Here is a 115,343-nt window from a genome sequence, read left to right on the forward strand (position 1 = left end):
CGGGAACATGGTATTCTGTTTCATAAGGGACACCTCTTCCTGTAGTTGTTGGTTCGCACTTACAGTCTACAAGAAAGGTGTCTCTTTTTGTATTCATTTGGATGATTCTGGCTAATCAACACGCGTGATATCGTAAGCAAAGTTAGTAGTGCTGCGATTGCTAGAAGAGCAATATTGCCTATAAATGCATAGCCAGACAAATCGATGCGAAAATCGTCTTCAAGTAAAACTAGCATTCCGAAAAATCCAACCAATGCGCCAATAATCAGCTGACCACTTGTTTTTAACATTTTCTTCATCCTAACTCCTCCTCGTCGAATTGAAAAATCTCTTGAACCGGTTTATCAAAGACCCGCGCAATTTTCATTGCAATGAGCAACGAAGGCATAAACTCTTCGCGTTCGATCAAACTTACGGTTTGGCGTGAAATCTTTGCACGTTTCGCCAATTCTGTTTGATTTATACCTAAACTCGCCCTTAACTCCTTTAACTTTGTTTTCATGTCTTCACCTCTTTATAACTAAAGTGTAAACGATACGTTTCAAAATGACAAATATATTAGTCAAAAATGCGACTTTAATGTTAAAAATTCTTTTTACAAGCAAGACTAGTTAAAACGAGAAATGTTCTCTATCAACTATATTCTTGAAATAAGGTACAATCAAATTACTCGAGTATATGAAAGAATTATCTGATTTCCCTTAAATTAAATACAATTCTAAATGAGTTGTTTTTTATTTCCTGTTAAATGGGGACTGTATTTATGGAAAGTCATTGTTAATGTTAATGCAAGGGCTTATCGGTATGTTCGGTTAAATAATAATGTCATTAAGAAGACATAACCTTTAACAAAAGGACCATTTTGTAGAATATATAGGTAACTTCTTTACCCTTTATCCGTCTAACGATAAAAGGAGGGATTAGCTGAGAATGCGAATATTATTTTTAAGTTTGTCTGTTTTTATTTTATCAACAACTATTGGATGTTCTAATTCTTCAATTACACCAGAAACTTATACAACTCAAAATCCGGACGCAAAAGAGATTTTAACATTAGACCCTAAGGCTGATATATTTCAACTCGATGGTGTGATTTATCAGACTGGAATTGAGTGGGTTGAAGAACTGTCTTTAACCAAAGATGAACAGGTAGGAGAAATAAAAACAAGAAATGATACTGATACAAACTTTGAAGGTGGTATGTCGAACAAGTTGCCTGTTGGTGCAAAAATTTATTCAGCTGAAGAATCGGATGAAGTTGCAGGGCCAATTTTACTCGTAGAATCAGAGGGGAAACTCCTTAAATACTACGGACTTGTGGAAGGTTAACCAATTTATCTATATCCATAATCGGATACGATTGTTGAGTAAACTTTTTAGAAAAGAATAGCCTTTGTTTTAGAATTGAGGCAAAGACTAACCTCATCATATAAATTCATATGAAGTAAGTAAAACCAAATGAGATTCTTTGCTCAGAAATGAAAATAGTATCGACAATCCTCTGTTTTCTATACGCCGATTGTAAAATTAAGCTAGACAACTGAAAAAGCCATCCTCCAAAGAAGATGACTTTCCTTTTTTCCGACGCCTATTTCCTCGGTTCCTCATATTTAAGGATGCAATTATTTATTCTTGCCGTGTGAATATCATTAGAACCTAGTTGGATTTTCTTTTCACCAATCCACATTTCATCTATTTCACTAAAGTGATGCGTCTTTACTACATTACGTACTTGTAATACTGTTTTAAGAGATTCAATTTAGGCTCAATAAATAGAGCTGAGGAATTAATTTTCGATTTCAAGAATAGCCTCGATTTCTTCTTGGACCTCTCGATTCACCAAACGAGAACGTTTTTTTCTCAATTCAAGATCCATTTCTTGGTCAATAAAGTTATTCGTATGTTTGTCAAAACAATTAAAACAAATCGAGTAAAAATCTTTTGTCTCTTTCTTTAAAAAATTAAATTCCCACGTTTCAAGTTCTAAATAACTTACTTGATCTTTTGTTTCTTTTCCACATAATTCGCAAGTTGTTTTCATGATAAAAAAATCCTTTCATACAACTACCTTTTATTTTTTTCCTGACGCTCTTTGATTCTTTTTAAACGCCCATGATATTTCAATATATTCGCTTGTGATTGTTTGGCATCTTCGCTAGTAGGCTGCAAGTTGGCAATATCCCAATATTTTATAACGACATCTAATACTTGGTCAAAGTATTGCAGTGGTCCATAATTCGTATCTATGGCAATGGTTTTCATTCTATCCTTAAAGTCTGGCATAACGGCGCCTGGCATAGAGAAATTAATAATTACTTTCTCAAAAAAAACAATGAAATTCGGATCAAGTTCAAGATGGGCTTTCACTGTGTCGCGATAGAATGCATAATGAAGTGCTTCGTCTTTCGCTACACGTCGAAGTAATGTTGCTAAATCTTTGTCGTAAAGACCCGCTACCTTAGCTACATTATTATAAAAAACGAGTGTAGCTAACTCTTGCAAAGTAGTATAGGCCATTGTTGCTAGAGGATTCGTGAAATCTGGAAACCAACCACTCTCAACTACTCGTTTTCTTAATTGATGCAATCTTACGGGATCAACATTTCGTGTCACCAATAAATACGTTTCCAGTAAGTTAGAGTGCTGGTCTTCTTCAGCCGTCCAAGTGCGTACGAAATCATTTATGACTTCCATTGAATTTTTAAATGTATAATCCAAATGCGAAGTATACCAAGGTAAATTTACTTCTGTAAGTAACGCTGTTTCTACCGCAATAACTACACCTTCTGGAAGAGTTACTTGACTCTCCTCCCAAGGAACTCGTTTAAAGGACATGGCCTTGTCCCATGGTATAAATTCGTGATAGCTCCAATCAATATTTGCAGAACGTTCCTTATGTAATTGATATAATTCTTTAAGGCGTGGTTCTAAGCGTATATCTAAATCTGAATTTAACATGATCTATTCTCCTTTAGGTGTTTTCCTAACTTTAAACCATTTGAATTTTTTTAACAATAAGAAAAGCAACTTTAACTGATGCTGATGAGCTTCAAAAATGCATGCATTCAGCTTATTTAAAGTATTCGGATAGGATAAACATTAACAATCTACCTCCAATGAATGTAGATTATAAAGATGAAATAGCTTTTTTTCCAGTTTGGGTTGTGGAGTTTAATAACCAACTAATCGCTGGATTGGTATTAGTATTTGAAGAAGATTATGCATCACTTGCTAATATTGCTATAGATCCTGACTTTCAAGCTAAAGGTTTAGGGAAGTTTTTACTAAACTTTGCAGAACAGGAGATAAGAAATAGAGGATATTTAGAGATGAAATTGGCTACTCATGTTTTATTCACTGAAAATGTATTATTTTATCAAAAACGAGGGTGGGTTATTGTCGATCAAGATGAAACTAAGGTCTATATGAAAAAGTATTTGAAATGAGTTTTTCACACACGGGTGCGATTGTTGAGTAACCATTTTGAAAGAAGCACTTGGTAATGCATCCCAAAAGTTGGAGTTTAAATCTAACTTTTGGGATGTTTTTATATGGCAAAATTTCTATAGAGCAACCGAAAATAAATACTCGGTTACAAAGTGCTATCGCCAATCTTCTTTTTTCTGTACTTAAATGGCATATTTTATGAACTCTTGTTGGAAAAGCAATAATCCAATACACTCGCCTCTCCCATTAAAACAGTCTTTGCAGAAAAGTTCGAGACGATGATTGTAAGAGGTACAGTCGATACTCAGTCATTTTATAATCTCTGTGCTGTCCTCTAGACACCTTAAAAATGTTGAAAGGAGGATACTCCGCTCTTCATAAAACAAGGACAATAAATTTTACGCTTCGCTTTACTTACTCCATGCCTTCTTAAATACGTATTTATGTGCCTAGAAGTGTGAAATTATTGCTTAAACTTGTCTACTTCGTATTTAAAAGTATCTCTACCGCTGTTAATATGTCTAACAACATACCTTTTTCTCTCGCTGTGACAGAGTTGTATTTTTACTTTTATCGTCATCCCCCTACTATCCACATGTATTTTTTATTTGCGAACACTTATTTTGGCTAGTTTTTCGTTTAGCAATGTTTTTTCTAATTCATTTAATGCCTTTTGTTCGTCGCTGCCATCAGCTTTAATGTCGAACTCAGAACCAAATGCAATTCCTAAAGACATAACCCCTAGTATGGATTTTAAATTGACCGTTTTTTGGTTATAAACCAATTTGACATCTGCTTCAAACTTGTTTGCTACGTTTACTAAAATTGTTGCAGGACGCGCATGGATTCCCAATTCATCTGTAATTGTAAATTGTTGACTAACCATCTTCTTCAAACTCCTTCGCTATTTGTGTTCCCCAAATTTTTTCCGCAATATTTTCCATTTTTTCATAAGTATTAACTAAGCTACCAAAGCAAACGATAGCTTAGTGTAGGTGAATACCGCTATAGTACCTTATCCCTTTAACTCAATTGCCTGGTCTAATACTTTGTCGCCTTGCATCATTCCATATGCCATCTGATTAATAATATCCACTTTGATTCCCAGTGGTTCTACTTGTTGTTTAATCTTTTTTTCAAGGTATCTAACTTGTGGACCAATCAAGACGACATCAATTTTTTCTAAATTATTTTTTAATTGTGATTCTGCAACTGCACTAATTTCTACGTTCATCTGTCTTTCTTCAGCCGCTTTTTTCATTTTGTTCACTAGCATAGAAGTAGACATTCCGGCCGAACATACCAAAATAATTTTCATTTTTTTGCCTCCTCAATCATTTGCATTTTTTCATACATATCGATCATTTCACTCGCTAAGTCTTTCACTGTTATTGCTGTCATCAAATGATCTTGGGCATGAACTAAAATCACAGAAATTAGGTTGACTTCTCCGTTCGCTTCTTCTTGCAAAAGCTTAGTTTGCTGCTGATGGGCTATAGTAAATTCCTCTTCGGCTTCTGCAATTTTTTTGCGAGATTCATCAAATTTATAGTTTTTTGCCAAAGCAATCGCTTCCATTGAACTAGACCGTGCGTTTCCAGCATGTAAAATGATCGTGAATGACAACATTTGGATTTCTTCTACTGTTTGCATCTTTATTCTCTCCCCGCTTGTTTTCTTAAAGCTCTTGCTCCTACTATAACAAATGGAATATACATCAATGTAGCGAGCACCAGATTAAATACTTGCAGTGCAACCCCTCGCCAACTCCCACCTGTCACTAAATAACCACTTAAAATGGGTGGTGTAGTCCACGGAATTATGGCAACAGTCTTTGGTACCAAGCCGCTAGACAGAGCTAGATAAGAAGTGACGGTTAAGGTTACAGGCACCATTATGAATGGGATTAACATAGCCGGATTAAGTACAATCGGTAAGCCAAAAATTACAGGTTCGTTGATATTGAATATTGCGGCTGGAGAAGAAAGTTTTCCAACTTCGCGATAAGGATGATTTTTTTCTTTTCTGATGACAATAAAAATCGCTGCGATTAACGCAATTGTTGTACCTGATCCCCCCATAAATACATACGAATCAAGAAATGGCTTAGTTACTGTATTTGGCACATCAAATGCGGAAACCCCACTTTTGAAGAGTTCTAAGTTTTCTTGAATCAAGGGCAAATACAGTGGTTCAATAATAGAGCCAATAATATTGGTTCCATGTAACCCGAAGAACCACAATAAGTGATTCAAAAAGGCAATAAAAATTGCGGCTGGCAGTGTATTTCCGAGTCCTTGTAACGGTTGTTGAATCACGATAAAGATAAATTCAAATACACTTATCTCGGCAAAAATACTCATAAGGGCCTGGAAGCAACCCACTAAAATTAAGATAATGGTTGCTGGAATTAAAGCTTGGAATGAACGTGCAACCCCTTCAGGAACACCTTCTGGCATTTTAATGGTCCATCGTGATTTTACTAAAATTCGGAATAACTCTGTCAAACCAATTGAAAGAATCATTGCAACAAACAAACCTTGAGCTCCCAGCCAAGCAAAGTTCAATCCCCAATCTTCTGTTACTGGAACAAGCATAATGTAAGCTGCAGCAGATATTAAACCTGCAGACAAACCATCTATTTCATAGGACTTTGCTAGATTGTAAGCAATCGAAAAGGCAACTAAAAGGCCTAAAACTGCGAATGTTCCATTCCAAATACTCCCCCCGACCGCTTGCCAGTTTCCTTCACCCAATATGCCATTCATCCATTCTACAAAGTTGAAAGAACCTAATGGCGGAAAGTTATTGATTAAAATAGCCAGTGATCCTACAATAATTAACGGCATGATAGAAACAAAACCATCACGAACTGCTACAAGGTGACGCTGCGCACCAATTCTTCCCGCAATCTCAATAAACTTTTCGGTAACTTTACCATTCATCCTGTCTCCTCCTCGAATTGTGGTAAGTAATCTTTGTGTGCTTTTAACAGTTCGTCTAGCAAGATTTTACTGCCCTTTTCATCACTCACTAGAGGATTCATAATCATTGCATTATACGCATCATTGTAATTGCCAGAGAGACCGGCTTTAATAACAAGTTCTTCAAATGCCTTCATTTGGTAAACCACTCCTTTAATCACTGAAGGCAGTGGACCGACCGAAATGGGCTTTGCCCCATTTTTAGAAATGATGCAATTGGTTTCAATTACTGCGTCGTAAGGCAAATCCGGAATAGCACCATTGTTGAAGGTATTGACTGTTTGTACGTCTTTTTTGTTATTGTAAATGGAATTCATTAAGCTGCAAGCCACGTCGCTATAAAATGCACCTCCACGTTCTTCAAGTTCTTTCGGTTTATCATTTAAGTTTGGATTTTGATAAAGTTCAAATAATGATTTTTCTAGTTCTTGTACATTTTCTGCACGCGTTCCGTTTTCATTAAACGCTTTAATGTCCTTGGCTAATACTTCTTTTGTTTGGAAGTAATATTGGTGATAGGGATTAGGCAAAAGCTTTGTTGCATCGATAAATGTACTTGACCAGCCAAGATTCACGATATTCGCGGGAGAGTAATCCAAACCTTGTTTTAATTTGTTTAGCACTTCTTCTGTATAATCCAGCCCATTCACTGTCACTTTTTTTCCGAAAACAAAGTGATTTATTCCAACGAATTCAATTTCTACTTCCTCTGGCGAAACATCCAAAATCTCAGCTGTAGAATGGCGCATATTAAAAGGAATATTGCACACGCCGATAACTTTATCGTGCGCTGAATGCTTTAATAGCGTTTCTGTAATAATTCCTGCTGGATTTGTAAAATTGATCATCCACGCTTCAGGACAAATGTGATGAATATCTTCTGCCATTTCCATCATGACCGGAATCGTTCTAAATGCTTTAAAAATTCCACCAGCTCCATTTGTTTCTTGTCCGATAAATCCATGACTTAATGGAATACGTTCGTCTTTCGCCCTTGCTTCTAATCCTCCGACTCGGATTTGTGTAGATACAAAATCAGCACCTATTAAGGCTTGTTTGCGATCCAATGTCCATGTCAGGTTAATAGGCTTACCGGATTTCAAAATCATTCTTTTTGAAAGTTCTCCAACTACTTGTAGTTTGTCCTTTCCATTTTCTATGTCGACCAATACAATGTCCGTTACAGGCAATGAATCATGTCTTCGAATAATCCCTTCAATAATTTCAGGGGTATAACTTGAGCCACCGCCAATAACAACTATCTTCAAACTCATTTCACAAAACTCCCTTACCGTTAAGATGAAAGCGCTCTCACTCTATTGTGCAAAACATACTAATAGAGCTGTAGATCTAGCTACATGTAGACCTTCTTAAGCCACGTCTAATTAGTCAATTTATTCTGTTAATAATAACTATTTTTTCTTAAATGTAATGTATCATACATTTAAAAATTTGTATATAACAAAAGTACAATTAACTTTAATGTGATAAAAGTTTGTTATTGTATCTTTAATCTTGTACACTTTAGACATGAATAATGAAGGAGCATTGCAATGGATAAAAATCAGGCACTTCATGCTTACATTAAAGAAGACTTACTTAATCAGATAAAATTAGGGACTTATAAAGTAGGTGACAGAATTCCAACCGAGTTAGAATTGTGTAAAGACTTTAATGTTAGTCGGACGACTGTTCGAACTGCACTAAAACAACTTACTATGGAAGGTTACCTCGTCAGAAAACAGGGCAACGGTACTTTTGTTGCAGAACAAAAAGTGAAACAGACACTTTCCCACACTGTTGAGCGCTATAGTGATCAAATAGCAGTTCAAGGTAAAAAAGCAGAAATATCGCTTGTCAGCATTCAAGTAATTCCTGCTACAGAATCATTAAAACAAGTTTTAAATGTATCTATCGACGATCCAATTCAGTGCATAGAAAGAATTAGAAAAGCAAATGGAGAGCCAACACAATTCGAAATTTCTTATATTCCATGGTCATTAGCACCTGGTATTACGCAACAACATGCAGAATCTTCTTTGTATGAAACACTAAAAAAGGTTTATCATTTACAAATTGCTAAGACCACTGAGCATGTAGAAATTATCTTTCCAGATGAGCGAGTTGCTCAGCATCTGCAGTATAAAGAAGGATTGCCTTGCTTTTATATTGAGACCGTAGCAGAGGATATAAATGGCAATGTATTTGAGTATTCACGTTCTTACTTTCGAGGAGACAAAACAAATTTTGTCATCAGTCGCAATTACTTGATGGACGAATAAGTATAGGGGGCTTTATTAGTGAGAGTGCTATTTAATGCAGATGACTTTGGATTAACTGAAGGTGTGACGGATGGAATCATCCAAGCTCACACCAATGGAGTTGTTCAATCCACTACACTTATGATGAATGGACTTGCAAAAGACTATGCTGTAGAAAAAGCGAAACAGTTTCCCTCTTTGCGTGTAGGAATCCACCTTGTGCTAACTTGGGGAGTGCCTTTAAGTAAAGAAGTACCGTCATTAATCAATGCGCAAGGCTTGTTTAAATATACAAGTTCTTTTGAGGAGATGGATCCTCCGCGTTTGGAAGACGTAGAAAAAGAATGGCGAACTCAACTAAATGCCTTTATCGCTACCGGCATTCCGCTCCATCACATAGATAGTCATCATCACGTCCATGGCTGGGAAGCATTAAAAAATGTCGTACTAACACTTGCTGAAGAATATTGCGTTCCTGTTCGGTATGTAGATTCTTTGAAAAAACATCCGACTGTTCTTTTATCAGAAGTTTTATGGCTGAATTTTTATGACAACGGGATTAGCAAAGACATTTTCAACAGCCTTCAGCAATTTAAAGGCAAAACAGTCGAAGTAATGACCCATCCCGCAATCGTAGACGATCCATTAAAAGCGATAAGTTCCTACCAAGAGAAAAGAGCAGAAGAACTTTCCATCTTGTGTGCATTAAAAATTCCAGAATGGGTGGAGCTTATGGAATGAGTATGCTTCTGTCTCTTTTCTTCTTTTCGCTTTTTCTACCGTTTTAGAATTCCTCCTAGCTACTGAAAATAAGCCGTTTCAAATAGCAAATTCTGCTCGTTAAATTTGACTCCTCGGCTTTATTTGATGCAGTTTGTCTTTAAGCTGCTTCTGTAGAGGCTCTATGTCAAACTTAGGAAAATCCAAAGGCATGCATGTGGTTCATTTATTAAGTACGAAATACATTTGAAATGTTGGAAAGCCGCCTATTGAGCGGCTTTTTCTATTAATATTTTTGATGGCTACACCTCGCAATGAAAGCTCAAGAAAATTCTTATGAGTTTATTCCAATTATTTGGATATACTGTCCGAATACAATGAAATACTGTCCATTTCTCAACAAATACTGTCCAAATCTCACAGGATACTGTCCGCATCATATACTTTACTGTCCAAACGCCAAAACGCCTCAAAAAAAGGGCAATTCGCGCGAAGCGAATTGCCCTTTCAACCACTATTATCATACTTTTATTGCAACGATTGGCGTCATGGCACCAAGAACGTCAATTTCTATTTTTAATAATGGACTTAACCCAGCGAATCGCTGGATTAGTTTTTACGTTCGTTCATTTCTGAAACAGCGTCATTAAATTTGTCGAAGTCGAATTCGACGCTATTGGGTTTGTAGAAAAACAAGATCGATTCTTTTTCGCCTTGTGCAAGTAAGAACGTGACGACAGCCTTTGGACTTGTCATATCAATTCCTGCTTGGTTGGCATCCGTAAGTTTTGTCAAAATGTGTTCCGGTGTCCTGCTCACTCTAGTTGCCCCTCTCCGATTGCCGGCAAATTGCGGATGTCTAAAATGGTCGGCAACTTATTAAAATCTGGTCTTTGCGTCATGTCCATCAACATCGCTGCTGTTTCTTCTGGGCTGCTTAACAGGCCATTTTCTTTGTAATGAAGAAACTTTTCCAGTAAAGGAAAATCAGCCGCTTCGCTTTGGCGGATTTTTTCTTGCATGCCCGTATCAATGATTCCAGGTGCTACTGACACTACTTTTACATCGGCATTTTCTGCGTCCAAGCAAGAGCTAAAATGATCCAACCCTGCTTTTCCAGCACAATAAGCGCTCCATCCCTCATAAGCTTTGCGGCCCGCTCCTGAAGAAATATTAATGATTTTTTTGTGACTCGATCGGTCTTTCAGCTGTGCAATAAATGCACCACACAATAGCATCGGTGCCGTTAAATTAAGGACAATGCTTTGGCTAACTTGTGCTGTGTCATTTGTATGAGCAAATCCTATCGGTTCAATCGTCCCCGCGTTATTTACTAGCACAATGGTTTCCGTATCTTTCGAAATCCACTTTAATGCCTGCCCCATAATGTCTTCAATAGCATCTAGTTTTGTTAGGTCAAACGCCAGAAAGTTGTCATATGGCCAGTTTTCTGGTTTAGTGCGCGCAATTCCAATGACTTGGTGACCTTGTTCATTAAGTTGTCGACTCCATTCAAAACCGATTCCTTTGGATGCGCCCGTAATAATATATGCTTCTTTTGCCATTATTTTTGTCCACCTTGTTGATACATAATTTCTCCTGCTACGACGGTCATTACGGTTTCAACTTCTAAAATCTGTTCTTCGTTACCCGCAAATAGATCTCGGTCAAATACCGTGAAATCGGCGTCAAATCCTTCACGAATAATCCCTCGTACGTTTTCCTTGCCAATCGTCGCGGCACTCCCGCTGGTGTACAACTGAACGGCTTCAAAGCGTGATAGTTTTTCTTCTGGCTGGTAACCTGCATGCGTTTCATAGGGCTTCCTACGTGTTACCGCAGCGTAAATCCCAAGACGCGGGTCTGCCTCTTCAATTGGTGCATCCGATCCCCCGGCACAAATCAAGCCGTGGTCCAATAGTTTTTTCCAAGCGTATGACCATTCTAAACGGCCTTCACCCAGCCGTTCCACTACCCAAGGAAAATCAGACGTCACGAAACTTGGCTGAAGATCTAACGCCACTTCGATTTGTTGCATGCGCGCTACTAAATCTTCACGGACTACCATCGCATGGATAAGACGGTCCCGTTTGTGTGCAGATACCGGATGTGCTTCAATGGCGTCTAACGCCATTTCAAGCCCAAGGTCTCCAATCACATGAATCGCTACAGCTTCTCCGTGTTTGCGTGCAACAGACACCAGCCGTTTTAATTCCTCATCTGATTGAATTGCCACACCGACAGTAGACGGATCATCATTATAGGGTTTGCTTAACAAAGCTGTGCGCCCACCAATCGACCCATCAGCAAAAATTTTCATTGGGCCGGGGTCAATAAACGGTTCAGCATAAGAAGCGTTTTCCATCATTTCCTCAAATGCACTGTGCGCTCTTAACAAATGTGCACGGAATTTCATATGGTCTCCAATCACATTTTTAAAAGCCTCGAGCGGTCGTGAATAATGACCGTAATAGCCCATGTCTTCTGTATGGGCGCCCGTTAATCCGAGCGATAGTAAATGATCTACTGATTTTTGCAAAGCACGTGTTAAATAATTAACGCTGACTTCCGGGACTTGATTGGATACTAAATCCTGTGCTGCATCTAATAAGTAACCCGTCGGCTCTCCATCTGCATCCCGTACGATGAGTCCACCTTCTGGGTCTAGACTTTCCTTTGTAATTCCGGCAAGTGCTAATGCACTCGAGTTCGCCAAAATTGCATGACGGCAAACTCGTTTCAGCAGCATTGGTGACTTACTAATTTCATCAAGCTCATGGCGATGGAATATTTTACGGTCTGCAAAATTATTTTCATTCCAGCCTTCCCCGATAAACCAGTCGTCTTCTTTTAGTTCTTTCGTTGACTCAATTAATTGTTCACGCATTTCTTCTGAGCTTTCGATTTTTGACAAATCGACGCGCATCAATTTTTCACCGTGGCCGATCATGTGCATATGACTATCAACTAATCCTGGATACATGCTCGCGCCTTCTAGATTAATTTCCTTATCAGCGAATGGTTTTAACTCTTCATAAGCCCCAATCTTCTCTATGCGATCGTCAGACACTAACACAGCTTCTGTTGTAGTGCCTTCTGCTTCCATTGTATAGATTGTTCCCCCATGCCATAACACGTTCATCTAATCACTCCTTTTCTCTCTCTTCATCATATGTTTATTCGCTGCTGCATTCAATACGTTTAGTCTGATTATTTATTGATTCGTCCGTAAAGCAAATGCTCTTTCTTTTATGTTATACTGTTTTTACTTATAGAAAGCAGAGGTGAACCCTCCAAGTCGGAGGGACGAATTGGACAGTATACTCATTCTCAATTTGGTTATGGTTGCGCTTTTAATCGGGCTGACCGCTTTATTTGTTGGATCGGAGTTTTCCATTATCCGTGTCAGGATGTCCCGCATCGATCAACTCGTTTCAGAAGGCCATAAAAATGCCATTCTAACGAAGAAAATCATTAGCAATTTGGATTATTATTTATCCGCTTGTCAATTAGGGATTACCGTAACGGCACTTGGCCTTGGTTGGCTTGGCGAACCGACTGTAGAAAGGCTCTTGCATCCGGTTTTTGAAAACTTTGGGATCGAAGAACCGACTGCATCTATTTTCTCCTTTATCATCGCATTTACGGTGATTACATTTCTTCATGTGGTAATTGGCGAACTGGCGCCTAAAACTCTAGCTATCCAATATGCGGAGAAAATGGCTTTTGTTTTTGCCAGACCCCTTTATCTGTTTGGCGTCATCTTAGCGCCTTTTATCTGGCTAATGAATGGCTCAGCCCGTCTGCTTTTACGTACTTTTGGTATTGAACCCGCAGAACACGAGCAGGCCCATTCAGAAGAAGAACTGAAAATCATCATGACGAAAAGTTATCACAGTGGTGAGATCAATCAAACGGAATTGTCGTATATGCAGAATATTTTTTCTTTCGATGAACGGTTAGCAAAAGACATTATGCTACCCCGAACACAAATGGAGACCATTTCACTTGAAATGAGCCATAATGACTTGATGGAGATTGTGCGAGACCATCAGTATACGCGTTACCCTGTTACCGAAAAAGGGGATAAAGACGACATTCTCGGTTTTATCAACGTCAAGGAAATGCTGACCAATTACACGTACCTACAAGATTTAAATGACAGCATCGTCGTTCATGATATTCCCTTTGTCCATGACATGGCACCGATTCAAGACGTGTTATTGAAAATGCAGAAAGAACATGTCCATATGGCGATTGTTGTCGATGAATACGGCGGAACTGCCGGAGTGATCACGATGGAAGATATTTTAGAAGAAATTGTCGGGGAAATTCGGGATGAGTTTGACGAAGACGAACGCGACGAAATTAAAGCCGTCGATATCAATAATTATTTATTGAATGGCCGTGTGCTGTTGTCCGATTTAGAAGATCGTTTTGCGATAGAATTTGATGATAGCGAAGATGTTGATACCATTGGTGGTTGGATCCAGTTAAAAAACACCGATATTGGTGAAGGTGAATCGGTAGAAATGCCGAGTCACACCATCACAGTCCGTGAAATGGAAAATCATCAAATCATTCGTGTCTTGTTAACACGCAATACCGAAATGTTGGAAACTGAATAAAAAAAATCCCCGATAGCCATGGATGCTATCGGGGATTTTTTTAGTTGAGTAGTTCTGAAACTGTTCTGGTCACTTTTAGAAGCACCCTAGAAAGTATCGCCAAAAAATTTACTTATCCAGATTACTTAATAACGTTTTTTCGTATTCGAATTTCTTCATAAGCATTTCGCCTGAATAGCCTTCTTCGATTAATGTGGCTAAGATTTTTTTAGTTTCATCTGTTGCCGCTTCTGGGTGTTCGCCACGGTCAAATTCAACGACATTTTCTGCATCTGTGATCCAGTCTGAGAAACTGCCCATATACAATCGTAACTGATCATAGCCCTTTTCTGTCATGATCGCATACAAGGCAGCTGCAGTGACACCGCTGCCACAGTAGACAACAGCAGGTTCGTGTTTTTGAACAATGTGGCTAATGTCGTCGCCTACATGAAATTCGTCTTCAGCAACAAATTGAGCCCAATCTAAGTTTCGTGCTCCCGGAATCCGTCCAGCTACCGGATCAATTGGTTCAACAAGTCCTGCATAGCGTTCTGCAGAACGAGCATCAACTAAGACCCCTAATTCATCGCCACTAATAATGCTTTTTACGTAAGCTTGATCGGCAAAAATAGCTCGGTTAAATACCGGCTCTATTTCCGTTGGCTGGTATGTTGATTGATCCTGCGCGACTTTAATTCCCTGCTCTTTGAGCTGACTAAAGCCTTTTTTGCTAATATGAACTTTTTCAAATCCTGCATATTTCAACAACCACCAAGCGCGTGTCGCATATGGCGAACCACCTTGGTCATAAATAACAATTGAATCGTTATGTTTCAAGCCAGTTGATTTGATTAGCTCGGTCAGCTGCCGGTCAGATGGCATTGGATGTCGCCCTTCAGAAGATGACATGTCAGACATATCATTTTCCAAATCCCAAAATACAGCTCCTGCTACATGCTCATCTTCATACGTTTTTTTGCCCGCTAATGAATTTTTCAAATCGAATCTTGCATCGATCCATCTATGGTTTTCGGTATCGATTGTTTCAATAAAAACTGACATCGTCTACACCCTTCCGTCCATCAAATTTGAATACAATTGTTTCCACTGTGCCAGCTTTTCGGATTGTTGCAGTAACGTCCGCTCTGAGTCGATTTGGTCTACGGCTTGGCGTAAAATATGCTGACGCAATCCCTCTGCTTCTTGTTCAATCCAAAATTCTGCCCAGTTGCTCAGTACTTTTTTCTCTTTATCTAAATAGCTTAACGCATCAGGTTCCATCAAAGCTTGCAGCGCATCACGTAATTTCTCTTTTTCGTTTTTCTCAAAAAAGCTTTTATTGTTTTTATAATATGATTTTACCGATGAATAATCTGCTTCTGTAAACGGCTTGGTCATGTCTAGCGAGTTCGCTTCTTGCACTTCGTATGGAGTAAACGAAAATCCAGAATTTTGTTCTTTTAGTTTCGCCGTATCTTCTTTAAACCGCGATTCTAGTTTCTTTTCGATAAACTGACCCAGACGGAAATTTGTGACACGCAACTCCTGCTGAAAATCAAAGCCTGTCATTTCATTCATATCCAGTAACGCTGTATCTAGTGCTTGCTGTGCCGATTTGTTCGAAAAAACGGACGGGTTAAAAGCCTCTTTAAAGAAATCATTAAAACGGTAAAAGACTCGTTGATTGACGTAATACAGCAATTCGTCTAATTCCTGTAAGGCTTCGCGCTCTAATAGCTTTGCAATGGATGCCGAGAAGAGTTTCCGCAACTGTTGCTCAAGATGCTTAAGTTCACTAAGTCGCTCATCTTTTCTTAATAAATTCTTTTCCGTATCTTCGATCAAACTGCCGAACCGGTTGACTGCTTTTTGCTCTTCTTCTGCAAGTGATTGGACAGCCATACCTTTTAGTTCTTCTTTTAAGAAATACTGAAACGCTTCTTCAAATTGCGGCATTCCTGAATGCTCACGGTCACGTAGCGCCAGTAGGCTAGAAACCCCAAACAGACGTGGGAAACGAATGCCAAAACGCTGTAGTTCGTCCTGTACATACGTCACAACGGCGTCTTTTTCTTCCACGTTATTAGCCAAATCGATAGCATTGACGACAAAGAACATTTTATCCATTTCAAATGCGTCTTTAACTCGCCCAAGTTGAATCAGGAATTCTCGATCTGCTCGTGCAAACGCATGGTTGTAATAGGTGATAAACAAAATGGCATCGGCATTACGAATATATTCAAATGCAACATTGGTATGGCGCGCATTAATTGAATCCGCTCCTGGTGTATCGACAAGCGTAACACCATTTCGTGTTAGTTCACAATCATAATAAAAATCGATTTCATCAACAAAACAGCTTTTCTCTTCTTTTGCTACATACAATCCGAAGGCTTCACGATCTGTCCGGATCGTCTCACCTAAACGATCTTTGAAATTCGGGTAGCCTTTGTTAAACGCGTTAATAAAGGATTTGTGAACTTGTTGCTCAGTCGGCGTATCTTCCGGTAACTTTGACGACTTGGCATATGCATCATCAAGAGAGGTGATTGGCACACCTAATGCATGGAAAGAATTTTTAACATCTTCAGTCATTTGCGCATGCGTTTTTAATCGCACATCTGCTGTTTCATGTGGATGTTGCTCTGAGACTGGACGAATACGGTTGATTGTAGCGGTTGTGGGGTTTGGTGACACCGGCAATACCGTTTCTCCCATTAAAGCGTTGGAAAAAGATGACTTCCCAGCACTAAAAGCGCCAAACAAAGCAATCGTGAATTCCTGACCTTCTAAACGACCTGCTTTACGTTTTAAATAGGCCGCCGTTTCAGCAAAACCTTTGATTGGATCAATAACTGCTGCTGTACGATTAGCACGCTCCAGTACAGCTTGTTCGTCAAACTCTGCCACTTCTGCTATTTTTATTTGCTGTTCTTGTTGCTGTTGCTGTTGATCGTCTTTTTCAAGCATAGATGAATCGAATTCGGTCATATCCTCAATGGAAACTTCAAATTCACCTAGCCATTGTTCTACTTTTTCTGCTGCCGCTGTTTTTTGTTTAGGTAACATTGCCGAATAAGAACGTTTCACTTTATCGATTTTGCTATCCATTTCCTCAAGTGTTTGAATTGCCAACATTTTTTTGGAAAGTGTTTGTGATTTCATATCAATTTCCGTGTTAGCGTCATCTGTCAAACCTTCAAACTTCTCTTCTTGCGCTTTTTTCCAACCATCCGTTTCACGAATGAACCAACGCTGAACAGCCGTTGAAATACTTTTGGCAAAGTTTAGTACGGCATCCCCTGTTACGGAAGCTCCTGCTGGCGTTTGCTCTTTTACAACAGAAAACGGCACAGTAAAGACGATGTCATCAATTGCTAAAGATTCACTATCACTCAATAAATTAGCATCTTTCAACGAAGACTTCATTAACTTTTTTATGTGAGTGGTAATTTGAGATGAAACCGTCGAGTCAAGTCGCTCTTGTACGTCTTGCTGTCTTTTTTGGCGTTCTTCTTCAGTCTTTTTGCCACTGAACAACATGCCAACTTTGAAGTTCGGTTGAACAGATTTCAAGTAGCTCGTTAGCGCATTACGTAGTTCATAAGGCATGATATTCGAGTTTTCCAGTAGTTCTTTGCGATTCTTTTCAAATGTCGCCTGCCAGCTCTCAAAATCCTGTACAGACATTCTACGAGATACTAATGCATGTTCTTTTTTCAAATCCTCACGCATTTCCCATTCTTGTGGATCCAGAACAGCTGAAAATGCATCCAGACGTTCTGCTTTTTCATCTTCTAAGTACTTAATGTGCTCGTCTTTTAGCTGACTTAAAGCAGAATCAGAAGCTTCGCCAACATGACCTTCCCAGTTTTGCATAGTTGAAGATACTAAAGACTTGACCTGTTCAAAATCATTCCCCGGAAACTCAAAATCTTTTAAAGACGTGAAGAAAATACCTTTAGGAACGACTCCCCAAGCTGCAAACGAATCGTGAACAGATTGTTGAAAATCCACAAAGCTCATTTCACTGTTTTGATGCTTATCAATTTGATTAACGATTAAATACAATTCCGTGTATTTCTGCAATTCTTTCGTGAAATTAAAATTCAATTCGGATTGAACATGGTTATAGTCCATCACATAAAAGACCATATCTGCCACGTGAAGAGCCGATTCTGTTGATAACCGGTGAGCGTCATCCGTTGAGTCAACGCCCGGTGTATCCATAACTGTGATGCCTTTTGGCAAAACAGAAGCCTGGTGCCCAATGTCAATTTGCGTAACTTCTCCGCTCTTACAAAATTCCTTTACCGCATTAAAATCGTAATTCTCAGGAAAGTAAACCGGCTTTTCGTTTCGCATATTCACAATCGCAAAATCCGTATCCGCTTTTTGGACATTAACAATGTTAGCACTGGTCGGAATTGGACTAGATGGCAACAAAGTCTCACCCGTTAATGCATTAATCATCGATGACTTGCCAGAGGAAAAATGTCCAGCAAAGCCAATGATAAAATTATTTTTTAAGATTTTTTTTGCAAATAAATGAGCTTTGGCCTCGCGTTCGGTATCTTCGTTATCTTTAAAAATCTGATAAAGGTGGGCCGTTTCAAATAATTCTTTATGATGATCAACAACTGTCATTTAGAAATCTCCTTCTCCGCATACTATTATCTATCATATCATTTTTACGAGCGAACGAAAAACATCCTTCTCAATTTAGAGAAGGATGTTGATCTTCTTATGAAAATCCGTGGATAGACATGCCACCATCGACAAAAAGCGTTTGTCCAGTAATATAACTTGCTGCGTCTGAAGCCAAAAATACTACGGGCGACGCTACTTCTGGTAATTCTCCAACACGTTTCATTGGTGTTACTGCTAGGATGGAATCCAAGTATTCAGGATCACTTAGAATTTTTTCTGTTAACGGCGTTTTAAAATACCAAGGTCCGATCGCGTTGACACGAATATTTTGAGGTCCCCATTCCATCGCCATGACTTTGGTCATCTGAATAATGGCAGCTTTTGAAGCTGCATATATAACGCCAGTCTTCAAAGCACGGTCGCCTCCGACTGAGCTAATATTAATGATTGAACTGCCGCTGTTCATTTTTTTAACAGCTTCTTGTGAAAACATAAAGACACTTTGTGCGTTAGTATCCATGATTTTATGCCATTCCTCATCCGTTGCATCAGACAATGAAGAACGGATATTCATTCCGGCATTATTCACTAAAACGTCGATTGCTCCAAATTGCTGCACTGTTTTTTCAACTGCCGCTTGAATCTCAGTACGTTTTGTAATATCAGCAATCGTATAAGCCGTACGATCGTTGCCAATCTCCTGCTGCGTGTTTTGCAAATCTGTTGCTGTCCGGGCGACCAACATGACGTTCGCGCCTGCTTCTGCAAATGCCACGGCAATCGCTTTTCCGATTCCTTTACCAGCACCTGTAACAATGGCTGTCTTACCTTCTAAACTGAATGATTTTAACATCGCTTATCGCCTCCGCTCTCATTATAATCAAAACATTCGCTATTTGTCCTGTTCTATATGAAATTGGCGTTTTCAAACCACTTCAATCAGCAGTGGAGCAGAAAAACATTGAATGCATTGCCAGTTATCATGATTAAAAAAAGAAAAAACCGCCACGAAAATTCGCGGCGGCTGATGATTACATAGTGAGTTGATAAATTTTTGAATATTTTTCTTCAAGGTATTCCGCTAAATAATCTGCATTTAAGCCTTCCCCTGTAACGTCTTTTAAAATATCCATTGGCTTTTTAAAGGCACCATGACGATGGATATGACGAGTTAGCCATTCACGAATAGGCTCAATGTTTTGCTGCGCTAATAATTCATCGTAGTTTGGCAAGTCTTTTAGCATGGCGTTTTTAAACTGTGCTGCATACATATACCCTAGTGCATAAGAAGGGAAGTAACCAAAGCTTCCTCCCGCCCAGTGAACGTCTTGCAACACGCCTTCTGCATCATTCGTAGGTCGTACACCTAAATATTCTTCGTATTTATCATTCCACATTTCTGGCAAATCACTTACTTGAAGGTCTCCATTAAACAAGCCTTTTTCAAGTTCGTAACGCACCATAATATGCAGTGCGTATGACAATTCGTCTGCTTCAATGCGAATTAACGATGGTTTGGATTCATTGATTGCACGAACATAGTCGGTCAGATTAACCTTGCTAAACTGGTCTGGCGCATATTCTTTCAATAAATTAAAGTTTTGCTGCCAAAAATATTCATTTCGTCCGATAAAGTTTTCGCAAAACAACGACTGTGATTCGTGCATGCCCATGGATGCACCAGTTTCAATAGGAAGACCTGCCAATGCTTCTCCGAGATTTTGCTCGTACATTGCGTGGCCTCCTTCGTGAATTGTACCGAACACAGCTGTTCGGAAATCATTTTCGTCATACTTCGTCGTTACCCGGATATCTTGGCGATTAATAGAAGTCATAAACGGATGCACTGTTTCATCCAGTCGACCGGCTTCAAAATCATAGCCTAACTGCTCGAGCATTTGACGGCTGAAATCTTGTTGTGCTTGTTTTGGAAAATAGTCGTATAAAAACGCCGTTTCCGGTTTATTCGATGAGGCTGCAATTTTTTGCAGCAATGGCACAATGCGTTCACGAAGTTTGCCGAACACTTCATCTAGAATTTCAGTCGTCATACCAGGTTCGTATTGATCGAGTAGCGTATTGTAAGGACTGCCGTTTTTCTCTCCCCAGTAACCGATCATTTTTTTTGTAGTACTAACTAGTTCTTCTAAATAGGGAAGAAACGACGAAAAATCCGAATCCGACTTAGCTGTTTCCCATACGGATTCTGCTTCAGATTTTAATACAACAAATCTCTTGTATTCCTCGGGAGGAATTTTTTTGCTTAAATCAAATTCTTTCCGCGCTTCTTCTACTGAACGACGGATAAATGGATCTAATGTTACTTGTTCTGCTTCCAAAAGAGACAATAACTCACCGAATTCATCTGAAGTCGATAGGCTAAAAGCGGCTGCTGATAACGTGCCAATGCTTTCAGAACGAAGCTTCGTTCCTTTTTTGGGCGCACCTGTCCGCATATCCCAGTGCAATAACGCAATAGCTTCTTCGTAGCCTTTTATCTTACTAAAATGTTCAGTAAACTGCTTTTCAAGTGACAAACAAATCCCTCCAATGGTTGTTGGAATAAGTGTATCATAAGAAAACTGCTAACTTAAAAGTTTTGAGCCGGAACTGGCAAAATTGTTTCCCATAAATGTTCGACACGCAGTTCATCTTCGTTTAACAGTAAATGAATTTCGCCATGATCTTTAGATGTTCGGATCAAACGACCAATGCCTTGTTGAAGACGAAGCTGCATGAAAGGTAAATCGATTTCTTCTAACGGATTGTGGCTGAATTTGCGTTTCGCATCAAAAACAGGGTCTTTTGGTGGGAACGGCAAATCGACCATAATCACTTTCGTTAATGCTTCACCCGGTAGGTCGAGTCCTTCCCAGAGATGATAGGAACACAACACTTGGAATTTGCCATCTTGGAATTCTTTAACGACCGTCGACAGTTCACGGTCGCCTTCAAACTCGATTGTATAGTGATGATCTAAAGGCAGAGATTTTTTAAAATTGTCCATATCGAATTTCGATGTAAACAATACCAATGTTTGGTCTCCCGTACTAAATAAATCATAGACACGCTCAAACTTCTGTTGCTGCTCTAGCGGATGTTTAAAAATTTTCATAACATCCTCGTAATCAAATGGAGACGATACTGAAAACGATTGGAATTTGTCGATACCGAGACTATCTGACAGATAAGTAAAATCTTTTTGAATCGATAATGTAGCGGAAGAAAAAACAATTGGGGTTTTTCCATCAAACAATTTTTCGTCCAAAATATCAGTAACAAGACGTGGCATAATAATTAATGTCTCGATCTCGTCTTTTATTTCTAACCACGTTACAGCATCGCCTTCTTCTACAAACAAACGCATCGAGAACGTATATTGCTCAAAATACTCTTCTGCTAAGCGCAGTTCATATTCAGGAATTGTAAACAATTCTCCTTCAAAAACAAATTCCTCCATCATTAAATCGATGTGGCGAACGAGCATGTTTCCAACTTTGACTAGTTCTGGATCTTTGGTAATCGCTTTGCGGTCTTCGTCACTTTTAACTGTGTGAATGCGCAGCAAACGGAAAAATTCATTGTGAAGATCGATTGTTTGCTCGATCATATTCAATGTTTTCTCACGCATGCCATCTGAAAGAATGCTTTCTGTCACATCTTGCAATGTGCTTTCTTGCACTTCGTATGTCAACGCACGTTGTGCAGAAAACTCGAGTAAATGACCTTCATCTAAAACAATTTGAGAGAATTCAGGAAGCAGTGGCGTTTGCCCTTCTCGTTTACGTGCTTCTTTTGTCCAAATATGCTCCATTAAGAAATCATGTGAACAAATGACCAAATCTGTTGCCTGCCGGTAATGATTGCGGTGGATAGTCTGCCCGCATTTATTGCGCATATCGCACGCATTACAGTTTTGAACCGGGTGGTAATTTACTTGCTGCCATTCTTCATCCGTCACTTCTGGATAACTTGAGCGTTCTCCGTACGGATAGGTATTTTGCATGGAAAACGTCTTATTAACAAATTCTGGCAAACTGTCTTCGATGTCATAAAGAAAATCAGCATCGCTACGCTTTTTTGCACCTTCTAAACGCTGCAAACATAAATACTGATCACGTGATTTTGCTAACCGGACATCGAGATTTAAGTCAAACAGATCATTTAAACGATCAACGTCTCCGCCTTTTTTCACCAATTGCTCGATTAACGTCTCATCTGCACATGAAATAAGTGCAGGTTTGCCCGTATAACGTGCGTAGGCGATGGCTGGCAATAAATAAGCCATCGTTTTACCTGTACCAACTCCTGCTTCTGCAAACAGCACTGATTTTTCTTTTAATGCTTGTTCAATTTGGAAAGACATAAAAACTTGCTCATCGCGCAAATCGTAACCTTTTTCAGGCAGTATGTCATAAAATATATCGCCAATCCAGTCATTGAGTGATTCAAAGAACGTTTTATCCTTAGTTAAAGGGAATGGTAGTGGTTGTCTCATAAACTCTCCTCACAGAGAAACGGAAGAGCCGATGCCCTTCCGTTTCGTCTCATTTATTTTTTAGAACGTTCTCCCCAAAATTGGAAAAGATCCGTACGGATAAATCCATTAAATAATTTACGTTTTTTCGTTGCAGGTTGTCCGTAAAGTGTTTCAAAACGCCCCATCGATGACAGCATATAAACAGACCAAGTTGTGTGTTTTGCAAAGACACGTCCCATGTCTGCAATCATTTCTTCAATAATTTCAATTTCACCAATACGCTCTCCGTATGGTGGATTCCCTACAACAACGCCATTTTCTTCTGTTGCAACAAAGTCTTTGACCTGTCGCTGTTCAAAGTGAATCAAGTCTGCAAATCCAGCTTCGCGAGCATTTTCTTCTGCAATTGTCAGCATGCGGTGATCGATATCTGTCCCTGTAATGTTCAAGGGTTGATCATAATTTGCCAACTCTTCTGCTTCTGCACGGACTTCATCCCAAATTTCTTGTCCAATCCATGGCCATTCTTCGCTATCAAAGTCACGGTTGTAACCAGGCGCTAGATTTTGACCAATCATCGCTGCTTCAATAGCAATGGTACCTGAACCACAAAATGGATCTACGAAAGGACGATCAGGCGTCCATCTTGACAATTTCACAAGTGCTGCAGCCAATGTTTCTTTTAGAGGCGCTTCACCTTGATCTAAACGATAGCCGCGTTTATGCAAACCAGCTCCGCTCGTATCAATCGATAATTGAACTTTATCTTTTAAAATCGATACTTCAATTTTAAAACGAGGCCCTGTTTCATCTAAAAATGAATTGTGATGATAAGCTTTTTTCAAGCGCTCAACAATTGCTTTTTTAACGATTGACTGACAGTTTGGCACACTGTGCAAAGTAGATTTTACTGATTTCCCTTGAACTGGAAATTCAGCATCGAGTGGCAGAAATTTCTCCCACTCGATTTCTTTTGTGCGTTCAAACAACTCATCAAACGTGTAAGCATTAAATTCACCGGCAATAATTTTCACGCGGTCAGCCGTACGCAACCATAAATTGGTTTTAGCGATATCTCGCTCATTTCCTTCAAAAAATACTTTGCCGTTCTCGGTTTCTGTTTCATAGCCTAATTCTTTTACTTCGTTAGCTACGATAGACTCAAGGCCCATTGCAGCTGTTGCGAGCAATTTAAATGTTGTCATAATGACTCCCTCTCCAGTTGTTCACTATTTCAGTGTTTGTTTTGTTTACCATTAAAGCGTTATCGATTTATAAGGTGTTTGTAAAATCTTAAATTGTACTATGATCTTTTATCGTACCAGTTAATAATAAGCGCCTTTCGATAGGCATCAAATTAAACAGCAGAAAATCTATAAATTTCTACTAAGCATTCATCTCATAATATGAAGAAAGGCTCCCCTGACAGGAGAGCCTTTAATAAGCATTTTAAGACCATGTGAAATTCTATAAGCCATGTTTTGTTTCCACGTACTCAAGCGGTTTGCACCTCGTACTAGTGGACAGCAACCATCTATCTGCAAACTTACGTCTGCCTCTTCATCAGTTCATTTCCTTCAGAAAAGTGCCCCTACCATAATTTGGGTTTCTCGCTCACGGGGTTTACCTCGTTCCACCTGTATAATTTCTTATACAGCTCCGTCACTGTGGCACCTTCAGGGTATTTAGGCCGTATCCGAAGACTTAGGCGTTCTACCCGCCGTCAGCTATTGCTAGCTGCCTCAGCTTATTGTTTCACTGAGCGCGATCACTACGGTCATCTCAGAACCGTGCGAGCATGGACTTTCCTCTCCAGCGAAAACGCCAGAGCGATTGCCAGAATTTCAAATGGCTTACTAAGTATACGCTACTCATCACAATAAAACAATTGTTTTAGTTATTGTCTAATTTGTTGCCAAATACATGATTTTCTAGATGAGACAAGCGTCGTAGAATATCAAAATTTGTAGTACCTGGTGCCGGTGTCGCCTGTTTTCTTGGAGTATTTTCCAATTCCGTCCGTAAACGTTTGTTTTCATTTTGAAGTTGTTCGATTCGTTTTGAGAAAGCTTCATAGTCCTGAATGACTTCATCCAAGAAATGATCGACTTCGTCTTGATTGTAGCCACGCATAGCTGTTTTAAAATCTTTTTCTAGTATGTCCTTAGACGTAAATTTATTTTCCATTTTAATCGCCCTTCCATAAAAAACTACCTTATGCTAAGTATAGCATAAGGTAGTTTTTTCGTGCTCAGTCTTCTTCATTTTTTGGATTCTTTTTTCTCTTTTTCTCTTCTAAACGTGACTGTCTTTTGACAATATCCATAACGAGTGATTGTCGCACATGCGTATGTTCACTTGCCTGTTTTGCAAATCCTGCCATGATAATGGCCTGCTCTAAATCGCGTAATTGATGTTCATACAGTTTTGCCGTATGAATCCACGCTTCTACTTCGATACTGCCACGCAAATGAGGTGCTGCTTCTTTAAAAAGTTGGACCGCCTCTTCGTACTGACCCGCTCGTTTTTTCTGTATTGCTAGAAGATAACGGGCTAAAGCTGAAGATGCCCCTCTTTCAGCGGTGACATGTTCGAGATATGCGGCACTTTGATCAAATTGCTTTAAGTCTGCATACCATTTACCAATATTTGTATAAGCACCACTTGTTTCCGATTCCAAATCTTCCATTAATAAGTTAGAAGACACAACATATAACGACACCAGCGATAAAATATCCAATTCATTATGATAAAGAACTTTTGCTAAACCGTCCGGAAATCCACTTTTGACGGCATCCAAGTAAATAGCCGGAATTAAATAGCCAGGCACATCGCCTTGTCGAGTAAAGCCCAGTTTTTCTTCTTCAATCGTGCTCAGCTTCATGCGGGCCAATTCATTTTTCCAGATTCGTTTTGTACCGTGAAACAAATCAATTTGACGTGGCACCGGCAACTTCGGCAAAATTTGTCTGTGCATGGTCCAACGAGACGTCAGTTGCGGCCAATCAAAGCTTTTGCCGTTATAGGAAAAGATAATCGGATCGTCCGTTTTCCACAACCCTGTTTCATAGAGAAACGCCGCTTCGTGGGAAGGATCTGGCATAATGTATTGCATCATTTCAAAATGATCATTGCGCTTAACTAACAAACCAATTAAAAAAATATAAGCACCGGTCCCACTAAGGCCTGTCGTTTCTGTGTCAAAAAAGACAAGCGGATCCTGTTTGCTCAACTTAAAAGGGTGATCAAAATCTGTATTCTCCCATGCCTTTAAGACGAGCTCAAGTTCATTCAAAATTACTGAACCATGCTTGGTGTCAAACGGATAAATAATCTTCTTACGAAAGACAAATCCAAATTTGTTTTCTACAAGTTCTAGTCCAATTCCATTCCACTTATCTTCATTGAGCGGCCGTTCTGCTGCTTTATCCGTCTGTTTTTTTACAGGCTTCTTTTTTAGCATGCCTTTCATTTGGAGAAGTTTGTTTTCAAACGACATTTGTCTTCACCTCTCTTTGCGAAGCTCATTCAACAGTCGAATCACATGGCCTTTCATACTGACGGCTGCATCTTGTGCACCGATGCACGATGGACATCCGTCAAGACATGGACATTCTGAGACATGTTGCTGGGCTTTATCAAGCAACGGCTGCCACAGATCGTAAATTCGTTCACTGATCCCAATACCACCCGGATAAGAATCGTGTATAAAAAAAGACGGTCTATCGTTATGTGGTGACTTTACTTGGGGCACAACATGGACATCGCGGCGGTCGCATTGAACGAATATAGGAATAAATGACTCGATCGCATAGGCTGCTCCGGTCATTGTGTCTGATAACTCTGCTTCTGTAAAGTCTTCCGGTTTCGCAAAACTCAACCACGTTGACGACGTGTGAAGTTCTTCTGGCGGCAAGGAAATTGGTCCAGAACCAATGTTATCATGCGAATCAAAACGGATCTTCTTAAAAATCGTTGGCATTGCAAGTACCGCAATATCACCATAAAACACTTCTGAACCATTCATTTCCTTGTCTTTATCTTCACTCATCACTTTTAACTCTACTGCTAAATTGGCATCTGTGAAATAATCGACGTCGACTTCTCTGACATAGGCTTTCTTTTCTTCCCAGTCTAAAATTTCTACTTGAAATTGAGTACCTTGATGCAGATAAATGGCTTCTTCGTGCAATAATGTCATCGCACTAAAACGGTCCATTTCTCCAATTACACGTGTATCTGCAGGAATAGACTGATCGATGATGACGACATTTTCCTGTGAAGCAGAGCGCAGCGATATATCGTGCGCTGGGAAACGATCACTCATCCAGTGCCAACGATTTGATGTACGGACGAGTACACCTTCTTCCTGCAAATATTCGAGCAGCTCTTGAACTTCAAATTCTCCGTACTGGTCGTCGATTCGAAATGGCAATTCAAAAGAAGCGCATTTTAAATGATCCATTAAGATAATCATATTTTCTGGATGGATACGCGCTTCTTCTGGTGACTGATCGAGTAAATATTCTGGATGATTAATGATGTATTGATCAAGTGCAGTCGACTGTGCGACATAAATAACGAGCGACTCATCTTGACGACGTCCCGCTCGTCCCGCTTGTTGCCACGCACTAGCAATATTGCCCGGATAGCCTGTCATGATACACGCTTGCAACTGACCAATATCCACGCCAAGTTCCAATGCATTAGTAGACACGACACATTGAATGGACCCATCACGCAATCCTTTTTCAATCGCCCGCCGCTCTGTCGGCAAATAGCCCCCCCGGTAACCTTTGATTGAATCATCTTGCAGTTTCATTTTGGTCACGGCTTGTAAATAAGTAACCAGCATCTCTACACGTACACGACTTTTCGCAAAGACAATGGTTTGAATGCCATTTTTGATCAAATGAGTAGCAAGATCTCGTACTTCTAGTATGGCACTTCTGCGGACACCAAAAGTTGGGTGGATAATCGGCGGGTTATAAAAAACAATATGTTTTTTTCCAGAAGGTGCACCGTTTTGGTGAATCAGCTCATGTGAACTGTTCGTCAAATTTTCCGCTAGCTCTTTTGGGTTGGCAATTGTAGCAGATGTACAAATAAAAACCGGATTGCTGCCATAAAACTCACAGATCCGTTTTAGCCTCCGAATGACATGCGCTACATGTGTCCCAAAAATGCCTTTATACGTGTGCAGTTCATCAATCACTATATAATGAAGATTTTCAAAAAGTGATACCCATTTTGTGTGATGCGGCAAAATAGCGGAATGCAGCATGTCTGGGTTCGTCATCACGATTTGCCCAGCTTTTCGGACCTTTGTTCGAATCGCTGGTGAAGTGTCTCCATCGTACGTATAGGATAAAATCGCCTCTTCTGTTTTCTCAATTAAATCATGCAAATCGCTTTTCTGATCCTGCGCTAATGCTTTTGTTGGAAACAAGTACAACGCTCGCGCACCCGGATCATTTAAAATTTTATGCAGCACCGGCAAATGATAACAATAAGACTTACCTGAAGCTGTCGGGGTAACAGCCGTAAACGACTTGCCTGCCGTCGCCAAATCGAATGCTTGTCGCTGATGCGTATACAATTGCTCAATTCCTTTCTTCCGAAGAGCTGCTTTCAAGCTAGCGTGCATCTCCGGTGGAAAGTCGGCATATCGAGCCGGTTTTTCTTGTCTCGTATGCCAATGGACAATACGTTCCATCATGTCCGGTTGTGTTTTCCACTCTTCCATTAAGACAGGTAGCGTTTTTCGCTTAATCATGTTTAGTGCTCTTTTCGTCAATGGCTAATATAAAAGTCTGCAGCGTATACTGTGCGGCTTGAATGGTTTGGATAAAGCGTTTCTTACTTGTTTCTTTATAAAAGCTTTGAACGAAAAACTGTGTCATGCCTTCTGCCGCTGTATCAATTTGAGGCTTATGAACATATTTTGGCCGCTCCTGCTGAATATACAGCAACGATTCTTTTTGCCACTCATTTATTTTTCCGTGCCAGAAATCGGCATAGGGTTTAACGTCTTCGTAAAAATCAGGAACCGCATCCATCTCACGCATTTCATAAAAGCGGTCTAAGCATTTTCCACATTCATCAAATAATGTAGAAGAGAGTTCTCTAACTGTCATTTTGCAATCCCTCCATTGCCATTAGTTTATCATATTCACTGAAACGACACGACTTTTATCGAACAGACATTCTTTCCTGTTGAATCCAGTCAAAAAATCTGGTATTGATAGAATAGAATAAGTTAGCCACTTGTTTTCACTTGTTGCTTTTTTGCGAATCCATTTCTGGGATTTTCACTTTGGCGTCATTCGCTTAATCCTATTCTTCGCGTCTCTATACTGCTTCACATAACCTGAAGTGGTAGATTTCGACTTGGTGAAACCTTTCATCATATCAGTCGTCTAAACGCTTGTGATATGATAGAGTAAGCGAGGTGTATCACAATGGCAATCAATTACCCGAACGGAAAAAAATTTGTTCCGTCAAAAAATTCAGCTACTAAAGAAACCGGGACCCCCAAAAAGAAAAAAGATTTTTCCTTTAGTAACCGTGGTAAAACATTAGAAGATGAATTAAATGAAACCAATGATTATTATCTTCAGCTGGGGTTAGCGGTCATCCATAAAAAACCAGTGCCGCTTCAGATTGTCAAAGTAGAATATCCATCCAGAAGTGCCGCTGTTATTCGAGAAGCTTATTTCCAAGCTCCGTCTACGACAGATTACAATGGCGTTTGGAATGGACGATATATTGACTTTGAAGCTAAAGAAACCGAAAACAAAACTTCTTTCCCGTTGAAGAATATTCATGATCATCAAATTCATCACATGTCTCAAGTCGTTAAACAAGCTGGAACTGCATTTATGATCATCCGATTTTCTTCTTGGCAACGATATTTTATTATGCCTTTTAAAGAACTTGAATTTTTTTGGAATCGGATGATCACAGGTGGAAGAAAATCGGTTACTTTGCAGGAAATAGAAGAAACTTCATTTGAAATAATACCTGGAGCATTTCCACGCATTAATTATTTGCCTCTTCTAAAAAAATTTTAACTAGTACTACTTATATGAAAGTGAGGAACCGATTTTGAGTGATAAACAAATTTCGCGTGAAGAACGCCGAAAAGCAATCGAACGCCAAAAAAAGACCAATAACAAAAAGAAAAAGAAATCTCCCGCAATAACATGGATCAAGCGTATTCTACTGGCGATCGTTGTCATAGGATTAGCAGGACTTGTGTTCGGCGCCTCTCTCTTTGCGTTCTACGCAAGCAGCGCACCTGAACTTGATGAAGAATTATTGCGTGATCCTATTAGCCCGACATTCTATGCAGCCGATGGCGAAACAGAAATCCCTTATATTACTGCTGAAAACCGTGAATATGTCAATTATGAAGATATTCCAAAAACGATGGAAGCTGCTATTTTAGCAACTGAAGACAATCGCTTCTATAAACATTCGGGAATTGATGTCATTCGACTGGGTGGTGCAGTCATTGCCAACATTACTGGAGGCTTCGGCTCACAGGGAGCTAGTACCATCACTCAACAAGTTATTAAAAACTCTTTTTTAACGAATGACAAAACCTTGAAACGAAAAGCACAAGAAGCATATCTTGCTTATAAACTAGAGCAAGAATATGAAAAAGAAGAGATATTTGAGATGTATTTCAACAAAATTCTGATGTCTGGTAATATTTACGGTTTTGGCACAGCTGCTGAAACGTTTTACGGCAAACCCCTTAACGAGTTAACACTTGCTGAATCTGCGTTACTTGCAGGAATGCCGCAAAGTCCGAATGGTTACAACCCATTCACAAATCCTGAACGTGCTGAAGAACGACGGAATATCGTTTTAAGCCTAATGGAACAACACGGGAAAATTACCACAGAAGAAAAAGAACAAGCTCAAACGGCAGTTCTGGCAGACTCATTGGTCCCTGAAGATCAACGCCAGCCTCAAACGGCAAACACTGAATATACGGCCTTTATGGAAATGGTCGAGGATGAACTCGAAGCATTAGAAGGCGATTATTCACTTGGTGATGGATTGACAATTTACACCACTTTAGAACCTTACGTTCAAACTAAAGTAAACGAAACAATGGCATCTGATTTGTTTTTCGATGATAAAGTTCAATCTGCTATGACGGTCGTAGATACCAAAACAGGTGGTATCAGCGCGGTCGGCGCAGCACGTGAATACTCAGGCGATGTGCGACATAATTTCGCGATTGCGAAAGACCGTCAAGTCGGATCTACTATTAAACCAGTATTGGATTACGGTCCTGCTATCGAATACTTGGACTGGTCTACTGGCCAAACAATTGTAGATGAACCTTCTTCTTATGAAGATGGTCAAGAAATTCGCAATGTTGATGGTCAATTTCTTGGAACTATGACTATCCGCGAAGCACTTTACCGTTCGCGTAATATCCCTGCTATTAAAACGCTACAAGAAGTCGGAACAGAAGATGCTGGAAAATTCATGAAAAATGTAGGACTTGAAATGGATAATATTTTTGAGTCTTCTGCACTGGGTTCAGCTGAATTTTCAACAGTAGAAATGGCAGGAGCGTTTGCTGCCTTTGGTAATGATGGTTCTTTTATTAAGCCTCATACGATTAAGAAAATTGTATTCCGTGACGGCTCAACCGAACAAGTCGTTGCACCCGAACCGGTACAAGCCATGAAAGACAGTACTGCATACATGGTAACGGATATGCTTAGAGATGTTGTCGATTTGAATGTGCCGGGCTCTACCGGTAAAGAAGTGGCGATTAACGGTCTGGACATGGCCGGTAAAACTGGAACAACTAACTATTCTGCTAAAGAACTTGGAGAGTACGGTTTAGACTCTAGTTCGGCACCAGATGTTTGGTTTGCAGGCTATACGACAGACTACTCCATTTCTGTTTGGAGCGGCTATCCTTCAAAGAAAACACCTATCGATACCGCATCAAATGAACGACTATTATCTCAACGTTTATTCAAAAATGTAATGTCACAAATTTCATCACCTGAAACAGCTCGTTTTGAACAGCCGGATTCGGTTACAGAACAAGTCGTTGAAATAGGCTCGGATCCATTAAAATTGGCCAGTGCTTTTACACCGTATAACTTAAGAAGTTCTGAACTGTTTGCACGTGGTACGGAACCAAATTCAGTATCACAACGCTATGTCGTGGAAGATTTAGATACCCCCACTCGATTACGCGCTAAAGTCAAAGATCAATCAGCTGAACTGTCTTGGAATTACGGAGATGACGATGTATCATTTGAAGTGTCCGTTGAAGTTGATGGCTCTCGCTCAGTTCTTAGCACCTCATCAAGCCAGTCTTATACATTTAATGGCCTTGAAGAAGGGAAAAGCTATACCTTTAGCGTTGTAGCCGTTAACAGCACGCAACGAAGCGATCCTGCATCGACTGTAGTTGAAGTTGCTGCTGCACCTGAAGAACCTGAAGAAGAGCCAGTCGAAGAACCGGTTGAAGAAGAGCCAGTTGAGGAAGAGCCAGTTGAGGAAGAACCGGTTGAAGAAGAACCGGTCGAAGAAGAACCAGTCGAGGAAGAACCCGCTGAAGAAGAACCAGTCGAGGAAGAGGAACCAGCCGTTGAAGAAGATCCAATTGATGTTCCAGAAGATCCGACTGAAGAAGAAGAAAGCGAAAAACCGGCTGCCAATAATAGTGAAAACAACAATGCTACTAATGGCAATGACAATAATAAAGACGAAGATAAAGATAAAGACGACTCCAACTAAAACAACCCACCTCAAATGCATTTGAGGTGGGTTGTTTTAGTCGTTCAAGCGTTTTAGTTCAATCCGTTTTCTTGCCAATATCTTCTTCAGTTCAGTAAACAGTTCATCCAATTGACGATAAGCCGCATACGTTCCAGAAGACGTCTTAATAAAGGTCAGGCGTTCCGAACCGTTTAACGGCTCAAACCCATCATCCTGTAAGGCATCGCGACAGTGAGACAGTAGACGCTGATACAATTCAAGACCTTCTTGGATGGTGACCTTAGTCTGCTTACTGCGCTGCTCATGCAAATTGGCCAGTTCCGTCGTGATTCGAAGCCATTCCAAAAAATACGGTTCCAGCTGCTCTTTAGTTAATTTCTGTGACGATTTCACGTTTAACAAGTCCTTTTTTTTGGCGTTTTTGGCCTTCACGGCAACGGTCAAAAAGTGGACAAATAGGACATCCTGGATTTTGTGATTTGCAGTGATACCGACCAAAGAAAATAATTTGATGATGTGTTTTAGACCAATGGTCTGCAGGTGTTTTTTTCATAATGGTTTCTTCTACCTGAAGCGGATTGTCTTTCCAACGGTTTAATCCCAGACGTTTGGCAACCCGTTCAACGTGCGTATCTACTGCTAAAGCTGGAATACCAAACGCTACAGAAACAACGACGTTTGCTGTTTTCCGTCCGACTCCTGGAAGTGTCATCAGCAGGTCTCGATCAGCCGGTACAATGCTATCATAATCGGCGATCAAAATTTCACTAAGTGCTTGTATATTTTTAGCTTTATTACGAAACAATCCAATTGAACGAATATCTTGTTGCAGTTCCTCCAAAGAAACCGAAACATAATCTTTTGGTACGTGGTATTTCTGAAATAAAGTAGCAGTCACACGGTTTACTAGCTTGTCTGTACATTGTGCAGATAACAGTGTCGCAATCAATAAATCAAAAGGATTGCGGTGCACCAATTCACAATGTGCCTCTGGAAACATAAGGTCCATTTCTTCTAGACAGGCTAGCCATTTTTTTTTTGACATCATCTACTTCACCTTCTAACTGCGGTCTTCCAGCCAATTGTAAAACTGAACTTTTTTCACAACGTTTTCTGTCGGCTGAATCCGGATATTTTTCTCTCTGAAAGAACTTGCGTGCTTCGTAACTTGAGAAGAAGTTTTGATGTTTTTCTTTTTCCACTCGAACAAAATACGGTCGACATAACGCAAACTGATTTTTTGTGAAATAACCGCTTCTTTTAGCGCCATACGGATTACGTCAGGTGTATGACCATCATGATCCATCCACATAGAGATGGTTTCAATTTCCATCGGCGATAAGAAACGACCAAATTCTTGCTCAAACAGTTGGAAAATTTCTCCTTCTAGCTCTTTTTGCGTATTTTCTTTGATTTCATGCTGTTCTTTATAGACACAGTCTAATAACCGATCCCATAAAGGTTGCAACGAAATGACTTCTGTTAACACATCGCTTTCCGTCGTTTGTTGAATGGCTAAATAGCCTTGTTGCATCAATTTTTGTAGCATCGTCGTTACACTTTTTTGAGAAGTCATCATGCGCGCACCGATTTCGTCTGGTGTTGGAAATGGGTTTCCAAGTTGCTGAAATGCTTGTATATGCATAAGCAACATAGCTTCTTCGTCTGTAATCTTCAGTTCTTTATAAAACTGAAAAAAAAGCTGGGAAATGGTAACATTCTCCTGCTCAATCCACGTTTGTAGTCGATTAGGTTGTTTCATATCCCAACCACCTTTCTGTTTATTCGATTTTATGGGTATAACCGGTTTAGAAGACGAGGGAACGGAATAGATTCTCTAATGTGTTCAACGCCGCTAATCCAAGCTACTGTTCGTTCAAGACCTAAGCCAAATCCAGAATGCGGAACCGCTCCGTATTTGCTTAAATCCAAATACCAAGCATAAGCTTCTTCATCTAAATTATGCTCTTTAATCCGTTGCTTCATTAGCTCGTAGTCATGGATTCGTTCTGATCCTCCAATAATTTCTCCGTAGCCTTCTGGCGCAATCATATCTGCACATAACACTACATCGTCACGTTCTGGATGCGGCTGCATATAGAATGGCTTAATGCCGATTGGGTAATGCGTGATAAATATTGGCATATCATAGCTTTCTGCTAACGCCGTTTCATGTGGCGCTCCAAAATCTTCGCCCCATTTGATGTCATCAAAGCCATTATCATTTAGCCATTTAATCGCATCGTCGTAAGAAACGCGCGGGAATGGTGCTTTTATTTTTTCAAGTTTCGATACGTCTCTTTCAAGACGCTCCAATTCCAATTTGCAGTTGGTCAATACCGCTTGTACGATATGAGAAACATATTGCTCTTGTACTTCAAGGCTCTCTGCATGCTCTATAAATGCCATCTCCGGTTCGATCATCCAAAACTCGATTAAGTGACGACGCGTCTTCGATTTTTCTGCCCGGAAAGTTGGTCCAAACGAGAATACTTTTCCAAGTGCCATCGCTGCTGCTTCCATATACAACTGGCCAGACTGCGATAAATACGCATCTTCGTCAAAATATTTAGTAGCAAATAATTCAGACGTTCCTTCTGGAGATGAGCCAGTCAAAATTGGGGGATCTACTTTGACAAAGCCATTGTCATTAAAAAATTCATAGGTCGCACGAATAATTTCGTTGCGGATTTTCATAATTGCGTGCTGTCTACGTGAACGCAACCACAAATGACGGTTATCCATTAAAAATTCTGTACCATGTTCTTTTGGTGTAATTGGGAAATCTTTCGCTTCATGGATAACTTCAACGTCTGTAACAGCTAGCTCATAACCAAAGGCAGAGCGCGTATCTTCTTTTACTTCACCAGTAACATAAACAGACGTTTCTTGCGTCAACGCTTTCGCTGTAGCGAATAGCTCATCGCCTACTTCAGCTTTTACAACCACGCCTTGTACGAATCCTGATCCGTCACGCAACTGTAAAAATGCAATTTTACCACTTGAACGTTTGTTAGCGATCCAAGCTCCTAATTTAACTGTTTGTCCGTTATATTTAGCCATTTCGGCAATCGTAATTTTTTTCATCCAGCAATAGCCTCCAAAGAATAATGTTGTCTTAGTCTTTCCATTTTGATGTTACGAATTGATGAATCCGCTCTACCGCTTCTGTCAAAGTTTCGAGTGACGTGGCGTAGGACAAGCGAATCGTTGCATGCGCGCCAAATCCAGATCCTGGAATAACCGCCACATTCGCTTCTGTCAATAACGCCGTTACAAAATCATCAACTGACGAATAGCCCGTTTTTTTAGCCGCTTCTGAAACGTCTGGCAACAGATAAAAAGCACCTTGAGGTCGCAATACTGTAAACCCTGGAATCGCCTGTAATTTCGGATAAATCGCATTTAAACGCCCTTCAAAAGCCTGGCGCATTTCCTCTACTGCATCTTGTGGTCCATTATAAGCTTCAATGGCCGCATATTGCGAAGTTGTTACTGGGTTTGATGTAGAATGACTCGCCAAATCTGTCATTGCTTTGATCAATTTAGCGTCTCCCGCTGCATAACCGATTCGCCATCCCGTCATCGAATGCGATTTCGATACGCCGTTGATTACTACGGTGCGATTTTTTGCATCTTCTGAAAGAGTCGCGATAGATGTGTGAACGATATCTCCGTAAACTAATTTTTCATAGATTTCATCTGAAACGATTAAAATATCAAATTCGCGGCAAACTTCCGCTAACGCTGTTAATTCTTCTTTGGAATAAATCATTCCTGTCGGATTGCTTGGTGTATTAAGTATGATCGCCTTTGTCCGTTCTGTGATCGCTTCTCGTAACTGCTGTGGTGAAATTTTGTATTCCTGACTAGCTGTCGCCTCTATGTACACCGGAACGCCCTGTGCCAACTTGACTTGCTCAGGATAGCTAACCCAATACGGAATCGGAATAATCACTTCATCGCCTTTGTTCAGCAGAACTTGAAACAATGTATAAAGCACGTGCTTTGCACCAATGCCAACCATCACTTCTTTTTGACAGTAGCTCAACCCTTGATCTCTTTGCAATTTATGGATGATGGCTTCTTTAAGCGCCGGAAGTCCGCCTGCTGGCGTGTATTTTGTTTTTCCAGCTAGCATAGACTGATAAGCAGCTTCAAGAATATTTGCGGGTGTATTGTAATCCGGTTCGCCGGCGCCAAGTCCAATGACATCGACTCCTTGTGCTTTTAATTCATTTGCTTTTGCAGTAATTGCCAAAGTTGTTGAAGGTGTTAACGTTTGTACACGATTCGCTAAGTTGATCAATTTTTTCAGCCCTTTCACAAATTCAATATGCGTTTCCACCAAGTCCCATCACTTGCTGACAAATAGACATAGTTTAAACTGTCTTTTTCATCTAAAAAAGCAACTTCCCATACCGGTCCATCTTTTTCCATTCCTAACTTAGTATGCAATATTTTTTTGACAGCCATTTCATCCATAACAATTTCACGTGCTTGTTGAGAAGTAATTTCGTCTTTAAGAAGAGCTGCCTGCATTTTACCTCCGTCTTTTGGAACAAATACAGCGGTTAATTCACCCTTACTGTTTGTGCCAAGTACGGTGACGGATGCTTCAGTATTCGTATAGACGTAAGCACGCTCCACATCTTCAATCAATTGCTCGCTTTTTGCGCGATCAATGGCTAGTTGCTCTGTTTCTGAATACGGCTTATTGCCAAGAAATAAAACAAGAATGATGATGGCAACTGCCAAAAAAGAAAGAAAACCGATTATGAATGTAATCCATTGTCTCATGTAATCACCTATGTTTTATATATTGTAAAAATTGCTTTGTCATTATTTTCTTTGTCGAGCGCTAGTCCGAACATTAAGTTCCTGTCTTTTAACGTTCGGTTCAAGGCGTCTACCACTTTATATAAATCTGCTTGATACGTAAGTTCCACTGTGGAGATTACTTCAATTTTTGATTCCATGTTTGCGCCCATCCTTTCATTATATCATTGCTTATTATACCAAGCTTCAATATCGGTTACCATCTTTTCTAAAGACACTTTGGATACTTTGACTTTTGGCAATGCACTTATAAATTCACGACCATAGGATTTCGTCTCAATTCTTCGGTCGAGCACAATAAACAAACCTTTGTCATTTTTTGAACGAATCAATCTACCGAAGCCCTGTCGTAAACGAAGTACCGCCTCCGGCAAAGCATATTGTAAAAATGGATTGATGCCTTCACGCGTGATAATCGCAGAACGCGCTTTGAAAATCGGCTCATCTGGAGACGTAAATGGCAAACGGACTACCACTACCGCGCGAAGTGCATCTCCCGGCACGTCGACACCTTCCCAAAAACTATTCGTCCCAAACAGCACAGACTTCTGGAAACGCTGGAAAGATTTCAATAGTTTCATCCGACTACCTGAAGAAATTCCTTGCGCAAATAACATGTAATCATCGAGTAAGCCGGTGTCTTGAATTAAATCCACTGTTTTGCGGAGCATATCCTGTGACGTAAACAAGACAAAACAGCGACCTTCTGTCACAATTACGGTTTGAATAACAGCATCTGCAACCGATTCGATGTACTCGTGCTGAGAAACATGCTGGATATCGGGCATATCTTCCACAATATAAACATGTGCGCCTTGATAAAAATCTTTTGGAGGTTCGAATTTTAGGATTGGCACATGCTGAGGTATGCCAATTTGATTGACGATAAAGCGTTCATTTGCCGGAACAGTCATCGTTCCAGATAACCAAATAACAGCTTTGCCTTCACGCGCAGGAGCCACTACTTTGTCGACTAAGGAAGCTACAGCAAATGGTCTCTTGTACAAGGACAAACTAGTCGGCAAACTTCTCAAATCCCCTTCAATCCAACTGACTTCTTCAATGACTGGAAAAACAAAAATTTCACTAAACTCCACTGCTTTAACCATCATTTCTTCAGTCCAATAGCGCCAGTCTGCTATCGTCAGTTGATCTTTCATGGTTTTTTCAGACAACCGTTCCGCTTTTTGTAAAATAAGCTGCGACAAATCGATCCATTCGTTTAAATAATACAACATTTCTGTGAAGCGACTGTCTGAAAGCGACAGTTCACTCAATAATGCAGAATTCTTTTTGTGTCGACTGTGGGCAAATCTAGCAGTAAATTCAGCAGCTATCAAGCCTGAAACCTCATCGAAAAGGGCTGTGAATCTTAAAAACAGTGACTCGAGTTTCAACATTTCTGGAACTGTTGAAAATCCAGTCCGCTCTGCGGTTTCAAAAAGGGCTGACGCTAATTGTTTGTCGTCGAAACTGCCAATTTGACCAAAAATATATTTCCACTGCGTGTACACAAACGTTTTCTCGTGCTGCGACACTGCCGCTTGGACCACTTGATGCGCTTCATCCCAAATATAAGCACCTACATTAGTCAAAATTGTTTTTTTACTCAAATGCTGATTCAATAAAAATGCATGATTTGTGACAATGATGTGTGCGTGTCTCGCCTGATTTAACGCAAACTCGTAGAAATCTGCTTTTCTTTCTTGCTTTGACAATTTGCGTATATGTGAACGACGAATTTTATCAACGACAAATTGGCCGCCACTGGAGGCGTTAATTTCATTTAAGTCACCTGTTTTTGTGGCTGTCAACCAGACTAGTACTTGCATAATCGTAAACGTTTCATCGTAAGATTCGTCATCACTTTGTAGCAATTCAACAAATCTGGTCAAGTCGATATAATGAGATAATCCTTTAATTAAAGAAATACGCACCGGCGAACCAATAAAGGCTTCGATCATTCGACCTTCTTTTAACACCAACTGATCTTGTAAATGTGTCGTATACGTGCTAATTAAAACTTGCTTACCGGTATCGAGTGCATAATTGACAGCTGGTAACAGGTACGCAATTGTTTTGCCCATACCGGTTGATGCTTCAATCACAACTTCTTTTTTTTCATTTAACGCATTTTCAATCGTCGCCATCATGTCATATTGGCTTGGTCGCTTTTCAAAATTCGGAAAGACCGTTTCAAGACCTTCACGCCAATCGCGTGGGATGGGGCTGTCGATCCTATCTTTCTCAAATATTGTTCTGGCTTTTAATGGTACTCCTTGGAACCGATCAAAATCATCTGATTGAGCGCTTCTTTTTTTCTGTGTCAGCTTAAAGAATAGCCTCGACAAATCGGACTTTAACTGGAAAGAACGTTTGTGAAGAAATGCCAACGTGTCATAAGGCAACGATTCCAAGTCATTTTTTGCACGTAAAAACAATAAAGCCGTTGCCATCGCATCATCGTCTGCACGATGAGCACTCTCGAGTGGAATGCCAAGTTCAGAAGTAATGTCCTGCAACTTAAAGCTAAAAGCTGTCGGGTACATAAGTCTGACTAGTTCGACTGTATCCATCGTCAATCCTTGCCATTTTGACAATCCACTACGTTTTAGCTCGGCTTGCAAAAAGGGTAAATCAAAATTGGTATTGTGTGCGACAAAAATAGCATCTTGCATTTTTTCATAGATGGTTTCTGCATAATGCTCAAACGTCTTGGCATCTGCTACATCTTCCTCTGTAATATTTGTTAAATCCTGTATAAATAACGGAATTGTGCGCCTAGGATTAATAAATGTTGTATATGTATCGGTAATTTCACCGTTTTCAATCGTTACCATTGCCAGTTGGATGATCCGGTCACCTTTTGCAGGGGAATGGCCCGTTGTTTCAATATCGACAACGACATACTTTTGCGTGTTCATCTTAGCCCCTCTTTCTTAGGTGATTGCCTAAAAAAATTGTAACATATCCTACCGTTTTCCGCTTTCAAGATGAAAATTCAATCTTCTTCGCTACACTCTCAGGCAAAAGAAAAACAGCCCCGAATTTTTTCGGAGGCTGTTTTTTACATGACTGTCGCTTCAGGTTCATAGTGAATGATTTCTCTGATTTGATTGTTGGCATCCATAATAGCAACAGTCGGTTTATGATCACGAGCATTGTCGTTCATCACATATGCATACGACAAGATAATCACGATATCTCCTCGTTGCACAAGACGCGCTGCTGCTCCGTTGACGCAGATCACACCACTACCGCGCTCTCCTGCAATGATATAAGTTTCAAATCGTGCACCGTTATTGTTGTTGACAATATGCACTTTTTCATTGGCTAACATGCCAACAGCATCCAGCAAATCTTGATCGATGGTAATACTACCAACATAGTTTAAATCAGCTTCTGTCACCGTCGCACGGTGAATTTTTGAATTGAGCATCATTCTAAGCATGGGTCAGTTCTCCTTTGGATTAAAAATAATGTTATCAATTAAACGCGCCTTTTCAAACTGTACCGCTAAAGCTAGAATGGCATCCTGCTGAATAGTAGTCGTTAATGTTGGGTAATCAAGTAATTCGATGTAATCGATTTTTCCAGATGTATGTTCAGTTAAGTAGGCAGTCATAGATTCGATTGGATCCTGTCCCTTTAGAAATGTGGCCTTGCCCATTTCCAATGCTTTTCTCAAGTGAGGCGCTTCGTTCCGCTCCGCATCACTCAAGTAAACATTACGAGAGCTTTTCGCGAGGCCATCTTTTTCGCGAACCGTCTCTCCACGTCTTATGGCCATTGGAAAATTAAAATCTGTCACAAACGATTCAATAATCGCTAATTGTTGGGCATCTTTTTGACCAAAATAAGCCAAGTCAGCTTCTGTTAAATGAAATAACTTGGTAACTACTTTTAAAACCCCATCAAAATGCCCAGGTCTTTTCGCACCGCAAAGCACATCAGCTTGAGCGCCTGCAAATAGTTGAATTTGGCTTTCGCGCGGATACATTTCGTCAACTCTTGGCGCAAAAATCACGTCAGTACCGGCTCTTTTAGCAAGCTCTTGATCTCGTTTTAAGTCTCTTGGGTAGCGATCAAAATCTTCGTTCGGTCCAAATTGAGCGGGATTCACAAAAATACTCATGACCACTTTGTCGTTTTCCGCTTTTGCTTTTTCGACTAGCGAAAGATGACCTTCATGCAAAAAACCCATTGTTGGCACAAGACCAATTGTTTTGCCAGCTTTTTTGGTATCACGAACCCATTCTTTTAGTTCGATTACCGTTTGTAAAATCAACATTTTTTCTCTCCTCTCGGGAAGAAAACCATATAAAAAGCCCTTCTGCTGAAAAAAAGACAGAAGGACAGTAAATGTACGCTTGGTTTCCTCCGTCCCTGTCATGAATCTGATCAAGGCAGAACATATTTATAAAGAATTTTGGGTGTCTTGCGATTGTTCGGTGCAGTTCAAGAGTGATACTGCCCGTTGAAAATACTATACCAGAATTTTTTAAAAAAGCATATTGTATGCTTAGCGATTAAATTATTTAAAGAGACTAGTGAAAAACCGATGTATCTCTATTATGGCGTCTTCCTAGATTTGTTAGTCATTTCAATATCAGCTGAATAAATACCATGAAGTTTACCGTCAGCGGTCCGTAATTGCAAGACGCCGTCATCGGTAATGCCTTCTGCGATGCCTTCAAGTGTCTGATTGGTCATTCGAGCTCGTACCGGCTGACCAATTGTCGTCGAATAGCTCTCCCATAAGATCTTCAGCATAGCGAAACCTTCTTCGATATACATTTGCGTATAGAGCTCCATGTAAAACAGCAAAGACTGAACTAATTTTTGACGATTTACCGCTTCTCCACTTTCCATTTTCAGTGAAGTCGCGATATCTTGTACCCCGGCATCAAAATCGTCTTTTTCTTGATTGATGTTTAAACCGATACCAATAATCAAAGCTTGAATCCCATCTGCGTCCGACTGTAATTCAGTCAGAATGCCGGTACATTTTTTGCCATTCAGTAAAATATCATTTGGCCATTTAATTTGCGGTTGCAGCCCTGTCACTTCTTCGATTGCCCTAACGACTGCTACGGCAGTTACGAGCGTAAATTGAGGTGCTTTTTGCGGTGCCACATCAGGACGCAAAATAATACTCATCCAAGCACCCTTGTTAGCCGCAGAGTCCCATTTCCGAGCCAATCTACCACGTCCAGCTGTTTGCGTTTCTGTAAGTACTACTGTGCCATCAGGGGCACCTTCTTGCGCGAGTTGATGCGCGATGATTTGAGTTGATGCGCAACTTTCGACATATTCTATTTCTCGACCAATGCTCTTTGTTTTCAAGCCCGTTTGTATGCCGAGTGGTTCTAATGTATCTGGCAACATCACAATCCGATAGCCTTTTTTCTTGACAGATTCAATGCCGTACCCTTTTTCTTCAAGTTCTTTTATGTGCTTCCAAATTGCCGTTCTCGAAATACCCAATTCATCTGCTAAATGTTGACCTGATACAGCTTCACCATTCGACTCAATCAATCGTTTTGCTATCTTAAGCGTGACGGTGATATTCATTTTTAAACCAGTCCTTTATGAGTTCTTTGTCATTCTCCAATTCACCATAGACAATGAGCTTTTCCATTTTTTCAATCCATACTTTTAGCCAAGGACCTGATTTGTCACCGCTCCATTGCATTAAGTCCAGACCGTTTGCTGCGATATCAGACTTCGATTGAATCGGTAATTGTTGCTTAGCAGCTGTTAAGTTTTCTACATTGTCAGTTACCAAAGCGGCCATCTCCAATTGTTCGATTGAATAGTGGTAATACGTCCATTGGTCCCAAGTTTCGAGCTTTGTTAGTTCCAAACTTTTTTCAATGAGTCTCTTTTCTTCGTTGGAGAACCGGTATTCTTTGACAGCTGAAAACTGACGATTTTGCTGATGTAGCAGATAAAACCAACCAAACGTAGACGTACCATTCGATTTATAGGGTATCCAGTCTACTTGAAAAAGTTCGCCTGCTGGCAAAAATTTTGTTAATACCGAATCCCATAAATAAGCCATACTTTTTTGTGTTCTGGGATTGACGAATATTTTATCGATTTCTGACTTTAATCGCTCGACTGCAATTGCTTTGATTAAGCGTGCATGGCGACGAATCGAATGTAAGGTCTTCATATCGATTATGAAATCTAATTGTCCTGTAAAACGAATTGCTCTCAGCATACGTAAGGCATCTTCTTCAAAACGCTCATCCGGATTGCCAACTGCGCGAATGATTTGATTTTGCAGATCCTCTTGTCCGCCAAAAGGATCGATAATCTCCTGATTTTCAGTCATCGCCATCGCATTGATCGTAAAATCGCGACGTCGTAAATCTTCTTTGAGTGATAAAACAAATTCGACTGAATCCGGTCTACGATTATCAGAATAACCGCTTTCTGTTCGAAATGTTGTCACTTCAATACCTTCTCCGTCTAGCAGTACCAATACCGTGCCATGGTCGATGCCTGTATCCACCGTTCGTTTAAACAGCGCCTTCACCTGTTGTGGCAATGCAGAAGATGCCACATCGACATCTTGTGGTGCTTTTCCTAACAACAAATCACGGACAGCTCCACCGACTATATAGCCCTCAAATCCAGCATCTTTTAGCGTGTCGATTACTTTTATGGCCGTATTCATTGTTGCTCAGCCTTCATCATCAACTGTTCATATAAGCCTTCGTACTGTTCCAAAATTTTTGATGAATGAAAATGCTCAGTTACAGTCTCCAAAGCACCTTGTCGCAAATTTTGTAAATGCTCATCGTCACTTAATATACGGATCGCATATTGCGCAGCTTGTTGTGTATCTCCTAGTTCAACAAGGTAGCCATTATTTTCTGGATCAATAATTTCAGGCATCCCGCCGATATTGGAGCCAATTACGGGAACACCGCACGCCATCGCTTCGAGTAGAACTAAGCCAAATGCCTCTTTTTCAGACAACAACAGTTTAATGTCACTAATACTATAAAATTCAGCAAGGCCTTCGCGCTTGCCAAGAAATAATACGTGATCTTCCAACTCCAAATCCCTTACTTGCTGAATAATTCGGCTCATTTCGGGTCCGTCTCCTACTAATAATAGCTTGCAATCCAGTTGTTGACGCACCAAAGAAAACGTCTCTACAACATCTTGAACACGTTTCACTTTACGGAAATTCGAAACGTGAATCATTACTTTTTCATTAGCACCGATGCCTAATTGCTCTTTTAGTTTCGTAGCATCTTGCGGGAAATATTCTCTTTCGTCAACAAAATTATAAACTGTCTCTATTTTTTTATTCGGTTTAATAAGATCATAGGTCTGTTCTTTTAATGAATCTGATACGGCTGTAACAATATCTGATTTTTCAATCCCGTAGCGAATTGCTTCTTTCAATGATGAATCAGAACCTAGTACTGTGATGTCTGTGCCGTGTAAGGTCGTTACAATTCCGATATTTGAGCCCGCCATGTCTCGCCCAAGAATGGCGCAGACGGCGTGTGGAATCGCATAATGAACATGCAAAAGATCTAAGTTTTCATTTTTAATGACTTCAGAAATTTTGGTAGCCAGCGCAATATCATAAGGCGCATATTGAAATACGGAATACGTATTAATATCAACTTGATGATTAAAGATATTTGCATAGGTTTTATTTAGCCGAAAAGGAGTACTGGATGTTATAAAATGAACCTCGTGCCCTTTTTCCGCCAGCATCTTCCCTAATTCTGTAGCAATAACCCCAGACCCTCCGACTGTTGGATAGCAAGTAATGCCGATTTTCATTTTTCGCACAGTTCCCTCTCCTATCCTCTTCTTTCTCCGAGCAATCGCCAATCAATAAAACCATGTTGCAATCCTTTAAGTAAAACTTCAGCCGTTCCCATATTCGTAGCCAGTGGAATGCTGTAGACATCACATAGACGAATTAACGCTGTTACGTCAGGTTCATGGGGTTGGGCAGTTAATGGATCACGAAAAAAAATAATCATATCCATTTCATTTTGCGCGATCATTGCACCAATCTGCTGATCCCCTCCAAGCGGTCCTGACTGAAAACGAATAACCAATAAGTCTGTTTCGTCTATTACTCGCTGACCCGTCGTTCCAGTCGCATACAGTGTGTGCTGAGACAAAATTGACTCGTAAGCTATAGCAAATTGGATCAAATCATCTTTTTTTCGGTCATGGGCAATTAATGCAATTTTCATGTCATCTTCCCCTTTAATCGATTATATGTTCCAAGCCATAAATAAGCTCTTCTTTTTCCATTACGGTTTTGATAGATAACACAACGCCTGACATAAACGAACCTCGATTAAACGAATCGTGACGCAGCGTTAGCAATTGTCCCTCTCCTCCAAGCAACACTTGCTGATGAGCAACCAACCCCGGTAACCGCACGCTATGTATGCGCATGCCGTCATAATTAGCGCCACGAGCACCTGGCAGAGTTTCTTTCTCACGAATATGTCCTTGTTGATAGATCGGGCGTTGTTGTGAAATCAAATGAGCGGTCTTCATCGCAGTTCCAGAAGGCGCGTCTAGTTTTTGGTCATGATGCATTTCGATAATCTCAATATCTGGTAAATACTTAGCAGCTTGTTCAGCAAATTTCATCATTAATACAGCTCCAATGGCAAAATTGGGTGCGATGATGCAGCCAATTTTCGAAGCTTTAGAGAGCGTTTTCAGCTCTTCAAGTTGTTCATCTGAGAAACCGGTCGTCCCAACAACAGCACGTATGTTTAATTCTAGTGCTTGCTTTGTATGTTCATAGACAAATTCAGGTGTCGTTAAATCGAGCAGCACATCCGGTTTGGTGATTGTGTGCAGCTCTTGAAGATCGATAAAAACCGGTACCGTGTAATGAGAAGGAAATAAATTAGTATCTGCTAACGTGCGACCAATTTCTTTATAGTCTAAAACAGCAACTAGTTCCATTTCGTCGTTGTTCATAACCGTATGTACAGCTTCTTTGCCCATTTTACCTCTTGCTCCTGCAATTGCCACGCGAATTGTCATTTGACTTCATCCTTTCTTGTCCAACGATCTTTATCTCTACTAGAAAATTTCTCCATCACGCGGTCATGAGCCTTTGCCAAATCAATGTCCATCGAGTTTGCCATACAAATTAAAACAAATAAGACATCGCCCATTTCTTCTTCCATGCTGTTAGCAGCTTCTGAACTCTTCTTTTTCTTTGGACCGTATTGATGCATCACTTCTCTTGAAAGTTCGCCGAGTTCTTCTGTCATTCGCGCCATCATTTCCATCGGTTGAAAATAGCCTTCTTTAAATTGTCCAATATATGTATCAACGTCTTGTTGAAGCTGTTTCATCGTTTTTTCACTGTTCATTTCATCACGCTCCTCAGTCAATCGTAAAGAAAACTAGAGATGTTGTCAAAACTCATCTTTTCAACGATAATACAGAAGTTGACATTCTTGAAAGGGGCTTGGATGAATTGAAAGAACTAAAAATTAAAAATATCTTTTTCATCGTTCTCGGTGCCGCTATTTACAGTTTTGGATTTGTTCACTTTAATATCCAAAACGAATTGGGAGAAGGCGGTTTCGCTGGAATTACATTGATTTTGTACTTTATCTTCCATTGGGATCCTGCATTGATGAACTTATTGTTGAATATTCCTCTATTCTTTATCGGATGGAAGCTCCTTGGCAGAAAAGTTTTCCTGTATACCGTTATTGGAACAGTAGCTGTTTCTGTATTCTTAAAAATCTTTTTAATCTATGAAATTCAAATCAACTTACAAGATGATTTGTTTTTAGCAGCCTTGTTTGCCGGTGTTTTTGTGGGCATTGGACTTGGCATTATTTTCAGATTTGGAGGAACTACGGGAGGCGTAGACATTATTGCCCGCTTGGCCCAAAAATACATAGGCTGGAGCATGGGCAAAACAATGTTTTTGTTTGATGCCGGCGTCATTATGCTGTCTTGGTTGACATTCCTCGATCATCGCTCCATGATGTACACACTCGTTGCTGTTTTTATTGGTGCACGAGTTATCGACTTTGTTCAAGAAGGCGCTTATTCAGGTCGTGGCGCTTTGATCATTTCAAATTCCCAAGAAGAAATCGCCAGTCGCATTGCCATTGAGATGGACCGAGGCATCACAATTCTTCGAGGGTATGGGCACTTTACAAAAGAAGAACGTGAAGTTCTGTATTGCGTTATCGCAAGAAATGAAATTGTTCGATTGAAGAGCATTATCAACTCTGTTGACCCTCATGCATTTGTGTCCTTAATGGATGTTCACGATGTGATGGGTGAAGGATTTACACTTGACGAAGAAAAAAGACCGATTGATTAATTTTTCTATATTAAAAAACGGCCCAAACGCGGGCCGTTTTTTTATGAGCGATTCATATTGGTGTAAATCAAAATTAATCTGGCAAGTTCAAGAACTGCAACTGCAGTAGCTGCGACATAAGTCATCGCTGCTGCACTCAATACTTTTTTTGCGTGACGTTCTTCTTCATTGCGAATGATGTTATGCGACAGCAATTGATCCATCGCTCGGCTAGAAGCATTAAACTCGACCGGTAAGGTCACTAACTGAAAGACGACTCCAGCAGCTAGTAAGACGATTCCAATCAGTAACGCCCCGCTCCACGCAGAAAAGAAACCAATCATAATAAAGATCCAAGACATATTAGAAGATACATTAACAATTGGCACAAGACGATGACGCAGACGCAAGAACGAATAATCTTCCGCATCTTGAATCGCATGTCCAACTTCGTGAGCCGCAACCGCTGTTCCTGCAACCGATGCTTCGTGATAATTATGACTGCTGAGTGCTACTGTTTTTGTCAGCGGGTTATAATGGTCACTAAGCAGGCCACGACTTTCTATGACTTTAACGTCTCGAAGATTATTAGCATCCAAAATGATCCGTGCCACTTGTGCGCCACTATGACCAGAAGTCGACCGAACTTTTGAGTATTTTTTGTATGTTCTTTTTAATTTGAATTGCGCCCAAATCGGGATGATTAGCAATAGGATAAAATAGAAGATATATCCGCCCATTCCCATGTATAAATCAACACCTCTTTCTTTCTGCTTGATACGTTTATTTTACTTGCATTAGTCAATATTGGTCAACTGAAATGGACTGCTTTTTATTCAAACGAACGACATAAAAGGCGAAGCCGACACAAACGATTGATAACCAGAAAGTAAAATAGCCAATTTGACTCGTGTACTCACTCAAGGTGCTATAAATTGGCATTTGGCCGAAAACATAATCAATAACGTCATTGTGAAGCGTCCATACAGCAGCCAGCGTCGCCGATAGCCAGCCAAAGCGATAATGCTCAATATACAGCACCGCTTGAAGCGCCATAGCGAAATGGGAGCCAATCAACATCCAACCAATCCAGCCGATGGAACCAACTTCCCAGAGCGTTAGTAAATTCATCGCCACTGCCCACAACCCGTATTTGATTAATGTAATAAATGCCAGCGCTTCAAACAAACGGCTTCTTTTACCAAAAATCCATAGTCCCAAAACAATGGTAAAAAACAAACTCGCGGTCGGACTATCAGGAACAAAAATCAAAAAACGCGGCTCTGTTATTTTCAATTGCCAGCCATACCATATGTATCCATAAATTGTACCAGCTAGATTGACCAGAAATAGCAAAATCAAAAATGGCCGGTACATCAACCAAGCTGAAATTTTAATCGCGAAGGAAAGCATTGTTTTTCTTCCTTTCTAAGGTAGAAAAAAAGAGCCGGTTTCCCGGCTCTTTTTTTATTATTGATTATTCTGCTTCAAGGCCTGAAATAAATTCAGCTAAGACTTGCAGATCTTCATCTGTTCCATCCCAAGATGGAGGCATCACTTGAGCTCCATCTTTTTCGATACCATTGACAGCAATTTCAGCGATTTCTTCAGGAGTCAGACCAGTACCAACAAGTGTTGGACCAACTGCTCCTTCTAAGTTATCGCCATGACAACTGATACATGCCGCACCAGCATAAACTTCATATCCTGGATCCGTTGTATCAATTTCCACTTCTTCTTTAATTTCTCCTTGCGCTTCAGCAGCTTCCCAGTCATGGTTGGCTACTGATTCCCATGTAAGGAAAATAATTGATGCGATTGCAAGAATCATAAATCCTGTAGGCAACGGGCGTTTCGAAGGACGTCTTTCCGGTCCACGATCTAGGAATGGCGCCAACATAAGTGCACCAAAAGCAAGACCTGGAATGATGATAGCACCAACCACGTTAAATGGTCCGGAAGCAAATTGGTATTTCAGTAATTGGTATAAGAACAAGAAATACCAGTCTGGCAATGGAATATAAGCTGTATTCGTCGGATCTGCCTGTCCTTCAAGAGGTGACGGATGAGCGACAGTTAACAACAAATAACCGATTAAGAAGACTGAACCAATCATCCATTCTTTCAAAAGGAAGTTCGGCCAGAAAGCTTCTGTTTTACCAGGGTATTCGGAGTAATCTTTAGGAACATTCGGCTGACGGAATTCCAAACCTGGAACACGCGAATCTCCTACAAATTTCATCCCTTTTCCGCGATGCATAGTGTTCCCTCCTTAAAAAATCCTTGTTACGGAATGATTTATAGCGGTCCTGAAATACCCTGTCTTCTGATCATGATAAAGTGAGCAGCTAGCAACCCAAGCAAAGCTGCAGGCAAGAAGAAGACGTGGATAGCGAAGAATCGTGTCAAAGTCTGTGCACCAAGGATTGTTGAATCCCCAGCCAATAGAATTTTGATCGATTCACCGAGCACGGGTACAGATGCCGCAATTTCAATTCCAACTTTTGTTGCAAATAAAGCTTTCATATCCCATGGAAGCAAGTAACCTGTGAAACTTAATCCAAGAATGACGCCGAATAACAAAACGCCAACTACCCAGTTCAATTCACGAGGTTTCTTATAAGAACCTGTAAAGAATACTCGTAATGTATGAAGGAAAATCATGACCACTACAAGCGAAGCTCCCCAGTGATGCATCCCACGCACAATTTCTCCAAAAGCAACTTCATTTTGAAGATAATAAACCGACTGCCAAGCATTTTCAATATCTGGCACATAATACATTGTTAAGAACATACCGGATAAGATCTGGATTACTGTAATGAAAAATGTAAGTCCCCCAAAACAATAAACAAATGCTGAAAAGTGGTGTGCGGGGTTTACGTGCTCAGGTACTTCATGGTCAGCAATATCACGCCAGATAGGCGTGATGTCTAATCGCTCATCAACCCAATCATATAACTTGTTTAGCACTGGTGTCGTACCCCCTAACTATTAAACTAGTGTGTTTTCTCTTACTGCACCGATAGCTACAAAGCCATCTTGTTCTTTCACTTGGTACTCATCGAGTGGTCCAAGCGGCGGTGTTCCTGCAATGTTTTGTCCGTTTTTCTCATAACGGCCTGCGTGGCATGGACAGAAAAATTGTGTCGGGTGTTCCGGAGAACCCGCCCAGTTCACTGTACATCCTAAATGTTTGCAAACAGGTGAAAGCGCGATTAACTTATCGCCTTCTTTATACACCCAAGCTGAATTCGTCACTTCAGATACATACCAAGCGTCTGTTTGTTCAAACGTAAAGTCGACACGTACTGGTTCTGCCGTGATATCAGCTACAGCTTGATCAGTTAAAACGTAGTCTCCGCCTTCATGTTGCTGAAGTATCGGGTCTACCGCAAAACGAACCATTGGCATCAACATTCCTGCTGCCATGAAACCACCTACACCTGTTAATGTGTAGCCTAAAAATTGACGTCGTGATACACGATTATTACTCATCCTTTTCCCCCCTCTAACATTCAAGGTCAGTCCAATGGACATACTCATTCAAATATAATTACTAGGACAACCTAATGATATATCAATCAAATCTTTAGGTCAATATCGCATTCAGCCTAATCATGCAGTTTGTGAACATTTCATGAATGATGTGACCATTCTTTTGTAAATAGCGGCAATACCTGCCTTAACTGGTCTTCCATCACCGAATTTTTAAAAGATTGATCCATATCTTCAATTGGAATCGCAGGTAGCCATAACACATTTTTAAGACTGTCAATGGTTCGCCACTCTGAATCTGTCGTCAAATAAAAAACGTGTTTGAATTTCGTATGTCCCAATTCTTGCGACAGTTCTTCAGCAATTCGTTGACGATTTGCTCCTTTGCCATAAGAAATGGGCGGGAACAAAAGGATCCGCCCTTTAAATTGTTTCTCTAATAAAGCAGTCAAGTTTTGTAAGTACTCAGAAGCTCCTGCACTCGATTTCATGCCTGCTTCACTTAAATCTAACTGAAGAAGTGGCACGACTGCTGTATCTATATAATCTTGTTGGCTCAAGTATTGATCTATCTCTTTTCCGATAAAATGCATAGCGCTTTTTCACTCTCCATCTTTTTTTATCGCTTTGAACGCTTTCAACATCGCGGACAATTCAAAAAAGCGGTCACGATCATTAGCGTCCAAGGCTTCATCAATTTGTTTGTAAATCGTTTCTTCATGGAACACGGACATGCTTTCCTCAAGAATTTTTTCAGCAATTTGACGATCTTGCTCGTTAACAGAAGCATCCTTAGGGATATATGGATTTTCTTCCAACACCGATAAATACATGGTAGGTGGAGGAATGTTCGGGAAATTCAATTGAATATATAAATGTTCGTCCGGATTGAGACGTAAATCGTGAAACGATTTCTCAGCATCCGCCGTCATCAAGTTGCCTTTGTAGAAACGAAACGGAATTTCTTTGGAATCGGTTGAAGACATGACCATTGCGCGCGGACAGTAATGCGCTTCTTCAACAAAATGGGTTTTCTCAAGCAAATCTTCGTTGCTCAACATATAATTGAGAATCCAAATACATTCACGTCTTTTCATTTTGTATGATTGCAGAAACCAACGGACAAATTGCTTTTTTTCACCTATCGACACTGAAGCGGTCATGAAACTTCCTCCTTTCAGTCAAACGACTGTTGCCAATCAAACCATTCTGGATTTTCTGGTTCTAATGCCTGTAGCTCTTTAATCATTTCGAGAGCAGCAGCTCTTTTTCCTTCTTCTATTAAAAATAATGCGTATTTCTTAAGGAAAACAACATCATCTTTAAAAGCTGGATAAGCTTTTTCATAATACACGGTCGCCTGCTCATAATCTTCACTGCGTTCATAAGTTTCAGCAATCATCGGATAAAGACCAGCCCAATCATCTCCACTTTCAATCACCATCTGCGCAAGTTCAAGAACTTCTTCATCCATCTCTTCGGCATGGAAGTAAGACACCAGCGTATAGATCGCTTCCATATATTCTGGATCTAATGCGATTGCCTGGCGTAAATGGCCAACACCTTCTGCTGACTTACCAAGTTTCATGGCAAGTTTACCTGCAAACAAATACAATTCCTTGTCAAATTCATCTCTAGTAATTCCTTCGTTTATCGCCTGATAGGCCGCCTGATAATCTTCTGCCATATTCAAGCTTTGTGCTTTTAATAAGTAAGCAGAAAAATAATCCGGATCAATGCCAATCAACTCGTCAAGCCGACGTACAGCCATGTCATACTGGCGTGTTTGAAAAGCTGCAAATGCTACTCCAAATAAAACGTCTGGCGTAGCTTGATCTTCCAACGCCTTTTCGTAGTACGGTAACGCCTCTTCATAAGCAGCTCCTGCACTGTAAACTTCAGCAAGTCTCTCTGAAAGATTGACTCCTTCAATGACAATTTGTTTTGACTCCAGTTCTTGATAAATTTTTGCCGATTCCAGATAACGGCCCGAGTCGAGAAGTAGTTCTGCTCTCGCTTGTTGCAGAAGTGGTTCGTCAGGCATCAATTCAATCGCTTCATTTAAGCGACTTTCAGCAGCTTCTAGCAAGCCTTGAAGTTGGAACAAGTCCGCTAAAGTTACGAGCGCCTGGGCATATAATTCGTCGTCTTTAGACACTTCCATTAACGCATTTAACGCATCATCTTCGCGATCAGCATCAATCAGCAAGTTTGCTCGATCGATAACCAATTGCGCTTCTTCTGGAAAAATATATTGCAAATGCTCAAGTACTTTAATTGCTTCTTCTACAAAACCGATTTCTGCCAGCCATTCCGACAACCCGTATTGCTCATCAGGATCTCCCTGTAGCAAGTAGTCATCCAGTAATGTATTTAGAAGTTTGGGATCTCCTTGTTCGACTGCTTTTTGTATCTGTTCTATGTTAGCCATACTATCACCTATTCCTTCACATTCTCACTCTCATCCTACACGAAATCTTGTTATTATCATACTAAAAAAACTCCCCATCAGGAGAGTCTAGTTGTCAGTAAATTAAGTTGTTCAAAAAAGTTGGGGTAGGAAACTGAAATGCATTCAGCGTCATCAATGACAACTTCGCTAGATGCTATTAACGCAGCAATTGCCGCCATCATCCCAAGGCGGTGATCGCCGTAAGAAGTCATTTCAGCACCGGTTAAAGCCGTTGGTCCATGAATGATCATGCCGTCTTCAGTCGCTTCAATGTCTGCGCCCATTTTCGTCAATTCTTTGACAACAGCAGAAATACGATCTGTTTCTTTCACGCGAAGCTCTTCAGCATCTCTGATCACTGTCGTCCCTTCAGCCTGTGTAGCGATAAGTGCAATCAAAGGAATTTCGTCAATCAATCGTGGAATCAACTCTCCGCCAATTTCAATTCCTTTCAATTTACTCGAATGAATGGTTACATCTGCGGAACGTTCTCCTTGCGTATCATGTTCTTCCAATTCAAAATTAGCGCCCATTTGTTCAATCACATCTAAAATACCTGTCCGCGTCGGATTAATTCCTACATTTTCTAGCGTCACTGTGCTCCCTTCAGTAATTAACGCAGCACCTATCATAAAGGCCGCAGACGAAATGTCACCCGGCACCTTCACATTTGCAGCCGTTAGCTTTTGACCACCTTCTAACTTAATCTGGTAGTCTTCACGTGTAATCGTAGCGCCAAAATGTTCTAGCATGATTTCTGTATGGTCGCGCGAAGCGATTGGCTCATGAATAATCGTTTTGCCATTTGCTTTTAATGCAGCCAATAAAATGGCGGATTTTACTTGAGCACTGGCAACTGGCAATGTATAGTCAATCGCCTTTAACTGTGCTCCTTGAACTGCTAAAGGTGTGTATTGTCCGTCTTCTCGCCCTCGAATATCTGCACCCATTTCGCGAAGCGGATCGATGATGCGTCTCATAGGACGCTTTGCAATAGACTCATCTCCAACTAAAATTGAATGAAAAGAAGTTCCCGCCAATAATCCAAGCATTAATCTTGTTGTCGTTCCCGAGTTCCCGGTATCCAAAACTTCAGAAGGCTCTTTCCAAGAATCTTCTCCTCTACTTTGAATGGTCACTAAGTCTTCTGTAATATTAATTTTTACGCCCAGCTTTTTAAAACAGGAGATAGTGCTTAGGCAATCGTCTCCCATAAGAAAACCTTCTACTGTCGTTGTCCCTGTTGCCATAGATCCAAACATAATAGCTCTGTGAGAAATTGATTTGTCCCCTGGAACTTGAATGGTGCCTTTTAAGGCTGGTTTTTTAAACGCTAAAGATAATACCACGGGCTTATCCGTCCTTTCAGGAAATATATGTATCGTATACAGTTCGAGTCATCATGCATTTTTGTGCGCGCGCACGATCTTCCGTTGTTTGGAAACTGATAACAAGAATACCAAATACGTCTTCACGCGTTTCCAAAATTCGAAGATTGACAATACTGATTTCTTCTTCTGCTAGATAGCCAGTTAACTCCGAGATAATACCCGGTATATCGGGTACATCGATATACAAATCGAATACCGAGAACATCGCACCATGCCCAGAAATCGGCAACTCGTCCCTTACTGTCTTAGCATGCGAGAAAAATTGTTGAATCGGTTCTGGATCATTTTTTTTAAGCATCTGTTTTAATTGTTCCATTTGCTCCATCCAATTATCCAACTGCTGAACAATCATTGTATTATTTTGAGTGGTAATATCTCTCCACATTTCGGGATTTGCCGAAGCGATACGTGTCGTATCCCGAAAACCACCAGCCGCTAGTTGTCGAGCAAAAGGAAATTTATCCTCTTGATCTAATTGATGAACCAGTGATGCTGCAATCAAATGTGGGAAATGACTCACTATCGCTGTCATATGATCATGCTCTTCTGCTGGCAATATCTTAATTTTTGCTTTAGTAACTGCCAATAATTCTTTTAAAAAGTGTAAACGTTCATCGTCCGTCGCGTTATCAGGTGTTAAAATATAATAGGCATTTTCAAATAACACTTCTTTTGCTGCTTCTACCCCACTCTTATGCGATCCCGCCATTGGATGACCGCCTATAAAAAGATGGTTCAAGCTTTTCGAAGATTCCATTATTTGTATTTTAGTACTACCCGTATCTGTCAAGATGACATCATCTTTCAACTGCCAATATTTACTTTGTTCCATTAATTTGATTGTAGCCCCTACGGGTGTAGCAAAGACGATAACATTAGCTTCTGATGCTGCTTGTTCAAGTGATGGCGGTGAACTATGTATGATCCCCATTTTAAAAGCTTTTCTAGCGGTCAATGGATCGGCATCGTACCCTGCCACATGGACATCCTGATTACGCTGAAGCGCTTTTGCGAGCGACCCACCAATCAGGCCTAATCCAATAATTAAAATATGAGTTGTCACGTTGAACTCACCTGGCTTTTAGCAGATAAATCCGGACGCAGCTTAATCGCTTCGTTCAAATAAATATGGTGAATGTCTTGCTGACCCAGCACGGTATTAACGTGCATCATGACACGGATACATAGAGGCATACTCCCAGGAACGTCCATTTCATGTGTGCACATGACGGGTACATATGTCCATTCCGCAATTGTCCGAACAGCTTTCGCTGGAAAAGCAGATGAAATATCAGTCGTCGTCGAAATGATGACTGACGCAACATCATCTGGTTCAATATTGTTTTCTTTAGCCATTTCTAACACTAGCCGTTGTGTTTCTTTTAATACTTCTTCTGGCTGGTCTACAGAAACTGTAATTGCACCTCGTACTCCACGTATCATCTAATCACTTCTCCTATCTGTAAGACTAATTTTTCATAGGTTGCACGTGCGTGCTGCTCTTCAATTTGTTCTACACATGGTTTGCCTGTGCGTTCAAGTAAAACAAAATTCAGTGTTCCTCTTGAAGATTTTTTATCTTTTTTCATATAAGGCAACAATGCCTCAAAATGAATTTCCTGTAGTAAATGAAGGGGATAGCCATTTGTACTAGACCACCTGATAAATTCAGCTAATTTACTATGCTCTGACAAAAGAAGAGCATAAGACATTCCAAGCACGACGGCTTCTCCGTGTGTAAGTTTGCCATAACCCAGATGTCCTTCTAATGCGTGTGCCAACGTATGACCAAAATTCAAGTATTTACGAACACCGCCTTCAAATTCGTCTTCTTCAACAATCGCCGCTTTTACAGCAATGCCTTTTTCCAAATGGCGATTCAAATCGTCTTCTGTCATGTCTTTAAAGTTCTCAATAGCCAATAATTCATTCAACCACTCTTCATTAGATATAAAGGCGTGCTTGATCACTTCAGCCATACCTGAACGTACTTCTTGAACAGGTAAAGTTGCCAGCAATTTACTATCATACAAAACGACTTTTGGTTGATAAAATGTACCGATCATATTTTTTCCTAACTCATGATTGATGGCTGTTTTACCGCCGACTGCACTATCATGAGCCAAAATCGTCGTTGGAAGCTGGATAAACGAGATGCCCCGCATGAAAGTCGAAGCAACAAATCCGGCTACATCTCCTGTCGCGCCTCCACCAAAAGCGAGTAGCAAAGAAGCTCTTGAGCAATTTTCGGAAAGCAGAAAGCTGTGACACGCCATAAAGGTTTCCACGGACTTTGCACTTTCTCCAGCCGGAATTGTTAACACACGAACGTCCCAATTTGTTAAATGAGCTAATAAATACGGTAAATGAAGCTCTGCCACTTGTTTGTCGACGATAACCACAATTCGATCGGCATTATCTAGCAAAGGGCGATAAGCATTTGCGAACAAATCGAAAGCTCCCGCACCGATATGAACCATATAAGGATGATTTGCCTCGACTCGCAATTGCTTCATTCTTAAAACTCCTTCGTGTATTCCAGGTAATTTTTTAGATTATCTACTAAGCGAGGCATTTGATCTGCGTCGAACTGATCCAACAATGCGTTTGCGACTTCCCATGCGACTACGTGCTCAGCAACAATCGAAGCTGCCGGAACGGCACAGCTGTCAGAACGCTCAATACTTGCTTGAAAAGGTTCTTTCGTTTCAATATCCACACTATTAAGCGGCTTATACAAAGTCGGAATCGGCTTCATTACACCTCTAACGATAATAGGCATTCCAGTCGTCATTCCGCCCTCGAAACCTCCGAGATTATTCGTTTTGCGTGTGTAGCCATTTTCTTGATCCCAAAGAATTTCATCATGAACTTCACTGCCTGGTTTTCTAGCCATTTCAAACCCTAGACCAAATTCAACCCCTTTGAAGGCGTTTATGCTCATAATGGCAGCTGCTAATTTAGCGTCCAGTTTCCGGTCGTAATGGACATAGCTACCAATTCCAGCAGGCATGCCTTCCACGATCACTTCTACTGTTCCACCGATAGAATCACCATTTTTCTTAGTTTTATCTATTAAATCCATCATTTCCTGAGTCACCGTTGGATCAGCGCAATAAACGGCATCATTTTCAACAATTTCTCGAATTTCATCTACAGACTTTCCAAGGTAACTTTCTGGATTTACTTTAATTCCACCTATTTCAGTCACATGTGAAACAATTTTAATGCCGAGTTCAGCAAGTAACTGCTTTGCTACTGCACCAACTGCTACACGGACCGTTGTTTCACGTGCTGAAGAACGTTCTAAAACGTTTCGAAGATCACGGTGACCATATTTCATACCGCCATTTAAATCAGCATGACCAGGACGTGGACGCGATAACTGACGCTTTACTTCTTCTGTATCCTCTATCGGCTCAATCCCCATAATTGATGTCCAATGTTTCCAATCGTCATTTTTCACAACTAAAGCGACAGGTGACCCTAAAGTTTTACCATGTCGGACACCGGACACAATTTCAACTGTATCTTTTTCGATTTGCATTCTTCTACCACGACCATGGCCGCCTTGTCTTCTTTTTAATTCTTTATTAACCATTTCTGCCGTTAAAGGCAACTGCGCCGGCAATCCCTCGATGATGGCAGTCAATTGCGGACCATGTGATTCTCCTGCTGTTAAATAACGCATTTACGCTTTCTCCCTTCAACGTGCTAAAGTATTTATGTACCACTATACCACAAGGTATTTCTTCAATTCTATATGAAAATTTGATAAAGTGAAACTTCAATCAATTGAGATTTTTTTCCTTCATCACTTAAGCACTTCCAACCTAAAAAAAGAGCAGCCACATTTCTTGGCAGACTCTCAAGATAAATAAAAAAAAGCAGCTAGGCTGCTTTTTAAAAAATGGGATTAGTTAACCCAGTTGTTCATTGTTTTTTCATATGAAACCAATTCTTCTTCTTTGAAGAACAAGCCGATCTCGCGTTCTGCACTTTCAGCAGAATCCGAACCGTGAATCATGTTTTTGCCGACAGTAACTGCGAAGTCGCCACGGATAGTTCCTGAAGCTGCATCTTTCGGGTTTGTCGCGCCCATCATTTGACGTGCAGTCAAAATAACGTTTTCGCCTTCCCAAACCATTGCGAATACAGGACCAGAAGTGATAAATTCAACCAATTCACCGAAGAATGGACGCTCTTTATGCTCGCCGTAATGCTCTTCAGCCAACTCAGTAGGAATTTGCATCAATTTAGCACCTACTAAGTGATATCCTTTTTTCTCGAAACGTGCGACGATTTCTCCGATTACGTTGCGTTGAACGCCATCTGGTTTAACCATTAAAAATGTTTTTTCCAATGTGAACACTCCTCTATTAAAAGCTCGGGCATTTTGCCCACCTTAAAAAATACTATCATTGTCGAGTCATTTGTCAACCAACAACTTAAAAATTTCGTTTACCGATAAAGAATGCAATTTTTCGCATCGTTTTTACTCCTGGTCCTTTTGGCAAGAAAGAAAGTTCACGTAACGCCTTCTGTAAGTATCGTTCACTCATTGCTTTCGCTTCTTCAATTCCGGAACTATTGCGAATTATTCTGACAATTTTCAATCGTTCATGGTCGGATAGTTCCTTATTCAAATTAGCTTTCAACAGTTGATAGATTTCGGGATCTTTCCGCGCACATAAAATAGGCAAGGTGATATTCCCTTGAATGAAATCGCTGCCCGCTGGTTTTCCAAGTTCTTCATCGGTAGAGGTAAAATCAAGAATATCGTCAATAATTTGAAATGACATGCCGATAAAATACCCAAAACGACGTAAATGTGCCGCAGTTTTCTCATCGGTACCTGAAACAAGCGCACCCAATTCACAGCTTGATGAAATCAACAACGCAGTCTTGCGCTTGATGCGACGGAAATAATCTCGCAAATTTTGATCTAATTTATACTTGTCTTGAATTTGAATAATTTCGCCTCTGCACACTTCTATCAACGTTTTAGATAATATTTCATGAACTCGCGGAGCTGTAATTTCAGTAATGCGTTCTAACGCTCGCGCCAAAATAAAATCACCTGTATACATCGCTACGCTGTTATTCCATTGTGCTTTGACTGTCGGTCGGCCTCTACGAATTTCTGAATCGTCAATGACATCGTCGTGCACCAGTGAAGCCATATGAATCAATTCAAGCGGCACTGCCACTTGCTTCATCACATCAATATTGTAATCACCAAATTTTCCAGCAAGCAAAACAAAAACAGGTCGGATTCTTTTCCCTCCGGCCTGTAATAAATGAAGAGACGCATCATTTAAAAGGAGAGACTCGGAATCAACTGCCTGTTCCAATTCCTTCTCGATCATTTCTAGTTCCGGTCTAAGGTCGGAATAGAGCAATTTCAACTTCATCTTTTCCACTTAAAATCCTTCTCCCGCTAGTTTACTTTTTTAATTCCTAAATGGAGGGCGGCGGCGCCTCCTGTATAAGGCTTGTATTTTACTTTTTCAAATCCGACTTCCGCAAACAATTTCGCTAATTGTTTCATGCCGGGGAACGATTTTGCCGATTCCTGTAACCATGAGTATTCTTTGTAACTTTTAGCAAAAAGCTTACCAAATACCGGCATTATGAAACGGAAATACATTCTAAAAAAAGGCTTGAATACGATATTTTCGGGTTGTGACGTTTCTAGACAAGCAATCATTCCACCTGGCTTTAAAACACGATGCATTTCAGAAAGGGCTTGACGGTAATCCGGCACATTGCGCAACCCAAATCCGATAGTCGCAAAATCAAAAGAATTATCCGGGTACGGCAGTGACATTGCATTGCCTTGAATCAGTTTGATTTGAGGCATATCTTTTGTCTTGTCGTGGCCAACATTTAGCATGTTTTGACTAAAGTCTAGTCCAACTACACGTCCTGTTTCACCTACTGCTTCGCCAAGCGCAATGGTCCAATCAGCGGTTCCACAGCAAACATCAATAGCTGCAGCTCCTTTTGGAACTTGCATTTTGTACATCGTATCTTCACGCCACTTGTTATGCTGTTGAAAACTAATAACCGAATTCATTTGATCGTAATTCTCGGATATTTTCTCAAATACTTCGTGGACTCTTTGTTCTTTCGTTTTAGGCATATCAGTCATCCTTCTCGGGTCAGCTGCTCAGCTCTATGCTGGTGCGGGGTTATTTGATGGAGCAAGAATTGTGCAAGTTCGTAATCCAATGAACACTCATCAATAGATTCCACTATCTTCTCGTGTAAGTTATCAAGTTTTTCCACTAGCCAGTGTTCTACATAATTTTTATGATTCAAGTTACTAGTTAATTCACGTAGAAAGTTGGAGTAGTTTTTAGACTGCAATCGCTCCAATTCATCGGCGTAACGTATATAAAGCAACGCCTGTTTTGCAAGTGATTCATATTCAGTGTAGCCGTAGAATTTATAAAAAGAAATTAGAAGTTCGGTTTCAATAATGGTGATGGCTTCTTCTACCTCTGCAATCGACCGTTCCATCCCTTCAAAAAAAGAGGTTTTCCGTTCGCTCACTTGAATAATAGCCGTTGCCAATTTCTGGACCATAGCAATATTCTTGCTATTGACCAACATTTGGTAATAAATTCCGCTATACAAATCACCAGCCAACACGGTCAATTGTTGCTCTTTGCTAATTGGGTTATCTTCTCTTACTTGATCGTGTGCATGCAAAGCCGCATAGACGATGGAAACCGTTTTTGCAGAGGATTCAATTTCTGCCGACCATGTTTTTCCACTGAAAAAAGGCAACAGTAAAAAAAACAAACGGGACTCTTTGACAGAGGGACCTTCTGTAAACTGATCGAGTGTCCGTTGCCGAACAGCATCTAAGACCTCGATTTCCATGGAAATAATTTTCGATTGTATTTGATGTCCCTTCATACTGCTTGCTCCATTCATGATTTAGCCATACTATACTAGTATATCACAGGCAAAGCCTTGCCTTCAGCAATATCGTTTATTTTTTAGCTTCACTTTCAACGATACCGTGAGCAGAATGAATCTCCGCTTTGCCACGAATTTTCATAGCTGAAGTATGCTCGGTAAATTGTGCAATCATTACTTCGCCTTTATCTAATTTTTCAGTATGGTGAAATTTTGTGTCGTTACCTCGAGTTAATCCTATTACGTTCACGCCGTCTTCTTGAGCGCGAATAACAATATATTCTGTCTGAGCCATTTTAACACCCACTTTTTTAGTATTAGTTCATATTGATATATGTGATTACTTCAGAACGCTTGATCGTATCGGTTTCGAGAACTCCGCGCGAAACAGCTGTTACCGTTTTTGCGCCTGGCTTCTTGATGCCTCTCATGGTCATGCACATATGTTCCGCTTCGACCATTACATATACACCGTGCGGATTTAATGTTTCCATTAGTGAATCTGCAATTGTCGAAGTAATCCGTTCTTGAAGCTGAGGTCGTTTTGACACCGTTTCTACAGCACGAGCCAATTTACTTAAGCCTGTCACAATTCCGTCACGAGGAATATAGGCAATATGCGCTTTACCAAAAAAAGGAACAAGGTGATGTTCGCACATTGAGTAGAAAGGAATATCTTTGACCAGCACCAATTCTTCATGACCTTCATGAAAAACCGTTTTAAAATATTCTTTTGGATCTTCTTTCAATCCAGAAAATACTTCTGCATACATCTTAGCTACCCTTTTAGGCGTATCCGCTAATCCTTCTCGGTCTACGTCTTCCCCAACTGCCTCTAAAATCATCGAGACCGCTTTTTCTATTTTAGCAAGGTCTACTTTTTGGGTTTTGACATCTATCATTTTACTTCCCCCTGTTGAAAACGAATCGGTTATTTGTTTTGGCAGCAGGATGGCTGCTGCTATTATTTTTATATGCGTTAGCAGTTCACTATTCAGCCTTAAGGGCTTTACCTATTAAGATTAAGCAACACGGCTTTACCGGTTTGTTAAGATACCTTAATGTGCGGCTGAAGAACGCCGCTTCGCCAAGGCGTCTTATGCTTGTCGGGTCTTGACGGCTTCCTGTGCTTTTCTCTATTGGCTAGCTCCGAAAGCCAGCCCCTCGAGGTCATAAGGCACCTTGGCTGTGCGGCTGAAGAACGCCGCTTCACCAAGGCGTCTTATGCTTGTCGGGTCTTGACGGCTTCCTGTGCTTTTCTCACATGAATCGTAGCACACGCACAGGTGTTTCGCAAAATCTTGGCTCAAAAAAAGGATGACTTTTGCAAGATTGTGTCTCGCAAAAGTCATCCTATGTACAGAGGCTAAAGCTTACTTCACTGCGTCTTTAAGCGCTTTACCTGGCTTAAATGCAGGAACTTTGCTTGCAGCGATCTCGATTTCAGCACCAGTTTGCGGGTTACGTCCTTTGCGGGCCGCGCGTTCGCGTACTTCAAAGTTACCGAATCCGATCAACTGTACTTTTTCACCTTTAGTTAAAGCGTCTTGAATCGTCTCAAATGCAGCGTCAACTGCTTTGGCAGCGTCTTTACGAGAAAGCTCAGCTGCTTCAGCAACAGAGTTCACTAATTCTGTTTTGTTCATGCTATTCACCTCCTCTCAAAGGGGATGCAACCATCAATCCTGTAAAAAGAGTATCACATCGAAAATCGCATAGCAACAACAAACAGCCCACTTACCGAATAAAACCACCAAATACTAACAAAATTTTCTAAAAAGCGGCTATTTCTATTAAAACGCGACAAATCAATGTTTTATTCTGTTAAGAATATCGGTTCATTATTTTCATCTACGGTGTAAGGAAGTGAGTAGGCAGGGACGACAGGATTGTCTTCATAAAGAATAAAACGAATATCCTGACCTGGTTTTAACTCACCCTTGTATTCTTGGAGTGCTGTAAAAAGATCCATGGCATAATCGATATAGACATCTCCATTACCGGTAATTACCATTGGTAAATTTCTTCCACTATAAGGGCTGACGACAGTCGGTTCCTCAGAAAACCCCATGGCTTCATGATTAAATTTATAGACATTGTCTGAAAGAATTTCAGCAATCGGAGCTTGTCCACCGTTAGCACTTTTTCGCACGTTCACAGATCTTATCGCTTCCGCAGCCTGTAAATCAACCAATTTTACCGTTGGATTTTCTTCAACATCCATTAGAACATACTGAAAAACACCACCCGTTTCAAATGCATTTGTTGGTATTTCTGCAGTATACGTAGGAACAAGTTTCGAGAAATCCACTGGGTATTTGATGTATTGATCTATATCCATATCACGCGTTTTTATTGGTAATAAGCCACCCGTAGCGTCTCTATACTGATTTACTGCATTTTGCACAGTGATTAATTGATCTTCATAAGGAATTTGGTTTTCAGCTCGCTCATTTTGCGGATATCCGCAAGCTGTTAAAAAGCCACCCACTAGCAAGAGCATCATAATCATTGCCGTTTTTTTCATTTTTCTCACCTCACGCGCCGCCTGTTGGGCCACTAAATACTGTGAATACCATGATGAAAAATCCTAGTATTAGCAAGATATAAGCAATTAACGCAAAAGTAAATTTAAGAATTCCGTTCTTCAGTTTATATCTGCTCAGGTAAATCATACCCATAGAAATCATCAAAAAAGCAATTCCAGCAAATGATACCCACATTTTATCTAAAGCACTCATAATTGCCCGCCTTTCGTAGTGTTTCAGTCCATAGTATAGCACAAAAAAAGAAGAGTCAGCCTTAAGCATCCTCTTCTTTTGTGACAATTAAAGCAAGTCTATCAAATCTTCCATTTCGTTCTTTTTCATGCGCCCCATCAACTTTCCAACTGCGTCATCTGTTGACACATTGTCAAAAAGAACCGCGTAAAGTGCAGCAGTAATTGGCATCGGTACATCATATGCTTTCGACAATTGATAAGCCGCTTTAGTAGTCCGGATTCCTTCAACAACCATGCCCATTTCTTCTAGCACTTCATCTAAAGACTTTCCTTTACCTAGCATATTGCCTGCTCGCCAATTACGCGAATGGACACTCGTACAAGTAACAATCAAATCTCCCACCCCGGTCAAACCAGAGAAAGTTAAAGGTGTTGCTCCCATTTTCACACCGAGCCGTGCAATTTCCGCTAACCCGCGTGTCATAATAGCCGCTTTTGCGTTATCCCCAAACCCTAATCCATCAGTAATCCCAACTGCTAATGCGATAATATTTTTTAAAGCACCACCAATTTCGACACCAATTACATCCGTATTCGTATAAACGCGGAAATACCCATTCATGAATAAGTCTTGAATTCGAATGGCCGCTTCCGTATTCTCACAAGCTGCCGTAACAGTCGTTGGATGCTCTTGAACCACTTCTTCAGCATGACTTGGTCCGGACAGTACAACAACATCTTCAATCCATTGCTCCGGAATTTCTTCACGGATCATTTCGCTGATTCGCTTTAAAGAATCCGGTTCAATGCCTTTAGAAACATGAACGAATAAGACTTTGCGATCAAGATTTTCTTTGATATCCTGGCAAACTTCTCGGATTGCTTTTGTGGGTACAGCCAAAACTAAGACATTCCCATGTGCTACAGCCTGTGGCAAATTGCTTGTCGCCTTTAAACTGTCTGGTAGTTGTATCTCTTTTAAATAACGTTTATTTGTATGTTGATTAATTTCATCAGCTTGTTCCTGACGATGTGTCCAAAGCAGTAAATCATGGCCGTTTTGAGCAAGTACATAGCTCAATGCAGTTCCCCAGCTCCCTGCCCCAAAAACAGAAACTTTTTCCATAAGTTAAACCCACCTTTTCATCTTAAGTACGAGCTCTCGTTATAAGACGAAGAGGAGTTCCTTCAAAGTCGAAACTTTCGCGAATCCGGTTTTGCAAGAAGCGTTCATAACTAAAATGCATTATTTCAGGCTCATTTACAAACACTACAAATGTCGGTGGCTTAATGGCGACTTGTGTTGCGTAATAAACACGCAAACGACGGCCATTGTCCGATGGTGCTGGATTCATAGCAACTGCATCTTCTATAACTTCATTTAGAATGCTCGATTGAATTCTTCTTGAATGATTATCATTTACTTTGTTAACGATTTCTAAAATACTATGCACTCGTTTGCCACTAATTGCGGATACAAACATAATAGGAGCATAGTCAAGGAATAAGAAATGCTCACGGATTTTACGAGAAAAAACATTCATTGTTTTTTCATCTTTTTCGATAGCATCCCATTTATTAACAATAATAATTACTGCTTTACCTGCCTCGTGAGCATATCCAGCAATTTTCTTATCTTGTTCCTGAATACCTTCTTCGGCGTTCAAAACCACTAAAACAACATCTGAGCGTTCAATCGCACGCAATGCACGTAAAACACTGTATTTTTCTGTTGTTTCGTAAACTTTCCCTTTTTTACGCATTCCAGCTGTGTCAATGATGACATAAGGCTGCTCATTGTAGACGTACTGTGTATCAATAGCGTCGCGCGTCGTTCCCGCAACTTCACTGACGATGACACGTTCTTCTCCAAGGAATGAATTTACGAGAGAAGATTTGCCGACGTTAGGACGACCAATTAATGAGAATTTAATAACATCATCTGGATATTCCTCATCATCGTCTTGAGGGAAGTTTTTAGCTACTTCGTCCAGTAAATCTCCTAGGCCTAAACCATGGGATCCTGAAAGAGGGAAAGGTTCGCCCATTCCCAACGTATAAAAGTCATAAATCATATGGCGCATGTCAGGATTATCAATCTTGTTAACTGCTAAAATAACTGGTTTTTTCGTCTTATATAAAATTTTTGCTACTTGTTCGTCTTGATTAGTCACGCCATCGCGTCCATTTACAAGAAAAATAATAACGTCTGCTTCATCCATAGCAATTTCTGCCTGCTGACGAATTTGTTCAAGAAACGGCTCGTCTCGAAGATCGATACCGCCTGTGTCTATAATATTGAATTCATGTGTTAACCAATCTGCCGAGCTGTAAATACGGTCACGCGTTACTCCTGGAATATCTTCCACAATTGAAACCCGTTCTCCTACCACGCGATTGAATATCGTGGACTTACCAACGTTCGGCCGGCCAACTATTGCTACTACCGGTTTTGACATAATCACTTCATCCTTCCACTTCTGATATGCCTATTATACACGAAAAAGGCGATGGCATCTGTTAAATGTCCATCCCCCTTATATGTGCAATATTCAGTTTTTCTTCACATTTGCATAGGATGCCGGATTAAAGCCTCTGGCGATGAGATATTGTGCTAATTCTCCCGTGATAACTGCTGGACATTTTTGCAAATCTACCAAGTTATTTGCTCCAAGAGCTGTCATCATCATTGCCAAGTCTTCATAGAGCGCATGTATATCATCGATTAGCTGTTTTTCGCCTTCTTGCATCGCCGTTTTTAAAAAAGCACCTGCAAGACCTACCGCATCAGCTCCCAGCATAAATGCTTTAATCATATCCTGTGCATTTTGAATGCCGCCTGAAGCAAAAACTGTTTTATCAAAAACACTCTTTACTTCTACAATTGCTGCTGCTGTCGGAATACCCCAGTCGTCAAAATAAGCCATTTTTATCTTGCGACGTTCATTTTCGATCAATGAAAAGTTTGTGCCGCCAAAGCCACTGACATCAATTACTGAAACTGCACTTCCCTTCAGTTTCTCCGCAGTTTCACGAGATATACCAAATCCTGTTTCTTTAACAATTACCGGAACATCAAGCTTCTCAGCAATCGCTTGTATGCGTTCAAGAGCTCCTCGGAAGTCACGATCTCCTTCTGGCATCGTCAGCTCTTGCACAACATTTAAATGAATCTGTAGTGCATTCGCTTCTATCATCTCGACTGCATCTTGCGCTTGTTGCACGGTCGCTTCGCTACCAAGGTTACCAAATAAGATACCATTCGGATTTTCTCTTCTGACAACCGTATAAGACTGCCGCTCATTCGAATCTTTAAGCGCAGCCATTTGAGATCCCACAGCCATAGCCATCCCGGTTTCCCGAGCAACTCTTGCCAACAGACTATTCAATTGTTGAGTAGCCCGTCCGCCACCGCCTGTCATCGCATTAATAAAAACAGGTGATTCTAAATTCAAATCACCTGTTTTTGGCTTTATGCACCTATTAGAAACCGCTGAGTTCGGTAAAGCTTGATGAACAAATCGAATATCGTTAAACATATTTTTTTTACTTTGCCCTGTCGATAAAGCAAATTGTATATGATCCATTTTACGCTCAGCTCTTGACATATTATTCAGGTTTAAAACCTTTAAGTTTATCGCCGATCACATCACTAATTGAAAAACCAGAAGACTCTTCAGGCATTTCGTAATTCGAGAAATCTTGGTCACCCTGTTTTTCTTGTAATTCTTTAATACTAAGAGACAACCGCTTGTCCGCTTTATTGACTTCAAGTACTTTAACTTGCACTTCTTGACCTTCTGACAATTCTTCGTTCGGCGTTGCGATGTGTTTGTGTGCAATTTGTGAAATGTGAACAAGACCTTCTACACCCGGTAGAACTTCTACAAACGCCCCATAACTAACAAGACGCTTAACCGTTCCAGTATGAACAGAACCTTTTGGTGCTTTTTCATCAATCGTGTCCCATGGTCCAGGAAGCGTGTCTTTAATAGACAACGAAATACGTTCTGAATCACGATCGACAGATAGTACTTTGACCGTAACTTCTTGACCTTCGGTTACGACATCAGAAACTTTTTCCACGTGTTCATGAGACAACTGTGAAATATGGACCAAACCATCTACACCACCGATGTCAACAAAAGCACCGAAAGAAGCAATACGTTGCACTTTGCCTTTCAGCTCATCTCCAGCATGAATTTTTTCCATCACTTTTTCTTTTTGCGACTCTTTTTCTTTTTCGATAACGGCACGATGCGAAAGAATCAACCGATTATTTTCTTTTTCCATTTCTACAATTTTAAACGTCAATTCTTTTCCTTTATAGTCTTCAAAAGACTCAACAAAGTAATCTTCCACTAAAGAAGCCGGGACAAATCCACGGACACCTAAGTCGACCACTAAACCGCCTTTTACAACGTCTTTAACTTCAGCTTCAATAATTTCACCAGACTCAAATTTCTTCTCCAATTCGCCCCATGCCAGTTCGGCATCCACTTTACGCTTGGATAAAACGAAATTCTCATCTTCAATTTTTGTGATGATCAAATCCAGTTCATCTCCAACTTCTACCGAATCTGATGCTTTTTCAATATGCAGACTTGATAACTCACTGATTGGAATAATACCATCAAATGGTGCACCTTCAATTGTTACCGTGACTGCTTTTTCTTCTATTTTTGCTACTACCCCTTTGACGCGATCTCCTGTTTGGAAGTCACGGTTTTCCATCATATTCGTTTCCTCTGACATAAGTAGCCCTCCTTCACAAACTATCCATCTTCTATTTTATGCGAATTCTCTAATAAAAACAAAAATTATCACTTATTACTCGCATAGTCATTAAGAATATTCTGGATACTCGACATAATGGCTTCAGTTACCTCATCGACTGAAGCTTTTCGTTCACGAAAAGGTGCCATGCGGATTGGCTCGCCATAAACTACGCGCACTTTTCGAAACGCTTTATACGGTCCGATAATTGCACAAGGCATAACGTCTGCATTGCCACGAAGTGCAAAAAAACCTGCTCCGCTAAGGCCTTTTTGTAATACTCCATCTGTCGAGCGTGTTCCTTCTGGAAACAAACCAACAACTTCTCCACTTTTCAATATTTTTAATGCCGTACGAAGAGCTTCTCGGTCGCTCATTCCACGTTTTACGGGAAAAGCATTTACTTTCGGCAAAATTGATTTGAGTATCGGCGCATTGAATAATTCTTCTTTTGCCATGAAATGAACCGTTCTAGGAGCGGTCATTCCAACAACAGGCGGATCGAGTGCATTGATATGATTCGAACAAAGAAGAATGCCGCCTTCTTTCGGGAAATTCTCAATTCCGATTACTTCGAAACGATACAATGGGCTTAATACTGTTTTTACAAGTCCTTTTCCAACTGCATATAAGTTCACTTTACATCAACCTTTCTTCAGCCAATTTCAATATTTCTCCGGCTGCCTGATCAATTGTCAGGTTAGTTGTATCAAGAAAAATAGCATCTTCCGCTTTTCGCAAAGGCGCTACTTTGCGTTCACTGTCCATTTTATCCCGCATAGCTATTTCCGCCTGAAGCTCCTCAAGCGGAGTTAAAATATCTCTATTTTTGTTTTCTTCGAATCTTCTTCTGGCACGTTCTTCAACCGATGCCGACATAAATACTTTTAAAGCAGCACTTGGAAGGACATGCGTGCCGATATCTCGACCATCCATAACGACTCCGCGCCCTTCTGCTAATTGCTGCTGCAATTCAACCATGCGAAGACGAACCAGTTCATGAGCGGCCATTTGAGACACAGCTTTTGTGACATGTTGAGAACGAATTGCCTCAGTCACATCTTTTTTATCAAGAAATACCAACTGTCCGTCTTCTGACGGTTGCAAATCAATTTCAGTTTTCTGTAGTAATTTACCGGCTTCTTCATTACTAGCCAAATTAATCTTCTCTGTTAATGCTTTTAATGTAATAGCTCGGTACATGGCACCGGTATCGATGTAAACATAGCCCAGTTTTTCTGCTACGATTTTTGCAATTGTGCTTTTTCCCGCAGCTGCTGGTCCATCGATTGCTATTTGTATCGGTTTCACCAAAATAGTCACCTCATCCTATGTATTCATCATATTTTAACATAAAAAAAAAGTCTTTATGTATAAGACTTTTCCTCGGTATTTACTTTACTCTTCTGACGGTATAGAAGAAGGATCTTCGCCATAATGCGACATGGAAAGTTGGTGAGCTTGTTTAACTTTCAGAAGACCAAACCACCATAAGAACAGCATAAATGGAATAGCTCCGTATATAATATTATCATAAATATACAGGCTACTATTATATGCCCAGTGAAGAATTACCGAACTGACAAGTGCCCAACCAATCCACCGTCTGCGCTTATGGCTTTTACTAAATTTGGCTTTCCCAAAATAATAGCCCATGACAACACCAAATAACGCGTGGCTCGATACCGGCAAGAATGCTCGTATAAAAGCAGTCTCTAATCCGAACTCAAGTAAGTACAAAATATTCTCAATTGTAGCGAATCCAAGAGAAACACTCGCCCCATACAAAATTCCATCGTAAGGATCCTCGAAATCGACGTGACGATAGACTGCAATTAACAAGACCAACCATTTAAAAAACTCTTCAATTACACTCGAAAACAAAACATTTTGCATAAAGCTATTCGTAAAGACACCTTCAGCATTGAATACATATTGAACAAAAAGAATCGGGAACGTCAATACGGCTCCGTACACAAAACTTTGAAATATCAGTTTTGACGGTTCACCCGCAAATTGATCGCGCAAATACAAATAACTGAAAAGCGCCAGACCCGGGGCTATTGCTACAGTTAATAAAATGATCATACGCGTACCCCTTTATTCAGATTCCCTTCATTGTAACATGTTTACCTATATCATTTTCAGCTCTCTTTTAACGAATTACCGCTACCGATTAAAAGCATCTGTTTTCACATGTTCTTCGACTGACAACAAAACTGCGAGCTTGATGCGCGCTTTTTTACTATCGTAATCGCTCCCTAAAATAACGCCACGATTTAACAAATCATGAGCACTACCTGGATAACTATAAACCGGATAAGTATTGCCTTCTTCAGCACTCGTTGTCAAAACGACCGGTATCCCTTGTCTTACAGCTCGATCAATTGCATCGACCATGTGCGGAGATACCTGCCCTCTACCTGCTGCTTCCAAAACAATCCCTTTTGACGGCCCTGCCACTAGCTGATCAATAACAAAACCATCTTGACCTGAATAACATTTAATAATATCGACCCGAGGCAACGACTTTGTTACAGCATGCACCTCATGGATAATTGGTTTTTGGTAAACACGTACCGTATCGTTATCAATAATGCCGAGATAACCATGCCCAAACGAATCAAAGCCTTGTAAATTACTGGAGTGCACTTTCTTCACATATTTCGCACTGTAAATTCGTTCGTTAAAGACCACAACAGCTCCAATGCCTCTCAGATTAGGATTTACTGCTACATAAATTGAATTGCGTAAGTTTGAATAGACATCGGTGCCAACTTCTTCAGGAGATCTCTGTGACCCTGTAATGACCACAGTCCGATCATCATCGATTGTCAGATCCAAAAAGTAAGAAGTCTCTTCCAAAGTATCTGTTCCGTGTGTGACAACGATTCCTTCAACTTCAGGATCTTGAAGTTCTTGTAGAATCGCTTCTCTAACTGTCAACATCTGTTCAAAACCAATGTGCATGCTTGGCAATTGGAATACATCGACTACTTTTACTTCAATTTCTTCTGGGAGTTGGCAAAGTTCCGCCAGTTCTTTCCCTGAAATTGCACCAGACTCCAAAAGCCCATCAGAAATTTCCCGACTTGCAATGGTACCACCCGTTGTAATTAATGATACTTTTTTTTTCATCTTAAAACTCCCTTTCACGTTTGCAGTGTTTACTGTCCTTTGAAATCTATTTTAAAAAAAGATCTATTTAAGGTCTATGTTCTTTTTCAGCAATCGCTTCTGCAATTTGTTGCCCATGAAAACGCCCATTTTCTATAAAAATTTCGTTGGCATTGTTGCCTGCAGCTATTACACCAGCAATATATAGATTGTCTATATCTGTTTCCATTGTTTGTTCATCAAAAGTCGGTCGACCTGAAATCGAATCGATGGAAATGCCCATTGATTTTAAAAATTGATGATCTGGATGATAGCCAATCATAGCAAAAACAAATTGGTTAGAAAGTGTTTCTTTTTGGTCATTAACCGTCAGTTCTACCGTGCTGTTTGTAATGCGATCTACCATTGAATCGAACAGCATCGTAATTTCACCTTTTCTCACTAAACCATCAAATTCTGGCAAAATCCACGGCTTGATACTTTTGGAGTAGCTCGTGCCGTGATAAGATACTGTCACTCTACTACCAGCTTTATGTAAAGCTAGAGCCGCGTCTACAGCCGAATTTTTACCACCGATTACTAACACATCTTGATCAAAATAGGGATGCCCCTCTTTGAAATAATGCATCACTTTTGGCAGTTCCGCCCCTTCAACTTCAAGTTTATTTGGCTGATCGTAATAGCCTGTTGCTGCTATTACATATTTCGCCTTGTATTGAGTTTTTGAAGTGACCACAGTAAATAATTCATCTTTTTCAACACGTTCCACGATTTCGAACGGCCGCACTTTAATACCACTTCTTTTAACCACTTCCCGGTAATAAACCAAAGCTTGATTTCGTTTTGGTTTCCGTCCTTCTATAATAAAGGGCACATCGCCAATCGCTAGTTTTTCACTCGTACTGAAAAAAGTTTGGTGTGTTGGGTAATTGAAAATCGCGTTGACGATATTGCCTTTTTCAATAACTACTGTTTCCAATCCACGTTTCTTCAATTCGATTGCGGTCGATAACCCACAAGGTCCACCGCCAATAATAAGCGCATCTACATATTCCATTTCAAACCATCTCCTGTACTTTATTCTTAATTAAGAATAAAGGACTCTGCTACTTTATGACAATTGTTTATCTTTTCTAATTGCAGGCGTAATTGTTAGCACATGATATTCTGCCTGTGCACCCAGTCTCAAATGCAGAGTCGTCGTACCAAAACCATTACTGATTAATTCAATTCGGTCCTTCTTTATTTTCATCGAGCCCTTATCGAATAAACCGAATGGACCAATCCGAATTTGACCGCCGTGCGTATGACCAGCCAGCAACAAATCGGCTGAATACGGTCCTTTTACTTTCCAAAAGTCAAAAGGTGTATGTGAGACAAACAATACAGTATCGTTTTCTTTAACATTTTCGAAAGCATTTTTGAATCCGTTCGGTTTATAGGCAAAATGATCGAGTCCGACCAACTTCAACTGTTCATTGCCAAACAATGCTACCGACTCATCCTCTAGCACAATTACATCAAATTGTTTGAAAATTTCTCTGAGTTTATTTTCGTCTACTTCCCGGTCGTTATTGCCCCACACAAAATACACAGGTGCACAAGCACGTAAGTTTTTAATATTTTCTTGAACCCGTTCAAGCGGTACGCCTTTTTCTACTAAATCGCCGCCGATTACAATCACATCGACAGGAAACTTGATCAAGTCTGCTTTAATGACTCTCCTATGGATATCGGCAATAAAAAGAAGCTTGAACGGTTCGAATGCTTTGTCTGTGGGTAATTTAACCGTTTGCTGGATGAGCTTTTCTGCAAAGGCATTGCGCACCATCACTAGCAGAAAAGCGAGCGCTGCCAAAGCAATTTTCATTAAATATTTCATGCAATGATTCCTTTCACAAAGAACAAAAAAACATAAGCAAGGCTTATGTTTTTTTATCTTATTTTGCTATTTATCTTCTGCGATGTCCAATACTCGGAAACCAGATTTCTCAAGTTCTTTGACAAAACGATCGATATTGTCTTTCTTTTTAATCTTTAGAACGATGCGACGAACCATTTTATTGGTTTCATCAAAAGTAACAAGTGAAATAACCGACTCTTTGTATTTCTCGATAATCTCTCCCAATCGTCCAATACGCCCTTCTGATTCTACTGAAGTGAACGTAATACGATAGCCTGACTGGTTCATCCCAAAGGCACTTTGTAATTGATTGACAATATCAAAGCGAGTAACAATTCCTAAAAATTGATGTTTTTCAACTACTGCAATAATTGGAAAATCATTTAATTCCACTAACGCTTTTTCATAGACATCATTGATGCTCAAATAAGTATCTTCATTCACGATTACATCGCTGACCTTAGTTGAGCTAACAAAATCTTCTTTCGTTTTTCCTGAATAGAAAAACGCACGATAAGCATGATACCAAGTGAAGATTCCTTTGTACTCAGTGCCTTCAACTACAGGTAAAGCATCAATTGTGTGTTTTTCTAGTAAATCAAAGCCTACTTGTACCGAATCGTCCATTTTGACTGCATAACATTTTTCTCTTTCAACCATTACACTTTTAACAAACATTTGCTCGCCCCACTTTCTATGATGTTACTGTTATTCCCTAATTACTTACTTGTTAATCCGTCGAATGGCTTAAGGTAAAACCAAAGTTTGACCCGGACTAATGCTATTCGAACTCAAGCCATTAGCTTGTTTGATTTTTTCTACCGCTGCTGCTGCTCCTGCTGCTCCGTAATTATTTACTGCAATACGGTAAAGCGTTTCGCTAGATTGTACTACGTAAGTCTTACCATTAGCACTTGGTATTTCCTCTTTTTTATCTGCTTCAGCTTGTGTTTCTTTTTTCGCCTGTGCTTCAGCTTCCGCTTCTTTTTTCGCCTGTGCTTCAGCTACAGCTTTGGCTTCTACATCAGCTTTTTCTTTGGCGGCTACTTCTGCATCAGCTTTAGCCTTTACTTCAGCTTGTGCTTTAGCTTCCGCTTCCGCTTTTTCTACTTTTTCTTTTTCAGCGTCGGCCCGTGCTTTTTCCGCCTTGGCTTTCTCAGCTTTGGCTTCTTCTACTTTGGCTTTCTCAGCTTTTTCTTTTTCTTCATCAGCTGCAGCAACAGAAGATTGGGATGGTTGGGCATTCATCTCAAAACTCACTTCATTTTCTGCGGGTTTGGCTGTCAATGAATCGTCGGGTTCAAATACGAAAGCTACATAAATCAGCAAAGAAACCGGAATTAAGATAAATATAAAAAATAATGCAGGCATCAAAAGATTTTTAGTTTTTTTAGTTTTGGGTTTTTGTGCCTGTCTCTGACCTGCTCTCGACAATGCCGAATTTTTGTCCACCGATATTTCCTGTCGATTCTTTTCAATCGACTCATGATAACTTTGATTCCCCATACATGACTACCCCTATCTGTACTAATATATCTATTATGACGAAAAAAGGCTCATTTGTAAATGACAGTTAATAAGATTCTTACATAGGTAATATTACACTTAAACGGTCTTGCCATTCAAGTGGCAATCGCTTTTCTTTCGGTGAAGCAAAGGCTTCAAAAATTTGATAATCAATTCCGTCGTTAACGCAGCAGTTGGTCGGTTTATCTATTAGTTGTTGATCAAAGCATTCGATGATGTAACTCCGCAGACAAGTTTCGCGCGAAATCAATTCACGAATTTTTATCGCTTGTTGCCTTTTTCCTTTTCTCAGCAATTCCATTTGCTTGATAACACCATCTAACGGCAACTTTGTCAGCCAATAAGCGATTACTCGAAAAGCCGTCTCCCGAACGATTCCTTGATCGATTAAATAAGTAGCAGTAGCTCCTTTGCTATAAACTGCTTCTATCTCGTGCTGTGTTGGTAAATCATCCATCACTAAACTTTCGAGCAATACCTCGTCCCCTTGTGCATACAGTAAAGTAGCTAAAGCCGGTTTATCATCTCTACCAGCTCTTCCAACCTCTTGCACATATCCTTCAATAGAAGTCGGCAGTTGAAAGTGGATGACGTGACGAATGTTCGGAATATGAACACCCATGCCAAATGCATTTGTGGAGCAAATCCATTGCACTTCTCCGTTTTGAAATTGTTGCTGTACAAAAATGCGATCTTGGTGCTCCATACCCCCATGGTAAAAAGCTGAAGAAATTCCTTGCTCTGTTAATAGCATAGACAGTTGCTGGGACTTTTTTCTAGTTCCTGCATAGATAATACCGGGACCATTAAACTTCTGAACAAATTTTTTCAAAAAATCTACTTTTTCACGACTGTCATCAAATTTTTTCAAATCATACACAATATTTTTTCGATCCATCGGATGACAATACACAAATGGCTTTTTCAAAGCTAAATACTCTTTTATTTCTTTGGTGACTTTGTCCGTAGCAGTTGCCGTCAGTGCCAACACTTGAGGGGAATTCAAAAAAGGCAAAATTTCTGAAATCCGCAAGTAATCTGGTCTAAAATCAAACCCCCACTGCGAAATACAATGTGCTTCATCAGCAACTAGTAGCGAAATTTGCATCTGCTGTAATTTTTGTTTAATAAACGGTTGGACAAGCATTTCTGGGGATATAAAAATGAATTTATAAGAGCCGAGCTTAGACATAATTTTTTCTTTGTCTTCTGGCTTTAAAAATGAGTTGATGGCTACTACGGATTTCTCTCCCATTTTTTTTAATTGAACCACTTGATCTTGCATGAGTGATAATAAAGGTGAAACGATTAAGATACTTCCAGGTAAAACTTTAGCCGGCAATTGATAACAAATAGATTTGCCCATTCCAGTTGGCAGTAGCGCAATAACATCCTCACCTGCGACTACTCGCTCGATAATTTCGCGCTGACCAGGACGAAATGAAGAAAAACCATAGTTTGAATACAATAATTCCTCGAGATTCATCTTCGTTCCCTCCTAATCGCTAGCGCAAGACGTATTTGAAAATAACTGACTTCAGGTAAAAACTCTTTAATTTCACGTAATCTTTTCGTTTTTCGACGTCGGCTTTCGGCAATAATTGCCTCGTACTGTTCATGACCCACAAATGGGATATAGTTAAAATAAGGATCGTTCATTGCCAATTCGACCACATGATCTTCGATCGTACTGGTTTTTAATTGGCGTAATGACGCAATTTGTTCCAAGTTAAATCCTCTTTCGAACAATTTTTCTGTGCGCTGCGCTGTTTCGGTCAAGGAAGACTGCTGAATAATGCCTTCCATGAGACCTACCAGCAATTGAGGCTTGGACTGTTCGATCACTGCCATCCAACCATGCAAAACTTCTACTGTCATTAATTGAACATCCAGTAAGGATAGTTCTTTAGAATCGGCAATTTGCTGCCACGTTAAGCCACTTATCGTAAAACCCGTTAAACGCTCGATCAAAATCATTTTATGTGTTTCAGAAATGTCCGTTTCGGCTAATGTAGTAAAGAGTTCTTTTTTAAACACTTGAACTACAGCTAAATCACGAAACTGAATCCGTTGCAGGTATCTTTTCACCCAATTTTGCACTTCTTCATTACTGACAACGGGGTCAAAGCTTTTTACGCGTTGACTGACGTGGGACAAAGTTTGAACAATTAGTGACAAGCGACTAAAAAACAAATTTTCGTTCCCTCGGTATTTCCAACCATTCAACGACGACGGGGCAACACTTAACTTTAACGCTTTTTCGGATAGTTCAATAACTTGTTCATTTGCTAGTAAATAACCTTGCGAAAACAAGCCTTGAACTACTTGATCATAGGCTTTCTTATCCAGTTTTGGCAACACGCCAAAATAAGGATAAAGGCCGAAATAACCAATATCCTGTATCGTTTGCCCAGACTTCTTTCCTTTTATCAAATGATAGGGAGAAGAGACGGTTCGCTGCCGATCGACAGTCTTCATAATGGCCAAAATGAGTTCAGTAACTAACAAGCTTGCTCCCCCTAACGGTTTTAGGTTGAAAAACTGTTCAAACACCTTTAGAATAAATACGATAGTATAACTGAACTTGTTCGGAGATAAAGGAGTGGAAAACAATATGGCTAAGTATACCATTGTCGACAAGGATACTTGCATCGCTTGTGGTGCTTGTGGTGCTGCTGCACCTGACATTTATGATTATGATGACGAAGGAATCGCTTTTGTTATTTTAGATAATAACATGGGAACAGAACAAGTTCCAGATGAACTCGAAGAAGACATGGAAGATGCATTTGAAGGCTGTCCAACAGATTCGATCAAAGTTGCAGATACATCTTTCGAAGGCGATCCGTTAAAATACGAAGACTGAATCAAAAAAGAAGGCGTACTGGAGAATCCCTCCAGTACGCCTTCTTTTAATTTGTGCTAATTCAAATTCCGTCAAATCTACACGGCTGTTTTCGCTTTTCTTTATCCAGACTCAACCAGCCAGATTTTAGGGTCACAAGCCACACTAGCTATGCGGCTGAAAAAATGCCGCTTCGCCAGTGCATCTTGTGCCCGTCAAATCTACACGGCTGTTTTCGCTTTTCTTTATCTATGATAAATAATAGGATCTTTGCTTTTCGATCCATGTGTGCATGCTGCTGAATACTAGCAGGACGACCGAAGTTAACAATAGACCTTTGATTAAGTTAAATGGTAATATCCCTAAGACAATTGTGCCAAATAACGCATTGCCCGTTTCAGCAGGCACATTTAAAAAGTACGTATACATTGGCAAAAACACAAAATAGTTTAAAACACTCATACCAATTGCCATAGTTAATGTTCCCACAGCTAAGCCAAAAATCATGCCTTTTTTATTCGCTACTTTGTGGTAGATAGCATAAACCGGAAGGATAAACAGCAAACTTGTTATAAAGTTAGCCATATGACCAACAGGTACACCTGTCGGACTTCCTGCAAAAAGCCAATCCAACACGTTTTTGAAGAATGCTACTAAAATCCCTGCAACTGGCCCCATCGTGATGGCTGCAATTAATGCCGGTACGTCACTAAAATCCACTTTCAAAAAAGCCGGTAATGCAGGTAATGGAAAGTTAAAAAGCATCAATATAAATGAAATACTGCTTAACATCCCAATCACAATCATCGTTTGTAACTTTTTGTTCTTCATATTCCTCTCTCCTTGTCGTGATTCACCAGAAGAAAAGCTTGGACCCAACATTTACATATAAAATCCCTTAAGCACTAGTACTTAAGGGAGAAAAGGCACACTTAATAAGCGTTCCGTCTACATGTAAACGACAAACGTCCGCACCTTCACCTTCTCCCATCCAGACTATACTGTCGGCTTTGGAATTTCACCAAATCCTGCGTTTTACGGCTCGCGGGCTTATGAACAGAGTTCAATTACCGCCGGTAGGGACTTTCACCCTGCCCCGAAGATGAATCGATATTTTGTTATAGCCTAATCGTAGTATAAAAAAGAAGCGTTGTAAACAAATTTGTTTACAACGCTTCTTTTCCTTATTGTATTGGCCATTCTAATAAATTAGGCGCTAGTGGAACGGGTAATGGCTGAGTAAAATCAAACCCGTTCCAACTATCAGACTGTAACCCTTTTACTGCTATTTTTTTATCAAAAGAAGCTGCAGTCAACGCCAAACTTTCAATCATTCGAACTGCTTCTAAACGATCCATTGTTTCTAAATCGACTGAGCCCTCAAAATCAATTTGCACCAAATCTCCAGTTTCTGATAGTTGAAAATCCACATTTTGTGGAATTGTAGCACGATAAAAGTCGTTTGGGCTTTGCGCAAGCGCTTCGATCGCTTCAGTCGCTGCGGCGAAAGGACTATCGTATCCCGGAGCAAGATAAATTTCGCCATTTGTCGTTGTAAATGAATAATAAGCAACATCTTTCTGTTTTGGACTGATTGCTTCTACAGATCCTACCTGGGAAAATTCTGCTGCAGAACCATCTTCATTGACTACTGTAATTTCAGCGACGTCTGGAAAAGTCGCCGAAAGTGTATTGAAATACACACCTATACTTGCAGAAGCCAAATCGTATTGGTGATCCTGCGGCAAGATGTGGCGTATTCCTTTCACCGTTTTTTCTAAATTACCTAGATAGGGGTGGTACTCATCGAAACCTAATTGCGTTTCGTCAATATCGTCTGCATATTGCTGATACAATTCAAGCGATGATGGTACTAAATCTCCAAATGCTGCTGTTATCTGATTTTCTGGAACAAGAAAAGAAACGGGCACCACGTTAGCATTTTCGGTTAAGCCGATCGTCATTAATGTCTGGTTTCCAATCGTTTCTTCGTAAACTGAAGTTCGCAACACTTCATCTGCTTGCGCTACAGAAAATTGATTTGATTCTTCAGTGCCGGATCTTTCAGCTTCAGACGAGCTATCAGCTTGCTCTGAACTGTCAGTTGATGTTGCTACTGATTCTTCATTTGAACTGTCCTTATTTTGAGCAGCATCCAAGCCATTTTGGCTGATAATAGAGGAGACCAGCATTCCAAAAGCAATAAATGCCAATGCCGCTACAAGCAAGGGCAACCATTTTTTCGGACGCTTTTGACCTTTCTTTTGATCAACCAGCTGACTGTAAATTTTTTCTTTTGCTCGATTATCTTTTATTGAAGGGAAATCATTTAACAAATCTTCGATGGATTTATCGGTCCATTTGTCATTTGACATTGTCGTCTCCCCCTTCCCTAGCTATTAATTTTTCACGTAATGCTTTTATTGCACGATGTTGTGTTGTCTTCACTTTTCCTTCAGTCCAGCCTAAAACTTCTGCAGTTTCTGCGATCGACAAGTCTTGAAAAAACCGCATTATGACGACCATTTTCTGATCTCCTGTACACGTATCCAATGCTTTATAAAGAAATATTTTATCTTCATTCAATAAGGAAACTTCTTCTGGGAGTTTTTCAGACGACACCAATTGTTGTGTTTCCCAATCAAAATACGCCATCGAATGTTTTGTGCGTACTGCTGTTTTCCGAAAATGATCGATCGCCACGTTTTTTGCAATCGAAAAAAGCCATGTCTTTTCTGAACTTCTTCCTTCAAAGCGATCGTATGCTCGAAAGGCACGAATATACACTTCTTGCATTAAGTCTTCTGACACATGCCTATTTTTCACCAGATAAATCAAAAACTGAAAGACATCCTGATGAAATTCATCGTACAGTCGATGGAAAACGGAGTCATTCAATATACTCCCTCCGCTCTTAAGATTAGTCGTCTTCGTCTTTAGAAAGTTACATATTTTTCAAAGGCAGTAGGAAGGCAAAAGAAGTTCCATGCCCTTCTAAGCTTTCTGCGTATATTTTACCTTCATGGGCTTGGATAATGTTACTAGCGATGGCTAAACCTAGTCCTGTGCCACCTTTTCCAAGTGTTCTCGCTTTGTCTGCTTTGTAAAAACGCTCAAAGACAAATTCTAAATCTTTTTTTGAAATACCTATCCCGTTATCATTAATTGAAATTTTTGCGTACTCCTGCTGTTGTTCGACACGAACTACGACTTGTCCGTTTGCAGGTGTATGTCGTATAGCGTTATCTATCAAATTTGTCATGACTTGTTCAATTCGGTCTTGATCCATCTCACTAGCTGCCCAATCATCGATTGTCGTTTCAAACCTTAATTGAACGTCGTTTTCTTTGGCAATTTGTGAAAACTTCAATGTCATCCGCTCGATTGCACTGTTCAACTGAACAATTTCTTTATAAAGTCGCATGTGGCCTGATTCCAAACGCGCCAAATTCAGCAAGTCAGTAATCAATCGACCCATCCGCTGCGATTCTTCGTAAATAATTCTGGTCATTTCACGTCGTTCTTCTTCAGATGCCCCAACATCATCTAAAATCGCTTCACTATAGCCTTGAAGCATCGCAATTGGTGTTCGCAACTCATGTGATACATTAGCAATAAAGTCTTCTCTCAGCTTCTCTAGGCGATGCTGCTCTGTCATATTGTGCAAAACAGCGACAGCTCCCCGTATCGATTCGCCACTATATAAAGGACTGAAATTAATGGCGTAATAAGCACCTTCAATTTCGAGTTCTTCTTCAATTTCTTCTTCTAGACCTAGTACATGGTCAAGCATATGAAGCATTTCAGGCGGCAATGGCTGCGCTTTAGTCGAACCATTTTTAAAAATCCATTGCTGCAGTAACTTTTCAGCCGGTGGATTGCTCAACAAGATGGTTTTATCTTGATTAAAAGTAATGACCGCATCGGCCATTGATGTCAGAATACTTGATAATTGTTCTTTTTCTTGATTGATTACTTCCACATGATGCTTTAATTGACGGCCCATTTGATTGAACGCTGTAGCCAATTGACCAATTTCATCACTAGAAGTTGCCTTGACTTTTGTATCAAAATTTCCTTTCGCTAACTCAAAAGCACCTTCTCGCATTTTGCGGAGAGGAGAGGTAATCCGTGAGGATAAAAAGAAAGCAAAAAATGTTGTCAATAAAAGTGCGATAAACGCTGATAGAAATACAATATTAGTAGTTCGTTCTGCAGTGCGGTCCATCACTTCCAACGATTGATAGATAAATACGACACCATGGCGGTCTTCACCAGTCTTTAACGGACTAGCCAAGACAATATACGATTCCAGACGATTTTGTTCTGTTAGTGAAGGCAGGAGCATTTCTTTCATCACTGTTTCACTTGTCTCAAACACTTTTTGAAAAGAGGGTTCATTTAATATTTTTTCTCGGGTTTCAGCGCCATTCAATCCGTCATGAATGTAATAGCTACTATCAAAAGGCTCTTCAGCAATTACAGCATTGGTTTCTTGCCCAATAATATCCTCTATAATTTCTAACGAACTGGTCACTTCTTCATGATCATTAAAAATATTCGCAATCATATTGGCTTCACTGTTCAACGCTTCTTCCACTGTTTCACTGTGATAGTTCCCCAAAAACTCTAAAAGTAGAACTGTCACAATAAAAAGGACAAAGGAAACGAGAAGCAGGATCGTAATCCACAGCTTCCCGACAACACTATTCCATATTCTATTCATTGCCGACCTCAAATTTATAGCCGACGCCCCACACAGTAACAATCATCTTCGCAGCCGATTCAGACACGCGATTCAATTTTTCGCGTAACCGTTTAACGTGTGTATCGACTGTTCTCAAATCACCAAAAAAGTCGTAATGCCAAACTTCTTTCAGCAAATGCTCACGGTCAAAAACTTTGTCTGGTGCTTTTGCTAAAAAGTACAATAATTCATATTCCTTTGGCGTTAAATTTACTTCCACACCATCAGCCGTGACACGATGCGCATCGTGGTCGATCGTAAGATGAGGGAAAACTACTAAGTCTTTTGAAGCAGTTGAATTGGATATCGGTGAATAGGCAGATGAACGGCGTAAAATTGCCTTAACACGCAATACCACTTCTCTAGGACTAAACGGTTTAACAATGTAATCATCCGCTCCAGCTTCAAAGCCTTCTACTCGGTTAGCTTCTTCTCCTTTAGCAGTAAGCATGATAATCGGTGTCATTTTTGTTTCACGCAATTCTGTAGCAACTTCTACACCGTTTTTTTCAGGCATCATTAGGTCGAGCAAGATGCAATGATAATCCTTTTCCAAAGCCATTTCTAATGCTTGAACACCATCTTCAGCTTCTTCTACTAAGTACCCTTCACGCTCTAAATACATTTTCAGCAATCGTCGAATCCGCTCTTCATCATCTACCACTAAAATCGTAATCTCTTCAGACATGCTAACCCCTCCAACTTTCTTCTATATATGTATCATTGTAACGATAACTCTGTAAAAAATAAAGAAAAGCGCCAGCATGTATCAACTCAGAACGCTCTAATTTACCTAATAAATAAAAAGCCTTTTCCGTTTCCGGAAAAGGCCTATCTGTTTATGCGTAAGAATGTAACCCGGCAATTATTAAGTTGACTGCTACCAAGTTGAACATGATGATCACAAAGCCAATAACAGCCAGCCATGCAGACTTCTCACCTTGCCATCCTTTACCTAAACGCAAGTGCAAGTATGCTGCATAGAATAACCAAGTGATCAATGCCCATACTTCTTTCGGGTCCCAGCCCCAGAAACGTGACCAAGCAATTTGTGCCCAAATCATGGCGAATATTAAGGCACCTAGGGTGAAGACTGGAAATCCGATAATTACGGCGCGGTAACCAATTTCATCCATCAGCTGCAGATTAACATTTTTAACGAATGGTTTCAGAATTGCAGCAATACGCTTTCTGAAAACCAGACGAATCAACCAATAAAGAACTGTCCCGACCATCACTGACCAAAGAACAGTCGTCAGTTTTGCAGCATCAACAATGGCGGGCGTTTCGATTAGTGGTGTCATCGCATCATCTGTTAACGCTTCGTATTCATTCATACCAAAAATAGGTGGCATTGTATATGTGATCGCGGCTTCTTTAGCTTCTTTATCTACATAATTAAATTCTGCTTCATAGCCTGTAACAGAAAAGAACGAACTAGCTAATACAAAACCAAGTACTAATACTAGTGAGTACATAATTGCTTCAAGCCAAAAGCGTTGCTTAGATTTCTTCGTAAGGTCTACTACCTTTAATAGGTAAATTAGACCTGCCGCGGCACTAATAGCTAAAATTCCTTCTGCAATAACAACCGTGCTGACATGAATTGCCAACCAGTTTGTTTGCAGGGCTGGAATAAGTGGGCTAACTTCACTCGGGAACATACTAGCAAATGCGATGATCAGTAAAGCAACAGGCAGTACGATCATACCAAGAACCGGCGTTCTGTAGAGGAAGTACAAAATGACAAATCCACCAACTAAAGTCATACCGAAAGCTGTTGTAAATTCAAACATATTGCTTAGCGGTGCATGGCCAGTTGCGCCCCATCTAGTAAAGAAATAGCCTAGATTGGCAGCAAAACCGATAAGGGTAATAATAATCGCAACATTGCCCCATCGTTTTTCCGATTTAAATGTTCCCTCTTTATTGCCTTTAACTGCTCCACCAAAAACGAATGTTGCAATTAGATAAGCAATAAATGCTACATATAATAGGTTTGAACTTATATCAGCTAATGTCATGACAATATTTCACCTTCCTTTTCCGCTTTCTCTGTTTGGTCGATTTCATCTTGCTGATCTGTGTAAGCAGGCAATGATGCATACTCAACAACTTGATCAAGATCTTTCTTTAAGCCGAACCAGTTTTTATTGGTATAACCCGCAAGCAAGATCGTGCCATCCGCTTTCTGTTGAATCCAGAAACGTCGATGGTTAAAGTACATCCCTTGTGCCACACCAATCATGAAGATCAAACCGCCAAGACCAAGAATCGGCAAAGTGCTATCTTTCCGAACTGTAAGACCCGATACATCACGCGTTTCAACACTTTGGAAAGTCAGTTTAAAGTCATTTTCACCTAATGGTTCTACTGTATTTTGAATCGTAATAAAACTTGTTTCTCCTTCTGGTGTTTCAGGAGTAGTCAATTTCACCAAGAAGCCAGGATTATTCGGCAATGGTGTTGCCGTTTGTGGTTCACCGTTTTCAAAGCCTGAAAAATCTGGGTAGTAACCAAGTAGTTCAACAGTCGAACCACCTTCAAGTTCGTAATTTTTTTCCGGATCAATCAAATCAATGGTCAGTTCACCAAGCGATTCTTCTGTTTTTTTGTTAGTCAAAGCAAATGTCATTGTTTTCAATTCATCCAAACGGTAATCCATTTGGTAAATCGCATAGCCATCGAATTTTAAAGGCTGGTTGACACGAATCGGAAATTCTTTAACAACCTCCTGGCTATCAGCTGCTCCAGGCAATGCATCTTCTTTCTTCTGATACAAAATAACATCCGTTTGATAGTTTTTCGCTACCGTACCTACACGGTCTAAGGCTTCACCGAAAATTTCTTCTTCGCCTTCACCTGAATAAGTTTCAAGTTCGAAGTTTTCGCTTTCTAGGTAATAGCCTGGCACTTCAGGAATGGCTCTAGTTTCACCTTCACGCAGCCATAAACTCTCATCGATATAAAAACCAGGAATCATGCGCAACATAACACCAAACAAAAAGATAATTAGTCCAATGTGATTGACGTACGGACCCCATCTGGAATAACGGCCTTTTTCAGCCAGCAATCCATTTTTATCCGTACGAACATTGTACTTTAACTCTTTTAACTTTGTTTCAGCTTTTTGTAGCGTGTCCTCTGAACCAGGTCCCTCAGCGTAAATACGCTGTTTTTCCATAAAACTTGGATGACGCAGAACACGCTGTTTTTTTAGTGATTTATAAAGCGGGACAAAACGGTCTAAGCTAGCAATTACTAAAGAAATAGCAAGCATGCCCACTAAGGCGATAAACCAATAAGAACTGTATAAGTCATGAAATCCAAGAGCATGATAAACCCGCCCTATACTGCCATAAGTATCTGCGTAATAATCCTTTATTGTTGCTTCCGTATTTGCCGGAACAAACGCTTGCTGCGGCAGAATCGTACCAATTGCTGCTGCTACCAGCAAGATAACAATAATACTGACGCCCACTTTAACACTTGAAAAGAAGTTCCAAATTTTGTCAATAATAGATTTGTTATACGTTTGTGAACGTCTTGCCGTTCCTTCATAACGCATGTCCACCAGTTTGCTCTTTTGATCTTTTTCAGTCAAAGACCGCCCGCACGATTCACAAAGTTTCGTACCCGGCGGATTTACATGACCGCATTGACATTGCAAATTCTCCATCCCAAAAATCTCCTTAGTCAGGTTTAATTTCTTCCATAAACCCTTCAATATCCTGTTCGGTCATTTCACCTGTAATGATGCGCTGAATATTTCCTTCCGGATTAACAAGCACTGTAGTTGGCAATGGCCTGATGTTATAGGCCGTCATCACACTTTTTGTTTTATCAATCACTACTGGAAAAGATAAGCCGTATTGATCCGCAAAAGATTGGACTTCAAAATCTGATTGAGCAATGTTTACTGCAAGCACTTGAACGCCTTGGTCTGAAAAGACATCAAATTGCCGATCCATAGCTGGCATTTCTTTCGCACACGGTTTGCACCACGTACCCCAGAAATTCAAAAAGACACCTTGACCTTCATAATCTGATAATTTGTGATTATTGCCTTCAAGATCTACTAAAGCAAAATCAGGAGCTTTATCACCGACTTTAAGTACACTGACATCTTCAGCTGTTGCACTGTTGTAGATGGTATAACCTATAGCAGCTATTAAAATCGCCAAAATTGCCGTTCTCATCACAGCTCGTCTTTGCTTCTTGTTGTTGTTTTTCTTCTTTCCTTGCTCATCCATGCTTGTTCCTCCTTCGAGGTATATTAGACAAACCTAATTATAACAAAGTTTAAACAGTCACAAGTCTGGAGTTTTGAAGGGTTTGTGAACTTTAGACGCGTTTGCCTGTATCCGCTAATACACGCAATAATTTGACTTCATGCGAAGAAAGTTCACGTGATTCACCAGCATTCAAGCCGTGTAGAGTTAGAAAAGCAAACTGCTCACGACTCAGTTTCTGAACTGGGAAGCCAATTGCTTCAAACATTCTACGGACTTGGCGGTTTCTTCCTTCATGGATGGTAATTTGCACGATTGCTTTACCTGTCTTTTTATCACCAGACAGTAGCTTTACTCTAGCAGGTGCTGTCATGCCATCTTCTAGTTTGATGCCACGTTCTAGTTTTTTCAAATCGTCTCTTTCTGGAATCCCTTTTAAGCGAGCTACATACGTTTTATCAATTTCGAACTTTGGATGTGTCAGCATATTGGCAAATTCGCCATCGTTCGTCATGATCAGTAAACCAGATGTATCATAATCTAAACGCCCGACTGGGTATATCCGTTTTTCAATATCCGTGAAAAAATCTGTGACGACTTTCCGGTTTTTATCATCAGAAACAGCGGAAATGACACCGCGTGGCTTATACAGCAAATAATAGACCTTCTGCTCTTTTTCAAGCTGAACGCCTTCTACTTCGATCTTATCTGAACTTGAAACTTTTACGCCAAGTTCTTTAATTGTTTTTCCATTGACTCTTACTTTGCCGTCCAAAATCAATTGTTCTGATTTACGTCTTGATGCTACGCCTGCGTGTGCAAGTACTTTCTGTAATCTTTCCATAAATAAGTTCACCTCATTAGTATTTTTTTCGAAAAGCGTACGCGCCTGATGAACACAGGTGCTGCGGCCAAACAAGCGAAAAACGGAAATGTGTCTCGTTTCTTGTTTAACCGAGCCAAGCACTGCAAATGTATTACAATAACTCGATATGCCGTTCGTTCCTCTCGGAATTATGTCACATTTTCTGTAAAAGCGGAAGCGCTAAGCTCAAAAGAAAAGAAGACTGTCAATAACACAGCCTTCTAGAACAACCTTACACTTTTACTTCTTCTTTAAAGGCTTCTTGAAAATTCGTCATAAAAAGATCCGTATCTTCATCCAAATCATTTGCTGCTTCTTCAGGTAATGGTGGAAGTTCGTCTAAACTTTTTAATCCAAAATAATTTAAAAACTCGCTTGTCGTTCCGTATAAAATGGCACGACCGGTTCCTTCTACACGTCCTGATTCTTGAACAAGTCCTTTAGCGGTTAACGTTTGAAGAGCTTTTTCGCTTTTCACTCCGCGTAAGTCTTCTACTTCAACTCGTGTAATAGGTTGCTTATAAGCAATTATCGCTAATACTTCTAACGAAGCTTGAGACAATGCTTGGACGGTCGGATTTTCCACTAACTTTTGAATTGTCTCAGCTACTTCTGGTTTAGTGACAAGTTGAAAGACACCTGCTAATTCCTTAAGGGCAATGCCACTGACAGAAGCGTCATAGCGTGAATGCAATTCACTAATTCCCGCTTGCAACTCTTCATTGCTCACTTCTGTTAAAAATTGAAGCTGTTTTAATGTTAGGCCATCATCTCCTGCCACAAAAAGCAGTGCCTCTATTTTACTCGAAAGATTCGTCTTCATATTCCCACTTGTCCTTTCTGAGCTCCACCATCAAATCCGTGAAATTCATTTGTTGCTCTACTGCAATGACTTGACGTTTCATCAACTCTAAAATTGATAAGAACGATACCACCAATACAGTCTTATCATTTGATGGAAATAAATCACTAAAAGACGTACGACCTTTTGACAATTTTAATTGGTCGACAATAGCTGTCATTTGTTGTTTGATGGAAATTTCCTGACGAGTGATGCGCGCAGACAAAGGCGATTTTAGCTGTTTCCGACGCAGCATCTTCTGAAAAGCTCCAAGCATATCATACGCATTCACATCAAGATCAACTTGCTCACCGGGAATAGTTGCTTGTATTTCCGACAAATCCATTGGGGCTTTCGTATAGATGGCGGAACGATTACTTTCTAACTCTCTTAAATTCGAGGAAGCATCTTTGAATTTACGGTATTCTACAAGTCGCGATACCAATTCTTCTCGTGGGTCCTGCTCATCAAAGTCATACTCTACTTCATCGAGCTCTCCTTCATGCACTGGCAGTAAGGTTTTACTCTTAATCGCAATCAAAGTTGCCGCCATAACAAGATACTCACTCGCTTCATTCAATTCTAGAACTTGCATCGCACGTATGTGTTCCATATACTGTGAAGTAATCTGTGAAACAGGAATATCGTAAATATCAATTTCCAAACGGTGGATTAAATGCAATAATAAATCAAGAGGACCTTCAAAGGCCTCCACTTTCACTTCGTAAGACATTACTATACCACCTGACTGTTTAAATACTCATCTATCCCAGTTAATGGGCAATTATTCTTTATTATAGTAGAAAGGGGATCAAAATGCATCCACTTCACCATCCGCTGTTTATTCAGTACATTATTAATTTTAATCAAGAAAAAGATTTTTTCGAATGCCATGAAGTCGGAGAAGATTATTGGAAGTCTGTTGCCCCGAAAGACAAATTACATCCCTTGACTGGCTGGATTCAATTAGCAGTCGGCATGTACCATTGGCGAAGAAGCAATTATCCCGGTGCACTGCGGTCGTTTATCCGCGCCAAGGTAAAGCTTTCTGCAGGAGGAGTTTGGGTTGACGGCGTTGATCATGAAAAGCTAATCGGTATTTTAACCGATTCGATTAAAGCTGTCACAGAACGCAAGCCTTTTGTCGCACAAGACATTCCTATTATTTCAGAAAATCTAAAACAAGCAGTAGAATCCTATCGTTTAGAAAATCCGCTAACGCTGCAAGATCCTTATTTCCTCATGCATAAGCATAGACTTCGTGACCGATCTTCAATCATTAGTTTACGCGAACAAAAAAAAAGGCGAAACCTTTAAATTAAAGGTCGCCTTTTTTTTCTGGACATTTTTTGAGAAACGCATCTGTTTCTTCCGTTGAAAGCATTTCTCGATCTTGCATTATACGCTGGATTTTGCCTATCATTTCACGACCGATTCCTTCTCCGCGATGAGAAGGATTCACGGATATGTGATGGATGGTGAAAGTTTCTTCGCTAACTTCCACACCTAATAGCCCGACAAAATCATCCTCTTTTTTCCAAAGGAACAATTGCCAATCGGGGTTTTCCTCATAAATATGCATCGTTTGTTGAAGCTTTTTTAACTCTCGTTCTTTCGGCATGAACGACATAAGCCCCATAGCAATTTTTTCGAATGATTTCTTATATCTGAATAACATAATTAAATCCCTCATTTTCGTCTAAAAGCGGCTTTTACCATATTACTATAGATCTCTTGATAACTCAAGAGAGCCTTCTTTATCCGCTAATGACATTTTCTGCAAAAAAGATCCAGTAAATAATCCCCCACGCCATCGCCATCGCTAGAATAAAAAGCAGTAAGAACAGGTTCCCTTTTTTCATCTTTGGACATCCTTTTGAGAATAAGGTAAGTCTTGTTTGATCAAATCATCATTCGTTTCACGTTTTACAACGAGTTGATGATTGCCGTTTTCAACAAATACAACAGCTGGTCGTGCAATGCGATTGTAATTGCTTGCCATTGAATAACCATAAGCTCCTGTGCAGAAAACACTTAAAAGGTCTCCTGCTTCTACTAGTGGCAATTCAGCCTGTTCGATAAGTTTATCTCCTGACTCACAACATTTCCCAGCAATTGTGTATTGCTCGGTCGCAGCCGCATTTGCTTTATTAGCAAGGAGCGAACTGTATTTCGCTCCGTACAAAGCAGGACGAATATTATCGGACATTCCTCCGTCAACCGCAGCGTATTTCCGCGTTCCTGGAACTTCTTTTGTTGATCCAATCGTATAAAGCGTCGTTCCGGCATCTCCAATCAAGGAACGGCCTGGTTCAATCCAAATTTCAGGAATCGGATAACCCAATGCTTCAGAAGTTTGTTTCACGGTTTCAATCATTTTACTGACATAGACAGCTGGTTCAAGGGGTTGATCTTCTGCAGTATAGCGAATACCAAAGCCGCCACCTAAATTTAATACGGCACATGTATAATCGAATTGCTGTTGCCATCCAGCCATTTTTCGCAGTAATTTTTCAGAAGCTAACTGAAATGCACTCGTATCAAAAATTTGTGAACCAATATGACAATGTAGACCCATTAGATTCAAATATTGGTGATTATAGGTTTGCTCGAATGCCTCGTCAGCTTGACCATTTTTCAAATCAAAACCGAATTTCGAGTCTTCTTGTCCGGTCGTGATGTAGTCATGTGTGTGAGCTTCAATGCCTGGAGTAACACGCAACAAAATATTCATTGATTGCTTGGTTTGCTCGGAAAGTCTCTTTAATAAGTCGATTTCATAAAAGTTATCGACTACAATGCAACCGATTCCTACTTGAAACGCCATCTGCAATTCTTCCAGGCTTTTGTTGTTGCCGTGAAAATGAATTTTCTCAACCGGAAATCCCGCCTTGACCGCTGTGTATAATTCTCCAGCAGAAACCACGTCTAGTGACAGATTTTCTTCTGCTGCCACTTGATAGATTGCAACCGTCGAAAAAGCTTTACTGGCGTAAGCGACTTGATAGCCAATTCCGGCATCTATAAAGGTTTGTTGGAACGCTCTAGCGCGTTTACGGAATAATTGAATGTCGTAAACATAAAGTGGTGTGCCGTAATTCTCAGCTAACGCCACTGAATCGGTCCCACCGATCGTCAAATGACCTTGCTCATTAATTGTTTGTGTGCCATATAAATGCAAAAAAAGCGCCTCCTTATGATGTGTTATTAAAAGAGTTTAAGAAGAAAGAGCAGAATTATCCCCTACTATTCACTAAAAAATCTCTCTTCTAGTTTCACTTATGTATATGAAAAATCTTGCTGAGCAATTACCCAGCAAGATTTTGTCAATCGGTTATCAAAGCTGAAATCAGTTTGATTTTTTCAACCGGTCTACTTGTATATTCGATACTATTATATATCATTTTAGAACATTCTGCGAGCTCTTCTGTATTTGAATAAATTGTAGCAATGGCCTCGCCAGTTTTTACAAAGTCTCCAACTTTCTTATGAAGAACAATGCCAACAGCTAAATCGATAACCGATTCTTTTGTTGCTCTGCCTGCACCTAACACCATAGCCGCTGTGCCGATTTCGTCCGCTTCCATAAATGAAATATAACCTTCTTCTTTAGAGGGAACTTCTGTTATAAATTTAGCTTGTGGCAATAATGTGACATCATCCACCACCGCTGGATTTCCGCCTTGATCCTCAATAAATTGCTTGAGAACTTCCAAAGCTTGCCCGTTTTCAATTACTTTTTCCAGCATCGTACGTGCTTCTTCTAAGGTTGCGGCTTTACCACCAACGACAACCATTTGACTGCCTAGTACCATACACAGTTCGGTTAAATCTTCCGGACCTTTACCTTGTAATGTTTCGATTGCTTCTTTAACTTCTAACGCATTACCAATCGCAAATCCAAGAGGTTGGCTCATATCAGAAATAATCGCCATTGTTTTTCTGCCTGTTGCATTGCCAATTCCAACCATCGCATGCGCTAGTTCTTTAGCGTCTTCAGGCGTTTTCATGAACGCACCTTCGCCCGTTTTAACGTCTAAAACGATTGCATCTGCTCCTGCTGCAATTTTCTTACTCATAATCGAGCTTGCTATTAGCGGTATGCTGTTAACGGTTCCCGTTACATCACGCAGTGCGTACATTTTTTTATCTGCTGGAGTCAAGTTACCACTTTGTCCAATTACCGCTAGTTTATGGTCATTTACTTGTTTGATAAAATCTTCTGTTGAAAGTTCAACATGAAAACCATCGATTGCTTCTAGCTTATCTATCGTTCCACCCGTATGACCTAGACCACGACCACTCATTTTTGCAACTGGAACGCCACATGCCGCAACTAAAGGTCCAAGGACCAATGTTGTCGTGTCTCCCACTCCGCCGGTAGAGTGCTTATCCACTTTAATGCCTTCGATTGCTGATAAATCGATTTGGTCGCCTGACTCTGCCATCGCCATTGTTAAATCTGCACGTTCACGCTCTGTCATGTTTTGAAAATAAACTGCCATTAGAAAAGCGCTCATTTGGTAATCAGCGATGTCTCCATTTGTATAGCCCGTGATGATGAACGTAATTTCTTCAGTCGATAATTCGTTGCCGTCTCGTTTTTTTTCAATCAGGTCTACCATTCTCATGAATATTACCGCCTTCTCCATTTAGTTTTCATTTCAAATAAAACATACTTAACCATTTAATCGAGACAAAAAACTTTTTCCGAATTTAGGCATATCCACCGAAAAGTTCTCCGCAATGGTTGCGCCAATGTCTGCAAATGTCTTTCCTGTTTCAAGCTCTTGACCACCGCTAAAACGTGGTGAATAAGCTAAAAGTGGCACATACTCACGCGTATGATCTGTACCAGGGAATGTCGGGTCGTTGCCGTGATCTGCAGTAAGGATTAACAAATCATCTTGCTGCATGTTTTCCAATACTTCTGGAAGACGCACATCAAAAGCTTCTAACGCCTCCCCATAACCTTGAGGATTTCTTCTATGTCCATAAAGTGCGTCAAAATCCACAAGATTTAAAAAGCTTAATCCATGAAAATCTTCTTTAACGACTTTCACTAGTTTATCCATGCCGTCCATATTGTCTTTTGTGCGAATTGCTTTTGTGACACCTGCACCGTTGTAAATATCATCGATTTTTCCGATGGCAATAACATCTTTGCCACCATCTTTTAATTCGTTCATCACCGTACGGTCAAATGGTGCTAAAGCATAGTCATGGCGATTTGATGTCCGTTTAAATGCTCCAGGCTCTCCAAGAAATGGGCGCGCAATAATACGACCTACTAAATATTCGGGTGCTAATGTCAATTCACGTGCAATTTCACAAATCTGATACAGTTCTTCTAAAGGAACAATTTCTTCGTGAGCTGCGATTTGCAATACAGGATCTGCAGATGTGTAAACAATAATTGCGCCTGTTTCCATATGCTGTTGACCCAGCTCGTCTAAAATTTCAGTGCCACTTGCTGGTTTGTTGCCGATTACTTTACGACCTGTCTTTTCTTCAAGTTGCTGAATTAACTCTTCTGGGAAACCGTTCGGATATACTTTAAACGGGGTATCAATGTTCAACCCCATGATTTCCCAATGCCCTGTCATTGTATCTTTTCCAACAGAAGCTTCTTGTAATTTGCCATAATAAGCAGCTGGCGAATCTACGTGTGCAAGCCCTTTCACGGGCACGATATTGCCGAGACCTAACTTTTCCATGTTCGGCATTATTAATCCGCCTACAGTTTCTGCAATGTGTCCGAGTGTGTCTGATCCTTTATCACCGTATGCTTCAGCGTCATGCGCTTCTCCAATGCCTACCGAATCTAATACTACTAAGTGAACGCGTTTAAATGGTTGGGTCGTCATAAGTATTCCTCCTTATTTTGCTTTTAGTTTACCACACTCTGCCTTCTCGTCGGAAGTCAGACCTATTTTATGCGCGTGGATGGAATTGAGAATAAACGTCTTTCAATCGTGTCTTACTAACATGTGTATAAATTTGAGTGGTAGAAATATCTGCATGTCCAAGCATTTCTTGAACTGCACGAATATCTGCTCCATTTTCCAGTAAATGCGTAGCAAAAGAATGGCGCAACGTATGCGGCGTTAACTCTTTTTGTATACCCGCTTTTTGTGCATGCTGCTTTAATAGTTTCCAAAACCCTTGACGAGTCAAGCGTTTACCTCGTTGGTTAATAAACATAGCATCGGTCTTTTCTCCACTCTTCAGTAAGTCGAGGCGACCTTTTTCCAAATACGTCTGACAAGATGTTAAAGCAGATTTCCCTAAAGGAATAATCCGTTCTTTGCCGCCTTTTCCAGTACAGCGAACAAATCCCATCGTCAAGTGAATATCTTCTACATCTAAATTGATGCATTCACTAATACGCATTCCACTGGCGTATAATAATTCCAACATCGCTTGGTCCCGTAATCCATTTGCTTTATTTGTTGCAGGTGCCTGTATAAGGGCATCCACTTCTTCAACAGACAGGATATTCGGCAGTTTCTTATCCATTTGGGGCATCTCTAGGTGAACAGTTGGATCGGTTTCGACAATTCGTTCACGAATTAAGAATTGGTGGAAAGAACGAATAGACGAAATATGGCGCGCTACTGTTCGCGGCGTTTTGGTTGTTTCTTTCAAATGACGTAAATGATTCACTATATGTACTCGTTCAATGTTGCTTAAGGATTGTAACTGCTCTACTTCTTTCAAATACTGAAGATAGACGTTAAGATCTCTCCTATAAGATGTTAATGTATTATCTGCTAGTTGTCTTTCAACTCGCAGAAAATGCACGTAATCGTCGAGTGCATCTTTACCAAAATTCATCCGTCTGCCTCCTTTATGTTTTGTAGTTAAGGCAATCAGTCCCGTTTTTCCATACAAAAAGGACGGCCTACATGGGCCGTCCTCTAGGCATCTGTTATTCTGATGGATTTTGAGAGTTGCTGTCATTGCAGCGCCAGCAGATGCCATGGAAAGTAAGACGGTGGTCTTTGATTTGGAAATTCCAACGTTTCTCTACTATGTTCTCCACATCTTCTAGGAGATCTTCCTGTATCTCATCTACTGCTCCGCATTCTAGGCAGACAAGGTGATGATGGAAATGCGCTGCGCCTTCTTGACGCAGGTCATAACGCGACACGCCATCGCCAAAGTTTATTTTGTCGACAATTTTCAGTTCTGTTAAAAGTTCTAATGTCCGGTATACAGTTGCCAATCCGATTTCCGGTGCAATGTCTTTCACTAAAAGATAGACGTCTTCTGCACTTAAGTGGTCTTCTTCATGATCCAACAAAACTCGAACTGTCGCTTCCCGCTGTGGCGTCAATTTGTAACTCGCAGCGTGTAGTTGTTTTTTTATCCGATCAATTCTGGTTTCCATGCGACGCCCTCCCTCAAACTGCCTCTATTATATCAAAAGGGAGTTCTCAATTACAACAATACTATTCACCCTTTAATTATAATCGTTATAAAGAGATAATGGTTTCAATTCTCAATTAACAAATGTTGCTTTGCCCATAAGACCGCGAATGCTGTTTTAGCATCATAAATTCGTTCGTCCGCAACCATTTGTTCTGCTTCTTCGATCGTTATTGCCATTAGTTCCACAAATTCATCGTCATCCAAAACCGCTCCATTTGTTGCTTTACTCAATCCTTCGGCTACAAACAAATGAATAACTTCGTCGGCAAATCCTGGAGAAGTGGCGAAAGTTTGTATTTTCACCAACTTTTCAGCCGTGTAGCCTGTTTCTTCTTCCAATTCGCGCATTGCGGTAGTTTCAGGAGCTTCTCCTGGTTCTAACTTACCTGCTGGAATTTCCACAAGAGACCGTTCCAACGCTTTTCGGTATTGTTCAACCATAATGATTTTTTTGTCCGTTGTAATTGCGATAATAGCGACAGCACCAGGATGTTCAATCAGTTCTCTTTTTGAGGTGTGACCATTCGGAAGTGACACATCATCAACTTTTAAATTAATGATTTTCCCTTCGTATAACCGATTAGAATGGATCGTTTTTTCTTCAAATTTTTTCATGGGAATCCTCTTTTCATTTGTGGTTTCTCTGAAAGAAAGTATACCATATTAGATACGACAGACTAAACGAGGTGGAGAGATGAAGAAAAATTTATTAGGTACGAGCGGGATTAGAACAAGTGAAATTGGATTCGGCTGTATGTCTTTGCCAACAGACGTGAAAAAAGCAAGCCTGATCGTTGATGAAGCGATTGCTCAAGGTATTAATTATTTTGATACTGCGGATTTATATGACAAAGGAGTCAACGAAGAAATTGTGGGCAGCGTATTAACGCATCACCGAAAAGAAATCATCTTAGCTACTAAGGTTGGAAACGAGTGGAACAACCAAACAGGTGAGGTTAAATGGAACCCCACCAAGTCTTATCTTAAAAAACAAATTCATACGAGTCTGAAGCGCTTGCAGACAGATTATATTGATGTGTATCAATTACACGGTGGCATGATCACCGATGACGTTGAAGAAACCATTGAAGCTTTTGAAGAATTAAAAAAAGAAGGGATGATTCGCGCTTATGGTATTTCTTCGATACGTCCAAATGTAATCAACCAATTTCTTGAGAAAAGCGACATTGCCTCCATCATGATGCAATATAGTTTACTAGATCGTCGCCCTGAAGAATTGCTGGACAGCATTGGTCAAGTTGGAACATCAGTCGTTACTCGCGGCACTTTAGCAAAAGGCTTGTTGACTGGCGAAGGACTCCAACGGGCTGGTAAAATGGACGGCTATTTGAGCTATAATGCAACCGAATTGAAAGACACTTTAGAAAATCTGCTGGCAGTTCATGACAATCTTCATGCTTTAGCGCTGCATAGCATATTGCAGCACGACACGATCAGTTCAGTAGTGGTAGGCGCTAGTTCAGCAGACCAGATTAAAGCAACCATCAACGCATACGAAACTTTGGTTTCACCCGAGCAAATTTCACAAGCAAAAACATTGACACGGCAAGATATTTACCAAGAACATAGAAAATAGTTAGTTTTTTGCAATTGAAGACTTCAAAATTTTATGATATTGCCACTATACAAATACTTAGAAAAAAATTCAAAAAAATTAGGCGTAGATTGCCCTTGCAAAAGAGCAATCTATGCCTTTTTGCGTTACTTCAATTTTTTTAGCGGGAAAAAACTCCAAAATACTTAATGTTCTTTATCGCGGAAAGCTATACTCCTGTAAAAACACTAGGTTTTAGTACGACTTTATATAGCAATCCCAAATTTTATAAAAACATTTTTTAAAAATCCTAATCCTCTTTTTAATGAATAGCTTTGACTTGTTTATTAAATTTTCTAAATATATGGAAAATTAAGTTGTTTTTATTTTATTTTTTGTTATTATGAATAAATAGGTTCACTAATCATATTTAAAAAGAATAGTTATTCCTATAACCAAAGTACTTTATACTCATTTTTCAAGGAAACTTGAAAAGTTTATATAGCAAGGACAACACCAATTAAGGAGGATGAAATATGATAAAAAAGATTTTCACTACTACAGCCGTTTTAGCTTTAGTTTTAACAAATGCTCCATTAGCAACATTAGCAGCAACTAGCTTGGAAGAACCAACGAATGTTAAACCGTCTGACTACGCAACAGATGTCAGCTTAAATCCCACTTTGGAAGCAATCGTTAAAGATTCTACCGGTGCTGGCATTAAAACGGTTGATTTTAAAAAAGGATATAAATATGACTTTGCCAACAGTAAGACGATGTCGGGCTTCACAAACGATACCGCTGACAATCCAATTTCTGTTGGCATTCAAACCGGTGCAATACCTTTAACGAAAGGACAAATTGATGCCATCTCAGCTAATGATGGCAAAACAACCGTTACAAAAAGTAGCAAAGGCTTTCCTTCACAACGCTTTGTCGTTGATGTATCCAAAGATTTAGCAACAGGCAATGCAATAGAGCTCTACTGGGAAGGTAAAACATTATCAAGTGGTTTGGCCAACTTATCTGCATGGGACTATAAAGCCGGCACCTGGATTGCTTTAAATCAAGCACAAGGAAATTCCAAAGGACAAGAAATTATCCTATCAGCTGAAATTGATAAAGAACGATTTGTAAAAGATGGCAAAGTTCAAGCTATGGTCCATGACTCTGGGACTGTGACAAATTCTAAAGAAGAAGACTTTACGATGTTGTGGTTTACAGATACTCAGTACTATGCAGAAGATTATCCTAAAGTCTGGACTTCCATGACTGATTGGATGATTAAAGAATTTAATAAAGGAACGTTTGAATATGCAATGCATACTGGAGATCTTGTTAACCAATACGATAAAATCGAACAATGGGAAGTAGCGAAAACCAACTTAAACCGAATGGATGCTGCCAACATTCCCTATGGCGTACTCGCTGGAAACCGAGATGTTATGCCTGATCGAACACAAAAAATTTATGATTATACGCGCTTTGGTGAATATGCTGGTGTAAATCGCTTTAAAGACAACGCTTGGTTTGGTGAAGCAATGAACGAACAAAATCAAAATCATTATGATTTATTTTCATTCGGAGATCATGACTTCATCATGCTCTATCTCGGGTACGGAAAAGATGGAACAACTGAAACTGTCAATTGGGCTAACAAAGTACTTAAGCAATACGCTAATCGAAACGCCATTCTTGGTATGCACGAAAATATCAACTCCGTGGCACAGTATGCAACCGAGTCTGCAAGGATTATTAACCGAGAAGTAGTTAATCCCAACAAAAACGTTAAAATGGTTCTTAGCGGCCACCACCACGGGTCAAATTACCGTGTGAAAAAAGTACCGAATGAAGATGGTACGAGTCGCGAACTATTGGAAGTATTAGGTAACTACCAAGGGAATCTCGCTCCAGATCGTGGAGATGGTTATTTACGTTTACTTACATTTGATCCGACTGATGAAACACTTGATTTCGTTTCGTATTCTCCTTATCTTGAAGATACTAATTTCGATCAATTTGATCCTGATAAAGAAAGCTTTACGGCGAATTTTGATTTGGCCGATGTAAAAGCTAAAGAAAATCCAAGACAAATTGAAACAGATTACTTGGCTGTTAATATCTTCACCAATCAATCAATTGGGCAAGATAAAGAGTTGAAATCAGGCGAGAAAGCTTCTGTCGAATGGAAAAACCTTAGCAAAAACACAAACTATCAATGGTATATGAACATGACTAACAGCAATGGAGAAAGCGAAAATTCAACGATTTATCAATTTACAACAGGCGCTAAAGATCCTAGTCCTAATCCAGACCCAACGCCTAATCCAGACCCAACACCTAATCCAGACCCAACACCTAATCCAGACCCAACACCTAATCCAGACCCAACGCCTAATCCGGACCCAACGCCTAATCCGGACCCAACACCTAATCCGGATCCAACTGGATTTACAGATGTACCAGATCGATATTCACTATCAGTAAACTACCTTCTATCAAAAGGCATTACAAAAGGATTAGCACCGACCAAATTCGGCACAGACATGACGATTAAACGCGTTGATGCAGCCGTCATGTTAGCTAAAGCATTAAATCTTAAGACAACGGACATAAAAAAATCTAAATTTACAGATGTTCCTGAACGAGCTGCAAAATATATAGATGCTTTAAAAGCAGCTTCGATTATCAATGGTAAATCGGAAACTACGTTCGGTTCAGATTTAGACATCACGCGAGGCGAAACAGCTATAATATTGAAAAACGCCTATGAGTTAGAAGCCAGTAAAAACGGGACACATTTTACTGACGTATCTGACAGGTATGAGAAATCTGTTGCTGCTCTAGTAGAATATGAAATTACTAAAGGCCTAACAGCAACTAAGTTTGGGACAGAAAGTTCGCTGAAGCGTGGAGAATTTGCGATTTTCCTTTACAACGTTAATCATCTAGAGGATTAGGTCGCGTATATAAGACGCTAGTTTATTGCTTAAAACTGAAATAGCACACCCGCTAGCTGCTCTTATCATTAAGAGCAACTAGGCGAGTGTGCTATTTTTCTTTTAAAAACTTGCATTTTCAGTATCTTTATTTAAGCAGCGCTTATTGGTATCTTCACAAAATACCCTGCAAATCTAACTAGCCAACCCTATAACAAGTGGGTTGGCTAGTTAAATTAAAACTTGTTTCCTTTGTCTCCGTGACGTTCTAACAATTCGGCAAACGACAGGTTTTTTTCGCGTTCTTTCCGCTCAAATAAGCGCCGTGCTTCTTTTTCTTCTTCTAGCGCCTGCTCTTCTTTGAGCAGTTCTTTTTTTGTTTCTTTTAGCCTTGACAACATGTCTTCTGAAAACATACTGTTAGATTCTTCTTTTCGTTTCGCCATCGATCTTCTCTCCTTATGCGCGTTTAATAATCGTCGCGATTCCCTGACCGCCACCGATGCAAAGCGTCGCAAGACCCGTCTTGGCATCGCGTTTGATCATTTCATGTAACAGTGTGACGAAAATACGTGTACCACTTGCACCAATCGGATGACCAATCGCAATTGCTCCCCCGTTAACATTTAGAATATCATGGTTAAATGCCAATTCGCGATCGACTGAAATCGACTGGGCCGCAAATGCTTCATTTGCTTCAATTAACTCGATATCCTCTAGAGACATGTCCGCTTTATTTAAAGCATTTTTCACAGCTTGAACAGGACCAATCCCCATAACAGATGGATCAACTCCTGCAGTGCCATTTGCTACGATTGTGGCAAGTGGTGTTAATCCTAATTCTTCTGCTTTTGCTTTTGACATAACTACAACTGCTGCTGCTCCGTCATTGATACCTGATGAGTTACCAGCTGTTACACTGCCCTCTTTTTTAAATGCCGGACGTAACTTCGCTAGTTTTTCTTCATCAGAAGAGCTCTTGACGTATTCATCTGTTTTAAAGATGACTGGCTCTCCTTTACGTTGTGGAATTTCTACTGGCACGATTTCATCGTCGAATCGTCCTGATTCGATCGCTGCAGTAGCACGCGCTTGTGAACGAGCTGCAAATTTATCCTGTTCTTCACGTGTAATTTCATAGCGATCGCACAAATTTTCTGCCGTAACACCCATATGATAATTATTGAATGCACAAGTCAACCCATCAACGAGCATACTATCAACTAACTTCTGATCGCCCATACGGAAACCACTGCGAGCGTTTTCCATCAAATAGGGTGCACGACTCATGTTCTCCATGCCACCTGCTACAACGATTTCTGCGTCTCCAGCATAAATTGCTTGAAAAGCCAATTGAATCGACTTTAATCCAGATCCGCACACTTTATTAATGGTCATAGCTGGTACACTTTCCGGTAGTCCTGCATGAACGGATGCTTGTCTTGCTGGATTTTGACCTAGTCCTGCCTGTAGTACATTCCCCATAATGACTTCAGAAACCTGATCTGATTGAATTCCTGCGCGTTCAATCGCTTCTTTAATCACAATTGCCCCTAATTGTGTAGCTGGAATGTCTTTGAGCGCCCCTTGAAACGAACCTACCGCTGTTCGGACAGCGCTTACAATAACAATTTCCTGTGACATTTACTTTTCCCCCTTGTTTGATTGTTTGCTAGTTGCTCTTTTATCCCTCTCCTCTATACAATGGAAAGTAGGAGGGATACTATGTTCAGTTTACCAAATAACGCAACGATTATCGAGGTTGGGCCGCGAGACGGTCTCCAAAACGAAGGGAATCTTGTTTCGACTGAAAATAAGCTCGAGTTTATAACCGCTCTGCAAAATGCTGGGATTCAAGAAATGGAGCTCACTTCATTTGTGTCACCAAAATGGGTACCTCAAATGGCAGACGCCAAAGAAATAGTCGCTCAGACAAAAAAAGTCGGTCGTCAGTTTGTACTAACACCCAATGAGCGAGGCGTTACTGCTGCACTTGAATCAGGCGCAACGTCTCTTGCTGTTTTTGTAGGTGTTTCCAATACATTTAATAAGAAAAATATTAATAAGACAACAGCAGAAAGTATGGCAGCGTTACAGCCATTAATTTATGACTTAAAAAAACAAGGGATTTTTGTACGCGCTTGTATTTCAACTGCCTTCTATTGTCCATTTGAAGGGGCCATTGCTCCAGAAGCTACTTTATCGCTTTGCCGTCAGTTCGTGGAATGGGGAGTCGACGAACTAAGTGTTGCCGATACTATCGGCATGGCAACGCCAAAGGAAAGCTATGCTTTGTTCACTCAATTAGTGGAAGCTTTTCCGAATGTTTTAATGACTGCGCATTTTCACGATACTCGTAGAATGGCATTAGCCAATATCACAGCGGCTCTTCAAGCAGGGGTAACCCGCTTTGACTCTTCTGCAGGTGGTTTAGGCGGTTGCCCTTTCGCACCAGGAGCTACTGGCAATGTCGCAACAGAAGATGTTGTGAATATGCTTCATCAAATGGCTATTCACACTGGAATTGATTTGGATCTTCTGTGCAAAGCTATTGAAAAAATTGAGCCACACGTAACGAATCCCGTAACGACTGGTATGTATACATTGTATAAAAATAAGGGATAAGGGGTTTCTGCGATGAAAAAAAGATTGCTTTGGACTTCTGCTATCATTTCCAGTATTTTGACTGCTTCGGCTACCACTGCCGGATTAATTGCCAGCAACCGCTTAATGTATGTAAAGAAAAAAGATGATCAGCAAATTTTAGAAAGAGAAACGACCGCAAAACGTTACGACGAAGTTTGGTACGCTAATGTACCAAAAAGTGAGCGATGGATCGAATCCAAAAATGGTTATCCCATCAAAGCTATTTTCTTGGAACCACATGACACCAACCGCTTTGTTATCATCTGTCATGGTGTCACTGAATCAAAAGTCAATTCTTTTAGATTTGCACGGATGTTCGAGCGATTAGGGTTTAACTCGGTTGTCTATGATCATCGGCGCCACGGTGACTCTGGAGGAAAAACGACTAGCTTCGGGCATTTTGAAAAAATCGATTTAAAGGCTGTCGTAGATGCATTAAAGCTGCATGTAGGTGAAGATTTGTTTTTCGGGATACACGGTGAATCCATGGGAGCCGCAACAACACTTCTTTACGGAGGTTTGGAAGATACTGCAGATTTTTATATTTCAGATTGTGCGTATTCCGATATTTATGAACAGGTGCTCCATGTTATGAGAACGACAACACCGCTTCGCACGACATTAGCTTTGCGGCTTGCAAGTCTTTTTTTAAAAATACGTGATGGCTATTCCATCGCTAGTGTATCACCGCGGGAAACCATTAAGAACATAAAAAAACCTATTCTTTTTATCCATAGCATTCACGATGACTTTGTTTTGCCGAAAATGAGTGAAGAACTTTTTGCATTAAAGCAGGGACCAAAACAATTAAAACTGTTTTCAGAAGGGGCACATGCACAGTCTTTCAATAAAAATCCTGAGGAATACGAAGAAACAGTCGCCAAATTTCTAATGAACTACGACTTGCTAACACCCACATATAATGAAGCGTAGCCAATACCAGAGGATACTGCCCCCTCTTTCGAAATCTAATAAAAAGCACTCCACGGAGTGCTTTTTATTAGATTTCTTTCTTTTTGTTCAGGATGAGCTTCATGCCAGCTTCCCCTTCTACGCCGATGAACAATTCGGTAATGGGGCCGCTTTTCACAATACCGGTAACATGCAGCTCAATCGTAGCCAGTTCATAATCCGTCATATCCTTTACTAACTCCTGTATCTTATCCAATGATAGCGGAAACGCTTTTTTTATATTGGCGCTTTCCAAATGAAACTTCCCAGCCTCCTTATCATCTTCTTCAATAACCGGCAAGTAAAACATCAACTCTTCACGTTCATCCACTTGCAACGCCTCCTCTATTTTTAATCTCTAGATTGCAGTAGACATGGTGTCTTCTAACTACAATACCCGTTTCTCTTCAAGTTAATGAACAAATGAAGACAAATAAAAAAAGCACTCCGAAGAGTACTTTTTATTTTTTAGCTGGTTTGCCAGGTTTCGTTGACGCTTTATTCATTTGAGACATCATTTGATTGATTTTTTTCTGAGACGGTTTTTGTAAATTCCCTTAAAATCATTGGTATATCAACGTTTCCATTAAATTTAAAGCCACTATTTCTGTTAAGAGAACTATACCATTTCTGATTATTCTTGTCTAGAGAACATGTTCTTTTTGAAGTATTAGCTTAATTATTTGCATCAAAACACGTTCCGTCATTTACTAATAAGGTGCTGTTTTACCAGATTTAACGAATAGCAATCCTAATAATCCATCTTGTGAAAAGTCCTGTAAATTTACAGCAACATTAACATCTTTAATTGAATAGGCATTATTAACTTTAAACTGTTCTCTATTCTTAGCGTTATCTTGTACATCAACAAAGAATGAAATATCCATCATTTGAATAGCGAAAGCATCATTCAAGCTTCGTTCCCATTGCTTCATTGCCCCATAAACTTCATAAGGATCAGAGTAGGATTCTTTATATATCGGCTTACCAAAACTATCATATCCGACAATTTCCCTACCTAAGTAGTCACGTACCTCTAAAGTAAGATTACAACTTGTCATGGTAGCACGATATTTATTCTGTCTAGGTGTTTTAACTTCTTCATTAATAATGTACATATGGTCTTTATGAAGCACATAATCCCCTCGCTTGATTGGCTCTAGCGTATTAATGTGACGATTTTCAACCATGCCTAAATAAGCCATACCGATAATCGCCTGTCTAGGTTCACCATTGATTAGAACAGTTTCGGAAAGAGATTTAAAAGTATCGTTTAGCAGCGTGTAATTATCTAGTATATTCATCGTTTCCCCCCTATCTAAATAGCATGAAGAAATCAGATTGATTAGCGTCTGTTCTCATGCTCCGAATTTTCTTCTCTAATTGATCTATGCGGTCTGTTAGATTTTCGTGAAACTCTGATACTGTCATATCGTCCATTTTCACATTGCGCATCATTTCAGGATTGTTAGCTACTGATTCCAATGTTGATAAAGCTGTTTGGTAGATAGCTTTCTTTGCAGATGGTGATTGGGCATTGTATTCATCATGAGGATTTAACCCGTTCTCTTGCAGATAGATAATTAACTCTTGCTGCGACAGGGCTAACCCCTTAGTTTCCATTTCTAAGCGTTGAATATTTTTCATTTATATATCTTCCTTTCTAGTGATAAATATGTTGATTGAAATTATAATTCTGCTGATGTTATGTGAGTGATTGTTTATGTTAAGAAAGTTAGGACGCTCTCAGAGCTAATCTCAGTAAGAATATATTGAAATGTGTCTACGTATACGCATTTAGGCATAAGAAAAAGCCACATCATTTAGACGTGACTACTCCTGATTCTTTAATTATTTTGTCCATTTCATTTATAAAATTTTCTAAATCCTTTACAGAGGAGATAACAGTTTTGTGCTTTTTATCTCCTAATTCCATAGTAATTCTTATTTTTTCATTATTTTCAATACGACAATGAATAAATCCCAAGACCTCTAAATCGGGTGATGGAGAATCATGTAAATAATATCTCTCATAAATATCTAAATACTTATCATCAAAATCATCATCTTCAATTACTTGCATTAATTCCTTATGATAATTGATATACTTTTCATCGTAGTGTACCTTATTTATATCAAATACCTTATTCTCTCTGCCATAAACTTTAGGATTCAAAATCGTCAATCCTCTAGGCAACCTCAAATCTAACTCTTTCCAGATTCCATCTATTTTATTCATAATTTCTCACTCCTCTATATCCTTCATTCGACATATAGGGAGTTAAATCCTTTAGTGGAAATAAATTAAAATCCTGTTAGTTCTGCTGATGATGGCACTATTGTACCTTCTCTAGTTAAACCAATCAGCTCTTCAAAATGTAATACCTCACCAGCTGCTAATTCTACTTGAATATTATTAACTTTATTAATTGATCCATCTGAATTAAAAAAAGCTATTTGACCAATTTTACTGATGTATTCAGTAGACGTATTCGTGATTGTGCCAAATCCATTCACATAAGTTCCATCTGAGTTAGCAGAGAAATTAGAAAGAGTAAGAGAGTTTGCATAGCTTTCAGTTTCTATGCTTGAGTAATCCCCTGTATCGAGAGCAAGTTCTATAGAAGCAATTTCTTCTTCTAATTCTTTTACTAGTTTATATTCTTGATACTTTTCATTACCTACAATCGAAACTGGCACTATTAAAGCTAATAAAATAATCGTTACAATCCATACTGTATACTTTTTCAAATTACAGCCCCCAATATATTTGAATTTTAATAAATATATTGTACCATTACATATTGCTCATTAATAGGGAATTTATAGAATTTTCTGTGTGTGAAAAATCGTAAGTGGTGGACGCTCTCATTTCAATGTTGGGGTAGCCAATGTATAAAGAATCTATGGAAATATGCCATATAACCGTTTGAATGTAACTTATTATATATTATGTTACATTCAGAACCTTGATTCTACTACGTTCTCATACTATAAAGCATTATACATTCGATATATGCCTACTATGACATAATATATATACAACATTAAGTATAAATAATCATACATAAACACCATCTAATATAAGGGAATACTTGTTAATTATCATACTCATTTAAAGGTTTTATAATAGTCATTATAATACAATAGCCATATAGGACAGCGTTTGAGTGAGCATAACAGCATCATATAGAATAAGTGGTGAGTTTTGAAAATGTATAACGGAAAATGAAAAAGAGGACTGGAAAATTTGATTTCCACCCTCCATTTTTTTAAAACTATATAGAAAAAATCCCACTGTATAACAGCCAAAAATTTCTGATATTATCCCTATTCTCATTCTCCCCTATTTATCCTGCATTTTCACAAATATTTTCATGTTACTTTCAGATTGTTTTTATTGTATTTTACCCTCTACCATATTCCCTTATCCGTTCCCCATTCGCACACTTCATCACACTAAAGTATTTCTCATTATACTAAAGCTTACCCTACCTCTAAAGTATTAGATGGACATAACCTTTGCATTATATTTTCATACTATTTTCAGGATATTTTCATATTATTTTCTATCGCTGATATCTTCCATATCGACTGCCAATATCAATAGCTCAATCAACTAAAGCATTCATGCCTTCTACTTCCTTAACTTCATTGACTTGTTTAGCTACATCAACTGCTAATGGCTTGCTTGCTTCCTCTGCCTTGATACGTTCCATCTCTTGCGTTACATCAGTAGTATAGGGACTGTGTTCTAATACGGACTCCATACTGATAGCGTTTATAGCTCTAAGGTCTACTAAGTCAGCCACTCGCTCTGATTCGTTTGATGGTCTGTTATAAGTGAACAGCAACTCTAATGAAGCATACTGATCGTCTGTGATAGTCACACCTCGGTAACTCAATAGCTTACGTATCTTATCGTATCGTTCATATAATCCATCACGAAGATAGCCCTCATTCTCTGATGCTTTAACCTCAGCCAAACTAAACAGCATCTTAATAGATACTTCACTTAGGTTAGATACATCGCTCTTGTTCATACTCACAGCAGGGACAGCAGCAATGTCTAATAAGCTCTGATTCAATTGGCTATACAACGCTTCAAATGCTTTAATATCTACATCATTGCTTTCAAAACTAAAAGAACTTCCATCTTCTAAATGTATTCCCATACCAGCTATCTCTTTGGGGATTCCCCCATTCGTAAGCCGTTGCCCTACTACAACTGGAATACCTGCACTATATAGAAATGTATTATCAACTGTTCGGGACAATAGTAGCTCCATATTGTCTAAGATATTAATGAAATCATCTAGCACACTTGATCCCTCAATCTCTGAGTATTCATTGTGGCTTCTGTAATGTATAGGCAGCCCTGAAAGGTTTGCATGTTGTCCAGTAAGATGAATCTTACCGCCTTCATTAGTATATTCCTTCACTACATCTTCCTCATACACGGTGTAGTAAGAAATTGCATCATGCACATAGCTTTGAACGAATGAGATAAGTTCATTGTGGTGATTGTATACAGGGGTTATTTCGTCAGCAGCCAAGATTTTAGAATCAATATACCCCTTCTTATTTACATAAACATATTCGGCACACGAACCGAATTTGAGCAAATTAGATAATATTTTCAGGTTTTTGGCATTATACTTTCCTAGCTTATTCACTTTCCCCAATTCATCTACCATTTTCTCATTTCCTGTTAGTTGAACATCATTTTTAAGGAGAAATTGCGTATGAAATTGCAACAAGGTCTTTGCAGTCGAAAGTACAATCTTTCTAGGTGTAATTAATTCTCCGTTATACATGAAGCTAGGAAGCTTTTTAATGTTATGATGTCCCATTAAATAATCTTTCTTTTCTTCAACGTTCATTAGACGCTGTTGATTCTGTACGGTATTTACCTCTTCAACGAACCAATGTTCATCATTCTTATACTTTACTTTTTTATACTCTTCTAAATTCATCTGTACACCTGTCTCTCAATTTTGTATACGTCATTTAGACGTACCACTTGCCTGTGCTAAGAGCAAGATTTGATAGCATCATGCTAATGACTAAATCATCTCTATTTTTTTCTCCACGTTTATTACCCATTTTTCCACTTCCGTCTTTCATTACAAAGATGGTCATTTGTTCTAGTAGTGTCTTACATTCAATGTTTATCATGCCTGTCTCAAAGTTCTGTCTGAAGGCACTAATGGCTTGTGTCTTAGAATTAGCTGTAGTCAAAAAGCCAAGCTTCAGACGTTTTACTCCACGTTGGTCAAATTGCTTCATCTTGTAGAGGTTCATGTATTCATATGCTTCTCTCAATTGCTGTAATACAACTGATCCAAAGCTGTTGCGTTCCACGCAAATGAAGCTGTATCCGTAGAATCTGCCAATAGTATCAATGATTTCAGCAAACTCATGTGGACTCACCTTGTTAGAATAGAAAGCTAACACTTCTTGTCCGTCTCCATCTATAATGCTCATTGTTGAATCATCGGTATTTCCACCCGTTCCAGAAGCTACATCGACCCCTGAATAATAGCGTTTGTTTTTCTTTGGCAAATGGAATACTTCTAATCCACGACCAATAAAGCGATTAAGCGATTGAGGGATTTCTCCATCTAGCTCATCACGACTCATTGCAGGGGTTATATGATTTAATCGTTCCAGTATCTTAGATTGATTGAACATGCTGTTTCCGTTGGAATTTACGAACGATTCGAGCAAGGAGCTAGGAAACTCTTGATGAAATTCTTGTAAATCCATATCAAGTAGCTTGTAACGTCTCCACATTAATGACTTGATAGCACAACCTTTTTCATGAAGTACCTTTTCATCATCTTCAAAGTCCTTTGGTGATAAACGATTACCGCTATTAGTTGATTTAAACCATGCCTCTGCTTCTTCCATCTCTGATTTCCACTGCTTTAAATACAATCTGTGATAGAAAGGAATGAAATACAGTTTGAATCGACTCTTTCCCTTATCTGCGTTCAGGCAGATGTCATAAAACGAGTTCATTCCACGGGAAGTTGACTCCAAAATTAATCTACTGTGTTTTCCTTTAGCTAATGACTGGATAACGGATAGCAACTGTCTATCAATATCGTTATAGAAAGCAATTTCTGAGAGTAAACAGAAATCAATTGTTACACCTCGTCCAATATCCTTATCACCAGCTGTAGTTGATGTGATCCTTGAACCATTACTAAAAAATAGTTCACTTCTGTTCTCACGTTTAATACTAGGGAAAGCATTAGGATACTTATCTCTAGGCAATGATGCGTTCATATCTTTGAGTTTGTCGAATAATGCCTTAGCACTTGCTCCTAAATAGGAAACCACTAAGATATTCTGGTTAGGTACTGTACAAGCTATAAATAAACTACGTGCGAGCAAATGAGTTGTTACCCCAGCTTGTCGGCTTTTTGGTAAAATTAGGAATTTGTTATTTTTAAGCAACTTCTCAATATCTCTCTGTGCTTCATTAATAGTAAACTTCTGACGTTCTCCATCGTTGTTCTGTATTTCTACAAAGTTTTTAGCGAACGCTTCAAAGTCATTCATTACTGCTTCTAATTTATTCTCTGGTTTTTTCACTTTAGCTTTAGTAACTACCATCTATTACAACTCCAAATCATCGAATTGATTAGATTCAGATGGTTTCACATTACTTGCTGCCTTATTAAATGAACGAATTTCTTTCTGAATCTGCAAGAGCAACTTAATACTCTTTTCGTCTGCATTTTCGTCTTTAGCTCTCTCTGCTGTATTGGTATACACAACTTCCAGATCATTAGCAAACTTACTCTCTAGGAATAAGCTCATTAGCTGTAAATATTGTGGTGTGCGTTCCCACTTGATGTATTCATTCATAGATTTAACTTGAAGTTTCTCCATTAGTTGTTCTTCTGTTTGTATTTCTTTGTTCTGATTGTAAAAAAGATTATGCTTCCAATTAAAATACATTCGTTTCTTCCATGTGAGTAGCTTCAATGCTTCATAAATATCCATGTTCTTTCCTCCTAATGATTTTCTTCAATAAAAAAACCATCAAGCAGTATGCTCAATGGTCTGTCCAAATCCTATTGGTTTATTATTTACTTCTGCTTCTAGCATCTTGACTTCAATATAATTCTCGTACATCGTGCTAAATCGTCTATCCATGTTGCTTTTTTCCGATTCAACAATTAACAATTGTCTTTCACTTAAATATGATTTCAATAGCAGACAAACATTTAACAAGTAAAACTCTTTACTCATGTATGGACTGTTTTGATACTTTTCGCTTTTTTGCTTCTTATAAGTTAAGTCGAGAAAGTTATCGCACCATGTTCTGTATAGTTCTTTCTTTGTAACAATCATTTTTATTTCATCACTGATTACTTTGACAATCAGACGCTCGAACTCATAATCAATACCTTGTTCAGTCAAATATTTTTTTACTAGCAAATTACATTCTTTAAGTTCTTTGCTATGAAAATTTTTAAATCTTCTAGCGTTCATGTAAGATTTAAACTCAACTTCTTGTTCTTCTACAATTTCTTTTATCGCATCTTTTAATTTTTGATATTCTGCTTGATTGACGACTTGTACACTGCCGTCAAGCTTCTTAAAATAATAGGTACTAATAGCTTCAATTCTTTTTTGTTTCTTTAATTGTTTAAATACTCTTTTAACAATTTCAATGTTTCTACCACCAATAGTAAAGTTAATCTCATCTATAGCTTTGTTTATAAGTTTAGCTGTATTGTCTCCAAGATGGCTAGAATACAATGAAGCCATTTCTTTAGCTGCTGATTTTGCCGAAGTATTATCAACCATAGGTAAGCCGACTACTCTTGACCAGTTGGAAATACTATTTTCATCTTCTCTAATTTCGACAAGTTGATTAAAGATATATTCAATCACTAATTTACCCTCTGGCGAAGAAGCGAAAGAAGTATAATTAAAAACCCTTTCAGTTTGTTCGTCTTTCTTGCCTGATAAGATATAGCGTCTACTTTTACCTTTGCCCTCTACTTGTACATAATCATAAAAAGTTTTGAGTTTGTTGATTAATGCAACTATAGCTCTATCTTTATATTCCATTGATGCTTTATCAATAGCACCATCAAGAGAGCCATTCTTGATCCACTTTTTAGTATTGAGTTCATTACCTTCAAATCCATATTCTATTGTAAGCAAGATCGCTTCGTGTTCTGTCAATGTAATTTTATCTATAAGTGTCATTCTATAAGTCCTCTCAATTCTATAAGTTAGTTTTATTTTGCGTCCAATTATTTAATAGTTGTGATAGAGCTTCATTCTGATTAAATATCCAAAATGTCCGTTTTGTTTCTGAATGAGCCATACAGTGTATAGGTACTTGTCCATTGTCCAATAGATATTTCATTTGTTTGTAACTAAAACAGTTATAGTTTTTCATAATTGATTCTCCTTCATTCAAAAAGTTTAAAATTCCTACAACCTCCTTATAGAATAAATAATATTATCTATAAGATGGTTGTAGGAATTTATAATAAATAAAAAATATCATGTGCGTAAGCACCGACTAGCTATTGAGTAGCGTAGCGGAACAATTGCAGTCGCCTAATCATAGATATATAGGGGTTGCAAAACAAGTTTGCTCACTAATATTTAAGTAGTTAAGTTTGGACTAAGCTAAGGTATAATATATACAATTTTCATTTCTTATATATTATAGCTAAGCTTAGTCCAAATGAAAAGCTTCACAGAAAATCTAACCTCTCATATTCATCTAACGCTTTCTGTAGTTGTTGTGATTTCTGATAAAGGGTGAATACTTCATCATTTTTAATAGATTTTGCTTTGAAGATATAACTAAACCCTTTTTCTTTCAGGTACATACTCATGCTCCTTTTATATACAAAGAAGAAATCTCTGTCGCTAAGTTGTTTCATGATGACTCTCCTTCCGTTCCGAAATCATAATCTTTCTCTTATTGATAAATGCGTAACTAAAAGCTCTTTCTAATCTCTTTGTGTTTAGCTCATGCCATTCAATGGTACTAGCTGTAAACTTCTCGACTGTTTCAAATGAAGCTTCTGGTAAATCTACTGGAAATCCTAAATGCTCCGAATACCAATCTAAGTTAATTTTGTCTGCTAATCTTGCATCTAAATCAGGATTGTTACCAGACGATTCAAAGCTTAGTTTATCCTTGTTTTTTCCAGATTGATTTAACCTAATATTAATATCCATTTCAGCACGAAGCATAAACCAATACATATCATCAATCGTGTAAGCTTCAAGTATTTCGACTAATTCCATCATTTCAAACTTTTCAAGATACGATAAAAAAGTATCTCTATAGCGTTCATCGTAATACCCTTTGAATCCTACATCACAACAAAGAATTATCATTTTCCCCTGAATTGTTTCTGGCAGTGGAATATCGTAGATTGCATAGAGTTGAATCAATGTACTCATTGCAAATTTGTCTGTATAGCGTTCTCTGTGAACACCTGAGACGTTGTTAATATTAGCTGACTGTACATTGATGTAACTAAATTCGTCTAGTCGCACCATATGATTATCAAAGCATTTATTTTCTTTGAGAGCACAATCAACTCCAATAGGTTCACGCTGATCCATAAGATTAATCTTAGACATCTTGTAAAAGCTATAGAATGAATTGATTTCTAAACCAAAGTGGTGTTTTAAAAACATACAGCTTAGTAAACTGTCCATATCATTCGTCATAATTAAGTTGTAGTTGCTTCTATTTAAATAGTTTGTCCATTCTGGGTATAAGTTTCTGATTTTCTTTTGCATAGTAAATGATTTATCAAAATAAGTTCCCTTTGGTATTGCTTCCTTTTTCTCAAAGGTTTCTATAAAACCAGTA

119 protein-coding genes, 1 other RNA gene and 1 riboswitch (1 of these 121 running past the window's edge) are annotated in these 115,343 nt (G+C 39.7%); of the genes, 14 read left to right on the forward strand and 106 right to left on the reverse strand.

All coding sequences use genetic code 11. The features are described 5' to 3' along the window. Positions 1–59: 59 nt before the first annotated feature. Together QMF37_RS07855 and QMF37_RS07860 are read right to left on the reverse strand one after the other, a co-directional pair. Positions 60–299, reverse strand: a complete 240-nt coding sequence (locus QMF37_RS07855) for a hypothetical protein (protein ID WP_283477680.1) — start codon at positions 297–299, stop codon at positions 60–62. Then, on the reverse strand, positions 296–502 hold the full coding sequence (locus tag QMF37_RS07860; protein WP_071153772.1) for a helix-turn-helix transcriptional regulator: 207 nt from the start codon (positions 500–502) through the stop codon (positions 296–298). The genes QMF37_RS07855 and QMF37_RS07860 overlap by 4 nt, the downstream gene beginning before the upstream one ends. A gap of 428 nt (positions 503–930) precedes the next feature. Between QMF37_RS07860 and QMF37_RS07865 the strand changes: the two genes are divergently transcribed. Next, complete coding sequence (locus QMF37_RS07865; protein WP_283477683.1) at positions 931–1,329, forward strand: hypothetical protein; 399 nt, start codon at positions 931–933, stop codon at positions 1,327–1,329. Positions 1,330–1,786: 457 nt separating this feature from the next. Here the strand turns inward: QMF37_RS07865 and QMF37_RS07870 are convergent, their stop codons facing one another. Together QMF37_RS07870 and QMF37_RS07875 are read right to left on the reverse strand one after the other, a co-directional pair. Further along, positions 1,787–2,041, reverse strand: a complete 255-nt coding sequence (locus tag QMF37_RS07870; protein ID WP_283477685.1) for a hypothetical protein — start codon at positions 2,039–2,041, stop codon at positions 1,787–1,789. Between the two features lie 23 nt (positions 2,042–2,064). Then, entirely contained in the window at positions 2,065–2,958 is an 894-nt protein-coding gene (locus QMF37_RS07875) for an acyl-ACP desaturase (RefSeq protein WP_058385095.1), read from the reverse strand. Positions 2,959–3,059: 101 nt separating this feature from the next. Here QMF37_RS07875 and QMF37_RS07880 point away from each other — a divergent pair, with 101 nt between their 5' ends. Further along, entirely contained in the window at positions 3,060–3,446 is a 387-nt protein-coding gene (locus QMF37_RS07880) for a GNAT family N-acetyltransferase (RefSeq protein ID WP_078080498.1), read from the forward strand. A gap of 605 nt (positions 3,447–4,051) precedes the next feature. On the opposite strand, the gene QMF37_RS07885 is transcribed toward QMF37_RS07880, so the two are convergent. The 5 genes from QMF37_RS07885 to QMF37_RS07905 all read right to left on the reverse strand — a co-directional run bounded on the left by QMF37_RS07885 (position 4,052) and on the right by QMF37_RS07905 (position 7,705). Further along, positions 4,052–4,333, reverse strand: coding sequence for a phosphocarrier protein HPr (locus tag QMF37_RS07885; protein ID WP_078080499.1), 282 nt, complete (start codon positions 4,331–4,333; stop codon positions 4,052–4,054). Between the two features lie 129 nt (positions 4,334–4,462). After that, positions 4,463–4,765 (reverse strand): PTS sugar transporter subunit IIB, encoded by a 303-nt coding sequence (locus tag QMF37_RS07890; RefSeq protein WP_058385091.1) that lies wholly within the window; start codon positions 4,763–4,765, stop codon positions 4,463–4,465. Beyond that, positions 4,762–5,100 (reverse strand): PTS lactose/cellobiose transporter subunit IIA, encoded by a 339-nt coding sequence (locus QMF37_RS07895; protein ID WP_058385090.1) that lies wholly within the window; start codon positions 5,098–5,100, stop codon positions 4,762–4,764. The genes QMF37_RS07890 and QMF37_RS07895 overlap by 4 nt, the downstream gene beginning before the upstream one ends. 2 nt (positions 5,101–5,102) lie before the next feature. Further along, positions 5,103–6,392: a PTS sugar transporter subunit IIC gene (locus tag QMF37_RS07900; protein WP_283477692.1), complete on the reverse strand. Its 1,290-nt coding sequence runs from the start codon at positions 6,390–6,392 to the stop codon at positions 5,103–5,105. Next, positions 6,389–7,705 (reverse strand): 6-phospho-beta-glucosidase, encoded by a 1,317-nt coding sequence (locus tag QMF37_RS07905; protein ID WP_283477694.1) that lies wholly within the window; start codon positions 7,703–7,705, stop codon positions 6,389–6,391. The genes QMF37_RS07900 and QMF37_RS07905 overlap by 4 nt, the downstream gene beginning before the upstream one ends. 279 nt (positions 7,706–7,984) lie before the next feature. Here QMF37_RS07905 and QMF37_RS07910 point away from each other — a divergent pair, with 279 nt between their 5' ends. Both QMF37_RS07910 and chbG read left to right on the forward strand, forming a co-directional pair. Continuing rightward, entirely contained in the window at positions 7,985–8,713 is a 729-nt protein-coding gene (locus QMF37_RS07910) for a GntR family transcriptional regulator (RefSeq protein WP_058385087.1), read from the forward strand. Between the two features lie 18 nt (positions 8,714–8,731). Then, entirely contained in the window at positions 8,732–9,433 is a 702-nt protein-coding gene (gene chbG, locus QMF37_RS07915; protein ID WP_071153808.1) for a chitin disaccharide deacetylase, read from the forward strand. 588 nt (positions 9,434–10,021) lie between these two features. Here the strand turns inward: chbG and QMF37_RS07920 are convergent. From QMF37_RS07920 to QMF37_RS07930, 3 genes are read right to left on the reverse strand one after another with little or no spacing between them, the layout of a single operon-like run. Beyond that, positions 10,022–10,231: a hypothetical protein gene (locus QMF37_RS07920; protein ID WP_058385085.1), complete on the reverse strand. Its 210-nt coding sequence runs from the start codon at positions 10,229–10,231 to the stop codon at positions 10,022–10,024. Then, positions 10,228–10,977 carry an SDR family NAD(P)-dependent oxidoreductase gene (locus tag QMF37_RS07925; RefSeq protein ID WP_283477698.1) on the reverse strand — a complete coding sequence of 250 codons (750 nt, stop codon included), beginning with the start codon at positions 10,975–10,977 and terminating at the stop codon, positions 10,228–10,230. The genes QMF37_RS07920 and QMF37_RS07925 overlap by 4 nt, the downstream gene beginning before the upstream one ends. After that, positions 10,977–12,554, reverse strand: a complete 1,578-nt coding sequence (locus QMF37_RS07930; RefSeq protein WP_058385083.1) for an amidohydrolase — start codon at positions 12,552–12,554, stop codon at positions 10,977–10,979. Before QMF37_RS07930 ends, QMF37_RS07925 begins: the two co-directional genes overlap by 1 nt. 169 nt (positions 12,555–12,723) lie before the next feature. On the opposite strand from QMF37_RS07930, the gene QMF37_RS07935 reads away from it, so the two are divergent. After that, positions 12,724–14,040, forward strand: a complete 1,317-nt coding sequence (locus QMF37_RS07935) for a hemolysin family protein (RefSeq protein ID WP_078080505.1) — start codon at positions 12,724–12,726, stop codon at positions 14,038–14,040. A 108-nt stretch (positions 14,041–14,148) separates the two neighbouring features. Here the strand turns inward: QMF37_RS07935 and QMF37_RS07940 are convergent, their stop codons facing one another. From QMF37_RS07940 to QMF37_RS07990, 11 genes are all read right to left on the reverse strand, one after another. After that, positions 14,149–15,084 (reverse strand): sulfurtransferase, encoded by a 936-nt coding sequence (locus QMF37_RS07940; RefSeq protein WP_058385081.1) that lies wholly within the window; start codon positions 15,082–15,084, stop codon positions 14,149–14,151. Between the two features lie 3 nt (positions 15,085–15,087). Next, positions 15,088–18,669 (reverse strand): dynamin family protein, encoded by a 3,582-nt coding sequence (locus QMF37_RS07945; protein WP_283477703.1) that lies wholly within the window; start codon positions 18,667–18,669, stop codon positions 15,088–15,090. Positions 18,670–18,766: 97 nt separating this feature from the next. Continuing rightward, the gene (locus QMF37_RS07950; protein ID WP_071154470.1) at positions 18,767–19,525 is read right to left on the reverse strand and encodes an SDR family NAD(P)-dependent oxidoreductase; all 759 of its coding nucleotides are present in this window, start codon (positions 19,523–19,525) and stop codon (positions 18,767–18,769) included. Between the two features lie 178 nt (positions 19,526–19,703). Continuing rightward, positions 19,704–21,209: a carboxypeptidase M32 gene (locus QMF37_RS07955; protein ID WP_283477706.1), complete on the reverse strand. Its 1,506-nt coding sequence runs from the start codon at positions 21,207–21,209 to the stop codon at positions 19,704–19,706. A gap of 53 nt (positions 21,210–21,262) precedes the next feature. Further along, entirely contained in the window at positions 21,263–23,170 is a 1,908-nt protein-coding gene (locus QMF37_RS07960) for an ATP-dependent DNA helicase (RefSeq protein ID WP_058385077.1), read from the reverse strand. Positions 23,171–23,223: 53 nt separating this feature from the next. Further along, positions 23,224–24,357, reverse strand: coding sequence for a THUMP domain-containing class I SAM-dependent RNA methyltransferase (locus QMF37_RS07965; protein WP_071154471.1), 1,134 nt, complete (start codon positions 24,355–24,357; stop codon positions 23,224–23,226). Positions 24,358–24,617: 260 nt separating this feature from the next. Beyond that, positions 24,618–24,997: RNase P RNA component class B (rnpB, locus tag QMF37_RS07970), an RNA gene on the reverse strand. 48 nt (positions 24,998–25,045) lie between these two features. Further along, positions 25,046–25,339: a cell division regulator GpsB gene (gene gpsB, locus QMF37_RS07975; protein WP_058385075.1), complete on the reverse strand. Its 294-nt coding sequence runs from the start codon at positions 25,337–25,339 to the stop codon at positions 25,046–25,048. Positions 25,340–25,403: 64 nt separating this feature from the next. Beyond that, the gene (locus tag QMF37_RS07980; protein ID WP_071154472.1) at positions 25,404–26,651 is read right to left on the reverse strand and encodes a ribonuclease H-like domain-containing protein; all 1,248 of its coding nucleotides are present in this window, start codon (positions 26,649–26,651) and stop codon (positions 25,404–25,406) included. A gap of 6 nt (positions 26,652–26,657) precedes the next feature. Next, positions 26,658–28,928, reverse strand: a complete 2,271-nt coding sequence (locus tag QMF37_RS07985; protein ID WP_283477712.1) for a DEAD/DEAH box helicase — start codon at positions 28,926–28,928, stop codon at positions 26,658–26,660. Beyond that, complete coding sequence (locus QMF37_RS07990; protein WP_058385072.1) at positions 28,921–29,289, reverse strand: YppE family protein; 369 nt, start codon at positions 29,287–29,289, stop codon at positions 28,921–28,923. The genes QMF37_RS07985 and QMF37_RS07990 overlap by 8 nt, the downstream gene beginning before the upstream one ends. Positions 29,290–29,613: 324 nt before the next feature. Between QMF37_RS07990 and recU the strand changes: the two genes are divergently transcribed. Next, entirely contained in the window at positions 29,614–30,225 is a 612-nt protein-coding gene (gene recU, locus QMF37_RS07995) for a Holliday junction resolvase RecU (protein ID WP_078080509.1), read from the forward strand. A gap of 34 nt (positions 30,226–30,259) precedes the next feature. Beyond that, complete coding sequence (locus QMF37_RS08000; protein WP_071154473.1) at positions 30,260–32,935, forward strand: penicillin-binding protein 1A; 2,676 nt, start codon at positions 30,260–30,262, stop codon at positions 32,933–32,935. A 36-nt stretch (positions 32,936–32,971) separates the two neighbouring features. On the opposite strand, the gene QMF37_RS08005 is transcribed toward QMF37_RS08000, so the two are convergent. From QMF37_RS08005 to QMF37_RS08080, 16 genes are all read right to left on the reverse strand, one after another. Beyond that, complete coding sequence (locus tag QMF37_RS08005; RefSeq protein ID WP_071154474.1) at positions 32,972–33,310, reverse strand: YpoC family protein; 339 nt, start codon at positions 33,308–33,310, stop codon at positions 32,972–32,974. Next, positions 33,285–33,965, reverse strand: coding sequence for an endonuclease III (gene nth, locus QMF37_RS08010; RefSeq protein ID WP_071154475.1), 681 nt, complete (start codon positions 33,963–33,965; stop codon positions 33,285–33,287). Before nth ends, QMF37_RS08005 begins: the two co-directional genes overlap by 26 nt. Before the next feature lie 12 nt (positions 33,966–33,977). Further along, positions 33,978–34,679, reverse strand: a complete 702-nt coding sequence (locus QMF37_RS08015) for a DnaD domain-containing protein (protein WP_283477717.1) — start codon at positions 34,677–34,679, stop codon at positions 33,978–33,980. Positions 34,680–34,708: 29 nt separating this feature from the next. Beyond that, positions 34,709–36,004, reverse strand: coding sequence for an asparagine--tRNA ligase (asnS, locus tag QMF37_RS08020; protein ID WP_058385066.1), 1,296 nt, complete (start codon positions 36,002–36,004; stop codon positions 34,709–34,711). A 31-nt stretch (positions 36,005–36,035) separates the two neighbouring features. After that, on the reverse strand, positions 36,036–37,235 hold the full coding sequence (locus tag QMF37_RS08025; RefSeq protein WP_269465416.1) for a pyridoxal phosphate-dependent aminotransferase: 1,200 nt from the start codon (positions 37,233–37,235) through the stop codon (positions 36,036–36,038). A gap of 5 nt (positions 37,236–37,240) precedes the next feature. Beyond that, positions 37,241–37,717, reverse strand: coding sequence for a cell wall elongation regulator TseB-like domain-containing protein (locus QMF37_RS08030; protein WP_283477720.1), 477 nt, complete (start codon positions 37,715–37,717; stop codon positions 37,241–37,243). 8 nt (positions 37,718–37,725) lie between these two features. After that, on the reverse strand, positions 37,726–37,896 hold the full coding sequence (locus tag QMF37_RS08035; RefSeq protein WP_071154477.1) for a YpmA family protein: 171 nt from the start codon (positions 37,894–37,896) through the stop codon (positions 37,726–37,728). A 24-nt stretch (positions 37,897–37,920) separates the two neighbouring features. Next, positions 37,921–40,680: an ATP-dependent DNA helicase DinG gene (gene dinG, locus QMF37_RS08040; RefSeq protein ID WP_283477723.1), complete on the reverse strand. Its 2,760-nt coding sequence runs from the start codon at positions 40,678–40,680 to the stop codon at positions 37,921–37,923. Positions 40,681–40,823: 143 nt separating this feature from the next. Next, a complete protein-coding gene (panD, locus tag QMF37_RS08045; protein WP_071154478.1) occupies positions 40,824–41,207 on the reverse strand; it encodes an aspartate 1-decarboxylase in 384 nt (127 codons plus the stop codon). 3 nt (positions 41,208–41,210) lie between these two features. After that, positions 41,211–42,047: a pantoate--beta-alanine ligase gene (gene panC / locus QMF37_RS08050; protein ID WP_071154479.1), complete on the reverse strand. Its 837-nt coding sequence runs from the start codon at positions 42,045–42,047 to the stop codon at positions 41,211–41,213. Positions 42,048–42,328: 281 nt separating this feature from the next. Further along, positions 42,329–43,330, reverse strand: a complete 1,002-nt coding sequence (locus tag QMF37_RS08055) for a biotin--[acetyl-CoA-carboxylase] ligase (RefSeq protein WP_078080512.1) — start codon at positions 43,328–43,330, stop codon at positions 42,329–42,331. Beyond that, positions 43,308–44,441, reverse strand: coding sequence for a CCA tRNA nucleotidyltransferase (locus QMF37_RS08060; protein WP_058385060.1), 1,134 nt, complete (start codon positions 44,439–44,441; stop codon positions 43,308–43,310). Before QMF37_RS08060 ends, QMF37_RS08055 begins: the two co-directional genes overlap by 23 nt. After that, positions 44,438–45,580 (reverse strand): N-acetyl-alpha-D-glucosaminyl L-malate synthase BshA, encoded by a 1,143-nt coding sequence (bshA, locus tag QMF37_RS08065; protein WP_078080513.1) that lies wholly within the window; start codon positions 45,578–45,580, stop codon positions 44,438–44,440. The genes QMF37_RS08060 and bshA overlap by 4 nt, the downstream gene beginning before the upstream one ends. Before the next feature lie 11 nt (positions 45,581–45,591). Beyond that, complete coding sequence (gene mgsA, locus QMF37_RS08070) at positions 45,592–45,996, reverse strand: methylglyoxal synthase (RefSeq protein ID WP_071154480.1); 405 nt, start codon at positions 45,994–45,996, stop codon at positions 45,592–45,594. 13 nt (positions 45,997–46,009) lie between these two features. Continuing rightward, positions 46,010–46,810, reverse strand: coding sequence for a 4-hydroxy-tetrahydrodipicolinate reductase (dapB, locus tag QMF37_RS08075; protein WP_071154481.1), 801 nt, complete (start codon positions 46,808–46,810; stop codon positions 46,010–46,012). Further along, complete coding sequence (locus QMF37_RS08080; protein ID WP_058385056.1) at positions 46,807–47,145, reverse strand: nucleotide pyrophosphohydrolase; 339 nt, start codon at positions 47,143–47,145, stop codon at positions 46,807–46,809. Before QMF37_RS08080 ends, dapB begins: the two co-directional genes overlap by 4 nt. Positions 47,146–47,252: 107 nt before the next feature. On the opposite strand from QMF37_RS08080, the gene QMF37_RS08085 reads away from it, so the two are divergent. Further along, a complete protein-coding gene (locus QMF37_RS08085) occupies positions 47,253–48,119 on the forward strand; it encodes a YitT family protein (protein WP_078080514.1) in 867 nt (288 codons plus the stop codon). 41 nt (positions 48,120–48,160) lie between these two features. On the opposite strand, the gene QMF37_RS08090 is transcribed toward QMF37_RS08085, so the two are convergent. The 36 genes from QMF37_RS08090 to QMF37_RS08265 all read right to left on the reverse strand — a co-directional run bounded on the left by QMF37_RS08090 (position 48,161) and on the right by QMF37_RS08265 (position 78,922). Next, on the reverse strand, positions 48,161–48,844 hold the full coding sequence (locus QMF37_RS08090; protein WP_078080515.1) for a zinc metallopeptidase: 684 nt from the start codon (positions 48,842–48,844) through the stop codon (positions 48,161–48,163). A 55-nt stretch (positions 48,845–48,899) separates the two neighbouring features. Next, positions 48,900–49,511, reverse strand: coding sequence for a lipoprotein heptaprenylglyceryl N-acetyltransferase LhaT (lhaT, locus tag QMF37_RS08095; RefSeq protein WP_058385053.1), 612 nt, complete (start codon positions 49,509–49,511; stop codon positions 48,900–48,902). Positions 49,512–49,575: 64 nt separating this feature from the next. Further along, positions 49,576–50,358, reverse strand: coding sequence for a menaquinol-cytochrome c reductase cytochrome b/c subunit (locus QMF37_RS08100; protein ID WP_078080516.1), 783 nt, complete (start codon positions 50,356–50,358; stop codon positions 49,576–49,578). A gap of 38 nt (positions 50,359–50,396) precedes the next feature. Then, on the reverse strand, positions 50,397–51,071 hold the full coding sequence (qcrB, locus tag QMF37_RS08105; protein ID WP_058385051.1) for a menaquinol-cytochrome c reductase cytochrome b subunit: 675 nt from the start codon (positions 51,069–51,071) through the stop codon (positions 50,397–50,399). A 21-nt stretch (positions 51,072–51,092) separates the two neighbouring features. After that, positions 51,093–51,596, reverse strand: coding sequence for a Rieske (2Fe-2S) protein (locus QMF37_RS08110; RefSeq protein WP_058385050.1), 504 nt, complete (start codon positions 51,594–51,596; stop codon positions 51,093–51,095). Between the two features lie 140 nt (positions 51,597–51,736). Further along, positions 51,737–52,189, reverse strand: coding sequence for a DUF2487 family protein (locus tag QMF37_RS08115; protein ID WP_058385049.1), 453 nt, complete (start codon positions 52,187–52,189; stop codon positions 51,737–51,739). 9 nt (positions 52,190–52,198) lie between these two features. Further along, on the reverse strand, positions 52,199–52,759 hold the full coding sequence (locus QMF37_RS08120; RefSeq protein WP_078080517.1) for a ReoY family proteolytic degradation factor: 561 nt from the start codon (positions 52,757–52,759) through the stop codon (positions 52,199–52,201). 14 nt (positions 52,760–52,773) lie between these two features. Continuing rightward, entirely contained in the window at positions 52,774–54,027 is a 1,254-nt protein-coding gene (locus QMF37_RS08125) for a tetratricopeptide repeat protein (protein WP_283477736.1), read from the reverse strand. A gap of 77 nt (positions 54,028–54,104) precedes the next feature. Continuing rightward, positions 54,105–55,397: a 3-phosphoshikimate 1-carboxyvinyltransferase gene (gene aroA / locus QMF37_RS08130; protein ID WP_283477737.1), complete on the reverse strand. Its 1,293-nt coding sequence runs from the start codon at positions 55,395–55,397 to the stop codon at positions 54,105–54,107. A gap of 16 nt (positions 55,398–55,413) precedes the next feature. Further along, complete coding sequence (locus QMF37_RS08135; protein WP_283477740.1) at positions 55,414–56,502, reverse strand: prephenate dehydrogenase; 1,089 nt, start codon at positions 56,500–56,502, stop codon at positions 55,414–55,416. Next, positions 56,499–56,882 carry a chorismate mutase gene (aroH, locus tag QMF37_RS08140; RefSeq protein ID WP_058385044.1) on the reverse strand — a complete coding sequence of 128 codons (384 nt, stop codon included), beginning with the start codon at positions 56,880–56,882 and terminating at the stop codon, positions 56,499–56,501. The genes QMF37_RS08135 and aroH overlap by 4 nt, the downstream gene beginning before the upstream one ends. Beyond that, positions 56,879–57,955 carry a 3-dehydroquinate synthase gene (aroB, locus tag QMF37_RS08145; RefSeq protein ID WP_283477743.1) on the reverse strand — a complete coding sequence of 359 codons (1,077 nt, stop codon included), beginning with the start codon at positions 57,953–57,955 and terminating at the stop codon, positions 56,879–56,881. The genes aroH and aroB overlap by 4 nt, the downstream gene beginning before the upstream one ends. A 2-nt stretch (positions 57,956–57,957) precedes the next feature. Continuing rightward, positions 57,958–59,130 carry a chorismate synthase gene (gene aroC, locus QMF37_RS08150; RefSeq protein ID WP_058385042.1) on the reverse strand — a complete coding sequence of 391 codons (1,173 nt, stop codon included), beginning with the start codon at positions 59,128–59,130 and terminating at the stop codon, positions 57,958–57,960. Positions 59,131–59,355: 225 nt separating this feature from the next. Beyond that, on the reverse strand, positions 59,356–59,802 hold the full coding sequence (gene ndk, locus QMF37_RS08155; RefSeq protein ID WP_058385041.1) for a nucleoside-diphosphate kinase: 447 nt from the start codon (positions 59,800–59,802) through the stop codon (positions 59,356–59,358). Between the two features lie 85 nt (positions 59,803–59,887). Beyond that, on the reverse strand, positions 59,888–60,862 hold the full coding sequence (gene hepT, locus QMF37_RS08160) for a heptaprenyl diphosphate synthase component II (protein WP_283477747.1): 975 nt from the start codon (positions 60,860–60,862) through the stop codon (positions 59,888–59,890). Between the two features lie 17 nt (positions 60,863–60,879). Further along, on the reverse strand, positions 60,880–61,584 hold the full coding sequence (locus QMF37_RS08165; RefSeq protein WP_058385039.1) for a demethylmenaquinone methyltransferase: 705 nt from the start codon (positions 61,582–61,584) through the stop codon (positions 60,880–60,882). Positions 61,585–61,589: 5 nt separating this feature from the next. Further along, positions 61,590–62,366 (reverse strand): heptaprenyl diphosphate synthase component 1, encoded by a 777-nt coding sequence (locus tag QMF37_RS08170; RefSeq protein WP_283477750.1) that lies wholly within the window; start codon positions 62,364–62,366, stop codon positions 61,590–61,592. Positions 62,367–62,442: 76 nt separating this feature from the next. Next, entirely contained in the window at positions 62,443–62,664 is a 222-nt protein-coding gene (gene mtrB / locus QMF37_RS08175) for a trp RNA-binding attenuation protein MtrB (RefSeq protein ID WP_058385037.1), read from the reverse strand. A 22-nt stretch (positions 62,665–62,686) separates the two neighbouring features. Further along, on the reverse strand, positions 62,687–63,271 hold the full coding sequence (gene folE, locus QMF37_RS08180) for a GTP cyclohydrolase I FolE (protein WP_283477753.1): 585 nt from the start codon (positions 63,269–63,271) through the stop codon (positions 62,687–62,689). 471 nt (positions 63,272–63,742) lie between these two features. Continuing rightward, positions 63,743–64,015 (reverse strand): HU family DNA-binding protein, encoded by a 273-nt coding sequence (locus QMF37_RS08185; protein ID WP_006829858.1) that lies wholly within the window; start codon positions 64,013–64,015, stop codon positions 63,743–63,745. Between the two features lie 170 nt (positions 64,016–64,185). Further along, positions 64,186–64,896: a hypothetical protein gene (locus QMF37_RS08190; RefSeq protein ID WP_058386878.1), complete on the reverse strand. Its 711-nt coding sequence runs from the start codon at positions 64,894–64,896 to the stop codon at positions 64,186–64,188. 10 nt (positions 64,897–64,906) lie between these two features. After that, positions 64,907–65,110: a DUF2768 domain-containing protein gene (locus QMF37_RS08195; protein WP_058385035.1), complete on the reverse strand. Its 204-nt coding sequence runs from the start codon at positions 65,108–65,110 to the stop codon at positions 64,907–64,909. A gap of 87 nt (positions 65,111–65,197) precedes the next feature. Beyond that, the gene (locus QMF37_RS08200; protein WP_071154487.1) at positions 65,198–66,217 is read right to left on the reverse strand and encodes an NAD(P)H-dependent glycerol-3-phosphate dehydrogenase; all 1,020 of its coding nucleotides are present in this window, start codon (positions 66,215–66,217) and stop codon (positions 65,198–65,200) included. Between the two features lie 22 nt (positions 66,218–66,239). Then, on the reverse strand, positions 66,240–67,550 hold the full coding sequence (gene der, locus QMF37_RS08205; protein ID WP_058385033.1) for a ribosome biogenesis GTPase Der: 1,311 nt from the start codon (positions 67,548–67,550) through the stop codon (positions 66,240–66,242). 93 nt (positions 67,551–67,643) lie between these two features. Next, positions 67,644–68,678: a type 2 isopentenyl-diphosphate Delta-isomerase gene (gene fni / locus QMF37_RS08210; protein WP_283477758.1), complete on the reverse strand. Its 1,035-nt coding sequence runs from the start codon at positions 68,676–68,678 to the stop codon at positions 67,644–67,646. Positions 68,679–68,700: 22 nt separating this feature from the next. Next, complete coding sequence (rpsA, locus tag QMF37_RS08215) at positions 68,701–69,846, reverse strand: 30S ribosomal protein S1 (protein ID WP_058385031.1); 1,146 nt, start codon at positions 69,844–69,846, stop codon at positions 68,701–68,703. Positions 69,847–69,914: 68 nt separating this feature from the next. After that, on the reverse strand, positions 69,915–70,505 hold the full coding sequence (locus QMF37_RS08220) for a lysophospholipid acyltransferase family protein (RefSeq protein WP_058385030.1): 591 nt from the start codon (positions 70,503–70,505) through the stop codon (positions 69,915–69,917). A 1-nt stretch (position 70,506) separates the two neighbouring features. Further along, entirely contained in the window at positions 70,507–71,181 is a 675-nt protein-coding gene (gene cmk, locus QMF37_RS08225) for a (d)CMP kinase (RefSeq protein ID WP_177167604.1), read from the reverse strand. Positions 71,182–71,265: 84 nt separating this feature from the next. Then, positions 71,266–71,955 carry a glutamic-type intramembrane protease PrsW gene (gene prsW / locus QMF37_RS08230; protein WP_071154489.1) on the reverse strand — a complete coding sequence of 230 codons (690 nt, stop codon included), beginning with the start codon at positions 71,953–71,955 and terminating at the stop codon, positions 71,266–71,268. An 81-nt stretch (positions 71,956–72,036) separates the two neighbouring features. Then, a complete protein-coding gene (locus QMF37_RS08235) occupies positions 72,037–73,005 on the reverse strand; it encodes an asparaginase (RefSeq protein ID WP_071154490.1) in 969 nt (322 codons plus the stop codon). Between the two features lie 67 nt (positions 73,006–73,072). Next, positions 73,073–74,041, reverse strand: a complete 969-nt coding sequence (locus QMF37_RS08240) for a YpdA family putative bacillithiol disulfide reductase (RefSeq protein WP_283477764.1) — start codon at positions 74,039–74,041, stop codon at positions 73,073–73,075. Between the two features lie 54 nt (positions 74,042–74,095). Beyond that, positions 74,096–74,866: a metallophosphoesterase gene (locus QMF37_RS08245; protein WP_283477766.1), complete on the reverse strand. Its 771-nt coding sequence runs from the start codon at positions 74,864–74,866 to the stop codon at positions 74,096–74,098. Between the two features lie 66 nt (positions 74,867–74,932). Then, the gene (locus tag QMF37_RS08250; protein ID WP_071154493.1) at positions 74,933–75,565 is read right to left on the reverse strand and encodes a CBS domain-containing protein; all 633 of its coding nucleotides are present in this window, start codon (positions 75,563–75,565) and stop codon (positions 74,933–74,935) included. A 69-nt stretch (positions 75,566–75,634) separates the two neighbouring features. Beyond that, entirely contained in the window at positions 75,635–76,393 is a 759-nt protein-coding gene (locus QMF37_RS08255) for a LysM peptidoglycan-binding domain-containing protein (RefSeq protein WP_283477768.1), read from the reverse strand. Between the two features lie 79 nt (positions 76,394–76,472). Continuing rightward, positions 76,473–77,900: a RecQ family ATP-dependent DNA helicase gene (locus QMF37_RS08260; protein WP_283477769.1), complete on the reverse strand. Its 1,428-nt coding sequence runs from the start codon at positions 77,898–77,900 to the stop codon at positions 76,473–76,475. Continuing rightward, the gene (locus tag QMF37_RS08265; protein WP_283477770.1) at positions 77,897–78,922 is read right to left on the reverse strand and encodes a YpbB family protein; all 1,026 of its coding nucleotides are present in this window, start codon (positions 78,920–78,922) and stop codon (positions 77,897–77,899) included. Before QMF37_RS08265 ends, QMF37_RS08260 begins: the two co-directional genes overlap by 4 nt. 106 nt (positions 78,923–79,028) lie before the next feature. Here QMF37_RS08265 and QMF37_RS08270 point away from each other — a divergent pair, with 106 nt between their 5' ends. After that, positions 79,029–79,280: a ferredoxin gene (locus tag QMF37_RS08270; protein WP_006829841.1), complete on the forward strand. Its 252-nt coding sequence runs from the start codon at positions 79,029–79,031 to the stop codon at positions 79,278–79,280. Positions 79,281–79,508: 228 nt separating this feature from the next. Here QMF37_RS08270 and QMF37_RS08275 read toward each other — a convergent pair whose 3' ends face one another. From QMF37_RS08275 to QMF37_RS08325, 11 genes are all read right to left on the reverse strand, one after another. Further along, positions 79,509–80,090 carry an ECF transporter S component gene (locus QMF37_RS08275; RefSeq protein ID WP_058385021.1) on the reverse strand — a complete coding sequence of 194 codons (582 nt, stop codon included), beginning with the start codon at positions 80,088–80,090 and terminating at the stop codon, positions 79,509–79,511. A 144-nt stretch (positions 80,091–80,234) separates the two neighbouring features. After that, positions 80,235–80,367: riboswitch (FMN riboswitch) on the reverse strand. Positions 80,368–80,443: 76 nt separating this feature from the next. Further along, entirely contained in the window at positions 80,444–81,634 is a 1,191-nt protein-coding gene (locus QMF37_RS08280) for a hypothetical protein (RefSeq protein ID WP_071154498.1), read from the reverse strand. Continuing rightward, positions 81,624–82,211, reverse strand: coding sequence for an RNA polymerase sigma factor SigX (locus QMF37_RS08285; protein ID WP_342743355.1), 588 nt, complete (start codon positions 82,209–82,211; stop codon positions 81,624–81,626). Before QMF37_RS08285 ends, QMF37_RS08280 begins: the two co-directional genes overlap by 11 nt. Beyond that, positions 82,204–83,985 (reverse strand): ATP-binding protein, encoded by a 1,782-nt coding sequence (locus tag QMF37_RS08290; RefSeq protein ID WP_071154499.1) that lies wholly within the window; start codon positions 83,983–83,985, stop codon positions 82,204–82,206. Before QMF37_RS08290 ends, QMF37_RS08285 begins: the two co-directional genes overlap by 8 nt. Then, complete coding sequence (locus QMF37_RS08295) at positions 83,978–84,694, reverse strand: response regulator transcription factor (RefSeq protein ID WP_058385017.1); 717 nt, start codon at positions 84,692–84,694, stop codon at positions 83,978–83,980. Before QMF37_RS08295 ends, QMF37_RS08290 begins: the two co-directional genes overlap by 8 nt. Positions 84,695–84,845: 151 nt before the next feature. After that, positions 84,846–86,030 (reverse strand): c-type cytochrome biogenesis protein CcsB, encoded by a 1,185-nt coding sequence (ccsB, locus tag QMF37_RS08300; RefSeq protein WP_078080518.1) that lies wholly within the window; start codon positions 86,028–86,030, stop codon positions 84,846–84,848. Further along, complete coding sequence (locus QMF37_RS08305; RefSeq protein WP_283477777.1) at positions 86,027–87,685, reverse strand: cytochrome c biogenesis ResB family protein; 1,659 nt, start codon at positions 87,683–87,685, stop codon at positions 86,027–86,029. The genes ccsB and QMF37_RS08305 overlap by 4 nt, the downstream gene beginning before the upstream one ends. A 13-nt stretch (positions 87,686–87,698) precedes the next feature. Then, complete coding sequence (resA, locus tag QMF37_RS08310) at positions 87,699–88,259, reverse strand: thiol-disulfide oxidoreductase ResA (protein ID WP_058385014.1); 561 nt, start codon at positions 88,257–88,259, stop codon at positions 87,699–87,701. A gap of 91 nt (positions 88,260–88,350) precedes the next feature. Further along, the gene (locus QMF37_RS08315) at positions 88,351–89,082 is read right to left on the reverse strand and encodes a pseudouridine synthase (protein ID WP_058385013.1); all 732 of its coding nucleotides are present in this window, start codon (positions 89,080–89,082) and stop codon (positions 88,351–88,353) included. A gap of 253 nt (positions 89,083–89,335) precedes the next feature. Further along, positions 89,336–89,926: an SMC-Scp complex subunit ScpB gene (scpB, locus tag QMF37_RS08320; protein ID WP_283477780.1), complete on the reverse strand. Its 591-nt coding sequence runs from the start codon at positions 89,924–89,926 to the stop codon at positions 89,336–89,338. Next, complete coding sequence (locus QMF37_RS08325; protein WP_058385011.1) at positions 89,904–90,677, reverse strand: segregation/condensation protein A; 774 nt, start codon at positions 90,675–90,677, stop codon at positions 89,904–89,906. Before QMF37_RS08325 ends, scpB begins: the two co-directional genes overlap by 23 nt. Before the next feature lie 83 nt (positions 90,678–90,760). Between QMF37_RS08325 and QMF37_RS08330 the strand changes: the two genes are divergently transcribed. Further along, complete coding sequence (locus QMF37_RS08330; protein WP_071154502.1) at positions 90,761–91,261, forward strand: DUF309 domain-containing protein; 501 nt, start codon at positions 90,761–90,763, stop codon at positions 91,259–91,261. 1 nt (position 91,262) lies between these two features. Here QMF37_RS08330 and QMF37_RS08335 read toward each other — a convergent pair whose 3' ends face one another. The 7 genes from QMF37_RS08335 to QMF37_RS08365 form a co-directional block, all read right to left on the reverse strand. Next, positions 91,263–91,622: a GNAT family N-acetyltransferase gene (locus QMF37_RS08335; protein ID WP_058385009.1), complete on the reverse strand. Its 360-nt coding sequence runs from the start codon at positions 91,620–91,622 to the stop codon at positions 91,263–91,265. 180 nt (positions 91,623–91,802) lie between these two features. Then, positions 91,803–93,125, reverse strand: coding sequence for a diaminopimelate decarboxylase (gene lysA, locus QMF37_RS08340; RefSeq protein ID WP_283477784.1), 1,323 nt, complete (start codon positions 93,123–93,125; stop codon positions 91,803–91,805). Positions 93,126–93,270: 145 nt separating this feature from the next. Next, a complete protein-coding gene (locus tag QMF37_RS08345; protein WP_071154504.1) occupies positions 93,271–94,575 on the reverse strand; it encodes a pyrimidine-nucleoside phosphorylase in 1,305 nt (434 codons plus the stop codon). A 48-nt stretch (positions 94,576–94,623) separates the two neighbouring features. Next, positions 94,624–95,811 carry a phosphopentomutase gene (gene deoB, locus QMF37_RS08350; RefSeq protein WP_071154505.1) on the reverse strand — a complete coding sequence of 396 codons (1,188 nt, stop codon included), beginning with the start codon at positions 95,809–95,811 and terminating at the stop codon, positions 94,624–94,626. 67 nt (positions 95,812–95,878) lie between these two features. Further along, on the reverse strand, positions 95,879–96,781 hold the full coding sequence (gene xerD, locus QMF37_RS08355; RefSeq protein ID WP_283477788.1) for a site-specific tyrosine recombinase XerD: 903 nt from the start codon (positions 96,779–96,781) through the stop codon (positions 95,879–95,881). A 94-nt stretch (positions 96,782–96,875) separates the two neighbouring features. Then, a complete protein-coding gene (fur, locus tag QMF37_RS08360) occupies positions 96,876–97,337 on the reverse strand; it encodes a ferric iron uptake transcriptional regulator (RefSeq protein ID WP_008430965.1) in 462 nt (153 codons plus the stop codon). A 104-nt stretch (positions 97,338–97,441) separates the two neighbouring features. Continuing rightward, complete coding sequence (locus QMF37_RS08365; protein ID WP_283477792.1) at positions 97,442–97,993, reverse strand: NUDIX domain-containing protein; 552 nt, start codon at positions 97,991–97,993, stop codon at positions 97,442–97,444. A gap of 79 nt (positions 97,994–98,072) precedes the next feature. On the opposite strand from QMF37_RS08365, the gene QMF37_RS08370 reads away from it, so the two are divergent. Both QMF37_RS08370 and QMF37_RS08375 read left to right on the forward strand, forming a co-directional pair. After that, a complete protein-coding gene (locus QMF37_RS08370; RefSeq protein WP_283477794.1) occupies positions 98,073–98,975 on the forward strand; it encodes an aldo/keto reductase in 903 nt (300 codons plus the stop codon). A 494-nt stretch (positions 98,976–99,469) separates the two neighbouring features. Continuing rightward, on the forward strand, positions 99,470–101,893 hold the full coding sequence (locus QMF37_RS08375; protein WP_283477795.1) for an S-layer homology domain-containing protein: 2,424 nt from the start codon (positions 99,470–99,472) through the stop codon (positions 101,891–101,893). A gap of 215 nt (positions 101,894–102,108) precedes the next feature. On the opposite strand, the gene QMF37_RS08380 is transcribed toward QMF37_RS08375, so the two are convergent. Both QMF37_RS08380 and QMF37_RS08385 read right to left on the reverse strand, forming a co-directional pair. Next, the gene (locus QMF37_RS08380) at positions 102,109–102,318 is read right to left on the reverse strand and encodes a DUF3886 domain-containing protein (RefSeq protein ID WP_058385001.1); all 210 of its coding nucleotides are present in this window, start codon (positions 102,316–102,318) and stop codon (positions 102,109–102,111) included. 13 nt (positions 102,319–102,331) lie between these two features. Continuing rightward, positions 102,332–103,516 (reverse strand): acetyl-CoA C-acetyltransferase, encoded by a 1,185-nt coding sequence (locus tag QMF37_RS08385; RefSeq protein WP_283477798.1) that lies wholly within the window; start codon positions 103,514–103,516, stop codon positions 102,332–102,334. An 81-nt stretch (positions 103,517–103,597) separates the two neighbouring features. On the opposite strand from QMF37_RS08385, the gene QMF37_RS08390 reads away from it, so the two are divergent. Both QMF37_RS08390 and QMF37_RS08395 read left to right on the forward strand, forming a co-directional pair. Continuing rightward, positions 103,598–104,497, forward strand: coding sequence for a hydroxymethylglutaryl-CoA lyase (locus tag QMF37_RS08390; RefSeq protein WP_078080519.1), 900 nt, complete (start codon positions 103,598–103,600; stop codon positions 104,495–104,497). 12 nt (positions 104,498–104,509) lie between these two features. Beyond that, on the forward strand, positions 104,510–105,451 hold the full coding sequence (locus QMF37_RS08395; protein WP_078080520.1) for an alpha/beta hydrolase: 942 nt from the start codon (positions 104,510–104,512) through the stop codon (positions 105,449–105,451). A 67-nt stretch (positions 105,452–105,518) separates the two neighbouring features. On the opposite strand, the gene QMF37_RS08400 is transcribed toward QMF37_RS08395, so the two are convergent. The 11 genes from QMF37_RS08400 to QMF37_RS08450 all read right to left on the reverse strand — a co-directional run. After that, positions 105,519–105,800, reverse strand: coding sequence for a hypothetical protein (locus QMF37_RS08400; RefSeq protein ID WP_058384997.1), 282 nt, complete (start codon positions 105,798–105,800; stop codon positions 105,519–105,521). Between the two features lie 379 nt (positions 105,801–106,179). Next, positions 106,180–106,773: a hypothetical protein gene (locus QMF37_RS08405; protein WP_283477803.1), complete on the reverse strand. Its 594-nt coding sequence runs from the start codon at positions 106,771–106,773 to the stop codon at positions 106,180–106,182. A 10-nt stretch (positions 106,774–106,783) separates the two neighbouring features. Further along, positions 106,784–107,116 carry a hypothetical protein gene (locus QMF37_RS08410; protein ID WP_283477804.1) on the reverse strand — a complete coding sequence of 111 codons (333 nt, stop codon included), beginning with the start codon at positions 107,114–107,116 and terminating at the stop codon, positions 106,784–106,786. 172 nt (positions 107,117–107,288) lie between these two features. Further along, positions 107,289–107,708 (reverse strand): hypothetical protein, encoded by a 420-nt coding sequence (locus QMF37_RS08415; protein ID WP_283477807.1) that lies wholly within the window; start codon positions 107,706–107,708, stop codon positions 107,289–107,291. Positions 107,709–107,773: 65 nt separating this feature from the next. Then, positions 107,774–108,220 (reverse strand): hypothetical protein, encoded by a 447-nt coding sequence (locus QMF37_RS08420; protein ID WP_283477809.1) that lies wholly within the window; start codon positions 108,218–108,220, stop codon positions 107,774–107,776. A gap of 860 nt (positions 108,221–109,080) precedes the next feature. Beyond that, positions 109,081–110,445, reverse strand: a complete 1,365-nt coding sequence (locus tag QMF37_RS08425) for a phage portal protein (RefSeq protein WP_283477811.1) — start codon at positions 110,443–110,445, stop codon at positions 109,081–109,083. A 34-nt stretch (positions 110,446–110,479) separates the two neighbouring features. Beyond that, positions 110,480–112,093 (reverse strand): phage terminase large subunit family protein, encoded by a 1,614-nt coding sequence (locus QMF37_RS08430; RefSeq protein ID WP_283477812.1) that lies wholly within the window; start codon positions 112,091–112,093, stop codon positions 110,480–110,482. A gap of 3 nt (positions 112,094–112,096) precedes the next feature. Beyond that, positions 112,097–112,486: a hypothetical protein gene (locus QMF37_RS08435; protein ID WP_283477814.1), complete on the reverse strand. Its 390-nt coding sequence runs from the start codon at positions 112,484–112,486 to the stop codon at positions 112,097–112,099. Between the two features lie 39 nt (positions 112,487–112,525). Continuing rightward, a complete protein-coding gene (locus tag QMF37_RS08440; protein ID WP_283477816.1) occupies positions 112,526–113,704 on the reverse strand; it encodes a hypothetical protein in 1,179 nt (392 codons plus the stop codon). Positions 113,705–114,204: 500 nt separating this feature from the next. Beyond that, positions 114,205–114,396 (reverse strand): hypothetical protein, encoded by a 192-nt coding sequence (locus QMF37_RS08445; protein ID WP_283477818.1) that lies wholly within the window; start codon positions 114,394–114,396, stop codon positions 114,205–114,207. Then, on the reverse strand, positions 114,383–115,343 hold the 3' portion of the coding sequence (locus tag QMF37_RS08450; protein WP_283477820.1) for a hypothetical protein. The gene runs 74 nt beyond the window's last position; 961 of the gene's 1,035 nt are visible here — the last part of the coding sequence; the start codon falls outside the window, past its right edge; it ends in the stop codon at positions 114,383–114,385. Before QMF37_RS08450 ends, QMF37_RS08445 begins: the two co-directional genes overlap by 14 nt.

The sequence above is a fragment of the Planococcus sp. S3-L1 genome, assembly GCF_030063085.1.
GTDB classification, from domain to species: Bacteria; Bacillota; Bacilli; order Bacillales_A; family Planococcaceae; genus Planococcus; species Planococcus kocurii.

Bases quoted from the DNA above. Each gene is read 5' to 3' on its own strand.
- mgsA (WP_071154480.1), bottom strand. From the start codon at position 45,996: ATGAAAATTGCATTAATTGCCCATGACCGAAAAAAAGATGATTTGATC.
- QMF37_RS08090 (WP_078080515.1), bottom strand. From the start codon at position 48,844: ATGGGAATGGGCGGATATATCTTCTATTTTATCCTATTGCTAATCATC.
- QMF37_RS08370 (WP_283477794.1), top strand. From the start codon at position 98,073: ATGAAGAAAAATTTATTAGGTACGAGCGGGATTAGAACAAGTGAAATT.
- QMF37_RS08060 (WP_058385060.1), bottom strand. From the start codon at position 44,441: ATGAATACGGCCATAAAAGTAATCGACACGCTAAAAGATGCTGGATTT.
- recU (WP_078080509.1), top strand. From the start codon at position 29,614: ATGGCAATCAATTACCCGAACGGAAAAAAATTTGTTCCGTCAAAAAAT.
- nth (WP_071154475.1), bottom strand. From the start codon at position 33,965: ATGATGTCAAAAAAAAAATGGCTAGCCTGTCTAGAAGAAATGGACCTT.
- QMF37_RS08395 (WP_078080520.1), top strand. From the start codon at position 104,510: ATGAAAAAAAGATTGCTTTGGACTTCTGCTATCATTTCCAGTATTTTG.
- QMF37_RS08380 (WP_058385001.1), bottom strand. From the start codon at position 102,318: ATGGCGAAACGAAAAGAAGAATCTAACAGTATGTTTTCAGAAGACATG.
- QMF37_RS08030 (WP_283477720.1), bottom strand. From the start codon at position 37,717: ATGAGACAATGGATTACATTCATAATCGGTTTTCTTTCTTTTTTGGCA.
- QMF37_RS08165 (WP_058385039.1), bottom strand. From the start codon at position 61,584: ATGCCTAAAACGAAAGAACAAAGAGTCCACGAAGTATTTGAGAAAATA.
- QMF37_RS08280 (WP_071154498.1), bottom strand. From the start codon at position 81,634: ATGTCAAATGACAAATGGACCGATAAATCCATCGAAGATTTGTTAAAT.
- QMF37_RS08110 (WP_058385050.1), bottom strand. From the start codon at position 51,596: ATGAGTAATAATCGTGTATCACGACGTCAATTTTTAGGCTACACATTA.
- fni (WP_283477758.1), bottom strand. From the start codon at position 68,678: ATGGATCATATACAATTTGCTTTATCGACAGGGCAAAGTAAAAAAAAT.
- QMF37_RS08235 (WP_071154490.1), bottom strand. From the start codon at position 73,005: ATGAAAAAAAAAGTATCATTAATTACAACGGGTGGTACCATTGCAAGT.
- QMF37_RS07905 (WP_283477694.1), bottom strand. From the start codon at position 7,705: ATGAGTTTGAAGATAGTTGTTATTGGCGGTGGCTCAAGTTATACCCCT.
- folE (WP_283477753.1), bottom strand. From the start codon at position 63,271: ATGATAGATGTCAAAACCCAAAAAGTAGACCTTGCTAAAATAGAAAAA.
- QMF37_RS08430 (WP_283477812.1), bottom strand. From the start codon at position 112,093: ATGGTAGTTACTAAAGCTAAAGTGAAAAAACCAGAGAATAAATTAGAA.
- QMF37_RS08425 (WP_283477811.1), bottom strand. From the start codon at position 110,445: ATGAATTTAGAAGAGTATAAAAAAGTAAAGTATAAGAATGATGAACAT.
- QMF37_RS07855 (WP_283477680.1), bottom strand. From the start codon at position 299: ATGAAGAAAATGTTAAAAACAAGTGGTCAGCTGATTATTGGCGCATTG.
- QMF37_RS08125 (WP_283477736.1), bottom strand. From the start codon at position 54,027: ATGGCTAACATAGAACAGATACAAAAAGCAGTCGAACAAGGAGATCCC.
- QMF37_RS07860 (WP_071153772.1), bottom strand. From the start codon at position 502: ATGAAAACAAAGTTAAAGGAGTTAAGGGCGAGTTTAGGTATAAATCAA.
- QMF37_RS08365 (WP_283477792.1), bottom strand. From the start codon at position 97,993: ATGAAAAAATTTGAAGAAAAAACGATCCATTCTAATCGGTTATACGAA.
- QMF37_RS08305 (WP_283477777.1), bottom strand. From the start codon at position 87,685: ATGGAGAATTTGCAATGTCAATGCGGTCATGTAAATCCGCCGGGTACG.
- QMF37_RS08410 (WP_283477804.1), bottom strand. From the start codon at position 107,116: ATGAAAAATATTCAACGCTTAGAAATGGAAACTAAGGGGTTAGCCCTG.
- deoB (WP_071154505.1), bottom strand. From the start codon at position 95,811: ATGACGACCCAACCATTTAAACGCGTTCACTTAGTAGTATTAGATTCG.
- dapB (WP_071154481.1), bottom strand. From the start codon at position 46,810: ATGACAATTCGCGTGGCAATTGCAGGAGCAAGAGGTAAAATGGGCAAA.
- scpB (WP_283477780.1), bottom strand. From the start codon at position 89,926: ATGAAGACGAATCTTTCGAGTAAAATAGAGGCACTGCTTTTTGTGGCA.
- QMF37_RS07985 (WP_283477712.1), bottom strand. From the start codon at position 28,928: ATGATTAAGCGAAAAACGCTACCTGTCTTAATGGAAGAGTGGAAAACA.
- QMF37_RS08185 (WP_006829858.1), bottom strand. From the start codon at position 64,015: ATGAACAAAACAGAATTAGTGAACTCTGTTGCTGAAGCAGCTGAGCTT.
- QMF37_RS08080 (WP_058385056.1), bottom strand. From the start codon at position 47,145: ATGAACAGTGAAAAAACGATGAAACAGCTTCAACAAGACGTTGATACA.
- QMF37_RS08330 (WP_071154502.1), top strand. From the start codon at position 90,761: ATGCATCCACTTCACCATCCGCTGTTTATTCAGTACATTATTAATTTT.
- QMF37_RS07900 (WP_283477692.1), bottom strand. From the start codon at position 6,392: ATGAATGGTAAAGTTACCGAAAAGTTTATTGAGATTGCGGGAAGAATT.
- QMF37_RS08335 (WP_058385009.1), bottom strand. From the start codon at position 91,622: ATGTTATTCAGATATAAGAAATCATTCGAAAAAATTGCTATGGGGCTT.
- QMF37_RS08100 (WP_078080516.1), bottom strand. From the start codon at position 50,358: ATGCATCGCGGAAAAGGGATGAAATTTGTAGGAGATTCGCGTGTTCCA.
- panC (WP_071154479.1), bottom strand. From the start codon at position 42,047: ATGTTGATTTTACAAACGGTAATCGAACTAAAAGAATGGGTTCGTGAT.
- QMF37_RS08035 (WP_071154477.1), bottom strand. From the start codon at position 37,896: ATGGAATCAAAAATTGAAGTAATCTCCACAGTGGAACTTACGTATCAA.
- QMF37_RS08445 (WP_283477818.1), bottom strand. From the start codon at position 114,396: ATGAAACAACTTAGCGACAGAGATTTCTTCTTTGTATATAAAAGGAGC.
- QMF37_RS07885 (WP_078080499.1), bottom strand. From the start codon at position 4,333: ATGGTTAGTCAACAATTTACAATTACAGATGAATTGGGAATCCATGCG.
- QMF37_RS08325 (WP_058385011.1), bottom strand. From the start codon at position 90,677: ATGTCTTACGAAGTGAAAGTGGAGGCCTTTGAAGGTCCTCTTGATTTA.
- mtrB (WP_058385037.1), bottom strand. From the start codon at position 62,664: ATGGCTCAGACAGAATATATTGTTATTCGCGCTCAAGAAGACGGCGTG.
- QMF37_RS07965 (WP_071154471.1), bottom strand. From the start codon at position 24,357: ATGACAACATTTAAATTGCTCGCAACAGCTGCAATGGGCCTTGAGTCT.
- QMF37_RS07960 (WP_058385077.1), bottom strand. From the start codon at position 23,170: ATGAGACAACCACTACCATTCCCTTTAACTAAGGATAAAACGTTCTTT.
- QMF37_RS07910 (WP_058385087.1), top strand. From the start codon at position 7,985: ATGGATAAAAATCAGGCACTTCATGCTTACATTAAAGAAGACTTACTT.
- QMF37_RS08415 (WP_283477807.1), bottom strand. From the start codon at position 107,708: ATGAATAAAATAGATGGAATCTGGAAAGAGTTAGATTTGAGGTTGCCT.
- QMF37_RS08250 (WP_071154493.1), bottom strand. From the start codon at position 75,565: ATGTTTGTTAAAAGTGTAATGGTTGAAAGAGAAAAATGTTATGCAGTC.
- dinG (WP_283477723.1), bottom strand. From the start codon at position 40,680: ATGAACACGCAAAAGTATGTCGTTGTCGATATTGAAACAACGGGCCAT.
- QMF37_RS08260 (WP_283477769.1), bottom strand. From the start codon at position 77,900: ATGAATCTCGAGGAATTATTGTATTCAAACTATGGTTTTTCTTCATTT.
- QMF37_RS08120 (WP_078080517.1), bottom strand. From the start codon at position 52,759: ATGACCGCTTCAGTGTCGATAGGTGAAAAAAAGCAATTTGTCCGTTGG.
- QMF37_RS08440 (WP_283477816.1), bottom strand. From the start codon at position 113,704: ATGACACTTATAGATAAAATTACATTGACAGAACACGAAGCGATCTTG.
- resA (WP_058385014.1), bottom strand. From the start codon at position 88,259: ATGGATGAGCAAGGAAAGAAGAAAAACAACAACAAGAAGCAAAGACGA.
- panD (WP_071154478.1), bottom strand. From the start codon at position 41,207: ATGCTTAGAATGATGCTCAATTCAAAAATTCACCGTGCGACGGTGACA.
- aroC (WP_058385042.1), bottom strand. From the start codon at position 59,130: ATGCGTTATTTAACAGCAGGAGAATCACATGGTCCGCAATTGACTGCC.
- QMF37_RS08190 (WP_058386878.1), bottom strand. From the start codon at position 64,896: ATGAAAAAAACGGCAATGATTATGATGCTCTTGCTAGTGGGTGGCTTT.
- rpsA (WP_058385031.1), bottom strand. From the start codon at position 69,846: ATGTCAGAGGAAACGAATATGATGGAAAACCGTGACTTCCAAACAGGA.
- QMF37_RS08055 (WP_078080512.1), bottom strand. From the start codon at position 43,330: ATGAATATCACCGTCACGCTTAAGATAGCAAAACGATTGATTGAGTCG.
- QMF37_RS07940 (WP_058385081.1), bottom strand. From the start codon at position 15,084: ATGTCAGTTTTTATTGAAACAATCGATACCGAAAACCATAGATGGATC.
- QMF37_RS08195 (WP_058385035.1), bottom strand. From the start codon at position 65,110: ATGAGTGCTTTAGATAAAATGTGGGTATCATTTGCTGGAATTGCTTTT.
- QMF37_RS07980 (WP_071154472.1), bottom strand. From the start codon at position 26,651: ATGTCGTTTGAAAACAAACTTCTCCAAATGAAAGGCATGCTAAAAAAG.
- QMF37_RS08375 (WP_283477795.1), top strand. From the start codon at position 99,470: ATGATAAAAAAGATTTTCACTACTACAGCCGTTTTAGCTTTAGTTTTA.
- QMF37_RS07875 (WP_058385095.1), bottom strand. From the start codon at position 2,958: ATGTTAAATTCAGATTTAGATATACGCTTAGAACCACGCCTTAAAGAA.
- QMF37_RS08115 (WP_058385049.1), bottom strand. From the start codon at position 52,189: ATGCATTTTATCGGAAAAGAGATAGATCAATACTTGAGCCAACAAGAT.
- QMF37_RS08275 (WP_058385021.1), bottom strand. From the start codon at position 80,090: ATGAAGAACAAAAAGTTACAAACGATGATTGTGATTGGGATGTTAAGC.
- QMF37_RS08345 (WP_071154504.1), bottom strand. From the start codon at position 94,575: ATGAGAATGGTAGACCTGATTGAAAAAAAACGAGACGGCAACGAATTA.
- QMF37_RS08390 (WP_078080519.1), top strand. From the start codon at position 103,598: ATGTTCAGTTTACCAAATAACGCAACGATTATCGAGGTTGGGCCGCGA.
- QMF37_RS08270 (WP_006829841.1), top strand. From the start codon at position 79,029: ATGGCTAAGTATACCATTGTCGACAAGGATACTTGCATCGCTTGTGGT.
- prsW (WP_071154489.1), bottom strand. From the start codon at position 71,955: ATGATCATTTTATTAACTGTAGCAATAGCCCCGGGTCTGGCGCTTTTC.
- QMF37_RS07865 (WP_283477683.1), top strand. From the start codon at position 931: ATGCGAATATTATTTTTAAGTTTGTCTGTTTTTATTTTATCAACAACT.
- QMF37_RS08240 (WP_283477764.1), bottom strand. From the start codon at position 74,041: ATGGAATATGTAGATGCGCTTATTATTGGCGGTGGACCTTGTGGGTTA.
- QMF37_RS08405 (WP_283477803.1), bottom strand. From the start codon at position 106,773: ATGAATATACTAGATAATTACACGCTGCTAAACGATACTTTTAAATCT.
- QMF37_RS08435 (WP_283477814.1), bottom strand. From the start codon at position 112,486: ATGGATATTTATGAAGCATTGAAGCTACTCACATGGAAGAAACGAATG.
- QMF37_RS08315 (WP_058385013.1), bottom strand. From the start codon at position 89,082: ATGGAAAGATTACAGAAAGTACTTGCACACGCAGGCGTAGCATCAAGA.
- QMF37_RS07895 (WP_058385090.1), bottom strand. From the start codon at position 5,100: ATGCAAACAGTAGAAGAAATCCAAATGTTGTCATTCACGATCATTTTA.
- QMF37_RS08015 (WP_283477717.1), bottom strand. From the start codon at position 34,679: ATGAAACAACCTAATCGACTACAAACGTGGATTGAGCAGGAGAATGTT.
- QMF37_RS07925 (WP_283477698.1), bottom strand. From the start codon at position 10,977: ATGGCAAAAGAAGCATATATTATTACGGGCGCATCCAAAGGAATCGGT.
- QMF37_RS07945 (WP_283477703.1), bottom strand. From the start codon at position 18,669: ATGACAGTTGTTGATCATCATAAAGAATTATTTGAAACGGCCCACCTT.
- QMF37_RS07890 (WP_058385091.1), bottom strand. From the start codon at position 4,765: ATGAAAATTATTTTGGTATGTTCGGCCGGAATGTCTACTTCTATGCTA.
- QMF37_RS08200 (WP_071154487.1), bottom strand. From the start codon at position 66,217: ATGGAAAAAGTTTCTGTTTTTGGGGCAGGGAGCTGGGGAACTGCATTG.
- gpsB (WP_058385075.1), bottom strand. From the start codon at position 25,339: ATGGAAAATAAATTTACGTCTAAGGACATACTAGAAAAAGATTTTAAA.
- der (WP_058385033.1), bottom strand. From the start codon at position 67,550: ATGTCAAAACCGGTAGTAGCAATAGTTGGCCGGCCGAACGTTGGTAAG.
- lhaT (WP_058385053.1), bottom strand. From the start codon at position 49,511: ATGCTTTCCTTCGCGATTAAAATTTCAGCTTGGTTGATGTACCGGCCA.
- ccsB (WP_078080518.1), bottom strand. From the start codon at position 86,030: ATGACATTAGCTGATATAAGTTCAAACCTATTATATGTAGCATTTATT.
- QMF37_RS08255 (WP_283477768.1), bottom strand. From the start codon at position 76,393: ATGGGGAATCAAAGTTATCATGAGTCGATTGAAAAGAATCGACAGGAA.
- aroH (WP_058385044.1), bottom strand. From the start codon at position 56,882: ATGATACGTGGAGTACGAGGTGCAATTACAGTTTCTGTAGACCAGCCA.
- QMF37_RS07990 (WP_058385072.1), bottom strand. From the start codon at position 29,289: ATGACAGTTAGAGAACTCTCTTCTACATTATTTGATGAATGTGGAAAA.
- QMF37_RS07870 (WP_283477685.1), bottom strand. From the start codon at position 2,041: ATGAAAACAACTTGCGAATTATGTGGAAAAGAAACAAAAGATCAAGTA.
- QMF37_RS08290 (WP_071154499.1), bottom strand. From the start codon at position 83,985: ATGAATAGAATATGGAATAGTGTTGTCGGGAAGCTGTGGATTACGATC.
- QMF37_RS08245 (WP_283477766.1), bottom strand. From the start codon at position 74,866: ATGAAATATTTAATGAAAATTGCTTTGGCAGCGCTCGCTTTTCTGCTA.
- QMF37_RS08385 (WP_283477798.1), bottom strand. From the start codon at position 103,516: ATGTCACAGGAAATTGTTATTGTAAGCGCTGTCCGAACAGCGGTAGGT.
- QMF37_RS07880 (WP_078080498.1), top strand. From the start codon at position 3,060: ATGCATTCAGCTTATTTAAAGTATTCGGATAGGATAAACATTAACAAT.
- QMF37_RS08295 (WP_058385017.1), bottom strand. From the start codon at position 84,694: ATGTCTGAAGAGATTACGATTTTAGTGGTAGATGATGAAGAGCGGATT.
- QMF37_RS08170 (WP_283477750.1), bottom strand. From the start codon at position 62,366: ATGAAGGGACATCAAATACAATCGAAAATTATTTCCATGGAAATCGAG.
- fur (WP_008430965.1), bottom strand. From the start codon at position 97,337: ATGGAAACCAGAATTGATCGGATAAAAAAACAACTACACGCTGCGAGT.
- asnS (WP_058385066.1), bottom strand. From the start codon at position 36,004: ATGAAAAAAATTACGATTGCCGAAATGGCTAAATATAACGGACAAACA.
- xerD (WP_283477788.1), bottom strand. From the start codon at position 96,781: ATGAATTTTGGTAAAGATGCACTCGACGATTACGTGCATTTTCTGCGA.
- aroB (WP_283477743.1), bottom strand. From the start codon at position 57,955: ATGAAGCAATTGCGAGTCGAGGCAAATCATCCTTATATGGTTCATATC.
- QMF37_RS07930 (WP_058385083.1), bottom strand. From the start codon at position 12,554: ATGAACGTGTTATGGCATGGGGGAACAATCTATACAATGGAAGCAGAA.
- QMF37_RS07950 (WP_071154470.1), bottom strand. From the start codon at position 19,525: ATGTTAAAATCATTCAGTTTAGAAGGTAAGACAGCCATTGTTACAGGT.